102 protein-coding genes and 2 pseudogenes (1 of these 104 running past the window's edge) are annotated in these 115,343 nt (G+C 60.1%); 42 read left to right on the forward strand and 62 right to left on the reverse strand.

All coding sequences use genetic code 11. The features are described 5' to 3' along the window. Positions 1–3,414: N,N-dimethylformamidase beta subunit family domain-containing protein (locus tag FHX03_RS27590; protein ID WP_183856384.1), on the reverse strand; the 3,414-nt coding region annotated here is incomplete at its 3' end. 571 nt (positions 3,415–3,985) lie between these two features. Here FHX03_RS27590 and FHX03_RS27595 point away from each other — a divergent pair. Continuing rightward, positions 3,986–5,299: a polysaccharide biosynthesis/export family protein gene (locus FHX03_RS27595; RefSeq protein WP_183856556.1), complete on the forward strand. Its 1,314-nt coding sequence runs from the start codon at positions 3,986–3,988 to the stop codon at positions 5,297–5,299. Between the two features lie 79 nt (positions 5,300–5,378). Then, positions 5,379–6,887 (forward strand): O-antigen translocase, encoded by a 1,509-nt coding sequence (locus FHX03_RS27600; RefSeq protein ID WP_183856386.1) that lies wholly within the window; start codon positions 5,379–5,381, stop codon positions 6,885–6,887. 51 nt (positions 6,888–6,938) lie between these two features. Here FHX03_RS27600 and FHX03_RS27605 read toward each other — a convergent pair whose 3' ends face one another. From FHX03_RS27605 to FHX03_RS27630, 6 genes are read right to left on the reverse strand one after another with little or no spacing between them, the layout of a single operon-like run. Beyond that, complete coding sequence (locus tag FHX03_RS27605; RefSeq protein ID WP_183856388.1) at positions 6,939–8,168, reverse strand: DegT/DnrJ/EryC1/StrS family aminotransferase; 1,230 nt, start codon at positions 8,166–8,168, stop codon at positions 6,939–6,941. Next, positions 8,165–9,136: an NAD-dependent epimerase/dehydratase family protein gene (locus FHX03_RS27610; RefSeq protein ID WP_183856390.1), complete on the reverse strand. Its 972-nt coding sequence runs from the start codon at positions 9,134–9,136 to the stop codon at positions 8,165–8,167. Before FHX03_RS27610 ends, FHX03_RS27605 begins: the two co-directional genes overlap by 4 nt. Further along, complete coding sequence (locus FHX03_RS27615; RefSeq protein WP_097627779.1) at positions 9,133–9,852, reverse strand: acyltransferase; 720 nt, start codon at positions 9,850–9,852, stop codon at positions 9,133–9,135. The genes FHX03_RS27610 and FHX03_RS27615 overlap by 4 nt, the downstream gene beginning before the upstream one ends. Continuing rightward, positions 9,842–10,945 carry a DegT/DnrJ/EryC1/StrS family aminotransferase gene (locus tag FHX03_RS27620; RefSeq protein WP_097627780.1) on the reverse strand — a complete coding sequence of 368 codons (1,104 nt, stop codon included), beginning with the start codon at positions 10,943–10,945 and terminating at the stop codon, positions 9,842–9,844. The genes FHX03_RS27615 and FHX03_RS27620 overlap by 11 nt, the downstream gene beginning before the upstream one ends. Beyond that, a complete protein-coding gene (locus FHX03_RS27625) occupies positions 10,942–11,979 on the reverse strand; it encodes a Gfo/Idh/MocA family protein (protein WP_097627781.1) in 1,038 nt (345 codons plus the stop codon). The genes FHX03_RS27620 and FHX03_RS27625 overlap by 4 nt, the downstream gene beginning before the upstream one ends. Further along, positions 11,976–12,482: an acyltransferase gene (locus FHX03_RS27630; RefSeq protein WP_097627782.1), complete on the reverse strand. Its 507-nt coding sequence runs from the start codon at positions 12,480–12,482 to the stop codon at positions 11,976–11,978. Before FHX03_RS27630 ends, FHX03_RS27625 begins: the two co-directional genes overlap by 4 nt. A 562-nt stretch (positions 12,483–13,044) precedes the next feature. Between FHX03_RS27630 and FHX03_RS27635 the strand changes: the two genes are divergently transcribed. Continuing rightward, a complete protein-coding gene (locus FHX03_RS27635) occupies positions 13,045–13,800 on the forward strand; it encodes a response regulator transcription factor (RefSeq protein WP_097627783.1) in 756 nt (251 codons plus the stop codon). A 200-nt stretch (positions 13,801–14,000) separates the two neighbouring features. Here the strand turns inward: FHX03_RS27635 and FHX03_RS27640 are convergent, their stop codons facing one another. The 7 genes from FHX03_RS27640 to FHX03_RS27670 form a co-directional block, all read right to left on the reverse strand. Beyond that, positions 14,001–14,993, reverse strand: a complete 993-nt coding sequence (locus FHX03_RS27640) for a glycosyltransferase family 2 protein (protein WP_183856391.1) — start codon at positions 14,991–14,993, stop codon at positions 14,001–14,003. 198 nt (positions 14,994–15,191) lie between these two features. After that, positions 15,192–16,007 (reverse strand): glycosyltransferase family 2 protein, encoded by an 816-nt coding sequence (locus tag FHX03_RS27645; RefSeq protein ID WP_183781191.1) that lies wholly within the window; start codon positions 16,005–16,007, stop codon positions 15,192–15,194. A gap of 126 nt (positions 16,008–16,133) precedes the next feature. Further along, the gene (locus FHX03_RS27650) at positions 16,134–17,186 is read right to left on the reverse strand and encodes a UDP-glucuronic acid decarboxylase family protein (RefSeq protein WP_097627786.1); all 1,053 of its coding nucleotides are present in this window, start codon (positions 17,184–17,186) and stop codon (positions 16,134–16,136) included. A gap of 39 nt (positions 17,187–17,225) precedes the next feature. Then, the gene (locus FHX03_RS27655; RefSeq protein WP_183856393.1) at positions 17,226–18,719 is read right to left on the reverse strand and encodes a sugar transferase; all 1,494 of its coding nucleotides are present in this window, start codon (positions 18,717–18,719) and stop codon (positions 17,226–17,228) included. A 13-nt stretch (positions 18,720–18,732) separates the two neighbouring features. Beyond that, positions 18,733–19,590: a WecB/TagA/CpsF family glycosyltransferase gene (locus FHX03_RS27660; RefSeq protein WP_183856558.1), complete on the reverse strand. Its 858-nt coding sequence runs from the start codon at positions 19,588–19,590 to the stop codon at positions 18,733–18,735. A 541-nt stretch (positions 19,591–20,131) separates the two neighbouring features. Further along, a complete protein-coding gene (locus tag FHX03_RS27665) occupies positions 20,132–22,258 on the reverse strand; it encodes a right-handed parallel beta-helix repeat-containing protein (protein ID WP_097627789.1) in 2,127 nt (708 codons plus the stop codon). Beyond that, complete coding sequence (locus tag FHX03_RS27670; RefSeq protein WP_183856395.1) at positions 22,255–23,574, reverse strand: O-antigen ligase family protein; 1,320 nt, start codon at positions 23,572–23,574, stop codon at positions 22,255–22,257. The genes FHX03_RS27665 and FHX03_RS27670 overlap by 4 nt, the downstream gene beginning before the upstream one ends. A gap of 618 nt (positions 23,575–24,192) precedes the next feature. Between FHX03_RS27670 and FHX03_RS27675 the strand changes: the two genes are divergently transcribed. From FHX03_RS27675 to FHX03_RS27710, 8 genes are all read left to right on the forward strand, one after another. After that, complete coding sequence (locus tag FHX03_RS27675; protein ID WP_183856397.1) at positions 24,193–25,143, forward strand: glycosyltransferase family 2 protein; 951 nt, start codon at positions 24,193–24,195, stop codon at positions 25,141–25,143. Beyond that, positions 25,140–26,240: a glycosyltransferase family 4 protein gene (locus tag FHX03_RS27680; protein ID WP_097627793.1), complete on the forward strand. Its 1,101-nt coding sequence runs from the start codon at positions 25,140–25,142 to the stop codon at positions 26,238–26,240. The genes FHX03_RS27675 and FHX03_RS27680 overlap by 4 nt, the downstream gene beginning before the upstream one ends. Then, positions 26,234–27,376: a glycosyltransferase family 4 protein gene (locus FHX03_RS27685; RefSeq protein WP_097627794.1), complete on the forward strand. Its 1,143-nt coding sequence runs from the start codon at positions 26,234–26,236 to the stop codon at positions 27,374–27,376. The genes FHX03_RS27680 and FHX03_RS27685 overlap by 7 nt, the downstream gene beginning before the upstream one ends. Beyond that, a complete protein-coding gene (locus FHX03_RS27690; protein ID WP_097627795.1) occupies positions 27,373–29,577 on the forward strand; it encodes a GumC family protein in 2,205 nt (734 codons plus the stop codon). Before FHX03_RS27685 ends, FHX03_RS27690 begins: the two co-directional genes overlap by 4 nt. A gap of 64 nt (positions 29,578–29,641) precedes the next feature. Continuing rightward, the gene (gene gmd / locus FHX03_RS27695) at positions 29,642–30,745 is read left to right on the forward strand and encodes a GDP-mannose 4,6-dehydratase (RefSeq protein WP_097627796.1); all 1,104 of its coding nucleotides are present in this window, start codon (positions 29,642–29,644) and stop codon (positions 30,743–30,745) included. After that, positions 30,738–31,775, forward strand: coding sequence for a GDP-L-fucose synthase family protein (locus FHX03_RS27700; protein WP_097627797.1), 1,038 nt, complete (start codon positions 30,738–30,740; stop codon positions 31,773–31,775). The genes gmd and FHX03_RS27700 overlap by 8 nt, the downstream gene beginning before the upstream one ends. A gap of 434 nt (positions 31,776–32,209) precedes the next feature. Then, entirely contained in the window at positions 32,210–32,698 is a 489-nt protein-coding gene (locus FHX03_RS27705) for a cupin (protein ID WP_097627799.1), read from the forward strand. Positions 32,699–32,838: 140 nt separating this feature from the next. Next, a complete protein-coding gene (locus tag FHX03_RS27710) occupies positions 32,839–34,137 on the forward strand; it encodes a mechanosensitive ion channel family protein (protein ID WP_183856398.1) in 1,299 nt (432 codons plus the stop codon). Between the two features lie 39 nt (positions 34,138–34,176). Here the strand turns inward: FHX03_RS27710 and FHX03_RS27715 are convergent, their stop codons facing one another. Further along, on the reverse strand, positions 34,177–34,569 hold the full coding sequence (locus FHX03_RS27715; RefSeq protein WP_097627956.1) for an SMI1/KNR4 family protein: 393 nt from the start codon (positions 34,567–34,569) through the stop codon (positions 34,177–34,179). 428 nt (positions 34,570–34,997) lie between these two features. Beyond that, complete coding sequence (locus tag FHX03_RS27720) at positions 34,998–35,264, reverse strand: DUF2277 domain-containing protein (RefSeq protein ID WP_012560057.1); 267 nt, start codon at positions 35,262–35,264, stop codon at positions 34,998–35,000. Between the two features lie 266 nt (positions 35,265–35,530). On the opposite strand from FHX03_RS27720, the gene FHX03_RS27725 reads away from it, so the two are divergent. From FHX03_RS27725 to FHX03_RS27740, 4 genes are all read left to right on the forward strand, one after another. Continuing rightward, positions 35,531–36,760, forward strand: a complete 1,230-nt coding sequence (locus FHX03_RS27725) for a protein-L-isoaspartate(D-aspartate) O-methyltransferase (RefSeq protein WP_097627802.1) — start codon at positions 35,531–35,533, stop codon at positions 36,758–36,760. A gap of 10 nt (positions 36,761–36,770) precedes the next feature. Next, a complete protein-coding gene (locus tag FHX03_RS27730) occupies positions 36,771–37,223 on the forward strand; it encodes a DUF421 domain-containing protein (protein ID WP_097627803.1) in 453 nt (150 codons plus the stop codon). 167 nt (positions 37,224–37,390) lie between these two features. Then, positions 37,391–38,191: an alpha/beta fold hydrolase gene (locus FHX03_RS27735; RefSeq protein WP_097627957.1), complete on the forward strand. Its 801-nt coding sequence runs from the start codon at positions 37,391–37,393 to the stop codon at positions 38,189–38,191. A 1-nt stretch (position 38,192) separates the two neighbouring features. Continuing rightward, the gene (locus FHX03_RS27740) at positions 38,193–39,320 is read left to right on the forward strand and encodes a PAS domain-containing sensor histidine kinase (protein ID WP_183856400.1); all 1,128 of its coding nucleotides are present in this window, start codon (positions 38,193–38,195) and stop codon (positions 39,318–39,320) included. A gap of 99 nt (positions 39,321–39,419) precedes the next feature. On the opposite strand, the gene FHX03_RS27745 is transcribed toward FHX03_RS27740, so the two are convergent. From FHX03_RS27745 to FHX03_RS27775, 7 genes are all read right to left on the reverse strand, one after another. Next, positions 39,420–40,184: a FadR/GntR family transcriptional regulator gene (locus FHX03_RS27745; protein ID WP_116408825.1), complete on the reverse strand. Its 765-nt coding sequence runs from the start codon at positions 40,182–40,184 to the stop codon at positions 39,420–39,422. A gap of 21 nt (positions 40,185–40,205) precedes the next feature. Beyond that, positions 40,206–41,267 (reverse strand): four-carbon acid sugar kinase family protein, encoded by a 1,062-nt coding sequence (locus FHX03_RS27750; RefSeq protein WP_183856402.1) that lies wholly within the window; start codon positions 41,265–41,267, stop codon positions 40,206–40,208. Beyond that, positions 41,264–42,256, reverse strand: coding sequence for an ABC transporter ATP-binding protein (locus FHX03_RS27755; RefSeq protein WP_097627807.1), 993 nt, complete (start codon positions 42,254–42,256; stop codon positions 41,264–41,266). Before FHX03_RS27755 ends, FHX03_RS27750 begins: the two co-directional genes overlap by 4 nt. After that, the gene (locus FHX03_RS27760) at positions 42,256–43,260 is read right to left on the reverse strand and encodes an ABC transporter ATP-binding protein (RefSeq protein WP_409565179.1); all 1,005 of its coding nucleotides are present in this window, start codon (positions 43,258–43,260) and stop codon (positions 42,256–42,258) included. Before FHX03_RS27760 ends, FHX03_RS27755 begins: the two co-directional genes overlap by 1 nt. Further along, positions 43,260–44,219, reverse strand: coding sequence for an ABC transporter permease (locus FHX03_RS27765; protein WP_183856406.1), 960 nt, complete (start codon positions 44,217–44,219; stop codon positions 43,260–43,262). Before FHX03_RS27765 ends, FHX03_RS27760 begins: the two co-directional genes overlap by 1 nt. Before the next feature lie 2 nt (positions 44,220–44,221). Then, complete coding sequence (locus FHX03_RS27770; RefSeq protein ID WP_097627809.1) at positions 44,222–45,178, reverse strand: ABC transporter permease; 957 nt, start codon at positions 45,176–45,178, stop codon at positions 44,222–44,224. 131 nt (positions 45,179–45,309) lie between these two features. Next, positions 45,310–46,947: an ABC transporter substrate-binding protein gene (locus tag FHX03_RS27775; protein ID WP_183856408.1), complete on the reverse strand. Its 1,638-nt coding sequence runs from the start codon at positions 46,945–46,947 to the stop codon at positions 45,310–45,312. Between the two features lie 322 nt (positions 46,948–47,269). Here FHX03_RS27775 and FHX03_RS27780 point away from each other — a divergent pair, with 322 nt between their 5' ends. The 4 genes from FHX03_RS27780 to pdxA all read left to right on the forward strand — a co-directional run bounded on the left by FHX03_RS27780 (position 47,270) and on the right by pdxA (position 51,858). Further along, positions 47,270–48,175, forward strand: coding sequence for a dihydrodipicolinate synthase family protein (locus FHX03_RS27780; RefSeq protein ID WP_183856410.1), 906 nt, complete (start codon positions 47,270–47,272; stop codon positions 48,173–48,175). An 11-nt stretch (positions 48,176–48,186) separates the two neighbouring features. Then, positions 48,187–49,371: a sialidase family protein gene (locus tag FHX03_RS27785; RefSeq protein ID WP_183856411.1), complete on the forward strand. Its 1,185-nt coding sequence runs from the start codon at positions 48,187–48,189 to the stop codon at positions 49,369–49,371. 352 nt (positions 49,372–49,723) lie between these two features. Further along, entirely contained in the window at positions 49,724–50,857 is a 1,134-nt protein-coding gene (locus tag FHX03_RS27790; RefSeq protein WP_183856413.1) for an iron-containing alcohol dehydrogenase, read from the forward strand. Between the two features lie 14 nt (positions 50,858–50,871). Then, the gene (gene pdxA / locus FHX03_RS27795; protein WP_183856415.1) at positions 50,872–51,858 is read left to right on the forward strand and encodes a 4-hydroxythreonine-4-phosphate dehydrogenase PdxA; all 987 of its coding nucleotides are present in this window, start codon (positions 50,872–50,874) and stop codon (positions 51,856–51,858) included. Between the two features lie 56 nt (positions 51,859–51,914). Here pdxA and FHX03_RS27800 read toward each other — a convergent pair whose 3' ends face one another. Both FHX03_RS27800 and FHX03_RS27805 read right to left on the reverse strand, forming a co-directional pair. After that, complete coding sequence (locus FHX03_RS27800; RefSeq protein WP_183856417.1) at positions 51,915–52,397, reverse strand: RES family NAD+ phosphorylase; 483 nt, start codon at positions 52,395–52,397, stop codon at positions 51,915–51,917. Next, positions 52,394–52,825: an antitoxin Xre-like helix-turn-helix domain-containing protein gene (locus FHX03_RS27805; RefSeq protein WP_097627816.1), complete on the reverse strand. Its 432-nt coding sequence runs from the start codon at positions 52,823–52,825 to the stop codon at positions 52,394–52,396. Before FHX03_RS27805 ends, FHX03_RS27800 begins: the two co-directional genes overlap by 4 nt. A gap of 49 nt (positions 52,826–52,874) precedes the next feature. Between FHX03_RS27805 and FHX03_RS27810 the strand changes: the two are divergent. From FHX03_RS27810 to FHX03_RS27830, 5 genes and pseudogenes are all read left to right on the forward strand, one after another. Further along, positions 52,875–53,797: pseudogene (locus tag FHX03_RS27810) on the forward strand (alanine--tRNA ligase-related protein). A 243-nt stretch (positions 53,798–54,040) separates the two neighbouring features. Further along, positions 54,041–55,054 (forward strand): sugar ABC transporter substrate-binding protein, encoded by a 1,014-nt coding sequence (locus FHX03_RS27815; RefSeq protein ID WP_097627817.1) that lies wholly within the window; start codon positions 54,041–54,043, stop codon positions 55,052–55,054. Between the two features lie 62 nt (positions 55,055–55,116). Beyond that, positions 55,117–56,667: a sugar ABC transporter ATP-binding protein gene (locus FHX03_RS27820; protein ID WP_097627818.1), complete on the forward strand. Its 1,551-nt coding sequence runs from the start codon at positions 55,117–55,119 to the stop codon at positions 56,665–56,667. Next, on the forward strand, positions 56,657–57,676 hold the full coding sequence (locus FHX03_RS27825; RefSeq protein ID WP_097627819.1) for an ABC transporter permease: 1,020 nt from the start codon (positions 56,657–56,659) through the stop codon (positions 57,674–57,676). Before FHX03_RS27820 ends, FHX03_RS27825 begins: the two co-directional genes overlap by 11 nt. Positions 57,677–57,678: 2 nt before the next feature. Continuing rightward, positions 57,679–58,683: an ABC transporter permease gene (locus FHX03_RS27830; RefSeq protein WP_097627820.1), complete on the forward strand. Its 1,005-nt coding sequence runs from the start codon at positions 57,679–57,681 to the stop codon at positions 58,681–58,683. A 23-nt stretch (positions 58,684–58,706) separates the two neighbouring features. Here FHX03_RS27830 and glpK read toward each other — a convergent pair whose 3' ends face one another. The 14 genes from glpK to FHX03_RS34685 form a co-directional block, all read right to left on the reverse strand. Beyond that, positions 58,707–60,209: a glycerol kinase GlpK gene (gene glpK / locus FHX03_RS27835; protein WP_097627821.1), complete on the reverse strand. Its 1,503-nt coding sequence runs from the start codon at positions 60,207–60,209 to the stop codon at positions 58,707–58,709. 149 nt (positions 60,210–60,358) lie between these two features. Then, a complete protein-coding gene (locus tag FHX03_RS27840; RefSeq protein ID WP_097627822.1) occupies positions 60,359–62,083 on the reverse strand; it encodes an ABC transporter substrate-binding protein in 1,725 nt (574 codons plus the stop codon). 81 nt (positions 62,084–62,164) lie between these two features. After that, complete coding sequence (locus FHX03_RS27845; protein WP_054184982.1) at positions 62,165–62,461, reverse strand: DUF2160 domain-containing protein; 297 nt, start codon at positions 62,459–62,461, stop codon at positions 62,165–62,167. Further along, positions 62,461–63,372, reverse strand: coding sequence for a carbohydrate ABC transporter permease (locus tag FHX03_RS27850; protein WP_003595819.1), 912 nt, complete (start codon positions 63,370–63,372; stop codon positions 62,461–62,463). The genes FHX03_RS27845 and FHX03_RS27850 overlap by 1 nt, the downstream gene beginning before the upstream one ends. A 1-nt stretch (position 63,373) precedes the next feature. Next, entirely contained in the window at positions 63,374–64,240 is an 867-nt protein-coding gene (locus tag FHX03_RS27855; RefSeq protein ID WP_097627823.1) for a carbohydrate ABC transporter permease, read from the reverse strand. A gap of 2 nt (positions 64,241–64,242) precedes the next feature. Further along, on the reverse strand, positions 64,243–65,313 hold the full coding sequence (locus FHX03_RS27860; protein WP_097627824.1) for an ABC transporter ATP-binding protein: 1,071 nt from the start codon (positions 65,311–65,313) through the stop codon (positions 64,243–64,245). A gap of 9 nt (positions 65,314–65,322) precedes the next feature. Then, a complete protein-coding gene (locus FHX03_RS27865) occupies positions 65,323–66,402 on the reverse strand; it encodes an ABC transporter ATP-binding protein (protein WP_183856419.1) in 1,080 nt (359 codons plus the stop codon). 41 nt (positions 66,403–66,443) lie between these two features. Beyond that, positions 66,444–67,958: a glycerol-3-phosphate dehydrogenase gene (glpD, locus tag FHX03_RS27870; protein ID WP_183856421.1), complete on the reverse strand. Its 1,515-nt coding sequence runs from the start codon at positions 67,956–67,958 to the stop codon at positions 66,444–66,446. Between the two features lie 143 nt (positions 67,959–68,101). Next, entirely contained in the window at positions 68,102–68,875 is a 774-nt protein-coding gene (locus FHX03_RS27875) for a DeoR/GlpR family DNA-binding transcription regulator (RefSeq protein WP_097627827.1), read from the reverse strand. Positions 68,876–69,285: 410 nt separating this feature from the next. Further along, positions 69,286–69,519 (reverse strand): hypothetical protein, encoded by a 234-nt coding sequence (locus FHX03_RS27880; protein ID WP_183856423.1) that lies wholly within the window; start codon positions 69,517–69,519, stop codon positions 69,286–69,288. A 52-nt stretch (positions 69,520–69,571) separates the two neighbouring features. Beyond that, the gene (locus FHX03_RS27885) at positions 69,572–70,036 is read right to left on the reverse strand and encodes an Hsp20 family protein (protein ID WP_183856425.1); all 465 of its coding nucleotides are present in this window, start codon (positions 70,034–70,036) and stop codon (positions 69,572–69,574) included. A 428-nt stretch (positions 70,037–70,464) separates the two neighbouring features. Next, a complete protein-coding gene (locus FHX03_RS27890; protein WP_003595804.1) occupies positions 70,465–70,725 on the reverse strand; it encodes a DUF4242 domain-containing protein in 261 nt (86 codons plus the stop codon). 41 nt (positions 70,726–70,766) lie between these two features. Continuing rightward, positions 70,767–73,859 (reverse strand): ATP-binding protein, encoded by a 3,093-nt coding sequence (locus FHX03_RS27895; RefSeq protein WP_246699300.1) that lies wholly within the window; start codon positions 73,857–73,859, stop codon positions 70,767–70,769. Between the two features lie 17 nt (positions 73,860–73,876). Continuing rightward, positions 73,877–74,293 carry an SAM domain-containing protein gene (locus FHX03_RS34685; protein ID WP_246699301.1) on the reverse strand — a complete coding sequence of 139 codons (417 nt, stop codon included), beginning with the start codon at positions 74,291–74,293 and terminating at the stop codon, positions 73,877–73,879. Between the two features lie 160 nt (positions 74,294–74,453). Here FHX03_RS34685 and FHX03_RS27900 point away from each other — a divergent pair, with 160 nt between their 5' ends. After that, entirely contained in the window at positions 74,454–75,086 is a 633-nt protein-coding gene (locus FHX03_RS27900) for a hypothetical protein (protein ID WP_183856427.1), read from the forward strand. A gap of 41 nt (positions 75,087–75,127) precedes the next feature. Here FHX03_RS27900 and FHX03_RS27905 read toward each other — a convergent pair whose 3' ends face one another. Further along, a complete protein-coding gene (locus FHX03_RS27905; protein WP_183856560.1) occupies positions 75,128–76,045 on the reverse strand; it encodes a DMT family transporter in 918 nt (305 codons plus the stop codon). 72 nt (positions 76,046–76,117) lie between these two features. Here FHX03_RS27905 and FHX03_RS27910 point away from each other — a divergent pair, with 72 nt between their 5' ends. Beyond that, positions 76,118–77,047 (forward strand): LysR family transcriptional regulator, encoded by a 930-nt coding sequence (locus FHX03_RS27910; RefSeq protein ID WP_183856429.1) that lies wholly within the window; start codon positions 76,118–76,120, stop codon positions 77,045–77,047. Between the two features lie 15 nt (positions 77,048–77,062). On the opposite strand, the gene FHX03_RS27915 is transcribed toward FHX03_RS27910, so the two are convergent. The 6 genes from FHX03_RS27915 to FHX03_RS27940 form a co-directional block, all read right to left on the reverse strand. Continuing rightward, positions 77,063–77,533, reverse strand: coding sequence for a GNAT family N-acetyltransferase (locus tag FHX03_RS27915; protein ID WP_183781312.1), 471 nt, complete (start codon positions 77,531–77,533; stop codon positions 77,063–77,065). Positions 77,534–77,623: 90 nt separating this feature from the next. Next, the gene (locus tag FHX03_RS27920) at positions 77,624–78,145 is read right to left on the reverse strand and encodes a DUF992 domain-containing protein (RefSeq protein WP_097627832.1); all 522 of its coding nucleotides are present in this window, start codon (positions 78,143–78,145) and stop codon (positions 77,624–77,626) included. Positions 78,146–78,563: 418 nt separating this feature from the next. Continuing rightward, positions 78,564–78,728, reverse strand: coding sequence for a DUF1328 domain-containing protein (locus tag FHX03_RS27925; RefSeq protein WP_003571841.1), 165 nt, complete (start codon positions 78,726–78,728; stop codon positions 78,564–78,566). Between the two features lie 100 nt (positions 78,729–78,828). Further along, on the reverse strand, positions 78,829–79,419 hold the full coding sequence (locus FHX03_RS27930; RefSeq protein WP_183856562.1) for a hypothetical protein: 591 nt from the start codon (positions 79,417–79,419) through the stop codon (positions 78,829–78,831). Positions 79,420–79,488: 69 nt separating this feature from the next. After that, on the reverse strand, positions 79,489–79,875 hold the full coding sequence (locus tag FHX03_RS27935) for a VOC family protein (protein WP_097627833.1): 387 nt from the start codon (positions 79,873–79,875) through the stop codon (positions 79,489–79,491). Positions 79,876–79,979: 104 nt separating this feature from the next. Further along, positions 79,980–81,602 (reverse strand): ABC-F family ATP-binding cassette domain-containing protein, encoded by a 1,623-nt coding sequence (locus FHX03_RS27940; protein ID WP_183856431.1) that lies wholly within the window; start codon positions 81,600–81,602, stop codon positions 79,980–79,982. Positions 81,603–81,745: 143 nt separating this feature from the next. Between FHX03_RS27940 and FHX03_RS27945 the strand changes: the two genes are divergently transcribed. Continuing rightward, positions 81,746–82,075: a DUF6665 family protein gene (locus FHX03_RS27945; protein WP_097627835.1), complete on the forward strand. Its 330-nt coding sequence runs from the start codon at positions 81,746–81,748 to the stop codon at positions 82,073–82,075. A 98-nt stretch (positions 82,076–82,173) separates the two neighbouring features. Further along, the gene (locus FHX03_RS27950; RefSeq protein ID WP_097627961.1) at positions 82,174–83,040 is read left to right on the forward strand and encodes an aldose 1-epimerase family protein; all 867 of its coding nucleotides are present in this window, start codon (positions 82,174–82,176) and stop codon (positions 83,038–83,040) included. Between the two features lie 82 nt (positions 83,041–83,122). Here the strand turns inward: FHX03_RS27950 and FHX03_RS27955 are convergent, their stop codons facing one another. Together FHX03_RS27955 and FHX03_RS27960 are read right to left on the reverse strand one after the other, a co-directional pair. Next, on the reverse strand, positions 83,123–84,706 hold the full coding sequence (locus tag FHX03_RS27955; protein WP_097627836.1) for a DHA2 family efflux MFS transporter permease subunit: 1,584 nt from the start codon (positions 84,704–84,706) through the stop codon (positions 83,123–83,125). Positions 84,707–84,730: 24 nt separating this feature from the next. After that, positions 84,731–85,915, reverse strand: a complete 1,185-nt coding sequence (locus FHX03_RS27960; protein ID WP_183856433.1) for an HlyD family secretion protein — start codon at positions 85,913–85,915, stop codon at positions 84,731–84,733. Between the two features lie 135 nt (positions 85,916–86,050). Between FHX03_RS27960 and FHX03_RS27965 the strand changes: the two genes are divergently transcribed. Continuing rightward, a complete protein-coding gene (locus tag FHX03_RS27965; protein WP_097627838.1) occupies positions 86,051–86,698 on the forward strand; it encodes a TetR/AcrR family transcriptional regulator in 648 nt (215 codons plus the stop codon). A gap of 65 nt (positions 86,699–86,763) precedes the next feature. Here FHX03_RS27965 and uxuA read toward each other — a convergent pair whose 3' ends face one another. Together uxuA and FHX03_RS27975 are read right to left on the reverse strand one after the other, a co-directional pair. Then, a complete protein-coding gene (uxuA, locus tag FHX03_RS27970) occupies positions 86,764–87,951 on the reverse strand; it encodes a mannonate dehydratase (RefSeq protein WP_097627839.1) in 1,188 nt (395 codons plus the stop codon). Between the two features lie 44 nt (positions 87,952–87,995). After that, on the reverse strand, positions 87,996–88,715 hold the full coding sequence (locus tag FHX03_RS27975) for a GntR family transcriptional regulator (RefSeq protein WP_183856435.1): 720 nt from the start codon (positions 88,713–88,715) through the stop codon (positions 87,996–87,998). A 144-nt stretch (positions 88,716–88,859) separates the two neighbouring features. On the opposite strand from FHX03_RS27975, the gene FHX03_RS27980 reads away from it, so the two are divergent. The 3 genes from FHX03_RS27980 to FHX03_RS27990 all read left to right on the forward strand — a co-directional run bounded on the left by FHX03_RS27980 (position 88,860) and on the right by FHX03_RS27990 (position 91,168). Then, a complete protein-coding gene (locus FHX03_RS27980) occupies positions 88,860–89,261 on the forward strand; it encodes a DUF2934 domain-containing protein (RefSeq protein ID WP_097627962.1) in 402 nt (133 codons plus the stop codon). 37 nt (positions 89,262–89,298) lie between these two features. Beyond that, the gene (locus FHX03_RS27985; RefSeq protein ID WP_097627841.1) at positions 89,299–89,550 is read left to right on the forward strand and encodes a hypothetical protein; all 252 of its coding nucleotides are present in this window, start codon (positions 89,299–89,301) and stop codon (positions 89,548–89,550) included. A 343-nt stretch (positions 89,551–89,893) separates the two neighbouring features. Further along, positions 89,894–91,168: an O-antigen ligase family protein gene (locus FHX03_RS27990; protein ID WP_183856437.1), complete on the forward strand. Its 1,275-nt coding sequence runs from the start codon at positions 89,894–89,896 to the stop codon at positions 91,166–91,168. 110 nt (positions 91,169–91,278) lie between these two features. On the opposite strand, the gene FHX03_RS27995 is transcribed toward FHX03_RS27990, so the two are convergent. The 3 genes from FHX03_RS27995 to FHX03_RS28005 form a co-directional block, all read right to left on the reverse strand. Then, positions 91,279–93,273, reverse strand: a complete 1,995-nt coding sequence (locus FHX03_RS27995; protein WP_097627843.1) for a polysaccharide biosynthesis protein — start codon at positions 93,271–93,273, stop codon at positions 91,279–91,281. Positions 93,274–93,395: 122 nt separating this feature from the next. Next, positions 93,396–93,962 (reverse strand): sugar transferase, encoded by a 567-nt coding sequence (locus FHX03_RS28000; protein ID WP_097627844.1) that lies wholly within the window; start codon positions 93,960–93,962, stop codon positions 93,396–93,398. A 230-nt stretch (positions 93,963–94,192) separates the two neighbouring features. Beyond that, entirely contained in the window at positions 94,193–94,720 is a 528-nt protein-coding gene (locus FHX03_RS28005; RefSeq protein ID WP_097627845.1) for a hypothetical protein, read from the reverse strand. Positions 94,721–94,867: 147 nt separating this feature from the next. Between FHX03_RS28005 and FHX03_RS34690 the strand changes: the two are divergent. Next, positions 94,868–95,086: pseudogene (locus tag FHX03_RS34690) on the forward strand (integrase); the annotation flags it as partial. A 142-nt stretch (positions 95,087–95,228) separates the two neighbouring features. Here the strand turns inward: FHX03_RS34690 and repC are convergent. From repC to FHX03_RS28035, 6 genes are all read right to left on the reverse strand, one after another. Continuing rightward, positions 95,229–96,521 (reverse strand): plasmid replication protein RepC, encoded by a 1,293-nt coding sequence (repC, locus tag FHX03_RS28010; RefSeq protein WP_183856439.1) that lies wholly within the window; start codon positions 96,519–96,521, stop codon positions 95,229–95,231. Between the two features lie 149 nt (positions 96,522–96,670). Continuing rightward, entirely contained in the window at positions 96,671–97,723 is a 1,053-nt protein-coding gene (gene repB, locus FHX03_RS28015; RefSeq protein ID WP_097627847.1) for a plasmid partitioning protein RepB, read from the reverse strand. A gap of 42 nt (positions 97,724–97,765) precedes the next feature. Then, positions 97,766–98,980 carry a plasmid partitioning protein RepA gene (gene repA, locus FHX03_RS28020; RefSeq protein ID WP_097627848.1) on the reverse strand — a complete coding sequence of 405 codons (1,215 nt, stop codon included), beginning with the start codon at positions 98,978–98,980 and terminating at the stop codon, positions 97,766–97,768. Between the two features lie 309 nt (positions 98,981–99,289). Beyond that, complete coding sequence (locus tag FHX03_RS28025; protein ID WP_097627849.1) at positions 99,290–99,529, reverse strand: hypothetical protein; 240 nt, start codon at positions 99,527–99,529, stop codon at positions 99,290–99,292. Positions 99,530–99,659: 130 nt separating this feature from the next. Further along, the gene (locus FHX03_RS28030) at positions 99,660–101,609 is read right to left on the reverse strand and encodes an SARP family transcriptional regulator (protein ID WP_183781240.1); all 1,950 of its coding nucleotides are present in this window, start codon (positions 101,607–101,609) and stop codon (positions 99,660–99,662) included. 27 nt (positions 101,610–101,636) lie between these two features. Continuing rightward, positions 101,637–102,095 (reverse strand): helix-turn-helix domain-containing protein, encoded by a 459-nt coding sequence (locus FHX03_RS28035; RefSeq protein WP_097627851.1) that lies wholly within the window; start codon positions 102,093–102,095, stop codon positions 101,637–101,639. 352 nt (positions 102,096–102,447) lie between these two features. Between FHX03_RS28035 and FHX03_RS28040 the strand changes: the two genes are divergently transcribed. The 5 genes from FHX03_RS28040 (at position 102,448) to FHX03_RS28060 (ending at position 107,320) form a co-directional block, all read left to right on the forward strand. Further along, entirely contained in the window at positions 102,448–103,650 is a 1,203-nt protein-coding gene (locus FHX03_RS28040; RefSeq protein ID WP_183856441.1) for an MFS transporter, read from the forward strand. A 217-nt stretch (positions 103,651–103,867) separates the two neighbouring features. Then, positions 103,868–104,428, forward strand: coding sequence for an FMN reductase (gene msuE / locus FHX03_RS28045; protein WP_097627853.1), 561 nt, complete (start codon positions 103,868–103,870; stop codon positions 104,426–104,428). A 243-nt stretch (positions 104,429–104,671) separates the two neighbouring features. Beyond that, on the forward strand, positions 104,672–105,511 hold the full coding sequence (locus tag FHX03_RS28050) for a MetQ/NlpA family lipoprotein (RefSeq protein ID WP_183856442.1): 840 nt from the start codon (positions 104,672–104,674) through the stop codon (positions 105,509–105,511). Between the two features lie 89 nt (positions 105,512–105,600). Beyond that, positions 105,601–106,686 (forward strand): methionine ABC transporter ATP-binding protein, encoded by a 1,086-nt coding sequence (locus tag FHX03_RS28055; RefSeq protein WP_183856444.1) that lies wholly within the window; start codon positions 105,601–105,603, stop codon positions 106,684–106,686. Next, positions 106,667–107,320 (forward strand): methionine ABC transporter permease, encoded by a 654-nt coding sequence (locus FHX03_RS28060; protein ID WP_097627856.1) that lies wholly within the window; start codon positions 106,667–106,669, stop codon positions 107,318–107,320. Before FHX03_RS28055 ends, FHX03_RS28060 begins: the two co-directional genes overlap by 20 nt. A 1-nt stretch (position 107,321) precedes the next feature. Here the strand turns inward: FHX03_RS28060 and FHX03_RS28065 are convergent, their stop codons facing one another. Further along, positions 107,322–108,680, reverse strand: a complete 1,359-nt coding sequence (locus tag FHX03_RS28065) for an LLM class flavin-dependent oxidoreductase (RefSeq protein WP_097627857.1) — start codon at positions 108,678–108,680, stop codon at positions 107,322–107,324. Positions 108,681–108,913: 233 nt separating this feature from the next. Between FHX03_RS28065 and scpA the strand changes: the two genes are divergently transcribed. Then, positions 108,914–111,052, forward strand: a complete 2,139-nt coding sequence (gene scpA / locus FHX03_RS28070; protein ID WP_183856446.1) for a methylmalonyl-CoA mutase — start codon at positions 108,914–108,916, stop codon at positions 111,050–111,052. Between the two features lie 63 nt (positions 111,053–111,115). On the opposite strand, the gene FHX03_RS28075 is transcribed toward scpA, so the two are convergent. Further along, positions 111,116–112,276: a fumarylacetoacetate hydrolase family protein gene (locus FHX03_RS28075; protein WP_183856448.1), complete on the reverse strand. Its 1,161-nt coding sequence runs from the start codon at positions 112,274–112,276 to the stop codon at positions 111,116–111,118. Between the two features lie 367 nt (positions 112,277–112,643). Between FHX03_RS28075 and FHX03_RS28080 the strand changes: the two genes are divergently transcribed. Genes FHX03_RS28080 through FHX03_RS28090 form a run of 3 tightly spaced genes read left to right on the forward strand, consistent with a single transcriptional unit; the run spans position 112,644 to position 115,191 of the window. Beyond that, on the forward strand, positions 112,644–113,654 hold the full coding sequence (locus FHX03_RS28080) for a Gfo/Idh/MocA family protein (RefSeq protein WP_097627860.1): 1,011 nt from the start codon (positions 112,644–112,646) through the stop codon (positions 113,652–113,654). A 10-nt stretch (positions 113,655–113,664) separates the two neighbouring features. Then, positions 113,665–114,762 (forward strand): Gfo/Idh/MocA family protein, encoded by a 1,098-nt coding sequence (locus FHX03_RS28085; protein ID WP_183856450.1) that lies wholly within the window; start codon positions 113,665–113,667, stop codon positions 114,760–114,762. A gap of 18 nt (positions 114,763–114,780) precedes the next feature. Further along, positions 114,781–115,191: a VOC family protein gene (locus FHX03_RS28090; RefSeq protein ID WP_047622188.1), complete on the forward strand. Its 411-nt coding sequence runs from the start codon at positions 114,781–114,783 to the stop codon at positions 115,189–115,191. A 97-nt stretch (positions 115,192–115,288) separates the two neighbouring features. On the opposite strand, the gene atzF is transcribed toward FHX03_RS28090, so the two are convergent. Continuing rightward, on the reverse strand, positions 115,289–115,343 hold the end of the coding sequence (gene atzF, locus FHX03_RS28095; protein ID WP_183856452.1) for an allophanate hydrolase. Its footprint extends 1,751 nt past the window's final position; 55 of the gene's 1,806 nt are visible here — the last part of the coding sequence; its start codon lies beyond the right edge, outside the window — the gene reads right to left on this strand; its stop codon occupies positions 115,289–115,291.

Genomic DNA, 115,343 nt, shown 5'->3' on the forward strand with positions numbered 1-115,343 from the left:
GTTACCGCTGGCAACCACGCCGCCCGAACCGTTGGCCACGCCACCCTTCTCGGTCGCATCGCCCGCATCGGCAACCGCCGTCGGCGTCGTGTTCGAGCTCGGCGTGGTAAACATCACATCGACCCAATAATTCGTCGACTGGAATGTGGTCGTGGGGAACTGACTGTTGTTGCCATAGCGGTAGACACCATTGCCGCTGGCCGGTGCTGTCAGCGGACCGCTGGTCACATTTGAGGTGAAGTAGTTGGTGGTCGTGGAATAATGACCGGTATTCGTGTGGTAAGACGCCGTGTAGGTTTGCCCGGCTGTCAGTGACACCGGACTGGTGAAATAGGCAGTCTGCCAGCCGCTGGTCGTCTCGTTCGTGAAGGTGAGGGTCGCAAGCCGTGTACCAGTGCTCGACCATAGTGAACCTGTATGCGTTCCCGTATCGAGGTCGCTCTTGTAGAAACGAATGCCGGTGACGGTGCCCGCCAAGGAGGTCTGGAATTTCACGCCGAGTTCAACGGCCGAGGTATCGTTGGTGTTGATCACCGCCGGTGTCGCTGCACCGAAGAGAGAGGTGTAATTCGGCCCGCTGACGGTGACCGTTCGACCCGTCGAGGGTGTTTCCAGGTTGACGTTGTCGTCCACTGCGCGAGATCGGATGGTGTAGGTGCCCGCGGTCTGCGGCGACCACTTATAAGTCCAGTTCTCATCGCCGGTCGCTGGATGCCAACTCGCCCCGTTGTCGGTCGAGACCTCGACCGCGGCGATAACCCCGCCTCCTGAATCGGTAGCTGTGCCGGTAATCGTCACGGTGGATCCAACGGCCGCCGTGGCGGGCACCGTGATCACCGAAGTCGGTGCAGTATGATCCGCCGAAGCCGTTGCCGCAACGAGCCCGGATTGCAGCGTCCCGGGCTGAATGCCCATATCGGCCAGCAGATTGACCATAGCCTGCTGCACGCGGGGATCGGTCGCAGTCGCCTGATTGTCATGATTGTCGCTCAGGCCCCACGTCCAGTAGACGGTACCGGCGCCGAACACCAGCGCACCGCTGGGCGCCCGATAAAGCGTCAGATTGTGGGTCGCAGTCGCATTGCCGGTCGTGTTTCCGTAGTCGAGCAGGTAGGTGCTGACCGGAAGCGTCGTCGATGAGAGCTTGACGAGACCAGCCGGATCGAAGCCGTTGTCAGTCGCTTCATCCCACTCGTAACCAAGATAGTTCTTGGTGAGCGTTGCCGTCTGGCCAGGCTGAAGATTGGCGACGCTCGTATTGCGCCAGAAGCGCAGGTTGGCGTCGTCGTATCCGACGGTGATCGCGGCGAGATTGCTGCCGACATCGTCGACCTTGAACAACTGCCCGGTCAGCGAGTTTTCCGGGTTTCCGCCGCCGATGGCAGGTGGGCTGAGACGCGGATCACGGAAGGTGCCCGTCCATTCGTTGGAAGGGTCGATGCTGCTGCCAGGCGCCCATGTCTCCTTGTAGGAGATAAGTGTGCGATAGGGCGTGCCGTCGGCGCTGTAGGCGTTGCCCCAACGGGTGCGCCAATAGACTTCGTTGCCGCTCCAGAACATCAGGTTGACGCCCGCGTCGCGCGCGGCTTCGACATTGGTCCGCTGCTGTCCCGACCAGTATTCGTCGTGCCCGGCATCGATATAGGTCTTGTGATTAAGCAGGAGACTGCCATAGCGGTCGACGTCGACACCCGACATATAGGAGACGTCATAACCGTTCTGTTCCAGCCAGTAGATGCCAGCATATTCGGCGCCGAACAGATAGTCCTGCGGGCCGGCATAGGTGCCGACCCCGCCGCGGGTTGCAATCGGCCTGTTGTAGCTGACGGCATAGGCGCGACCAGCGCCCTGGCCCGTCGCTGGGCCGTTGCCGCCATAGAAGTTTGCGCCACCCCAGCCGTTGTAAGCTTGCCAGGTCTCGTCTGCGGTCTGGAAGACAATGTCGCTGTGGCTGGCATCGTCGCGCACGATGAACGGGATTTGATTTTCGCCAGAGGTGCCATCCTGGCGCACAAGCTTGGCGATGTAGACGCCTGAGACAGCATCATCAGGTACGGTCCACGAAGCCGAAACCGCCCAGTTGCCGGCATCGACCGTGCCGGTCGTCGCATTTCGCAACGGACTGGGCTGGGTCTGCAATCCGGTATGCTGCATTGTCGCGACCTTGCGCGCGCCCATGCCGCCATAGTAGCCGAGTCGATAGATATCGATCCGGTAGTTGGTAGAATTCGTGTTGATCTTGAAGTTGATCGTCTTGCCGTTGTCGACGCTGATGTCGGTCGCAAAGCCTTCGATGTTGGTGCTGCCGGCACCGTCGATACCCCACTCGCTCTCCGGGTTGCCCTGCTTCTGGTTTTCCAGGACGATCGCGTTGCTGGCCGCCGCCGCAGCGGCCGCCAGATTTTGCGTCGTCAACGATCGCTGCGCAGAAGGTGGAGACGGCGTCGTCACCGAGCCGGAAAGGGTGCCGACACCCTTCGTGGTAGTGCCCTTTCCGGTCTCTCCGCCGCCTGGCAACGATCCGTTCAGGGCCGTTGATTCTGTCCACGTTGCGGTTCCGCGCCAGCCTGAGAGAGGAGACAGGCTACGATCGAGAAGCGGGTCGCTGACCGAGGCTCCGATGGCCTTCTTGATCGCCTCCGCATAGTCCGGTCCGTCGGTCAGCTTTGATCCCGGCAACTGACCATCTTGCTGAAGCAGGGCGCCGCTATGGGCGTAATCGAGAATCCGTGTGGGGGACGTATAGTAGCCGCACCCGCACACACCAAAGGGCATGCCAACCGCCAGGGCATTTGCACCAGCATGCTGCACGGTCGACTGCGCCGACGGCGTCGATTCGAGAATGACGACTTTGCCCGAGTGCGCACGCTCGCTGGCGACGGCGGCAGAATCGTGGCCCGACGAGGTCGGTGAAGGGCTTTGCGGCAGATATGGCGCCAAAGGATCGTCGCCTATGAGGTTCATTCCAGCGTAGGTGCGGTAAAGGGGTGATGCCGACCCGAATGCAAGTCCGTGCGCGTTCCCCTCGAAAGGGGCAAAATCCGGCATATGAACTGACAGTACGGACGCGGCTCTATTAGCGCTTCGCTTTCCGATTTCGCGATTGACTGTGAAAGCGTCGGGCAAGGGCGGCGCTACAACGCCGTCGTCGGCCCGACCGTCAGAGTCACCGTCCACGCCCGCGATCTGCCCAACGTCGTGCTTGTTGAGCGCCGCGTCCTTATGGGGATCGCCGACAAGGGGAGCCTGCTTGTTTCCATCCGCCGTTTGCACCCCTGCCGCGAGTTGGGCATCATCCCCTTGCTTTCCGGCCGGCTTGCGCGGCCTTTCCTTTCCGCCGACAGTCAACCATCGGGGGACCAGCGAATCCAGCAGGAGTGAGCGCGAAGTCCACCGGCGAGCGTTGCGATACATGGCAGGTACCTCGCGAGATTGTCAGGGTCGAATCTATATCGCTTAAACGCGAAGTTCTGAAGTATAGTCGAAAATTAGCAGAGTATATCCTACTCCTTTCGCTCTACTGGCGGCATCCTTTTGGCAAGCGGCCGTGTTGCGCGCCCGCGCGATGGATCAGATGCGTGATGGCGGAGATTGCGGTTTCCTGTGCAAGGCTCGCAGCCGCGAAGAGAGCGAAGCGGTGGGTCATCGTGCGGTAAGATCGGCGATCCGGAGCATACAGGCGCTGCCGAGGGGTTGCGCTTCACCGAAGCGAGCGCGCCTATTTCTGCGTGCAGAACCTGTTGATTTTGCGCGACAACGCCTGTGTGCGGCACCGACGATACATGTTTCTACTCAATTTAGGCTGAAGCACCCTCCCCACCTCATCAATATTGATGTGGCAAAGCAAACGACCTCCACCTTCCTCAAGGCTTCGCCAGACTGCACACTGGCGATGCAGCTTCGGAATTTGGTTCCGGCGTTCGAGCAGAGTTCAAGGTAATCGTATCAGCGTCCGTGTAAGAATGTTTGCAGGCGAGACATGCATATGAATCTATCGCACCGCGCCCCTCGCGTGTTCTTTCGCGCGACGTTTGTCATCAGCACACTCGCCTTTCTCGCCGGAGCGGTGCCGTCTGCTGTCGCCGACAGCTCCCCCTTGGCGCCACAAACGAGAATCCGCCTGACAATCGTCCAATGGATCCAGTCCAAAGGCCAGTTTGAGCGATGGGACGGGATTGGCGGCGACTATACGGTTTCGGATGCAGGTACGGTCTCCCTACCCTTTCTGGGGTCGCTGTCGGTTGGAAATCTGGATAATGCGGGCCTTACCAGCGAAATTGCCAAGCGCCTTCAAGCGAAGATGGGTTTGGCCCAGGCGCCTGCGGTGACCATCGATATCCTCGACTATCCCTCCATTTACGTCGTCGGAGACGTGGTAGCGCCGGGAGAATACAAGTTTCGCTCTGGCCTCAGCGTCCTGCAATCCCTGGCCATGAGCGGCGGCCCGTTGCGGGCTGCGGCACAGCAGCAATCGCAGACGATCAGGCTTGCCGGCGACTTGCGGGAGATCGACCATTCGCTGCTGCGCGGTTCGGCAAAACTCGCGCGGCTGCAAGCGGAGATGGCCGGGAAGAAAGAGATCGCCTTCGATCCGCCGCCCGCTGCCGATCGGCAATATGCCGAGAGTATCTACGAGGAGGAGCGGGTCATTTTTCAGGCCCGTGCAAACGCACTGGACAAACAGTCGGTGGCGCTCGTCGAATTGCGCAATCTCTTGACGGCGGAAATCGAAACAATGCAAGAAAAGCTGAAAGGCTCGGATGACAATATCCAGTCGGTCGAGGAGCAACTGACGAGCGTGAAGACGCTGGTCCAGAAGGGCCTGACAATCAGCTCACGCCAGATGGATCTGGAACGGTTGCTCACCACCTATCGCTCCGACCGGCTCGACCTCGTCACCGCCATCATGCGGGGCCGCCAGGCAACCAACGAGACGACGCGCAGTCTCGAGGGACTTTCCGACACTCGCCGTAGCGAGATCGCGTCCGAGGTGCAGGCGGAAAGAGCCAATCTCGATCAGCTGAAATTGAAGCGCGACACCACGCAACAACTTCTTCTCGAAGACCTGGCGAACGGCGCCAACGTGAATAACCGCGTTGACGAACTCCCCCTGACGTTCGTCGTGAACCGGCGGGACAATGGACAGGTCACTCAATTCCAGGCCTTGGAAACGACCGAGTTAGCGCCGGGCGACGTGATCAGGGTAACCCGGAGCCGCAGCATCGCCGATGCGCCGTCCGAAGACGCCGCAGCTCTACCTGCTCAGACCGAGGCGCATATCAGTCAGGTAAGCCGGTGATAAGCGAAAAGCATGTGCTGCAATCGAGCCTGCGGCGGGGATTGAACGCCGGCACAGGACACACGGCTGGGGGCTTCCGATGACTTTGCGCATTACCCCACCCGGCAGCCAGACCTACACCGAGATCCTCAAGTCGACGATGCTGATGGGCGGCGCTTCGCTCGTGAATGTCGCACTCAGCATTATCAGAAACAAGGCGATGGCCGTCCTGCTCGGGCCTGAGGGCATCGGGCTTATGGGCCTTTATAGCTCGATTGTCGATATCGCGCAGTCTATCGCGGGTCTGGGCGTCGGCGGCAGTGGCGTGCGCCAAGTCGCTGAGGCAGCCGGCACCGGCGACTCAGCGAGGATTGCCCAGTCGGCAACCGTGCTGAGACGCATATCGGTGGTGCTGGCGCTGCTTGGGGCGGTTCTTCTCGCCGCATTGGCATATCCTGTCTCAAGTTTCACTTTCGGTGATTTCCAGCACGTCGGCGGCATTGTGCTGCTGTCGCTCGCCGTTTTCTTCCGGCTGGTGTCTGCGGGGCAGAGCGCATTGATTCAGGGCCTGCGCGGCATTGCCGATCTTGCCCGCATCAACGTGCTTGCCGGGCTCATCGGTACGGCCGTGAGTATCCCGCTGGTCTACCTGTTCGGGGTCCAGGCGATCGCACCGTCGCTCGTGGTCATTGCAGCTGCCTCGATCCTTCCGACCTGGTGGTACAGCCGGCGGATCTTCCCGCATCCATCCCCAATGCCGGCGCGCCAGTTCAGCCGGGAGGTGTCGGCGCTGCTCCGGCTCGGTTTCGTCTTCATGGCAAGCGGACTTCTGACCTTCGGTGCGGCCTATGCCATCCGTCTCATCGTGCTGAAGGAGGGCGGCGTCATGGCGGCCGGACTGTATCAGGCGGCCTGGGGCCTCGGCGGTCTATACGCCGGTTTCATCCTGCAGGCCATGGGGACGGATTTCTATCCGCGCCTGACCGCAACGATCGACAACAGTGCCGAATGCAATCGGCTGGTCAATGAACAGGCGGAAATCAGCATGCTGCTCGCCGGCCCCGGCCTGCTCGGCACGCTGACGCTCGCGCCGCTGATGATGAGCCTGTTCTATTCGGCTGAATTTCATGGGGCAGTCGAGCTTCTGCGCTGGATCTGCCTCGGAATGATGCTGCGGATCATTGCTTGGCCGATGGGTTTCATCGTCGTGGCGAAGCGTACCCAGGCGATCTTCTTCTGGACGGAGGTTGCGGCGGCAGTCGTGCATGTCGGGCTTGCCTGGCTCTTCGTATCGCTGTTCGGTACGCGCGGCGCCGGCATGGCGTTTTTTGGCCTCTATGTCTGGCACAGCATCCTGATCTATGTGATCGTGCGGAGGCTGACCGGTTTTCGCTGGTCCGCCGCCAATCGCAGACATGCGCTGCTGTTCCTGCCTGCATCGGGACTGGTATTCCTGATGTTCTCGATTTTGCCGCTATGGCCGGCGACGGCGATCGGCTTCGTCGCCGTCGTTCTCTGCGGGCTCTATTCGCTGCGCATGCTGATCGACCTGCTTCCGCCGGAATCCGTGCCGGCAATCATCCGCGGATGGATCACGAAATCAGCATAACGAACAATGCGCGCATCCGAAGATGCGCGCATTCTTCGTTATGCCGATTGTTCAGGCGAGAGCAACATCCCTGGCAGGTTGCACGGCAGCCGCTCCGACGGTCGCTTCCGCAACGGCGGCGCGAAGTGCCTCGACAACCCGGTCCATGTCAGACACCGTCATCTGGGCATAAAGCGGCAGGATGATGGTTTGCTGCTGCGCAGATACGCTTCGCATCAGGCTCGAGGCTGCGCGATAGGAGCTCTCACCTGAATAGGCTCCCTCCAGGTGAATGTTCATCACACCACGCCGCGTCGAGATACCCTGATCGAGCAGCGTCTGCATGACGGCCCTCTGGTCGACCGTATCGGGCAATCTCACACAGAAGCTCTGCCAGTTGCTGCGAGCCCAGCGCGGCTCGGCCGGCAGGGAAAGCCCGGTAATCGTCTGCAGACGTTCGCAATATTGCTCGGCAAGCAGCCTGCGCTGGGCAACCAACCCCGGCAGCCGCCGCAATTGCTCGCGTCCGACGGCCGCCTGAAGATCGGTCATCCGGTAATTGAAACCCAACTCGTCATAGTCTTCGAAGATGACCTGCTTCGACCCGTGACGAACGGCATCGGTGACGCTCATGCCGTGCTGGCGCCAGAGCCGGAACTTCCGGTCATATTCGGGATTGGCCGTGGTCAGCATGCCGCCATCGCCCGTGGTGACGACCTTCCTGGGGTGGAAGGAGAAGCACGCAATGTCGCCATGCGCTTTGCCGATCTTTTCCCAACGCCCATCCCACAGGATTTCGCTTCCCGTCGCACAGGCGGCATCCTCGATGACCGGTATCTGATGGCGCTTGCCGATCTCGACGACAGCGCGGAGATCGCAAGGCATGCCGAGTTGATGCACGCAGAGAATTGCCTTGGTGCGGGGCGTGATTGCCCTTTCGATCAGACTGGCGTCGATGTTGTAACCATCGTCTTCGATATCAACGAAAACGGGCACCGCATCGCAGTATCGAACCGCATTTGCCGTCGCGATGAAAGAATGGCTGACCGTCACGACTTCATCACCGGCGGATACGCCGACCGCCTTCAGCGCCAGATGCAACGCAGTTGTGCAGTTGGACATGGCGCAAGCATGCGCGGCGCCCACAAAGGCAGCGAATTCACGCTCGAAAGCCGCGACCTCCGGCCCCTGCGTCACCCATCCCGACAGAATAACGCGGCGCGCAGCCTCAGCCTCTTCCTCCCCGAGGACGGGTTTGGCGACCGGGATTGTCGCCAGTATTGTAGATTGAGATGAACTCATGCTGCCTGCCCCCCTGCGTCGGTCTGCATTTGCCACCAGGCAACGAGATCACGAAGTCCTTGCTCCATGGAGATCTCCGCCTTGAAGCCGAGGAGCCGTTCGGCCTTGCTGATATCGGCAAGACGACGAGTCACGCCGTTGACCGTGCGGGCTTCTTTATGCTCCGGCTCAAGTGAGGAGCCCATAATGTCGCTCAGCATCTTGGCGAGTTGCAGCAGGCTTATTTCCCTGCCGCTCGCGACGTTGAACACTTCGTCCGTGACATCGCTTTTCGCCGCCAAAATGTTAGCGCGGGCGATGTCGCGGGCATCGACGAAGTCCATCGTCTGGCTGCCGTCCCCGTAGACGAGGGGCGGCATTCCCGCCGCCAAACGCTCCATCCAACGGATCAGAACCTCCGTATAGGCGCCGTAGACGTCCATGCGCGGCCCGTAGACGTTGAAATAACGGAGCGCGACATAGCGCAGACCGTACATTTCCGCGAAGCTGCGCATCAGCCCCTCGTTGAATACCTTCGCCGCGCCGTAGATCGTCCGGTTGTTGTAGGGATGATGCTCTTCGGTTGTGGGAAAGCTCTCGGCCAGCCCCAAAACGGAAGCCGAGGAAGCAGCGACCACCTTCGAAACACCGGCCTTGACGGCAGTTTCGAGAACATTGAACGTGCCCTCCGCAAGGACATCAAAAGCCAGTCGTGGCTCTTCCGCGCATTGCGTGATGCGGATGGCGGCCTGATGGAACACGATATCGACGCCTTCGAAGACTTTTGCCAGAAGCGTTCTGTCGCGGATATCTCCCTCGATGATATTAACGTACCCGCTGGCTATTGCCGTACTGAGATTATCCCGGCGTCCGCGCACGAAGTTGTCGAGAATGATGATCTCACGCGGTTTTTCCAATGCAACGAGATCGGCAATATGCGACCCGATCAGGCCGGCTCCGCCGGTAATGAGCACCCGTTGATTTCTCACGATCTTCCTCCATGCGATATATCCAGCACAGGATCAGCCTCCGTGCGCCAGCGTATGAACTTCGCCGGCACGCCGGCGACAACTGAAAACGGCTCGACATCTGAGACGACAACAGCGCCCGCACCGACGATCGCGCCTTTGCCGACGGTCACTCCGGGAAGGATTGTGGCGTTGGTTCCGATGTCGGCCCACGCGCCGATACGGACCGGCTTGATTTCGAGATCCGTGCGGATGATCGGCACATCGACCGGCAGGGCCGTGTGGCTGGAGCCAAGCACCTTGGCGCCAGGTCCCCAGCCGACACAATCCTCGATCACCAGATCGCGCGCGTCGAAATAGGCCATCGGCCCGATCCAGACATTGTCGCCGATCACGCAGGTACCGTCGAAGCGTCCCTGGATATAGGCCTGGGCGCCAATAAACACGCCATTGCCGATTTCGAATGTTTCCGGATGCTTGAAACCGGCACCGCCTGCAACCTGCAATCCTGCGCCGCAACTTCGCGCGATCGCTTGCCAGATGGCCTTTCGCATCAGAGTATCGATGACACCGTCCCCGGCCGCGAATCGACCGTAGAGCTCAATCAGGCCGGCACGCCCATAAGATTGCCTGAGTTCTTCGGCCAACCCAGCCTGGTAGGCCGGGTCCGCCGGCCTTTCATGACGGCCATGGACCGCCTGCACGACCCGGGCCTCGCCGGCACGACTAGCTGACATAGGCGTACTCCAGCGCAGCGGCCACCTGATCGACGTGCCACGCCGGCATCTCGGGATAGATCGGCAGCGAGAGCACCTCCCGTGCGGCGGCTTCCGAGATTGGGAAATCGCCAGCTTGGTACCCAAGGTCGGCATGGGCCTTCTGCAGGTGAACGGGAATCGGATAGTGCAGCCCGGACTGGATGCCCTCCGCGCTCAGCCCGCGCTGAAGCTCGTCGCGATCGCGGCTTCTGATGGCATAGACGTGGTAGACGTGACGCCGGTCGGCGACTTCGACAGGCGTCCTCAAATTCGGCGAACCGCCGAGCAGCAGCGAATAGCGGCGGCCATGGGAGCGCCGCGCTTCGGTCCAGGCTTCGAGGTGCCGGAGCTTGATGCGCAGGATCGCACCTTGAATGGCATCCATGCGGTAGTTGAAGCCCTTCAGCAGATGGTGATAACGCTGTTCCTGACCCCAGTCGCGCAGCATGCGCATCGTCTTGGCCTGATCGTCGCTGTTCGTGACGACGATACCGCCCTCGCCGCAGGCGCCGAGGTTCTTGCCGGGATAGAAGCTGAAGCAGCCGGATGCGCCGATGCTGCCGGCGCGCGCGCCTTTATACTGCGCTCCATGTGCCTGGCAGGCGTCCTCGATGACCGGTATCCGGTGGTGGTCGGCAATCGCTTTGATCGCGTCCATATCGGCCATCTGACCGTAGAGATGGACGGGAATAATGGCCTTGGTTCGGGGAGTGATCTTTGCCTCGAGCTGAGCCGGATCCATCGTCAGCGTCACGGGCTCCACATCGACGAACACCGGTCGTGCACCTGCGTAGCAGATCGCCGACACGGTCGCGACGAAGGTAAACGGCACGGTGATGACTTCATCGCCGGGGCCGACACCTGCCGCGAGCAGCGACAGATGCAGGGCGCTCGTCCCGGTGTTGACGGCTATCGCATGTTTGACGTTGCAATAATCCGCGAATTCCTGCTCGAGCCGGGCGACCTCCTCGCCCAGTATGTATTGTCCCGAGCCGAGCACGCCGAGCACGGCGGCGTCGATTTCGCTCTTGATCGATTGATATTGTGCTTTGAGGTCCAGGAACGGGATCATGCAATGCGCCTCGCCTCTTCGAGCTCAATGATGCGACCGCGCTGGGCGAGCGACCGGCTTGCGGATTCAAGGATGCGAACAACGCGCAGCCCGGCTTGGCCATCGGTAATGGGCCGCGAGCTCTGCTCGATGCAATCGACGAACTGATCCAGCTCGCGTTTCAACGCTTCGGTCATATCGAGCTTCGGCGCCCACATGTCGCCGCTGCGGTAGCCGACCATCATCTGATGCACCTTCTCCCCGTAGGCCTGGGAATTCGGGTTCAGCGTGATGCCCTTGTCGTAAACCTTGATCTTTTCGCTGGGCTCCAGATCATCGTAGACGACCATCTTGTTGCTGCCGCCGATCAGCGTGCGGCGCACCTTGACCGGCGCCAGCCAGTTGACGTGGATGTGGGCGATAAGCTTGCTTTCGAAGAAAAGCGTCAGATAGGCGATGTTCTCCGGCTCACCGAGCACGTGGCTCATGCCCGTCGCAGACACAGCCACCGGCCTTTCCTGCACAACATGGTCCAGGATGGACAGGTCGTGCACCGCGAGATCCCAGATAACGCTGACATCGTGCTGGAAGAGCCCCAGATTGACCCGAACCGAGTCGTAGTAATACAAGTCGCCCAAGCCGCTTTCGACCAGTTCGCGCATCTTGCGGACGGCGCCGGTGTGAACGAAGGTATGATCCACGGCCAGCACGAGGCGTCTGCGCGCGGCCTCCTCGACCATCCGGGCGGCTTCCTCCGTCGTCGATGCCATCGGCTTTTCGACGAAGACATGCTTTCCGGCCATCATCGCTTGCATTGCGAGCTTGAAATGGGTCGAGACCGGGGTTGCGATGGCGATTGCATCCACTCTCGGATCGCGCAGAACTTCCTCGAAATTGTCGGTGATCGTCACCGCCGGATACCGGCTTTTCACAGCCGCCAGCCGTTCGACGTTGAGATCACAAACTGAAAGGAGCTGCGCGCCGGCCGCTTCAGAGATGTTACGAACCAGGTTCGGGCCCCAATACCCATACCCAACTACAGCAATGCCGATCATCGCATTCCTCCCAACACTTGCATGTCAACTGACCGGTCATGAACGCGACCGGTGATTCTCGCCGGAACGCCGGCAACAATGGCGCCGGCAGGCACATCCTTCGTTACGACAGCGCCGGCGCCGACCTGTGCGGCCTCGCCGATGGTCACGCCGGGCAGAATGGTGGCGTTGCTGCCGATCGATGCGTGGCGCTTGACCAGAGTGGGGATGACGACCCAATCGGCCTCCGTCTGCAGACTGCCGTCCGAATTGACGGCGCGCGGGTAGGTATCATTGGTGAACATGACCCCGTGGCCGATAAAAACGCCGTCCTCCAGCGTCACGCCTTCACAAAGGAAGGAATGGCTGGAGATCTTGCAGTCTTTTCCGACGAGGACGTTTTTCTGGATTTCAACGAAGGTGCCGATGCGCGTTCCCGCGCCTATCGTACAGCCGTAGAGATTCACAAGATCCCGATGGTGGATAACGCAGCCGTCACCCAGGTTGACGTTCGATGCAATCATCCCAACTCGCCCCCTACGCTTCAACAGGCCCTGACGTGGGTGAAACCGGCCATCGCAAGAATGCATCCAAGGTTTCGTTTCGTCAGAGCAAATATTTCCTTCCCTTCAAAAAGAATTGTTTTCTTCATCTGAGTAAAGAAACAAAACGTTGAAGCTCATTCACCTAAAGGCGTATCTGCTTACGAAAATCGGATGACGAGCGCATGCGAACGTCTATGACCATCGACCATCGGCGGCGACAGGTCACGCGCCGAGCGATCCTGATCCTCCACGTCGAGGACGGGCATAGTTTACATGGGTTTAGCGCATTCGACTATATATATGTAGCAACCTGACGCCCCGCCATACAAATGAATTAGCCGAGATCGATCATTCTCAACTATGTAGCCATTTGTATATTTGCGTGGAACTTATGTGTTGAGATAACCACTATTAATTAGTTTAACATCTTGGAAACTGTGTTAATAGTTTAGCACTTCTGGTTATTAAACTCCCATATTTACAGAGGGGTTTGATATTCGACTTTGAAGTACCGCGTAAAAAAGGCTGGGAGGATAGGGCGTTGGATACAATAAATATAAGCCACAGGCAGGAAAACATATCTCTTCCGTTGGAGATAGACGATGGTTCGACAGCGCTTGCCGGACCGTCAAAGTCAAAGCATTCGCTTGTCATTCTCGATAAAAGGGAACTTGACCGGCACTGCCTTGCGCAATGCATGGCCGCACACACGGCGGATTTCGTAATTCTGGCGTTCGGATCGATTGAGGAGTGGAAGCAAAAGCGTGAAGAATATCCTCCGCTTTCGGCAATCCTCTTGAACGTCGGCGGCAAGACGGTCGACGACCCTGTCGTTTCGGAGCAGATCAAGGCTCTTTCGTCGGAATTCGTATCGACACCGGTCATCATATTGTCCGATAGCGACGACTTCGCCCAGATCGTCAGGGCGATCGATTACGGAGCAAAGGGATACATACCTGCCTCCGTCAGCATTAGCGTCTGCATGGAGCTGATTGCGCTATCGGTCGCAGGAGGACTTTTCGTGCCCGCAAGCGCGTTGTTCGCCATGCGCCACTTGATGCAGTCGAACAATCCGACAGCGCATCCATTGGCCGGAATATTCACGGATCGCCAGGCCGAAGTCGTCGCGGCACTGCGCCGCGGGAAGGCGAATAAGATCATTGCCTACGAACTGAACCTGCGAGAAAGCACAGTCAAGGTTCATGTTCGCAACATCATGAAAAAGGTCAAGGCAACGAACAGGACGGAGGTCGTGTTCAAGCTTAACGACTTGTTCCAAAATACTATTCCGGCATGAACGTGAATACGTGCTGGTCGGAGCATTCCTGGAACCACGTTTCTTTGCTCAAATCACCCGGTGGCGCAAATGCGTCACCGGGTTTTTTGAGGGCGCTCTATTACGCTTCCTGCGATCTTGGCGTGAGCAACGATCGAGCGCTCGACATGGGCGGCTGTTTCGGCACTTGCGGATGAACTAACCCGGCCCGGTCTGCCTGTTCATGCTGCAACTCTTCGCCGCATCGAATTCAAGGCGTACCAGCACTTTGGACCGATCGTTTGCTTGCAGACCAATTTGATCCAGGGCAACGAATTTCGCACATCAGGGGAAACCTCCAATGCAAAACGCTGAATAGCCACGGCCGTCGCAACGTCGAAATTGTTGAATGCGATGCCAGCCTGTCGAAGCGCCTGTTTTCCGAGATCTCTGGCAAGAAAGCGTCGTAATATCTCATCTTTTCTCAGGCTATCGGCCGCTTGGCTAAATAGCATATCAAAGGCCTTTTTTCTTTGCACAAGGTCGGAGAGAATATTTTCTCCATAGTATTGCAGCGACATATTCGAGGAATGTTGGCGATATACTGCTTGATCAGCATTGATGAACCCTACGCCGGCATGTGATGCGAGCCGCAGCCACATTTCCATATCGCCGGCATGCGGCAGTTCCTTCAGGTAGCCGCCGACCTGCTTTTGCAGCGCCGTCCTCACGACAGCGGTCGCCGTTGGAACGAGATTGCGTGCTCCACTCAACTGCATGAATTGCCGACCGGACAAGATCTGCATGGCGTGCACGTAATTTTCGCCGAGAGGATCAGCGCGTTTGCTCATGGTGCCGTCTGGCTCCGCTATGATCGCGTTCCCGAACGCCAACCCCACATCCGGATAATTGCGCATCAGTTCCGCTGCACGGTGCAGCGCGCCTGGCAGAAGATAGTCATCCGCAGAAAGAAGCAGGAACAAGTCACCGCCTGCCCAATCGATCCCCTCATTGTAGGTGGCGATGTGCCGCATGTTTGCCGCGTGCCGCCGATAAGTGACCCGCGTGTCACGGGCTGCCAGGGCCATTCCGACTTCCGGCGTATTGTCCGGCGAGCAATCATCGAGAATAAGCACGCGCACATCGACGCCCGCCTGCGAAAGGACACTTTCAACGCATTCCTGTAAGAAATGGGCGTAGTTATAGCAGGGAATTACTACATCAACACGTTGCAAACTTCTTCCTCCGTGCGCACAGCGTCACCGTTGGTTTGACAGATCTTCCGGACGCGGCATCGTTTCGGTGTATGCATTGTCTGTTATTCTCGCAGATGTCGAGAGACGCTTTCGCCTGGCTGATTTCGTGCGCGACCAGACAGTCCCCAACAGGGCGGACCGCGCGGGAAGACAAGAGATTGGGCCCCGGCAAGACTTTCAGTACTCATGTTTTGGGCCGAGATAAGAGTAGGGGGAAAGCCTTGACAGCGCATATTGGCCGACCAGCTTTGCTACCGAGCGCCGTCTGAGCGGAAAGCCGAAATCCTGCCAGATGCGCCAGCGGTCCCGAGCCGGGAGAGACTTGAACCAGTAGTACGGCTGGTCGGTGAACGCGAGGGTCTTGCTGCCCGCAGGGGCAGGTTCCCCCATTCGCTTGTAGTCGGTTTCCCAAGTCGTGCGGTAGCATACCGTCGCAGTCGGCTCATGAGAGCACGACAGCCGGGAACTCCGGATCGAACTCCAATAGACGGAATCTCCGACTGGATAGAGTTCCCTCGGCATGTGAGCCCAGCGCGCAATGATCGGCAGGGCCGGTCGCGTGAGAAATAAGCAGTTCGTATCCACATGCGTACGGCCGTCGCTCTTTGAGTCGTCGAACATGTAGCTGCCGTCCGCGCGGTGCATCGAACGTCTCGATGTGCAAACCGCAGCACCAGTCCGGCGGTGAAGTTCGAGCAGGCGCTGAATGTGGTCGGGTCTGTACCAGTTGTCCGCATCGAGAAAGGCCACCGCGTCATAGCCCTGGGCAAAGGCGCTAAGGCTGCCGATCACACGACCCATGTTGCCCGCGTCGCCGTGAGCGTTCGGCAGGATGAAATGTTTTGCGTGCCAGCCACCGACGACAGCGTTCGGAAACCCGTCGGCAACAAAAACCTGGTCGCATGCAACGGTTTGGTCGAGAACGCTCGCCCGGCATTGCTCAAGGAGCTCGTTCGGCTCCTTGTAGTATGGCGTAATAACGGCAACGCGCATGCTTCATGTCCTCATTGTTGTTTTTGCAGCGATCGGCACGTCCGGCGATCGCCGCTCTTTTTGCAAACTGCGATTTGGGGCTCGGTTCATTGAAGAAACCGAGCCTTGATTTTGGCTTTGCCGTTCTCACGTTCCGAGAGGCGCAGCTTGCGGAGCGGGAAGTCCGACGGCCGGGGTAGGTAGATAGGTGTTCGCCGTTCGCGAAGACCGGACGCCAGGCACGCTCTTGACTCCGCCTGAAAGCTTCCACTCGAAATACGCGATCGTTTTCTCGAGCCCCTCTCGCAGGTTCACCGTCGGCTGCCAGCCCAGGTCCTGCTTTGCGCGACTGATGTCGGGCTTGCGCTGCGTCGGATCGTCAATCGGCAGAGGATTGTAAACGATGCCTGATTTCGATCCCGTCATCTCGATGACCATTTCGGCCAGTTCCCGGACCTGGAATTCTCCCGGATTACCGAGATTGATCGGACCCGTAACGCCGGCCGGCGCACCCATCAGGCGAATGAAGCCCTCGATCAGATCGTCCACATAGCAGAAGGAGCGCGTCTGTGTGCCGTTGCCGAAGATGGTGATCGGTTGGTTTTGAAGAGCCTGAACGATGAAGTTCGAGACGACGCGGCCGTCATTGGTCTGCATGCGCGGCCCATAGGTATTGAAGATCCGCGCCACCCGGATTTCCACACCGTATTGACGATGATAGTCGAAGAACAATGTTTCGGCGCACCGCTTGCCTTCGTCATAACATGCCCGCGGGCCGATCGGATTGACGCTGCCTCGATACTCCTCGGGTTGAGGGTGGACGGCCGGATCACCATAAACTTCGCTGGTGGAGGCCTGGAAGATCTTCGCCTTGGTGCGTTTTGCCAAGCCGAGCATGTTGATGGCGCCGTGCACATTGGTCTTCACCGTCTGCACGGGGTCGTGCTGATAGTGGACAGGAGAGGCCGGGCAGGCGAGGTTGTAGATCTCGTCGACCTCGACATAAAGCGGGAAGGTAATGTCGTGGCGAAGAATCTCAAAGCGTGGATCGTCGAGAAGGTGCAGCACGTTGTCGCGCGAACCGGTATAGTAATTGTCCACGCAGAGGACGTCGTTACCCTCTCGCAAAAGCCTTTCGCACAGGAATGATCCCAGAAACCCGGTGCCGCCGGTAACCATAATTCTCTTGTGTCCGTGCATTGATGTGCTCCGTTGTTGATGCTTGCCTCGTGGAAGTGGTCAGCAGGCTCCCCTGCGCTTGAAGACAGCGGGGATTGTGCCGAGAAGAATTTGGCAGTCGAACCAGAGGGACCGGTTGTCGATGTAGAACTCGTCGAGTTGCTGCTGCAGCTCGATATCCGCATCGCTTCGTTCGGATATTTGCCAAAGGCCTGTGAGCCCCGGCGTGACGGAACGGCGCTTGTCCCGAAATTCGCCGTCCATCGCCGAAAGATGATACTCCGGGAACGGCCGTGGTCCGACAAAGGCCATCTCGCCCGCAATGATGTTCGCCAATTGCGGGAGCTCGTCGATGCTCGATGAGCGCAGCATATGTCCTATCACCGGAAGGATGCGCGGATCGTCCTTAAGCTTGAAATGGCTCAGCCACTCGGCGCGCATGGCAGGGTTGTCTCGGAATAGTGCTTCAAGGCGCTGTTCTGCATCTTGGTACATGGTCCGTAATTTCAGGACGTGCACCGGCCTGCCGGACCGTCCTTCCCTGGCATGCCGAAAGAAGACAGGACCTGGATCGATGGCGTAGATTGCGGCCGCTGCAATCGCGATGAACGGCGCGACCACGATCGTTGCAGGGATGGCGATTGCGAGATCGAGGATCCGGCGAATTGGATCCGAGTTGATCGAGCTCCCACCGGTGGTGAGGCGAATGCCGATCTCTCCGCCGATATCGGCAGGTCGCAACCCACTGACCTTGAGGCTCGGTGTGTCGGACAGCAAAAGGACTTCGGCGAACTTCCCACGCAGCGCCGGCAAGCCGGACACAAGCGAGCCCCTGTCGCCCGCGATCAAAGCAATGGATGGCCCACCACCCGGCATTGCGTCCAAAGTATCGGGGAAAAAGGGGTCCGGCCTGATGCCATACTGCCAGTGGTCGGTGAAATGTGCCACGAGCGCGGGAGCGAGGTTGCGCCCCCCTATGACAACCGCACGCTCCCCCCAAATTCCAAGTCTCCAGCAAAGACCTCGTGCAAGCCAATGCAGAAATGGCTGAACAATCAACCCGAGACCGAGGAATACAATAATGGCAAACAGCAGCCGTCCCCCTTCCGGCAGGATAATTGCTCCGAATGCCGCCAGGACAGCCACCTTGACGGCAGCCAAAGTGCGTCGCCGCAGATGTTCGTGGTCATGCAGCCGATATCCGGGATAGAGGCCGGCCGATGCGTAAAGCACAATCGCAGCCAGTGCGGCGACCGTGAACGCGCGTTCCACGAACGTGCCATCCGAACCACTGGGAAGAAAGGACAGGAGAAGGAAATAGGCAAGCAAATAGCTGGCGGTGTCGCCGGCGACCAGCAAGGACGACGTTGCAACCCGTGGAAGCCGGCGCCGTAGCGCGACGGGCATATTCAGCCCTGCCGGTACAACGGCATCGGCGGTCTTGGCTGCTATGGGCGGCACGGACCCTGCCGGAATCGCCCGCGATGTCATGTCATTTGATGTGGATGCCTTCGACGGACCCGGTGTCATCGCTGACGGCACAAATATGGACATGACGCTTTACCCCCTACTGCATTTGTCCCGACACGCCCGATCCAGAAATGGCGTCTTCAATCGGAAACTGCCGAAGTCCCAGTCTCTGGAATGCTGACAGTGAGATGAAAGTCGGCACGACGAGCGCATAGCGCCGCCACAGCCGCCGCGGCTCGCACAGAAGACGAAACGCCCATTCGAAGCCGCTTCTTTGAATGAACCTCGGAGCCTGCCGCTTGAGGCCAGCATGGAAATCGAACGCAGCTCCGACACCGATAAGCATCGATGCTTCCAGACGGTCGCGCATGTGCGCCATCCAGAGTTCCTGCTTGGGACTGCTCAGCCCGACCCAGATAATATCGGCGCCCGACCGATTGAGCTGGTCAGCAATATCTGCTTCCTCCTGCGTCGACAGTTTGCGAAAAGGCGGCGCATAGGAGCCGACGATCTGCGCTTGCGGAAATTTTGCGAGAAGGCGCGCCTGCAGTTGTTCGAGCGTTTCGGCCGTCGCGCCATAGAGGAAATGGCGCAAGCCCTTGGCGCTGCCGGCATCGAAAACGGATAGCATGAGATCAGGTCCATAGACTCTGTCGCTTTCCGCATGCCCAGCCTTCCTCAGCGCCCAAACAAGCGGCATGCCGTCAGGGGTTACGAGGAACGCCCGGTTATGGATCGACCGGAGCTCGGGATCATCCTGACATCGGACGATGCCGTGTGCGTCACGAACGCAGACATATTCCTTCCTGCCGTCTTCGATCGCTTTTTGAATAAACTCAGTCGCGCTTTTGAGATTGACTGCCGAAACGCGAACGCCAAGGACATTCGTCCATCCTAAAGATCCCTCCGGATGAAGAACTGAAGTTGGGCTGCTGCCTACTGCTTGTTTTCTCATGACCTGCGCTTTCGCGACTGAAACTGTCATCAGAATATCCCGGCAGGCCGATTGCCTCCATACTTGCAGCTCCAGCTATTGGACGTAGAAGAGACTTCATCTTTACGTCTTACGCCGGGATGACGTACGATATTCGAAGTAAGTCCATGTACCCCATGGCTTGCCATGTTGCTCTTTTTGATGACCGCAGGGGGCGCACAGCATAGTCGCCCTCGCGCACACAAAGCCGCGGAGGATCGCGTTCTATCTTTATGAGCAGAATGAAGACCCGCCCGCGAATTGAAGGTTGGACCGAAAGCTCATCGCAGGACCTGGTAAAGAGCATGCCAGAGAAGAACCCGGGCCTACGAGCTGGCAATGCCATAATTTTTGTGGCGCAGATCGAACATGCCGGCAAATGCCGACGCTGGTTCGCAGAAGCCTAGCAGGCTCGCGAGCGGATTTGACTGCGGCTTACCTTGACGCGATCGATTGTTCCACGGATCGGCGGCCTTCTGCCGGCTCTGTTGCCGCAGAACACCGCTCGTCGCGGCGCCCTTTGTCATTCCGCCGGCGCGACCACGCTTCCGATGTCCGCCCCAGCCTTCTGAAGATCCCTGAGGCTGCCAAATTCTCCCGAACGCATGATGCTCGGATCTATTCGGAAGCTCTGGCTGTTCAAGTTGCCGCTGTAGCGGTTGCGCGCGAATTGCACAAATCCAAGCCCAAGGTCGGGAGCGTTGACATACGCGACAATGCCGCTGTCGCTATCAACCGATACAACATTCTCCTCGATACGATTAGGGCGTGCCCATGTCGGACGCCAACCCCTGCCGGTACCGTCATCAACCCGAAAAGCCGCTCCCGATCCGTGCGTGATGACGTTTCCCGTTACCAGGTTGCTCCAACCGCCGTTGATACCGATCGCCGCGACATTGCCCGAGAGGGTATTTCCCTCGATGCGCAGCCCGCTCGCCTTCCCATCCGTATAGATCGCCCAGCTGATAGGAGACGGCCATTCCCTGGTGTTCTCATATCCGGGAGGCCAGAACGTCCCATCGGCCCTGTTCATGAGATGACCGGTCCCGGTCACGAGATTGGAGCGGATGGTGCTGTTCAGAGGATCGCCCTGCTCGCCCATCATCTTGATGGCGCCGCCATCTGCCGTCTGCTGATTGGCATTATGGATCACATTGTGCTCGATGACAGCGTTATAGACGGCGTCATTGGAACCCCACAGCGATCCGCCGGCAATTCCGAACTGCGCCGTGTTTTCGATCAGGTTGTCGGCGATCCTGACATTATCAGCCGCCTGGAACCATATTCCCGCGGTTTCAATATATACCGTTCCAATATCATGAATGTGGTTTGAAAGGATCCTGGCGCCGTTCGACTTGCCGAACGTGCCATAATTGGTGCCGACGTAGATCCCGTTGCCAGCCACATCTGCAATCACATTGGCGGCAATCAACGCATCCTTACTTTCCGTCACATGCACCCCGACGCCGACATTCTCGATGCTGTTGCCGAGAATCCTGACGCCGTCAGAGTGTTCGATCCGTATGGCGCCAAATCCTCTGGTTTCCGTATAGAACTTGCCGCTGCCTGCAGGAGCTCCATCTCTAAACTCTAGCCCTGATACGACCATCCCATTGGCCCCATCCAACTTGAAGAACGTCGGCAGAATGCCAGCAACAACCATGGAATTGGGCAATGATTGATCGACGGGGATATAATGAAGCTGGCCCGCGACAAGGTCGTACCACCACTCTCCGGGAGCATCGAGCAATGCCTTTGCTCCGGCAAGGAAATAGCGGCTCCCTTCTGCAGTAAAGAAATAGCCTGTGCCTTCCGTATAGACAGTCCGGCTGGCGCCATTGATGGATACAACTGGAAGCGTATCATTGCCCCACTGGCTTCCGGGGCGATACCCGCCAACGATGTCTGCGACCAGTCCACTTGTATCATCCACTGCCGGAAGATCGCCGGCATGGAAACAGAAGCGCGTGTTTGCTTCCGACACGTCGATGGCAGGCTCGCACTTTGCGGCAAACAACCATCCCTTGCGCGGATCGCCATCGTCGGGGGCGTTGGGGAATCGCGCCTTGGTTTGGCGTATCCCGTCGACGAAAAGGTCACCGACCGCTTCATCCGGTGGCAATTTCAGTGGCGCCGTCCACCCGCCATCCGCCTGCTGCGCAAAGTTGTCAACGCGCAGCCCCCCATGCAAAATCGGCGCTTCATCGCATCTTGCCGTCAGGATCAAGCCCGCATCGCGAGTGTCAAAGACGATCGGCTGCGTAAGATAGTAATCGCCTTTAGCGAGCGCGATGGTGTTGGTGCCGCCCTTCTCACGGGCAGCATCACGAGCTCTTTCGATGCTGGCGAAAGGGCCGTCGCCACCCTGCTGATTTGCGGTCGGAAGGAGACCGCTCCAGCTGTCTTTGCCATCGGGAGAAACGTAAAATAGCGTTCGCCCCCCGGTGCTGCTGCTCAATACATCACTTAAGGAAGTCCCATTCAACTTGGCTGACATCGTCGGGGAAGCTTCCGCACAAGTCGCCTCCCTGACGAGCATCTGCAGGCGCTCTGGCGCATCTATCTCCGTCTCGACTGGAGCCGGATTGCTGGACCGCGGAAAGAGCATGACAGGTAAAATGCTCAGGATCAGTCCAAAACGCCGGTTCATGATGTCTGCAACCCGCTCGTAAGGCCGCGCGCGGGCGCCTGCCAAGGTGGCGAATGGCTGACCGAAACGACGGGCGCGTACAGCGAAAACATGATGATGGCTGTGGTAAACAGGATGAAGATGGCGTCATTCTGAACGAAAAAAATACTTTCTGTCAGGTTCATCACCAAAATCATGATCGTCAGGACATTGAGCCAGAGCCACCCGTACTGCGGATCATGACATTGAAGGAACCCACCCTGGCGGATTGCATAGGGAACCATCAGAACAAACGGAATCATTCCCATGATCCCAAAGCTCATCAAGATATCGCGGTATCCATTATGCGCGTGGGGCGCCGGCCAGCCGATCTTCAACCAGATATGCGTCGCTTCGGGGTTCGCGACTGTCCAGAAAGCCTGGTAGCCGTAGCCAAGCAACCAACGATCGGATATTTCGCGATCAACCAGCTCCCACAGTGGCACCCGACCCGTCAAGGTCGCATCCTTGCCGAGCGCTTCAAGGGCCGGAACCAGGAACTCGTGAAGCGAAATCAGAATGCCGAGAGACAGCTGAACGAAAAACAGGACGATGACGACGCGGCCAATGCTGCTGCTTCTTTGCAGCAGGGAATAAAAGCCGATCAGGCAAAACGCCACTGACGTTGCAATAATCGCTGTCATCGATCCGGAGCTTGCAAGGCAAATCACACCCGCCGCCAACAAGACGAATGCGGTTCGCCGCAGGCCGAACGTCCCGTCGATCAGCATGGCCGTCGCCACCAGGATCATCAACGACGCGTACCAGCCGAGCACGTTCTTGTGAATGAAGACGCCCCGCATGGCACCATCCGGCATACTGGCGAGGCTTGGTGACACCACGGCGACAACCACACTGAGGGTGATACAGGCTCCAAGCGTTACAAATACCAGGAACAGCAACTGCCTTGGCGTGAAACGTATCGCGAGGACATAGGAAAGAAGCACGCAAAACAAAAGGCCGATTGCGCGCCTCAAGGTCGTTGGCGGTGATATGGACCACAGGGTAGACAAAAACGGCAAGGCAAGCATCAGGGGAACAATCAGATTTCGCCTGAGCGCCGTTAGAAACTGCGGAAAATTGCGTAGCAGGATCACGGCTGTAAATGCATATATAGGAAGGCAAGGAAGACGCAGCATGGATTTGGCAGATTCACTGAGCGTTCCGTCCGCATCTGAAAGGACAAGCGGCAGAAAGGCGCCTGCCTGAAGAAATAGAGATATGCCGGCGCCCCAGCATTCTATGACCCGCCAACTGATGGTTGGTCCGCTGGCAGTTCTAAGTCTATCTACTCTCATTATCCGTCCCGACTGAATTGAACAGACAAGCGACTGTCGATCGCGGCAGATCAAAAACAGCTGTCGGCCTTCGTGGCCGCGCTGCTCTCAAGCAATCATCCAGCCACATCCGCGGTCAACCTGTCCTAGTGAAGGGCCGGCTACGCCTAATGCACCCTGCCTCCACCCAAAGGCGATGTTGCGCCTAAGCTTTCAGCCGGTCTTTACCCAAAAGGCGGGTCTTCATGTCCGCGAATTGCCCTTAAGAGCAGATGTTGCGCTTATCCGTTCACCGGTACCGTGGCGATGAATGTCTTATGAAGCGTGGTGGGTAAGCCGCGGTTCCACTGCAATGAGGCAACAATTCTGACAGAGTCTATCTCTGCAGTCGAAGCCTGGAAGGTTAGGATTGCTATGTTTCTGCGTCATGATCCTAGTTCTCTATGCAACACGACGGGCGCTCTACTCGTCGTGGCATTGTCAGCAGCGATCTCATCGGCTCGGCGCGAAATGCCGTTTGGCCGACGAGGTATTTTGGATATCACCATTCCAAACCGCGATGGCTGCGCAAAGGGCTATCTCTTAAGCAAAGTTGCGCTGCACAGCGGTGCATCGCGGCAGCCCGCCTGAGAGCGCGCCATGGAGCGGCCGGCCCTCAGTGTCCTCATCAACAATTACAACTACGCTCGCTTTGTCGGACGGGCCATAGACAGCGTATTGAACCAAGACGCGTGCAACGTCGAGATCATCGTCGTCGATGACGGCTCGACCGACCAGTCGCGGTCTGTTCTGCAAGCGTATGACGGCCGAGTAAAGGTGATCTTTCAGGAGAACGCCGGACAGGCCGCCGCGATCAATACCGCCGTGAGATCAAGCGTGGGCCAGATCCTCTGTTTTCTGGATGCCGACGACTGGTGGGCGCCGAGCAAGCTGTCAGCGATGGCTGCAGCGTTCCGCGCCAACCCTCAGGCATCGCTCGTCTATCATCGACTGCAGCCGACGCTTGTCGATGGCACGGCGACTTCCAAGCCGATCCCTCGAACGCTGTGTTCCGGCGCCTTGTCGCCGCTACTCACACGATCGGCTGGTTGGTGGCCTTTTCCGATGACGTCGGCCGTCGCGGTACGTCGAAGCGCATGGGATGCTGCGGGCAGCATTCCAGAACAGTTCCGCATATCAGCCGACGCCTGGCTCGTGGGCATCTATCCGTTTCTGGGGGACGTGATTGCCATGCCGGATCCGCTTGGATTCTACCGCATCCACAATAACAACTGGCATCGCTCAACCGAGGACGCCACCACGCTACGGCGGCGGATGACGCACTGGCGGCATACCGTTGAGGTAACGAACCTGTTTCTCTCAACCCATGACCTGCCGGCAAGACTACATCTGGCGGATCACTATCCCTATCGCGTTGCCTCGGCGAAGCTGCAGGGCGCCGACGCTCTCAGCCGGTTCAAGCTTGCGGTCGAAGGCCTCTTCTTTGCCGGCGAACCGAACCTGCTCAGGCGGACGCGCGATAGTTTGCGCTCGGCGCGCGGCCTGTCACGGATCGGTCTTGATGTAGGATTGTCGGAGGCAGCGAAATGAAGGCGCTGTTATTGGTTTCCGAACTGGAAGATTATACCATCTCCTTCGCCAGCGGCGTTGCCCAACACCTGGACGTTGTGCTTGCCGTGCCGCGCCGGCGCTATGCGCATCTCGCCTCTTCCTTCGATCCGGCTGTTGATCTGCACCTTCTCGACTGGCCGAGACACCGTTCTCTCTCCAATCCCTGGTTTCTGTACCAGCTCACGCGCCTGATCCGGCGGGAGCAGCCGAACCTTATTCATCTCCTTAGCAATTCGACGCTTTGGCTGAACCTCGCCGTGCCGTTCTGGCGCCCGATCCCGCTTGTGACGACCATCCATGACGTGGAAATCCATCCCGGCGATATGGAGACGCGCACGCTGCCCGGCTGGGCTCCCGAACTGATGGTAAGGCAATCCGGACATCTTGTCGTCCACGGGGAGGGACTGAAGCAACTGGTTCTCGATCGATACGCGAAATCCGCCGATCACGTCCATGTCCTGTCGCATCCCTCCATCCTTCGTTATGCGGAACTCGCCCGGCGACAGAAGATGACGCCGCGCGAAGCCGATGGAACTATACGCGTGCTGCTGTTCGGGCGGATTTTTGCCTACAAGGGTCTGGAACATCTGGTCCGGGCCGAAGCGATACTCAAGGATGTGCTTCCCAACCTGCGCATCACGGTCGCGGGCCGCGGCGACGACCCGCGGATATTCCAGGCGCTTATGGGCGATGCCGGCCGTTACGATATTCGCAATCGTTTCATCGAGGATACGGAGGTCGCCCAGCTATTCCTCGACACCGACATCGTCGTGCTTCCCTACACGGAAGCATCCCAAAGCGGTGTGCTCAACCTTGCGGCCGCATTTGGCAAACCGGTCATCGTTACGGATGTCGGCGAGTTGGGTGGCACCGTTCAGCCCAACGGGTTGGGAATGGTGGTCCCTCCCGGAGATGCCAAAGAGCTCGCGGCAGCGGTGAGGACATTGGCAGACAGCGGCGAGCTTAGAAACAAGTTCGGCACCAATGCGCTTCAATGGGCCAAAGGACCGAATTCGCCGGAACGGGTCGGCGGTCAGGCCGCGGCCGTTTATCGAGAGGTGGTCGGGTCATGCTGATGGAGGCGCTCACGGACAGAAGTCGGCTGGCGGCACGGAGCGCAGCTAGCGTCCGCCACTATGTTCCAGGCGGCTGCGAAAACGGCGGCGGCATTGGCAGGCTGGTCGGCTATATAACCGAGACGGCGAAAGAGACCGGCGCCAAACATTTCGTCACCGATACGAGAGGGGCGCGATGGTCCAAATTGACGTCGCCGGCGCGCCTCATCGGCGCCATCCTGACGATGGCGAAGGACCGGATCGTTGCACCCGACCGCATTCACCATATCCATCTCGCCGGCCGCGGCAGCACCTCGCGAAAACTGATCCTGACGGAGGCTGCCCGTTTATTCGGATGCTGCCACATGTTGCACCTGCACGACTACGACTATGCCGGCGACTTTGCGCAACGCTCGCCGCGCCAACAACGGCTCATCCGTCGGATGTTCCAGAATGCCGATTGCGTTGTGGCGCTGGGCCGGCGCGACCGCATGACGCTGACGACCCTTCTGGGCGTTGACGAGCGCCGCACGGTCGTTGCCCATAATTGCGTCCCCGATCCCGGGGCGCACGATATTCGCGCCGGCCAGACACCGCTGATCATATTCCTTGGCCGGTTGAGCGAACGCAAGGGCGTCACGGAGCTTCTGCTGGCCCTCAGCCACCCCGTCATGAAAGACCTCAAGTGGAGGGCTGTATTGGCAGGCGACGGGCCCGTCGAGGATTATCGCCGTCAGGCCGACGCCATGTCGCTTTCCAATTTGGTAGAGATGCCCGGCTGGCTCGACGCAGCTGAGGCGCGAGCCCTGTGTGCGCGTGCAGATATCCTGGTCCTGCCTTCGCACGCCGAAGGTCTGGCAATGGCCGTGCTCGAAGGGCTGTCCCACGGGCTCGCAGTCGTCACGACGCGTGTCGGAGCGCACGACGAAGTTATTACCGACGGTGAAACCGGGATCTTCGTGCCCATCGGAGATCCGAATGCCTTGGCTGCAGCCTTGGCGAAACTGGTGACCGATCCGGAAACCTGCATCCGCCTCTCGGTCCAGGGGCGCATGCATTACCTCAACCATTTCAGCATGAAGGCCTATATGCGGTCGCTCGAGCAACTATACGAAACCGTTTCCGCGAAACCTCAAGCAGTGGTTGGCGCCCGATGACGATTTCCACTCTTCCGCCGGACCGCAATCTTCCGATCTCGCCGATGCGCTATGACCCGCGCTTTCAGGTAGAGACCAAGGCGGACAACTTCGATCTGGCATCGATTTACCGTCTCGTCCGCCGAAGAATGATCATGATCATCACGATAACCATGCTGCTCATGGCGCCCGCGGCGATTATGATCTTTGGGCTGAAGCCCACCTACCAGGGCTGGGCCCGGTTGATTGTCCACCAGCCCCTTGCAACATCACTTGATGCGGATGATTCCAGCCACAGTGATCTGCTTGACGCGAAATCGGAGACTGAGCGGCTTCTATCCAGAAGCATCGCAGAGCGAGTTGTCCGCGAACTGCAGCTTAACGTGCGGGAGGAATTCAATCCGGCGCTGCGGGAGATTTCCCTCATCGAAAGGATCCGGACGAAGCTGCGCGGCCTGTTCGACACGAAAAAGCCCACCTCGCCTTTACGGGACAACATCAACGCCATCATCCCAGAATATTATAGGGCGCTCGGCGTGTGGCATGAAGATAAGAGTGACGTCATCCAGATCAGCTTCAATTCGACTGATCCTGAACTGGCAGCCGTGGTGCCGAACCGGGTCATCGGCATTTACCTCGATGAGCGGAAGGAGAGCGTGCGTGGCCGCCTGGATGCAGCGGAAGAGTGGATACGACAGCGCATCACGGAACAGCAGGTTCGCGCTGACACGTCTCGCGACGCGGCCCGCAACTATCAAGAATCGATGGACGTCGTCTCGAAAGAGGACGCTCAGGAGGAACGGATCAAGTCATTTCTGGAACTCACTGGCCGAGAAGGGAAAATCGAAGAAAGCCGGGTTGAGGTAGAGGCGGTGATCTCGACGCTGGAATCAGCGGATAACGCTTCGGTCGCTGCGCAGAATATCGTCGTCCCTGACAGCATTGCCATAAAGCAACGCGATCTTCGCGGACAGGAGCAGGATCTCGCCCGTCTTCTCGAGACATATGACGGCAATGCCGAGGCCGTGGTGGAGCTACGTGGAGAGATCCAAGAATCCCGTGCCGGTCTCGAACTGGCGACCAAACAGTATCTCCAGACAATGCGCGCCAAGCTCGTCGCACTTGATCATGAAGCTGAAGCAGTACAATCCAGGTTGGTTGTTGCTAATGAAAAACGCATACGCGATGCGCTGGTGCAGACGGAATTGTTGCGACTGCAGAAAATCGCCGAAAAGGAACAAACGGCACTCGACAAGCTTGAGAACCAGCGCCGTGACCTCGCCGCGAAAGCCATGCTGCCGGGGGCGGAGTTGGAAGTTCTAACACCGGCTACAGTGCCGCTCACGTCAACGGGACGTGGACGGCTCTCCTATCTGGTGGGCGCCCTCCTGGCTGCGATCTCTGCCGCCGTAACGGCTGCTTTCGTGATCGAAATGTGGGACCGGACGGTTCGCAGTTTCGACCAAATAGCTGGAATGGCGCGCACCTTACCGGCTGGACTTATCCCACGTCTGGCGCGGAGTGAAAATTCGAAGACGATGTTCGCACATATGCCGGTCCCGATGTTTGACGAAGCAATCCGGACCGTGGTGCTTTCACTCAAGCAGTCCAATGGCGGCAAATTGCCGAACAGTATTGTCGTTACCTCGGCTCACAGCGGAGATGGCAAGTCGCTTGTCGCGCGATCGCTGGCCATGGAACTTGCCGCTGCCGCGATTCCGGTCCTGCTGGTCGATGGCGACCTCCGACGGGGAAAACTCGATGCGTTTTTCAGGTCGGGGGTCATGTGCGGACTGAACGAATTCCTGAACGGTCAGGCCGATTTCCGCGACATCGTCTACCACCATCCAAGCGGCATCGATTTCATTCCATCTGGAAAATTCAGTCTCCAGCGGCGGGTCCGTCCGAACGGCCTGGCAGAAATCATCGAGATGGCGGTCGCGGCCGGCCAGATTGTCATCTTCGACAGCGCGCCTGTACTCGCCTCGGCAGATACCGTGCTTTTGACCTCCCTGGCGGAAAGAACACTGGCAATCGTTAGATGGGGGAAGACGAGCCGACGCGCAGTCGAGTTCAGCCTGCAGCAAATGAAAAGCTCACGAAATTCGGAAATCATCGTCGCGATCAACAACGTAAACCCCGAAAAGCACGCATTGTATAATTTCAGCGACTCGGAATTGTTTTCGAAATCTCTGATGAAATACTACAAATTCAAAGCATGAATACATCACACGCAGTGTTTAAACGCTCAATTTGCTTCTGGATTGGTATCGAGTTGGAGGAACCATGGATACGGGAATGAGAGAGAACCGAAAAGTTGCGCTGATTACGGGCATAACCGGTCAGGACGGCGCGTATCTGGCCGAAATGCTGTTGGAGAAAGGCTATATCGTTCACGGCCTGAAGCGCCGCTCATCATCCTTCAACACCAGTCGCATCGAGCATCTCTACGAGGATCCCCACATCGAGAATCCTCGCTTTATCCTGCATTTCGGGGACATGACCGATTCAACGAATCTCATCCGTGTCGTTCAGGAAACGCAGCCGGACGAGATCTACAATCTCGCCGCACAGAGCCACGTTCAAGTCTCTTTCGAGACGCCGGAATACACAGCGAACGCGGATGGAACCGGCACCCTTCGGTTACTTGAAGCAATTCGCCTCCTGGGGCTGACCAAGAAGACCCGCTTCTATCAAGCGTCCACCTCCGAGCTCTACGGCAAAGTCCAGGAAGTCCCGCAGAGCGAAACGACGCCTTTCTACCCTCGATCACCCTACGCGGCCGCCAAGCTCTACGCCTATTGGATTGTGGTCAATTATCGCGAGGCATATGGCATGCACGCCTCGAACGGCATCTTGTTCAATCATGAAAGCCCGATCCGCGGCGAAACATTCGTGACCCGCAAGATCACCCGGGCGGCGGCGGCGATCCATCTTGGCCTGCAGGACAGGCTCTATCTCGGCAATCTCGATGCCAAGCGCGACTGGGGACATGCACGAGAATATGTCCGCGGCATGTGGCTGATGCTGCAACAGGACCAACCGGAGGACTATGTCCTTGCAACCGGCGAAACGCACTCGGTTCGTTCCTTTGTCGACAAGGCTTTTGCCAAGGTGGGCATGCAAATTGATTGGCGTGGGAACGGCGTTGAGGAAAAGGGATACGACAAGACATCCGGTCGGTGTGTGGTGGAGATCGATCCCGCTTATTTCCGTCCGACTGAAGTTGATCTTCTGATCGGCGACCCGACGAAGGCGCACACGAAGCTTGGCTGGAAACATGAGACCAGTCTTGATCAGCTGGTTGCGGAGATGGTTCGCGAGGACCTCAAAGTCATGGCACGAAATGTTCCGTCGGCAGGTGTAACCAAGGGTTTTGCCTATGCCTGAGGTGATCTACAGCCTTGCTGGAAAAAGGGTCTATGTCGCGGGCCACCGCGGCATGGTGGGCTCTGCGATCGTGCGGCGTCTTGCTTCGGAGGGCTGCGAGATTTTGACGGCGACGCGTGCCGAGGTCGACCTCAGACGGCAGGAGGAGGTGGAAGCTTGGATGAGCAAGAATCGTCCCCACGCTGTCTTCCTCGCTGCTGCGAGGGTCGGCGGCATTCTCGCAAACGCGACCTATCCGGCCGACTTCCTTTATGACAACCTCGTTCTCCAAGCCAATGTCATCCACGCGGCCCATCGAGTCGACGTCGAAAAACTGATGTTTCTAGGTTCGTCCTGCATCTATCCGAAACTCGCCGACCAACCGATCGTCGAGGAGGCACTTCTCACTGGATCGCTTGAGCCTACGAACGAATGGTATGCGATTGCCAAAATCGCCGGATTAAAGCTTTGCCAAGCCTATCGCAAACAGCATGGCAGAGATTTCATCTCGGCCATGCCCACCAATCTTTACGGCCCAGAGGACAATTTTGACCTCGGATCCAGCCATGTGATGCCGGCGCTAATACGCAAGGCGCATGATGCCAAGATCAACGGGCAGCAAGAGATATGCATCTGGGGTACTGGCACACCGCTGCGCGAATTCCTGCATGTTGACGATTGCGCCAACGCCTGCGTCCATCTCATGAAGACCTATTCCGCCGAAAGTCATGTGAACGTCGGTTCCGGCGAAGACATTGCCATCCTCGAATTGGCGCATCTCGTCTCCAAGGTCGTTGGCTTCAAAGGCAAGATCAGGCGCGACCTCACCAAGCCAGACGGCACGCCACGAAAACTCTTGAATGTCGATAAGCTTCGCACACTCGGCTGGTCACCCAAGATAGGTCTGAAGGAGGGCATCGAAGACGCCTATCGCTCCTTCCTGGATGGTCATTATCTCGAACGCGGCAGCAGCGAAGTTATGGCCGGGGGCGTGATGGGTGGAAGCGACATCGGTTTGGAGAGAGCCGAGACTTCGGCGCTGCACGTTTAGACGCTTGCTACGGTCGCTCACCCTCGCGCATAGCGAATTAGCGCGGGGAATAAAAAGCTTTGTCCGGGGGGACGCATATGCTGGGATGGAGCAGATAATGCAACCAGTAGAAATCAGGATTGCAGCGCTCATTTTCCTCATAGTCGTGTGGGCGGTGATTATCGGTACGGCAATGGATTTTTTCGCGGTCGACATACCGATGTCGCTTGTCGCTCTATTGCATAGATAGTCCGCGTCGGATGTCTCGGCGAGATTACCTTTCACTGAGAGGTAGCCATCCTTCCCGAAGCTACAGCCTATCAAGGAACCCTTGGCGAACATCCCGGTTTAGCTTTTTGAGGCGGCAGCACAGATGCGTTCAATGAGAATGCGTCGAAACCTGCAAGAACAGCTGAACGCTCCGTGGCAATCAATGGCAATCTTAGGTATTCAACATGCACGCCGAGACGATAATTTTCGAGCCGAGCGACTGGGTTCCGAACAATCCGCGTCTTCCGGTGTTGATTTATCGAGGCCTTTTTGGCTACGGTGGACCAGCTGATTTCGAAAATCGCTTCGTAGCCAATGGTTGGACAGGCATCTGGACAAACGGCGTCTTCAATTATCAGCATTACCATTCCGGCGCCCATGAGGTGCTTGGGATTGCAATTGGTGGCGCTACCCTGCTGATCGGCGGTCCCGGCGGTCAGGCACTCAAGGTCGCTGCGGGAGACTGTTTGGTGCTTCCAGCCGGGACGGGGCACCAAAATCTCGGTTGCACAGCGGACTTCCAGGTCGTCGGCGCCTATCCCAAGGGACAGCATGCCGACATCCAGACTTCGGCTGCTTCAAGCGAAATGCTGGCGAAAATCTCGTCCGTTCCCCTACCCCACAGCGATCCCGTTCAAGGCCCGTCGGGATTTCTAACCGAGACATGGCGGTAGTCATTCGCGGAACCCGACCGATGTCGCGGTAGTAGACCCGATCAATGGCCTCGCCGGGGAGCACCGGCCATCCTTGGGTGAATTGAACAAAACTCGTGTCGACGCCTTATCTGCCTTGAAGCTTGCTAAAGGCCAGGACCATGGACGTCAGGCAGACAATCGACGCGGTCGAACAGTGGCTCAGAACGTTCGTGTTGAGCGAATGGACGTTTTACCAATTCGGGATCATCGCCGTCGGTTACCTCGCTGCGTCTTTTCTGGCATCGCGCACCGAGCCTGCATTGGAATCGAAAGCGAGGCGCATCAAAGGTAATCCGGACCTGTTGCGCGTCATAATCGCTTTCATGCGCCGCTTGAAGTGGCTCTTTCTGGCCGTATGGCTATGGCTTGCAAACGTCCCTCTCACACAAACGACCTGGCCGTCGCGACGGTGGCTGGTCTCGACCGCCCTGACGCTGACGGCGGCGTGGTTCATCATCTCCGTCCTGACCAAGATCATCCGCAATCCCACATTGTCGCGTATCGTCGCAATCTTCAGCTGGAGCTACGTCGCGTTGTACGCACTTCGGCTTGACGATCCCGTGCTCTCCGCGCTCGATGGGCTGGCTGTCAATCTGGGCGCGGTGCGCCTTTCACTGCTTCTTGTGCTCAAAGCCGTCGTCCTGGCCGTCACGCTCATCTGGGTCGCGGTTCTCGTCGGCAATGTCCTTTCCCATTGGGTGCAGAGGTCGGGCGACCTTTCGCCATCGATCAAGGTTCTAATCAGCAAATTCATAAAAATCGGCTTGATCATAATCGCCGGCGCAATCGCCTTATCAGCCACCGGCATCGACCTCACCGCATTGACCGTTTTTTCCGGTGCCGTTGGCGTAGGCATAGGCTTCGGCCTTCAGAAGGTCGTATCGAACTTCATCTCCGGCATCATCATCCTCCTCGACAAATCCATCAAGCCGGGCGACACGATCACGCTCGGCGATACCTTCGGTTCGATCCGCGATCTGCGTTCGCGGTTCGTCTCGGTCATCACGCGTGACGGTAAAGAATACCTCATCCCCAACGAGGACTTTATCTCCCAACAGGTGGTCAACTGGTCGTTCTCCAGCGACTACGTCAGGATCGACGTCGACTTCGGCACGGCTTATGACAGCGACCCGCATGAGGTCGTCAGCATCGCAATCGCAACCGCCTCGACGCTGGACCGCGTCGCCAATCAATACAAGCCGCCGGTATGCTGGCTCATCTGCTTTGGTGCTTCGTCGCTGGACTTCCGGCTCCGCTTCTGGATCTCCGATCCCGCAAATGGCCTGACGAATGTCAGGGGTCAGGTGCTGATGGCGCTTTGGGACGCGTTCAAGCAAGCCGGCATCTCCATCCCGTTCCCGCATCGGGAGATCATCATGAAGACGCCTGTCGAGATCAAGCAATCGCGCGAGGACTAAGCAGATCAGGCTCTCGTTCAAACACAAAACGGGCGGCCGTTACCAACCCTCTCCATTTTCGATCGCCATGATGAACTCCTCGAAGCCGCCCCCGAGCACTCTCACCTCATCCTCCCATGGGCCGGCGAACACAAACGGGATCGAGATGTAGTTTCCATCTATGATGCCATAGGCAGCTGGCCCGCCGTTCGAACCGATCAGAAAGCGACGCTCCTGGAGCTCAAACATGTCGTACCCGGCAGCCAATGCAAGCTCCTGGATGCTCCAAACAACCAGGTAGCCCCGACCTATCTCGTCATTGAACCCATTTGAGACACGCAGGAATGCCTTATAGTCGTCAGGCAATATGATCCCGAGTTCGGTTTCGCATTCTTCTATTTCAGCCAAGCTGGCTCCGGGCGGTTGAAATCCATGCCGCAATTTTTCGAACAAGGAGCCTACTCCATCGAACCCGCACATCCATCGCTATCAGGTAAGCGATCCAAGGCGCTTGGCAACCCGCCTCGACTATCGCACTGGGGTAGCGTGAAGTGATGGGCAAGTCGCCGAAGCGTCTTGACGGCACGCCGACGTCGGCCACATGTCGCCGGATTCTGTCGGCACTTTCCGGGTGCCAGCGAGATCTTAGGAACGGCGCCGATGCGAAATCCTATTTTACCGGCCATTGTGGCCTTGTTGTCGGCCGGCACCGTTGCGGGTGCCATTCTGCTTCGCCGGACTGGTTTCGATCGATGCCTGAAAACCGTTTCGACGGACATCTATCGCCAGGGCGGTACGGCGACCTTGGATCCGAAAGACGTCGAAGCGCAAGCAGCGCGCATCTGCTCGGATCATGGGGCAAGGTAAGCCGAAGAGTTGTCTTACGCGAAGCGGATCGCCGTTCTCGCCCGCGCCTTTGCGGCAACTTCCTCTCGATCACGAGGAGGTTGGGAGGTCTCAAGCGAACTCAGCAGCTCGTGAGCGCACTTGGCGATCGACATGACCGCCTGCTCGAACGCCGCCTCATTGCGTTTCGACGGCTTGGTGGTTCCGCTCAACTTTCGCACGAACTGAAGCGCGGCGTCATGGATCTCATCGTCCGTCGCTGGCGGATCGAAATTGAACAGTGGTTTGATATTTCGGCACATGAGCTGCTCCCGTTCTTCTCCTCTCTTCCACCGAGAGGAGGGATGACCGCACATAAAGTAGTCGCGGGAGCGTGATTTACCAACGTACCGTGTAGCCGCGACTACTGATTTGATGCCTCCAGGTTCGCATATGCCTGTCGAACTTTGCTCTTCACACTAAGTTCCCCAAATGGACCGAGCAACGCATCGCAATCACGGGCTCTCCCGTTGTTTCCATCCTGCCCGGCCCGGAAGCCAAGGTGCTAACGGCGACGGTGGACTGATCCATGGATATGACGCGCATCCGAGATCACATGGTGGAGCACCAACTGACGCGACGTGGCATTGATGATCGAAGCGTCATCGAGGCGATGCGCACGGTGCCCCGCGAAAAATTTGTCGCTCCAGGCTTCGAGGATTTTGCCTATGAGGATGCGCCGCTGTCGATCGGCGACGGCCAGACGATTTCGCAGCCGTTCATTGTGGCTCTGATGCTCGAAAAGGCCGGTCTGAAAGCCGGCGACAAGGCGCTCGAGGTCGGCACGGGCTCGGGTTACGCTTCAGCCCTGATGAGCCGGATCGTAAGGCAGGTCTATTCCATCGAGCGCCATGAAAGGCTGGCGCTTCAGGCCAGGGACCGGTTCGAGACGCTCGGATACCACAATATTGAGGTCCGCGTGGGTGACGGCAGCAAGGGCTGGCCGGACGCCGCCCCATTCGACGCCATTGTCGTTTCTGCGGCAGCACCCGAGGTGCCGTCCGCCTTGAAGGAACAGTTGAACCTCGGAGGGCGGCTCATCATCCCGGTCGGCCGCGGTCAAGAGCAGCGCCTGAAACGCGTCACGCGCACCGGGCCCGCGGCGTTCGAGGAAGACGATCTCGGCGGGGTGGTCTTCGTTCCCCTGATCGGTGAAGACGCCTGGACTGCGGCACATCCGATGTACACGGCGACGGTGCCATCGCCGGGAACTTTTGCGGCCGGCCCAGGTTCTCAGCCAAGAGTACAGGGAGCGGGCATGGAAACAACATACAGGTTGCCGGCGCTGCCTGAAGGCGTGCTCGATCATACCGAATTCCAGCAACGGTTCTGGGCCCTTCAACGTCTTTCCTGGATCATGTTCACGCTTCTTCTGGCGATCTGCTTGCTCGGTTTACTTGGAAGAGGCGGCCCGTTTTCGCGGCAAACATTGATGTTATCAGATGGGTCCGTGGACTTTCCCGTCATCTCCCGGTGGAATGCTCCCGAGGATATGACGGTGAATTTCCTAGCCTCATCCGAAGACAGGGTCTTCACGATCGATGCCGCCTTTCTTCGAACCTTCTCGGTTCAGGGCATCGACCCGCCCCAGAAGGCGACCTTCGCGCGTGATGGCCGGATAGGTTACGTGTTCGCCGCCGACCCGGCAGAGCCGACACAGATCGTGTTCCGTCTGCAAACACAACAACCCGGCGCTCGCCGCGCCACCATCGGCCTGGGCGAAGAGGTCCGGACCCAATCCACTTTCATCTTTCCTTGAGGGCGGCACGGTGGATGCAGTATTCCGCGGACTGGCAATTTATTTCACGCTGCTCGTGATCATCCGCTTGTCGGGACGGCGGACATTGGCCCAGATGACGCCGTTCGACCTGGTCATCGTTCTGGTTATCTCCGAAACCACGCAGCAGGCAATGCTGGGCGACGACTTCTCCATCACCAACGCCGTTATCTTGATCCTGACGCTGTTTACCACAGACATCGGCCTCTCCTACGTGAAGAGGTGGTGGCCGCGCGCAGCTCATATCATCGATGGGGTTCCGACCGTTCTGGTAACGGATGGCGTCTACGACGAACGCGCGCTCAAAGGAGCCCGCCTGCAGAAGGAAGATGTCATGCAAGCGGCTCGAAGCCAGGAGGGCATCGAAAGCGTGGCGGAGATAAAATTTGCCATCCTCGAGGTGAGCGGCAACATCAGCATCATCAAGAAACAGAAATCCGGCTGACAAGAAGAGGAAATCTCGGCCTATCCTAGATGTCCCCCACTATCAGTACCTTGATTGTCATTCACCTCGCTTGATCCATCCAAATCGTTCCGAACAACTTGAGCGAAGCTTGCTCTGCGGCGTTATATCAAGCTATCTTTTTGGGGCCGTTGGTTTATGTTATGTTCATGGACATCATCGACAGAAACAACGTAATCGTCAGCGGCACGGGCGACGAAGCAATGGTCTTCGCGCACGGGTTTGGCTGCGACAGCAACATGTGGCGGCTCGTGGCTCCGGCCTTCGAGGACAAATACCGCGTCGTCCTGTTCGACAATGTCGGTGCCGGCAAGTCCGACCTGAAGGCCTATTCCTTCGAGAAGTACGCCACCCTCGATGGCTATGCGGACGACGCGGTGGAGATCATTGATGCCCTATCGCTGAAGAAGGTTGTCTTTGTCGGCCATTCGGTCAGTGCGATGGTCGGACTGATTGCGGCCAGGAAGCGTCCTGATCTCTTCAAGTCGCTGGTCATGGTCGGCCCTTCCCCGTGCTATATCGACAGCGACGGCTATGTCGGCGGCTTCTCACAGGGTCAGATCGAGGAGCTGATGGAGTTCCTGGATTCCAACCACTTGGGATGGTCCGGCGCGATGGCGCCGGCCATCATGGGCAATCCGGACAGGCCAGCGCTCGCCGAGGAACTGACGGAGAGCTTCTGCAGGACGGATCCAGAGATCGCGCGCCATTTCGCCCGGACGACCTTTCTGTCAGACTGCAGGGATCTCTTGCAGGGCTTCGACATCCCGACACTGATCCTTCAATGTTCGAGCGACGTGATTGCCCCTGTCGAGGTCGGCGAGTACGTGCACAGGCATCTTGCAAACAGCAGCCTGGTAATCATGAAGGCGACCGGACACTGCCCCAATCTGAGCGCACCCAAGGAGACTATCTCCGCCATCGAAAACTTCCTCGGCAAGGCCGCATAAGATGGATCAAGCCGCGCCGAAAAACCTTCAGGACGACTTCGAGAACCTCTTCGAAAATACAATGGCGGGCAATCTCGTCGTCTCGCCTGGCGGCGTCGTCCTTCGAGCGAACAGTCGGCTTGCCAGCTGGCTCGGCCGCTCGGCGCAGGATTTGGCAGGCAAACGCCTGTCCGACCTGCTGAGCGTCGGCGGCAGCATCTATCTCGAGACCCATCTCGCGCCCATGCTCAGGATGCAGGGCGAGTTCGAAGAAATCATGCTTGAGATGCGACACTCCGACGGGGGCAAGATTCCGGTTCTGATGAATGGCTTCGAGCAACGCGATGCTGCAGGGCAGCCCCTGTTCCTCAGGCTGACCATCATACGGGCATCGAACCGGCTGACCTACGAGCAGAACCTGCGAAAGGCGGGCAAACAGGCACGCGAAGCCCTTGCAACGGTCGAGGGGACGCTTCTCGACGAACGGGAGACGGCGGCGCTTCGCGAGCAGTTCATCGCCGTCCTCGGTCACGACCTCAGAAACCCGCTCGCCGCGATCGACGGCGGCATGCGCGCGATCGCCAGATCACCCCTCAATGAACAGCAGGAAAGGATCGTGTCGCTCGTGGCGGCGACGGTCAAAAGGATGAGCGGCCTCATTGACGACATCATGGATTTTGCCCGCGGGCGACTTGGCGGCGGGATTCCGGTAAGGCTGAGCGAGACCGATTTATCTGCTGTCCTGCTTCAGGTCGTCAACGAGATTTCCGGAGCCCGTCCCGGCAGAAGGATCGAAGCGGACGTCGAACTCCCACTGCCGATCATGTGCGACGGTCCGAAACTCGCACAGCTCACGTCGAACCTCCTTGCCAACGCCGTCGCACACGGATCCCCGGACGGCCCGATAACAATCACCGCCCGTTCGACGGCGGCGGCGTTCGAGCTCTCGGTCGCCAACACCGGAGAACCGATACAGGCCGATGCCGTTGAGCGGTTATTCCTGCCATTCACCAGGGTCGCGGATGGCGGCAAGCAAGGGCTCGGGCTTGGCCTCTATATCGCCAGCGAAATTGCCAAGGCGCATGGCGGTCGGCTGCGGGTGGTATCCGATGACACGCGGACGGTGTTCACCCTTGAAGTCCCCACGTGAGCTTCAAGGCAGGAGCGGAAAGCATCGTCGCGAAATGACTGTCATCGGTATCATACTCCGATCCGACCACGATAAGCGCGCTTCGCTCTCTGGGTGCGTTCAGAAGGACAGGTCGAGCGCCCTACCCTCGAACAGACGGTCGCGGGAGCCTTCGAGATGGGCCTTCATCAGCCTTTGCGCGTCGTCGGCCCGCCCATCGGCGATCGCCTTGTAGATGGCGTTATGCTCTTCATAGACCTGTTCCAGCCCCTGGCGGGGGCCGAGGAGGGAAAGACCGTGGAGATGCATGCCGACGGCGATATGAGCCTTAAGCGCATCGATCGAAGCGGTGTAATAGTGATTGTTGGCTGCCTCCGTCACCGCGCGGTGGAAGATGAAATCGGCATCGGTGCGGTGGAGCTGGTGGCTGGTCGCCTCGCGCAGATCGGCAAGGGCGCTGGCGATCTTCTGGATCGCCTGCTCATTGCGGCGCTTGGCGGCGAAATAGGCGGCGGCCGGCTCGATGGTCAGGCGGAATTCGTAGCAGCGCTGAATGTCGGCGATGGTCTTGACCGGCGAATAGGCGAGCTGCGTTGTCGGCGAGCCATGGGCGCTGACGAAGGTGCCGGCGCCCTGCCGGGCATAGACCATGCCCTGATCGCGCAAGCGGGCCAGCGCATCGCGCACGATCGGCCTGGAAACACCCAGCATCGAGGCAAGTTCATGCTCACCCGGCAAGCGTGAATCCGGCGGATAGTTCCCGCCGCGGATACGCTCGAGCAGTTGGTCGAAGACGCGGTCGACCAGCTTGACGGCCTTGCCGCGTTCGGGCTTGCCCGGCGGGCCGGCTTCCGCGTTCAACGATTCGCCATTCACTTCAACCACGTCATTCTCCCCGGCGGTATCTTATGCCGCCTGATTCCGAAGAACCAGTTTTAACAAACTATCCGGCTTACCGAAGCCCCCCGACTTGACGGCGCACCGAAAAGGCCGGCCGTCGGCGGCCGTGACATCGAACCAGGGAATGCCGGCCTCGATCTCGCCCTTCGGCGTAAGCACCCTCACCCCCAATGCACGGAAAACCGCCAGCGCCGTATCACCGCCGCCGACCATCAGCATATCGGGCCTAGTATCGTCGATCACCCTTTTTACGCCTGCGGCAAAGTCATCGGCGACAAGCGTCGCATCGGCCGCCATCTCGCCGCTGCAGCGCAGCAGCACCGGCAGCGCCAGGCCCTCCCCGCATTCGATCTGCCCCTTCGGCGCATCCACCACCATGCGTAAGGCGCCCGAGGCTTCGAGCCGGTTCATCTGGGCTGAGGTGATCGGATCGCGCGAGCCGAAGGCAAACAGCGTGCGCGGGCTCGCCGTAAATTCCGTCGCCGGCCGCCGCCCCATTTCGCCGAGCCGGCGGGCGAACGCCGCACCGAGGCCGCGCGCACCGACGCCAAGCGTCGTCAGCCAGACATGACCCTCGACGATCTGATCGAGATCGGTATCGTCTTCGGCATCGGCAACGACAATATTGTCAGCCCCCGCGAACAGATCGGCAATCGGCAGCGGCCTGTCGACACCGCGGCCAACGACGCAGCCGCGGTAGGTCAGGCGCTCCTGATCGGGAATGGCAGGCGCCACAAGAATGTTCTTAAGGCCCAGCGCAGCGGCCAGCGTCAGGCTTTCCGCCGCGACATTGCCCTTCAGCCGGGAATCGATCTTCTTCATGACGATGCCGGGCTTCGCGCCGCCAAGCATCTCCACAGCCAGTCGGATCCTTTCGGCCGCCTCGCGCTCGTCAAGGGCGCGAGAGGCGGTGTTGATGACCACGACGTCGCAGCCGGTGGCAATCGCATCCCGGGCCGCCGCGACATCGACGGCGACCGCCACCGAAAGGCCGGCGGCGATAAAGGGCGTGCCGGTATCGAGCGCGCCCGTCAGATCGTCGGCAATGATCGCGGCCTTGAGCGTCATGCAATCTGCTCCGTATTGACGGCGTGACAGGCGACGAGATGGCCGGGCTTGGCTTCCTTCCAGACAGGGATGACCTTGCTGCAGACCTCCATCGCGATCGGGCAGCGCGTGTGGAAACGGCAGCCTGACGGCGGGTTGAGCGGGCTCGGCACGTCGCCCTGCAGAATCTGGCGCTGGCGGGTACGTTCATGCTCGGGATCGGTCTCCGGCACGGCCGATAGCAGCGCCCTGGTATAGGGGTGCAGTGGATTGTCGAAGAGCTCCTCGCGGGTCGCAAGTTCGGCAAGCCGGCCGAGATACATGACGCCGACGCGGGTGCTGATATGGCGCACCACCGCAAGGTCATGGGCGATGAACAGATAGGTCAGCCCGTACTTCTCCTGCAGATCGAGCAGCAGGTTGATAATCTGCGCCTGGATCGATACGTCGAGCGCCGAGATCGCCTCGTCGCAGACGATGAATTTCGGCTGGCAGGCCAGCGCCCGGGCAATGACGACGCGCTGGCGCTGGCCGCCGGAAAGCTCGTGCGGATAACGCTGGGCAAAGCGCGTGGGCAGGCCGACATCGGTCAGCAGCGTCGCCACCTTCTCCTTCAGCTCGGCCTTGGTGCAAAGCTTATGGAAGAGGATCGGCTCGCCGATCGCCTCGCCCACCGTCATGCGCGGATTGAGCGTCGAATAGGGATCCTGGAAGACGATCTGCAGGTCGCGGCGGAACGGCCGCATCTGCTTCTCGTCGAGCGTCGCGAGATCCTGGCCCTTGTAGACGACCCTGCCGCTGGTCGCCTTGTAAAGATTGAGGATGGTGAAGCCGGTCGTCGATTTACCGCAGCCGGATTCGCCGACGAGGCTCAGCGTCTCGCCCTCCATGATGTCGAGGTTGACATTGTCGAGCGCATAGACGGTTGCCGAGCGTTCGCCGAAGGCGCCGAGCCTGACGTGGAAATGCTTGACCAGGTTTTCAACCTTAAGCAGCGGTTGCGCAGCCATTACGCGGCCTCCTGCATTCTCTGGACGACGAAACAGGCGGCGCGATGGTTACTACTGCCGCTCAAGGGTTCGAGCCGCGGCACCTTCTCATGACAGATCGCCTCGACGAGTGGGCAGCGCGGCGCAAACGGGCAGCCCTTCGGCCGGCGGCCAGGCTCCGGCGGCGTGCCGCCGATCGAGCTCAGCCGGCTTGCCGGCGGGTCCGACAGTTTTGGGATCGAGGAGAGCAGGCCGCGCGTATAGGGATGGCTTGGCCGGGCATAGAGCTCGTCGACGGGGGCGTCCTCGACGACCGTGCCAGCGTAAAGCACGGCAACGCGATCGACGAGGCCGGCAATCAATGCCAGATCGTGGGTGATCCAGACGACCGACATGCCGAGCTTGGCGCGCAGATCCTTCACCAGATCGACGATCTGGGCTTGGATGGTGACGTCGAGCGCCGTCGTCGGCTCATCGGCGATCAGCAGTTTGGGATTGCAGGCAAGGCCGATGGCGATCATCACGCGCTGGCGCATGCCGCCTGAGAGTTCGTGCGGAAAGGCCTGCAGCCGTTCTTCTGGGCCAGGAATGCCGACGAGCCGTAGAAGCTCGACAGCGCGGGCACGGGCCTCAGCCTTTTTCATTTTGCAGTGATAGATCAGCGGCTCGCAGATCTGGTCGCCGACGCGCATGACGGGATTGAGCGAGGTCATCGGATCTTGGAAGACGAAGCCGATATCGCCGCCGCGCACCTTGCGCAACTCGCCATTCGACATCGTCTGCAGATCGCGGCCGTCGAAGGTCGCGGTTCCATTGGTGACCTTGATCTTGTTCGGCAGGAGCCGCATCAGGCTCAGCATGGTGAGGCTCTTGCCGCAGCCGGATTCGCCGACGACACCCAGCGTCTCTCCCTTGTCGACATGGAGATCGATGCCGTCGACGACGACGGCCGGACCAGCGCGGCCGTCGATCTCGACGGTGAGGTTCCTGACATCGAGCAGGCGTTCTCTGTTTTGCATGTCCATCATTTGCTGCCCCGCGGATTGAGCGCGTCGTTGAGGCCGTCGCCGAGGAAGCTGAAGGCAACCGAGGCAAGGCCGAGCACGGCCGCCGGAGCGGCAAGAAGATGCGGATAGTGCTGCCAGACGCGAAGGCCGTCCGAGATCATATTGCCCCAGCTGGGCGTCGGCGGGTTGACGCCGACACCGAGGAAGCTGAAGGCGCTTTCCAGCACCATTGCCGTGCCGAGACCGGCGCTGACCGAAACGATCAGCGGCCCGAGCGCATTCGGCACGACATAACGCTTGATGATGACCCAATTCGACAGGCCGAGCGCCTGGGCCGCGGTGATATAGGGCCGGCTGCGGATCGACAGCACCTGGGCGCGCACCAGGCGCGCGTAAGGCGGCCAGGAGATCAGCGCCATCGACCCGAAGACGAGGATGAAATCCACCCAGATCGTCTGGCGGTAGAAGGGATTGAGGGTCTCGAGGTAACGCGCCTCCATCCAACGGGTGATCGGCGATTTCAGCGAGGCGTTGATGACAACGACGAGCAGCAGGTTGGGAACCGACATCGTAACGTCAGTCAGCCACATGATGACGCGGTCGAAGGGATTGCCGAAGAAACCCGCTACGGCACCCAGCGTGAGACCGATCAGCACCGCGAAGAAGGTGACAATGACCGCGACGAAGAAAGCGGTCCGCGTGCCAAAGACCACGCGGCTGAAGACGTCGCGGCCGAGATCGTCGGTTCCGAAGAGATGGCTCATCGACGGCAGGGCGTTGCGAGCGTTGAGGTCCTGGCCGAGATAGTCATAGGGCGTCAGGTAAGGCCCGAAGATCGCCGTGAAAGCGAGGATCAACACGATGACGAGACCGAAGACGGCGAGCTTGTTGCGCTTCAGCCGATACCAGGCGTCGCGCCACAGGCTGACCGGCTGTTCCTCGACGGTTTCAGGGGTGGAAAGAGGGATTGCGGACATGGTCAGCGGCTCCTTCTTGCATCATTGGCGCGTGGATCGAGCAGCGGATAGAGCACGTCGACCAAAAGGTTCGACACCATCACCAGGAACGACCCGATCAGCGTGATCGCCAGAATGACGGGATAATCGGAATTGATCAGCGCCTGCACCGTCAGGCGCCCGAGGCCCGGCAGGCCGAAGACCAGCTCGACGAAGATCGCGCCGTTGACGATGGTGATCATGATCAGGCCGAGCTGCGTCACGACAGGCGTCAGCACCGGCCGGAGGATGTGGCGGACCGCCACGACGATCTCGGGCACGCCCTTGGCGCGGGCGGTGCGGACGAAATCCTCCGACAGCACCTCGATGACGGCGGCGCGCGTCTGGCGCACGATCAGCGCGATCGGCTGGAAGGACAGCACCAGCAGGGGCAGCAGGATGCGCACATCGAAAATGCCGCCCCAGCCATAGGGCACGCTCGCACCCGGCAGCAGCACGATGAGGCCGACCATCAGCAAGGGGCCTGCGACATAGGCCGGGATCGCCCAGAGGAAAAGCGCCGAGCCCAGAATGGCGTAATCGAGGCGCGAATTCTGGTTCAGCGCCGCGATCATGCCGAGAGGAATGGCGACCACGGTCGTCAGGATGACGGAACAGAGGGCAAGCTGGAACGAAACTGGCGCTGCGGCCGAGACCATTGCCCAGACGGAGCGGCCCGAAGTCAGCGAATTGCCGAACTGACCATGCAGCAGATTCCAGATGTAGAGGCCGAACTGCTCGATGAAGGGCCGGTTGAGGCCCGCACTTTCGCGGATGGCTTCGATGCGCTGCGGATTGTAGGCGACGTCGCCCGGCGCGCGGAGGAAGATCAGCTTGATCGGGTCGCCGGCGCCGTAGAAGGCCAACGCGTAGACGGCCAGCATCACCACCAGAACGGATGGAATCCAGATGGCAAAACGGGTTAGCACGTAGCGCAGCAAGGCCACCTCCCACCTGTTGTTCAATGCGTTCCCGTCTTTGGCCGACGCCCGACAGATCGCATCTCTTCTTGAAATTTGCGCGAAGACCTTGCGGCCTTCGCGCGTTTATCGCCAGGAACGATAGTTCCGATTCAGCCGATCGAAATGTTCCACGGCTCGACGATCTGCCAGTCGAGGTTCTTGTCCAGACCCTTGACCTCCTTGGTAGCCCAGCGCGACATCGCCTGAGAATACCACGGGATGAAGGCCCAATCGTCGCGGAACGCCTTCTGGGCTTGCTGGGCGAGAGCGATGCGCTGCGGATCGTCCGCGGCCTTGGTCGTCGCCTCGGCAAGGGCGCTGTCGACCTTGTCGTTCTTGTATCCGCCGAGCTTGTTCTGCGCGTTCGACGAGGTCGAGGCAATGCAGCCCGCCAGGTAGGAGACGGCATCGGGAACGCGGGTGCCGACGTCATCGCGGAAGATCTGGACCGAGTTCTGGTCGGGGCCGGCATAGGCGTCCTGCTGCGGCTTCATGTCGACCGCAGTGATACCGAGGTTCTGGCGCCACTGCTCGGCGATGAACTGGGCGGCGGCCTGAATGGCCGGCGCCGAGACGCCGACGAACATGATCTTCGGCAGGCGCTCAGGCCCGCCATAGCTCGATTCGGCAAGCAGTTTCTTGGCGGCTGCCGGATCGTATGGAAAGGGCTCGAAGCCGGAATTTTCGGCGCCCGGGACCGAGTTGAGGATCTGGTCGGCCTTCTTGTGCGGTCCATCCGGATAGGACGCCTTGAACAGGCCGTCGCGGTCGACGGCCATGATCAGTGCCTGGCGGACCTTCGGATCGTCCATCGGTGCGCGCGAGATATTAAACCAGAAGTGCTGGCTGGTCGGGATCAGCGGACCGGCCGAGAATTCCGGGCCAAGATCCTGGATGATCGTCGAGGTGACGAGTTCGGTATGGGCGTTGAACTCGCCGGATTTGATCAGCGATGTCGCCGTCACATTGTCTTCGATCGAGGTGACCTCGATACGGGCAAGCTTCGGCTTCGGCCCGAAGAAATTCTCGTTCGGCTCGAAGGTCAATTTGCCGGCGTCGATATCGATGCTCGTCAGCTTGAAGGGGCCGGAGAAGACCGGCTTGCTGTCGGGCTTGTACCAGTCGATGATCTCCTCGCCGTCACTGCCGCGCGACTGCGAGGCCTTGGTGATCGGCGCGATATGGTTTGCCAGACGCATGAAGAAGATCGGGTCGGCCGCAGCCAGCGTCACGACGACCGTTCCCTCGTCAGGTGTTGTGACACCGGTCAGCTCCTTGCCGGAGCCGGCGGCGATTTCAGCGTAGCCCTTGACCTTGCTCAGCACCTGGTCGGCGCGCTGGCTCTTAGTGTTCGGCATCGAGGCAACTTCCCACGATCCCTTGACATCGGTCGCGGTGATCTTGCTGCCGTCGGAGAAGACGGCCTTGGGGTCGATTTTGAAGGTCCAGACCGTATTGTCGGCCGATTCCCAGCTGGTGAAGACGTAAGGCTTTATATTGCCCTGGCTGTCGAAATACATCGGCGCCGCCCACCAGATCGAATTCCAGCGGAAGGTTCTGCCGCCGCCGCGCAGCGGCGACCAGTCCTGATCGAAGGCCGGATGTGCGACCTTCAGGACCTGGCCTTCATCGGCCATCACGATGCGCGCATTCATCCCGAATACGGTGAGGCCGACGCCGGCCGCCAGACCGAGCTTCAGTGCGTTGCGACGCGATAGATTGGTATTATCAGATGGATCAAAAGACATAATTCCCTCCCAGGTGAATTCGGCAGCGCTCTCCCTGCACCTGCCAGGCGCAGCACAATCCGTCTCATATCGTTCTCTCGTTATTGTAAATATGTCAACAAAAAATCGCATTTTTTGCTGCAATAAAATTTAACTCGAAAAATATCACTGCAATATCAGCGAGATAATTTTTGCATTCGGCATGAATGCATTTTGTCTTCTTGACAAAAGTGCTGCAATGGAAAAGTTCTTAGCACTCCATCGCAGATGCATGACAATCGGATGCGCAGCCGGACGGGTTGAACACGGATCGGCGAGATAGAACACGCCGAAGGAGGGGAAAATGAGCCATCACAGGATCACAGGCGTCTTCAGCGCGGCCGCAACGCCGCTGACGGCTGACAATACGCCGGATCTCGCGCTTTTCATCGACCATTGCCGGCAACTGTTGGCCGAGGGATGTCACGGCGTGGCCCTGCTCGGCACGACGGGCGAGGCCAATTCCTTTTCCGGAGCGGAGCGCCGCGCCATATTGGAGGCGGCTGTGAAGGCGGGCATTCCAGCAGACAGGCTTTTGCCCGGCACCGGCGTCGTCGCCATTCCGGAAACCGTGGAACTGACCCGGCACGCGTTGTCGCTCGGTGTCACCAAAGTGGTGATGCTGCCGCCCTTTTATTACAAGGGCATCTCCGACGACGGCCTCTTCGCTGCCTACTCACAGGTTCTGGAAAAAGTCGCCGACACGCGTCTGCAGGTCATTCTCTATCATATCCCGCAGGTTTCGGGTGTTCCGCTCACCATTCCGCTGATCGGCCGGCTGATTGCGGCCTTTCCGGAAACGGTCGTCGGCATCAAGGAATCTGCCGGCGATTTCAATAACATGCAGGCCATTATCGCCGCCTATCCCAGCTTTTCGGTGCTGGCGGGCGCCGATCCGCTGCTGCTGCCGCTGATGAAGGCCGGCGGCGCCGGCTGCATCACCGCCACCTCCAATCTGGTGGCGGATTCGCTGCGCACCGTCTATGACCATGTCCGTGACGAGGCGCGCGCCGCCGATGTCGAGGCGGCGCAGGCGCGCATCAACGCCTATCGCACGCTTTCTAATTCCTACGTCCAGATCCCGACCATCAAGGCAATGGTGGGGCTGAAGACCGGCAATCCCGCCTGGAAGCGCACCCGCGCGCCGCTGATGCCGCTGAGCGAGGCGGATTACGCCGCCCTCGCCGAAAGCTATGCCAAGCTGCCTTGAGGAGATCCGCGATGAATTTTACCGGCCTGCCTTCCGAAGCCGTGCCCGATTTGATGACCGGGGTCATCACCGCTCATCCCTCTGTCGCGGGCCGTGCCGATGCCTATCTGCCCTCGCCCTGCATCCAGAACCACGCGGCAAATCTCGCCTTTCTGCGCGACGGCACGCTGAGCTGCGTCTGGTTCGGCGGGACGATGGAGGGCATGGGCGATATTTCGATTTACATGTCGCGGCTGGCCCCGGGCTCCGAGCGCTGGTCGGAGCCTGAGAAGATGAGCGACGATCCGGAGAAATCCGAGCAGAACCCATTGATTTTCAATGCTCCGGACGGCAAGACTTGGCTGCTCTATACCTCGCAAACCTCGGGCAATCAGGACGGTTCCGTTGTCAAATGCCGCCTATCGGATGACGGCGGCAAAAGCTTCGGCCCGGTCAAGATCCTCTGCGACAGCCCCGGCACATTCGTTCGCCAGCAGATCGTCGTCAATGGCAAGGGCGACTGGCTGCTTCCGGTCTTTCGCTGCGTCGGCCTTAACGGCCAGCGCTGGAGCGGCGATGCCGACACCGCAGCGGTGCTGATCTCGCGGGACGGCGGCACGAGTTGGCAGATGCGCGATATTGCAGACAGTATTGGCGCCGTGCACATGAACATTCTGCCGCTCGACGGCGACGACATGATCGCCTTCTACCGCAATCGTTTCGCCGAGAGCATTCTTTCCAGCCGATCGCCCGATGGCGGCGAAACGTGGAGCGCGCCCGAGCCGACCGAACTGCCGAACAACAACTCCTCGATTCAGGCCACGGTCCTGAATGATGGAGCGATTGCAATGGTTTATAACCATTCGAATGCAAGCACATCGGATGCTCGGCGCCAGTCTCTCTATGACGAAATCGAGGGCGGCGGGACAGGAGAGGCCACTCTTGTCGCCGATATAGGCCGCAAAGCGGTCTGGGGCGTTCCGCGGGCGCCGCTCAGCCTTGCGATCTCCAGGGATGGCGGCAAGAGTTTTCCGCATCGCGTCGATCTCGATACCGGCGACGGCTTCTGCCTCAGCAACAATTCGAAGGATTCGCTGAACCGCGAATTCTCCTATCCCTCGATCATTGAGGGCAGCGACGGCGCGCTGCATATCGCCTACACCTACTACCGGCGCGCCATCAAATATGTGCGCCTCGCTCCGCAATCGCCGCCCTGAACCACGTGGCAGCCGGAAGATTGTAAATCTGCATCCGGTCGCGTGCGAAAGGATGCGGGGCCGCCTGCGTGAGACTGGCTCAGCGCCAGGAAATTGACAAGAGAGGTGCGCCGGCGAATGGCCGTCCGGCCCTTCGTGCTCAAAAAGGTATTTCCATCTCCTGACATACTTAACAAACTGATATTACTATATATTATGACGCAGCAATGCCGCTTGAAAACGTTTGCCGACCATATGCCTAACGATAAAAATTTCCGCGTCTTGGAATGCCGGCTTGACATTGATCTTACAACTTTACAATAAAGAGGGCGACGACATTGTTGCCGCTAGATCTTGCAGGGAGGACTGGTTCATGGCCAGCTTGGATTCGCCGATCACGATCGTTCGGCCGCATCTGATCGAATTCGGCATCGGCACGGCGGGCAAGCTCGGCAAATGGGCTGCCGAAAAAGGCTATAGGCGCACGCTTGTCATCTCCGACGCTTTCAACGCCTCACGCATCGACGTGCTGGAACTCACGGGCCAAGTCGCCATCTTCTCTGAAGTGACACCCGAGCCGGATACGGCCAACCTCGAAAAAGTGCTCGCGGCGGCGAACGGCGCCGATGCCGAGCTGATCGTCGGCTTCGGCGGCGGCAGCGCCATGGACCTGGCAAAACTTGCCGCCGTTCTTGCCGGCTCCGCGCAGACGCTGCATGATGTCGTCGGCCCGAACAAGGTGCATGGGCCGCGAAAGGTAGCGCTCGCCCAGGTGCCGACGACTTCGGGCACCGGCAGCGAGGCCGGCATCCGCGCGCTGGTCACCGATCCCAGGACGATGGCGAAGCTTGCCGTCGAAAGCCTGCACATGCTGGCCGACATCGCCGTCATCGATCCCGCCTTGACCTTCACCGTGCCGGCGCGCACCACGGCTGCCACCGGCGTCGATGCCATGGCTCACTGCGTCGAGGCCTTCACCAACCGCAAGGCCCACCCGATGGTCGATATCTATGCGATCGAGGGAACGCGGCTGGTCGGCAAATATCTCGCCCGCGCCGTCAAGGATGGCAACGACGCCGAAGCGCGCGCCGGCTTGTCGCTCGCCTCGCTTTACGGCGGCTTCTGTCTCGGCCCGGTCAACACTGCCGGCGGCCATGCGCTCGCCTATCCACTCGGCACGCGTTGGCATGTGGCGCATGGCGCGGCGAATGCGCTGATCTTCCCGCATGTGCTTGCCTTCAACACGCCGTCTGCGCCTGAGAAGACGAAAGCGGTGATGGAGGCGCTTGGGTGCCAGACCTCTGACAACATCGCATCCGTCTTCGATGCGGCCTACGCTTTCTGCGCCGAGCTCGGCATCGAGATGAAACTTTCCGCCCTCGGCGTTCCGGAAAGCGACCTCGACGCCATGGCCGACGATGCCTTTGCCATCCGCCGCCTGCTCGACAACAATCCGCGCGATCTCACGCGCGCCGACATTCGCTCGATTTACACAGCCGCGTTCTAGAAGGGGTTTTGACGATGGACAGGAATGCGAAAGTCGCAGTGACGCTCGGCGATCCCGCCGGCGTCGGTCCGGAGGTGATCGTCAAGGCCTTGGCGGCCCTTCCGAGCCAAGAGCGCCGCGATTTCGTCATCGTCGGCAATGTCGAAGCGCTGGAGCGCGCCAACCGCGTCAGCGGCACCGGGCTGACATTCCGGCCTGCAGATGCCGGCGGCAATGACAGGGTTGCCGTCGATGAAGTTGCGCTCGGCGCGGCCCTGCCGGAGATCGGCAAGGTGAGCCCCGTCGCCGGCGACGCATCGGTGCGCTATATCACCCGCGCCGTCGATCTCGCCATGTCAGGTCAGGCCGATGTCATCGTCACCGCCCCGATCAACAAGGAGGCGATGAATCTGGCCGGCCACCACCATGACGGCCACACCGGGCTTCTCGCCCATCTCACCGGTTCGAAGAGCTCCTTCATGCTGCTTGCCTCCGAACGGCTGAACACCATCCATGTGTCGACCCATATCTCGCTGAAAGGCGCAATTGAACGCGCCAAGACCGAACGGGTTCTCGCCACCATCGAAGCCGGCCACGGGCATTTCCTTCGTCTCGGCAGGAAGGCGCGCATCGCCGTTGCCGGCCTTAATCCGCATTGCGGCGAAAACGGCCTCTTCGGCACCGAAGACATGGAATTCCTGGCACCCGCCGTCGAGCAGGCGCAGGCTAAAGGCATTGACGTCGTCGGCCCGATCTCCGCCGATACGGTGTTCGCCCGCGCCTATAACGGCGCCTTCGATCTCGTCATTGCCCAATATCACGATCAGGGCCACATCCCGATCAAGCTCGTGGCCTTCGAGACGGCGGTCAACGTCTCGCTCGGCCTGCCAATCGATCGCGTCTCGGTCGATCACGGCACCGCCTTCGACATCGCCGGCACGGGAAAAGCCAACCACGTCAACATGCTCTCGGCCATCGCCTATGCCCGACTAATGGCGCGCGCTCCGCGGCAGACGGTGTGATCCCAACATTGTAAAGGGTGACGGCGCGGAAGGGCGCGATTGCGACCGACACCCCATCACATGCCGAACAGACGGCGATCCCAGAAAACGGGTTGGTGGAGGCTGACCGTGATCGATCGGAATTCCGGGTGGGCCGGATTGATCAGCACGTTCCGGTCGACGCGGGCGACGACGCTTGGCACCAGCAGGATGGCGCTGCGCTTCTCCTGGCACCACTTTTCGCCGAAAGCCTTGCTGACAGAAGCCGGCATACTGTCCCAGCCAGGCAGCGCCGGCTCTGACAAGACCTCGTAGCTGAGCCCGCGCGGCATGGTGATCGTGACATGGTGCTGGTTGGGCGGCAGCCTACCGCTGCCATGGACGAGCTTTTCGAGCAGCGCCGTCGAATAGTGCTCGCTCGTATAGATGATCGGGCTGCCCGAGGTGTTCCACCGTCCCGGCGCGATAGTCGAGCCGGTGGCATCGAAGATAGGGTAGGTTCCGTTGGGATCGCCGATGCGGACGGATGTCAGCGTGCGGTCAAGAAGCTGTGCGCTCACGCAGCGCTGCCGTATTTCAGGCTTCCAAGGATATCGAGCACGAGCTCGCCGCCGATCTCGCTCTGGATGACGACATCGATCGGCCGCCTGTCCTCCAGCATCGCATGCGGGCGAAACAGGAAATCCCGCGCCTCCGCCTCGGTCTGCCAGACATCGAGCGCCAGCCCCCACACCCGCGCGAGACGGGCAAGCCTTATGCCCTCGTCGGAGGAGAGCCGATGCTTGGACTTGCGCCGCTCATAAGTGGCCTTGGGAACGAGCTTGTATTTGAACTGGGTGTCATCAGGCGCCAGAAGCAGCGCCATGCGGTCTAGCGCCTTGACCGGCAATCCCGCCTCGATGCTGGAGAGCAGGCCGAAGGCCGAGCGCGACGCCGGCTCCCTGGAGGGTAGCCCGAGAACATCGGCAACGGCAGCAAATCCCATCATGACAATGGCTCCTTTTCACTTGAGGTTACATTTAGTCTCAAGTGGCCCAATGATCAAGACCGTGATTTGCCGAGTTGCCGATGGAGACGGATTGCCGCGCGTGCGGGAGATCGCTATCTTCCCGGAAGGCACACGAAAAACGAAGGAGGCTGCCTATGTCACCGCGGGACGCTTGATCCAGCACCATGGAGACTTCTGCCTCTCCAAGGGCATCGATTTCACACGCATCGCATCCGTACGGCCGCATGAGAACACCACGCTCTTCTGCAGCGCCGGCATGCAGCAATATAAACCCCTCTTCTCCGATCCTTCCTACATTGGAACTGTCGCAAACAGCCAGGCCTGCCTGCGCATGGGCGACTCGACGAGATCGGCGATGGAACGCATCTTCTGCACTTCACCATGCTCGGCCTTTTCTCCTTCAGGGAAATGACCGTCGGCAACGCCATCGATTTCTGGCTCGAATTTCTGGGAACGCTGGGGCTCGTGCCGGATCATGTCACGATCCATCCCGATCGCCTGATGGAATGGACGCCGCTCTATCGCGGAGGTGTGGCCATCGTTGCAGATCCGGAATGCACCTGGAGCGATGGCAGCATCAGCGGATACTGCACCGAGTTCTACAAGCATGGCGTCGAGACCGGACATCGTCAATCCGCTCGGAACCTGCATCGACGTCGGCTTTGGCGCCGAACGTCTCAACTTGATCGTCAACGGGACGCAGCAAGACGATGCACGATCGTGCAACGCGGCTACCGGCCGGGCAACAAGGAGCAGGGATACGTCCTGCGAAAGCTGCTCCGCCGCATCCACAAGATCGGCGGCACGCTCACCGAAGAGGTCGAACGCCAGAAGCGGCTACGCGCAAAATATCTGCGCCTGCGTGACCGTCACGCCGAGATGAGTCCCGACTGGTGGTTCGACACCCACGGCATCGACTTTTCCGAACTCGGCGAGACGCTTGACGAATAGCTTGAACAAGGCCGTCCGGGCACGGGAGGCCTTCCCTCACGCGAAAGCGTCCATTTTCCGGCGACGTTCGTCGCCGCCATTATCCCATGTCCCGCACCATCAATCGTTGCGGCAAACCCGGCCAGGAAAAGTATGCCGTCCGCTCACTCTTTTTCTTAGAGAGCGACTTTTTGGAAATTCCTTTCTCCTCATTTCCATTAGTCTACTTAATTTATAGAAATTATTTAATCGGAGAGAGTGGTCATGAGCATTGAAAAGTCCGGAAGCCGATTCGGAAGACGAGACCTGTTGAAACTGTCCGCGGCGGCCGGGGTCGCCGTCGCCGGCGCTTCGCTGGTCGGGCAGAAGGCGGTTTTGGCAGCAGACGAAGAGCTGTCGCTGAAAGGCAAGCGCATCGCCATCAGCGCGACCGGCACCGATCATTTCTTCGACCTGCAGGCCTATAATGCCCAGATCGAAGAGGTAAAACGCCTCGGCGGCGAGCCGATCGCCGTCGATGCCGGGCGCAATGACGGCAAGCTGGTGTCGCAGTTGCAGACGCTGATCGCCCAGAAGCCGGATGCGATCGTTCAAATCCTCGGCACGCTCAGCGTTATCGACCCCTGGCTGAAGAAGGCGCGTGACGCCGGTATCCCGGTTCTGACCGTCGACGTCGGCTCGACCAACTCGATCAACAATACCACCTCCGACAACTGGGGCATCGGCAAGGACCTGGCGCTGCAGCTCGTCTCCGATATCGGCGGCGAAGGCAATATCGTCGTCTTCAACGGTTTCTACGGCGTCACTCCCTGCGCGATCCGCTATGACCAGCTGGTCAATGTCGTCAAATATTTCCCGAAGGTGAAAATCCTCCAGCCGGAACTGCGCGACGTCATCCCGAACACCGTGCAGGACGCCTTCACCCAGATCACCGCAATCCTTAACAAATATCCGGAAAAGGGTTCGATCAAGGCGATTTGGTCGGCCTGGGATATTCCGCAGCTTGGCGCAACCCAGGCTTTGGCGGCGGCCGGGCGGACCGAGATTCGTACCTACGGCGTCGATGGCAGCCCCGAGGTTCTGCAGCTTGTCGCCGATCCGAATTCGCCGGCCGGCGCCGATGTCGCCCAGCAGCCGGCGGAAATCGGACGCACCGCCATCCGCAACATCGCCAAGCTGCTCGCCGGCCAGACCCTGCCGCGCGAGACCTATGTTCCGGCGCTCATCGCCAACAAGGCCAATGTCGGCGAAGTCACCAAGAAACTCGGCATCGGCTGAGCTTGTCTGATGGGCGATCCAGCCTCGCTGGATCGCCCCGGCAGGATGACCGGAGAAATCGTATGACGGCCATTTCCTTGAAGCAGCCGGTGACGGCGAGCGACGACATCATCCGCTTCGAAGGCATCGTCAAACGATTCGGGGGCGCGCAGGCGCTGGCCGGTGCGTCGCTGATCGTCAGGCGCGGCACCATTCACGGTCTCGTCGGCCAGAACGGCGCCGGCAAATCGACGCTGATCAAGCTGCTGGCCGGCCTTCACCAGCCCGATGACGGCCGGATCGAAATCGAAGGGCAGATATTCGACAGGCTGACGCCGCATCTTGCCGAAGAACTCGGCATCCACTTCATTCACCAGGACCGGCTGCTGGTGCCGACATTCACCGTCGGCGAAACCCTCTTCCTCGGCCGGGAACCGCGGATATCAGGCACGCCCTTCCTCGACCGGCGTCTGATGCAACGACGCGCATCCGATATTCTCAACGAATATTTCGGTCTCCGTCTACCGAACGGCACCCTGATCGGCGAATTGTCGACCGCCGAAAAGCAGATCGTGCAAATCACCCGCGCTCTCCTCAATCAGCCGAAGGTGCTGATCTTCGACGAGCCGACGGCCGCCTTGGTGGCCCGCGAGGCCGATATCCTCTTCCGGCTGATCCGCCGGCTGCGCGACGAAGGCGTCACCATCATCTATATCTCGCACTATCTGAACGAAATCGAAGAACTCTGCGACCAGGTCACCGTGCTGCGCAACGGGCTTGATGTCGCCTCCTTGCCGATCAGGGACACGTCGGCCGCAGCGATTGCCCGGCTTATGGTCGAGCGCGACATCGAGGAGATGTTTCCGAAGCCTGAGGTGACGCCGGGTGAGGAGATCCTCAAGGTCGAGCAGCTGTCGGCGCGGGGAAAATACAGCGACATAAGCTTCACGCTTCGCCGCGGCGAGGTGCTCGGCCTCACCGGCCTGCTCGGCTCCGGCGCAAAGGAGCTGGTTCGCACCCTCTTCGGGCTGGAGACGCCCGTTTCCGGCCGCATCGAAATCAACGGCAAGCCTGCCCGTTTCGCCAATCCAACGCAGGCAGCCGGTCGCGAAATCGCGCTGGTACCGGAAGATCGCCGCCGCCACGGCGTCGCGCTCGACCTCAGCGTCGCGGAAAATATCAGCCTCTCCAGCCTTGCCCGCTTCACGCGTTTCGGCTTTCTCGATCGCAGACGCGAGCAAAGCGAGGTCGAGGCGCTGATTGGGCGGCTCCAGGTGAAAACCAATGGCCGCGATGCTTTGCTGCGAACGCTCTCGGGCGGCAACCAGCAGAAGATCGCCATCGCCAAATGGCTGAGCCGCCGCTCCGAGGTCTATCTCCTCGACGAGCCGACTGTTGGAGTCGATATCGGCTCCAAGGTCGAGATCTACAGGCTGATTGGCGAACTCGCGGCGCGCGGCGCCGGCGTTATCGTGCTGTCTTCGGATCTGCCGGAACTCGTCGGCATCACCGATCGCATCCTCGTGCTCTTCCGCGGCCGCGTGGCGCGCGAATTCATCTCGTCGGAAACCAGCGCGGATGCCGTGTTGGCGCAATCGACGGGATCATCTAAGGGACAGCGCCATGTCGGCTGAAATTGAATTCGCGCCTTCCGGTTTTGCCGCTGCTGAGCCGCCGGCCCGGCCGGCCGGCAATCTTGCGGCTGCGACTTTGCGCTTCGGATCGCTCATCGCTTTTGCCGCCATCCTGGCGATCTTCTCGTTGACCGCGCCCTATTTCCTCAGCATCGGCAATATCGGCAACGTGCTTGGCCAGTCGGCCATCTCGGGCGTGCTTGCCATCGGACTGACGGTCGTGCTGATCGCCGGCGGCTCCAATGTCGTCACCGGCGGCATCGACCTGTCGCTGGCGGCCAATATGGGCCTCAGCGCCGCCGTTTATGCCAGCCTGACGCAACTTGGCTATGGCGATGCGACAGCGATCGCGGCATCGCTCCTTACCGGCGCGCTGATCGGCTCGGTCAATGCCATTGCCGTCGTCTATGCTGGCATTGTGCCGCTCCTCGCAACGCTTGCCGTCATGAATATCGTCGCCGGCCTGGAACTGGTGCTGACCGGCAATACCGTCCTGCCGGCCTCGACGCCCTTCCTATCGGCGCTTTCGGCTTCGGATCCTTTCGGCATACCGGTTCTTGCCTATGTGCTCCTCGGCTTCACGGCCATTGCGGCGGCGATCGTGCAATATACGCCGCTTGGCCTGCATCTTTATGCCGTCGGTGAATTTCCTGATGCGGCGCGTGCCGCCGGCCTGCCGCTTCGCCGCCTGCTCGCCGGCGCCTTCGTCGCCAGCGGCCTTTGCGGCGGCATCGCCGGCATCCTGTCCGCTGCCTATCTGAGCGGCAGCACGACCGGTGCCGGCGAGATGCTGCTGCCTGTCGTCGTGACGGCCCTGCTCGGCGCGGTTTTTTCGCGCCGACTGGTTCCGACGGTCACAGGAACGCTGCTTTCGGCGTTGCTTGTCGGCTTCCTCACCAACGGCTTCCAGCTGCTGAACATATCGAGCACGCTCGTCAGCGGCGTCCAAGGCGTACTCATTCTCATCGTCGTTTCCGCGACCACGCTGCTGCGCCGGCAGGAGACCTGACCATGTCGCTCCAGACCCCTACCCCCGCCACAACGACAGGCCTGCGGCGCCTTATCACCGGCGGCCTGTTGCGCTATGGGCTGATCCTCGCGCTGATTGCGGTCTTTGCCGCCTTTTCCGCGGCAACGCCGACATTCCTGACGCTTGCGAACCTGCAAAGCATCCTGGTCAATAACTTTACGCTGCTTGTCATCGTCTCGATTGCCATGACCTTCGCGGTCGCGTCGGGCGGCATCGATCTTTCGGTGGGCACGGCGATGGATTTTGCGAGCTTCGCCTTCGTCTCACTCGTGCTTGCCGGACAGCCGGTGGCGATCGCCGCGATCGCGGGGCTGGCGGCCGGAGCGTTCGTCGGCGCCTTCAACGCATTTCTGATCTCCGGGATCGGCGTGTCGCCGTTCCTGGCAACGCTCGGCACATTGTTCATCGGCCGCAGCGTCCAGCAATTGCTGACCAATGGCGGCAATCCGGTCTATCTGCCGCCGAACGGCGTGCCGGAAGCCTTCCGCTTCCTCGGCCACGGTGCGATCGGCGGCTTTCCCACGCCGCTTGCCATTGCCATTGTCGTCATCGCGGCCGTCGCGGTCGTTTTTGCCCGTACACGGTTTGGCCGCGTCATTCTGTCGATCGGCATCCAGCCGGGCGTCGTGCGTTATTCCGGCATCGCAGCACCGGCCCATGTCGCGGTGACCTTCATCCTGGTCGGGCTGATCGCGGCGATCGCCGGCCTGATCCTGACCGCGACCGTCACCACCTACATCCCCTCCTCGGGCAATGCCTTCCTGCTGAACGCCATCGGCGCGACATTCATCGGCACGACGCTCAGCCCGCTCGGACGGCCGAATGTCGCCGGCACCGTTCTCGGTGCGCTGCTGCTCGGGATCGTCGCCAACGGGCTGCTGCTGACCGATCTGAATTTTTACTGGCAGCAGGTCGGCACGGGAACGCTGATCTTCGCGGTGCTGGCTCTCAGCTTCATCAACAGGAAAGCCGCCGGCAGCGTATAAGAGAAAGCCATACGGGACAGGTGTCAGCCCGCCGAGGCGTCCGAAATCATCCGCGAGACGGCATTCTTCCAGCCGATGATCTTGGCCTGCCGTTCGCCCTCTTCCATCGCGGGGCTGAAGCGGCGGTCGCAGGCCCAGGCCTGCGCAAAATCCCGTCTGCCGGGCCAGATGCCGGCTTTCGAGCCGGCAAGCCAGGCGGCACCCAGCGCTGTCGTCTCGCGGATCGCCGAGCGGTCGACGGGATTTCCGGTCATGTCAGCCAGGCACTGCATCGTCCAATCCGAAGCCGCCATGCCGCCATCGACGCGCAGCACGGTTTCCAGCTGGTTGACGCCCCAGTCCTTCTTCATCGCCACCAGCAGGTCGAGTGTCTGGTAGGCGACAGATTCGAGCACGGCGCGGGCAAATTCCGCCGGTCCGCTATTTCGCGTCAGACCGAAGATCGCGCCGCGCGCTCCCGGATCCCAGTAGGGCGCGCCGAGGCCGGTAAAGGCGGGGACGATATAGACCTGCTGCCCCGGATCGGCTTTGGCCGCAAGCACGCCCGCCTCCGACGCCTGGCCGATGATGCCGAGCCCGTCGCGCAGCCATTGCACGGCGGCGCCGGCGATGAAGATCGAGCCTTCGAGTGCATAGGTCGTCTCGCCGTCGAGCCGGTAGGCAATCGTCGTCAGCATCCGGTTGGATGAGGAAACACGATCCCTGCCGGTGTTCAGCAGGGCAAAGCAGCCGGTGCCATAGGTGGATTTCATCATGCCGGGCTCGAAGCAGGCATTGCCCACGGCCGCCGCCTGCTGGTCGCCGGCGACGCCGAGGATCGGAAGCTCCGCGCCGAACAGCGCCTTGTCGACACGGCCGAAATTATCGGCGCATTCCCGGACTTCGGGAAGCATCACGGCCGGGATGCCGAGAATGCCAAGCAGCTCCTCGTCCCAAACGCCGTCGTCGATATTGTAAAGGAGGGTTCGCGACGCGTTGGTCGCATCGGTGGCGTGCACACGACCATCAGTCAGATTGTAGATCAGCCAGCTGTCGATCGTGCCGAAGCAGACCTCGCCCGCCTCCGCCTTCTCCCGCAGGCCGTCGACATTGTCGAGCAGCCAGCGCAGTTTGGTTCCGGAGAAATAGGGGTCGAGCAGCAGGCCGGTCTTGGCGCTGAACAGCTTCTCATATCCGTCGGCCTTCAGGCTCTCGCACATTTCGGCCGTGCGCCTGTCCTGCCAGACGATCGCCCGGTGAAGCGGCGCGCCCGACCGTCGGTCCCAGACGACCGCCGTCTCGCGCTGGTTGGTGATGCCGATCGCGGCAATGGCAGCGGCATTCGTGCCGGCATCGGCAATCGCCTTGCGCACCGTATCGACGACGGACTGCCAGATCTCAGTGGCGTCATGCTCCACCCAACCGGGCTGCGGGTAATATTGGGTGATCTCCGCCTGGGCCGAGGCGGCCATTTTCATGCCGCCATCGAAGATGATCGCGCGCGACGACGTCGTGCCCTGGTCAATCGAAAGAATATAGCCGCTCATATCCGTCTCCGGCTCGCACGAAACCGCTCCGCCCGGCAAGGAGGGCGGATGCGGAGATTTCATGAGAGAAAGATTGTGGGTGCCACCGGCCGTGGCCGGTGGCAGGAAGTGACGGCCGGAAGCCTCGTTGCCTCCGGCCGAGGTCCGCCTTACTTCGACTGCCAGCTCTTGACGAGTTCGTCGTAGTTGACGGTGACCGGCTTTTCCTTCTCGTTCTCGATCTTCAGCTGCGGCGCAAGGTTGCCCTTCTTCACCGCATCCGCGTTCCAATAAGCGAGATCATGCTCTTCGGCCAGTTTCGGGCCGATATCGCCCTGGACGCCCGATTTCTCGATACGGCCCATGACCTTCTCCTGCTCGCCGCAAAGAGAATCCATGGCTTCCTGCGGTGTCTTCGCACCGGAAGACGCATCGCCGATTGCCTGCCACCAAAGCTGAGCCAGCTTCGGATAATCGGGAACGTTGGTGCCGGTTGGCGACCACTGAACACGCGCAGGCGAACGATAGAACTCGATCAGACCGCCGAGCTTCGGAGCACGCTCCGTAAAGCTCTTATCGCGAATGGTGGATTCGCGAATGAAGGTGAGACCGAGCTGGCTCTTCTTCACGTCAATCGTCTTCGAGGTCACGAACTGTGCATAGAGCCAGGCGGCCTTCGCACGGTCCGTCGGGGTCGATTTCATCAGCGTCCACGAGCCGACGTCCTGATAGCCGAGCTTCATGCCGTCTTTCCAGTAAACGCCATGCGGGCTCGGTGCCATGCGCCATTTCGGCGTACCGTCTTCGTTCATGACAGGCAGGCCAGGCTTGACCATGTCTGCAGTAAAGGCCGTGTACCAGAAGATCTGCTGCGCGACGTTACCCTGTGCCGGCACCGGACCGGATTCCGAGAAGGTCATGCCCTGAGCTTCCGGCGGTGCATAGCCCTTCAACCAATCGAGATATTTCTGGATCGAGTAGACGGAAGCCGGGCCGTTGGTGTCACCGCCGCGAGCGACGCACGAGCCGACGGGACGCGACTTCTCGTCGACCTTGATACCCCATTCGTCGACCGGAAGACCGTTCGGCAGGCCCTTGTCGCCGTTGCCGGCCATCGAAAGCCAGGCGTCGGTGAAGCGCCAGCCGAGCGACGGGTCCTTCTTGCCGTAGTCCATGTGGCCGAAGACCTTCTTGCCGTTCTCGTCACGGCCGGTAAAGAATTCGGCAATGTCCTCATAGGCCGACCAGTTGACCGGAACGCCGAGGTCGTAGCCGTACTTCGCCTTGAAGTCGGCCTTGTTCTTCTCGTCGTTGAACCAGTCGTAGCGGAACCAATAGAGGTTGGCGAACTGCTGGTCGGGAAGCTGGTAGAGCTTCTTGTCCGGTGCCGTCGTGAACTTGGTGCCGATGAAGTCGTCGATATCGAGGCCGGGGTTGGTAACGTCCTTGCCTTCGCCGGCCATCCAGTCGGTCAGGTTGCGCACCTGCTGATAGCGCCAATGCGTACCGATCAAGTCGGAGTCGTTGACCCAGCCGTCATAAAGATTCTGACCGGTCTGCATCTGAGTCTGGATCTTCTCGACAACGTCACCCTCTTGAATGACGTCGTGAGTGACCTTGATCCCGGTGATCGCAGTAAAGGCCGGAGCCAGAACCTGGGACTCATACTGGTGGGTGGTCAACGTTTCCGAAACGACCTTGATCTCCATGCCGGCGAAGGGCTTCGCAGCATCGACGAACCACTGCATTTCCTTTTCCTGGTCGGCGCGAGAGAGCGTCGACATGTCGCCGACCTCTTTATCCAGGAAAGTCTTTGCCTCGTCCATGCCGGCATAGGCCGACCCGGTCATGGCCAGCAGTACCGCTGCTGTCGTCGTCAATAAATGCCTTCGCATAATATCCTCCCAGGGTTTGCGATTGCAGTCTTCACGTCTCAGGCGACCAGAAAAATCCCCGGCCGTCTGCATCAGTTTGCCTCACACGTAACGGAATACGCCGATGGCGTAGACCACGGAGAGAGCGAGAGCCCACCAGAGGCTTGATCCCGCGAGACCAAGCCAGGCAAGATGGATAAAGGCGCTGCCGAGCAGCGAAAGGAAAAGTCGGTCACCGCGCGTCGTCTCGAAGCGCAGGATTCCGATCCGCGGATTGCCGCCCGGCACGGCATACTCCCACACCCCCATGCCGATCAGCAGCAATACGATGACGATGAAGAAAGCGGCCGTCGGCCAGGTCCATGCCATCCATGAAAAATCGGGAAGCGAAAAGCTCATTAAACCCTCCCCAGGGCGAAGCCCTTGGCGATGTAATTGCGCACAAACCAGATCACCAGCGCCCCTGGGATCAAGGTCAGAACACCCGCGGCGGCGAGCAGGCCCCAATCCATGCCGGATGCAGAGACGGTGCGGGTCATGGTGGCGGCGATCGGCTTCGCGTCGGTCGTCGTCAGCGTGCGTGCAATCAGCAACTCGACCCAAGAGAACATGAAGCAGAAGAAGCAGGCGACACCGATGCCGCTCGCAATCAGCGGCGTGAAGATTTTCAGGAAGAACCGCGGGAACGAATAGCCATCGATATAGGCCGTCTCGTCGATTTCCTTCGGCACGCCGGACATGAAGCCTTCAAGGATCCAGACCGCCAGCGGGACGTTGAAGAGGCAATGCGCCAATGCCACGGCGATATGCGTATCGATCAGTCCAAAGGCCGAGTAAAGCTGGAAGAACGGCAGGGCAAAGACTGCCGGCGGCGCCATCCGGTTGGTCAGCAACCAGAAGAACAGGTGCTTGTCGCCGAGGAACCGATATCGGGAGAAGGCATAGGCCGCCGGCAGCGCGGCTGCCACCGAAATCACCATGTTCATGACGACATAGCTGATCGAATTGATATAGCCGGAATACCACGCCTTTTCCGTGAAGATCGTCACGTAATTGGCGATCGTCGGGTTATGAGGATAAAGCGTCAGAGAATTGACGATTTCCGCATTCGTCTTGAAGCTCATGTTGACGAGCCAATAAATCGGCAGCAGCAGCACGATGATATAGATGGTCGGAACCAGCCACCACCAGCGCGATTCTTCGCCGCGCCGGCGCATCAGACGGCTGACCTCATCGGCGGAGAGCCCGCTTGCGACACTGGTAACGCCTGGGACGTTTCGGCTCGCTGTCGTTTCGTTGGAGGCGCTCATATCAATTCTCCGCGTCGTGGCTGGTCATGACGGTGTAGAACACCCACGAAAGCAGCAGGATGATCAGGAAATAGATCAGCGACATGGCAGCTGCCGGACCGAGGTCAAACTGTCCCAGGGCGGTCTTGACCAGATCGATCGATAGGAAAGTGGTCGAGTTGCCCGGACCACCGCCCGTGACGACAAAAGGCTCGGTGTAGATCATGAAACTATCCATGAAACGCAGCAGCACGGCGATCAGAAGAACGCGCTTCATCTTCGGCAGCTGGATATAGCGGAACACCGCCCAACGGGACGCACCGTCGATTTTGGCTGCCTGATAGAAAGCATCCGGAATGGAAACGAGGCCGGCATAGCAGAGCAAGACGACGAGGCTCGTCCAATGCCAGACATCCATGATGATGATTGTCACCCAGGCGTCGAGCGGATCCTGCACATAGTTGTAATCGATGCCGAGGGCGTTGACGTAATAGCCGAACAAACCAATGTCGTTGCGGCCGAACACCTGCCAGATCGTGCCGACCACATTCCACGGGATCAACAGCGGCAGTGCCATCAGAACCAGGCATACCGGCACGCCGATACCTGATTTCGGCATGTTGAGCGCAATGAAGATACCGAGCGGAATCTCAAGCGCGAGAATGATCAACGAAAAAATCAGGTTTCGCTGCAGGGCGGCCCAGAAACGGTCGGAATGCAGGATTTCGACAAACCAGTCTGTTCCGTTCCAGAAGAACTGGTTGTTTCCGAAAGTGTCCTGAACGGAATAGTTCACAACCGTCATCAAGGGAATGACAGCCGAGAAAGCCACCAGCACGAGGACTGGCAGAACCAGAAACCAGGCTTTGTTGTTCCAGGTTTTTTCCATGATCAAGCCTCCCGTCCGGCGCGCCAAGAGTCGGCATAGATACTGATGCCCGATGGCTCGAAGGTCACTCGGGGATCAGCCGGAATTTCCTCGTCCTCAGGAACGACGATCGCGATCGGCTGGCCGGCAAACTGTGCGCGGACGATTTTCTGCCGGCCGATATCTTCCACCTTGCTGACCGTCACAGGCATACCCTCGCGGCCGACCCGGATAAATTCGGGCCGGATTCCAAGCTCTACCTTGGCCGCTGTCGACGTCTTTGGCGCATAGTCGAGCGTCAGCGCGTGCTCGCCGACCCGAACCGTACTGCCCTCCACCTTGGCCGGCATGAAATTCATGCCCGGCGAACCGATGAAGTAGCCGACGAAGGTATGGCTCGGACGCTCGAAGAGTTCGGCCGGAGTGCCGATCTGCACGATCTCGCCGTCATACATCACCACGACTTTGTCGGCGAAGGTCAGCGCTTCCGTCTGGTCATGCGTGACATAGACCATGGTAAAACCGAACTGCTTATGCAGGCGCTTCAGCTGCGATCGCAGCACCCATTTCATATGCGGATCGATAACAGTGAGCGGCTCGTCAAAGAGAATGGCGTTCACATCCGAGCGAACGAGGCCGCGGCCGAGTGAAATCTTCTGCTTTTGGTCCGCCGTCAAGCCTCGCGCGCGCCGCTTGGCCCAGCCGGCAAGATCGATCATTTCGAGGATTTCGCGGACGCGCCGGTCGACATCCGCCTCGGCCACGCCGCGGTTCCGCAGGGGAAAGGCGAGGTTGTCGTAAACCGTCATCGTGTCGTAGATGACCGGAAACTGGAAGACCTGCGCGATATTTCGCTGTTGCGTCGGCAGGTTCGTAACGTCCTGCCCGTCGAAGAGAATCCGCCCTTCGGACGGCTGAATGAGGCCGGAAATGATATTGAGCAGCGAGGTTTTTCCGCAGCCCGAAGGTCCGAGCAGCGCATAGGCGCCGCCGTCGTTCCACTCGTGATGCACTTCCTTGAGAGCGTAGTCCTTCTCGCTCTTCGGGTTCGGCCCATAGGCATGGCGAATATGATCGAGGGTGATACGTGCCATGATTTTCTCCTAGCCCCCTTGCCTGGCGGTGGTGATCGCCCGGCCGTCCGCGCCGAAAGCCATCAGGTGGCGTGTATCGATGAAAACGGAGATGTCCGTGTCCGGCTCGATATTGTGGATGCCGTGCGCAAGCATCACCCAGCGGGTGTCGGCAAATTGCAGGTGGACAAAACTTTCCGACCCGGTGATCTCCGAAACCTGTGTTCGCGCCGTCATTCGCGCCGAAGCAGCCGTCTGAGCTGTTGGTGCAAGATGATGCGGGTGAAACGCTATGGTTGCCGGCCCCTCCGGCACATTTTGAAGATGCGGCGGCACCGCAAAAATCAGAGCGCCGTCGCGCAGGAAATTGCCTTCCGATTTGACCAGATCAATGAAATTCAGCGGCGGATCGGCAAAGGTTTTCGCCGTCGTCAGATCGAGCGGATGGCGATAGACCTCGACCGTCGGGCCGAACTGCGTGATCCGGCCCTCGCTAAGCGTTGCCGTATTGCCGCCGAGCAGCAGGGCTTCGGAGGGTTCCGTCGTGGCATAGACGAAGATCGCACCGGACAGCGCGAAGATCCGCGGCAATTCCTGCCGCAGTTCCTCACGCAGCTTGTAGTCGAGGTTGGCAAGCGGCTCGTCCATCAAAACAAGGCTCGCATTCTTCACGAGTGCACGGGCAAGCGCGGTGCGCTGCTGCTGGCCACCGGAGAGGTTGAGCGGCGTGCGATCGAGATAGGGACCGAGTTTCAGAAGTTCGGCAGCCTTGCGCACCTCCAGATCAATGACCTTGGCGTCCTTGCCGGCAATCCGCAGGGGCGAGGCAATATTCTCGTAGACCGTCAATGCCGGATAGTTGATGAACTGCTGGTAGACCATAGCGATGTTGCGCTTCTGGACAGGCATACCTGTCACGTCAGCACCATCAAAATGGATCGTACCGGTTGTCGGCCGATCAAGACCGGCCATCAGACGCATCAACGAGGTCTTGCCCGACAAGGTCGGCCCAAGCAGAACGTTCAGCGTTCCTCTTTCAAAAACAAGATCGGTCGGGTGGATATGATAGTCTCCTCCCACCATCTTTGCGGCCTTCCGCAGTTCCAGCATTCCTGTTCCCGTGCCTCCACGCAGCGGGGACCACACGCCGCCTATCCGACCATCGCCGGTATGGCAGCCATGTACTCCTCCAGTGACTGAGCCTGCTCCTTCGAAAGGCGCAGACCATCCTTTGTCCTTCTCCACAGCACGTCTTCGGCGTGCCGGGCCCATTCATGTTCGACGAGATAGGTGACCTCGGCCTCGTAGAGATCGCCGCCGAAGAGCCGTCCGAGATCGTCGAGGCTACGGGCTTCCCCGAGCAGTGCCTTTGTCCTCGTGCCGTAGCGGCGCACCAGCCGGCGGGCATACCGATCGGCGAGGAACGGATAGCGCCGTTTCAGATCGGCGACCTCGGCATCGTATCCTCGGACCGGGAAGTCACCGCCGGGCAGATGGCTTTTGGCCGTCCACGGGGCGCCCTTGACGCCGATCGCAGCGCCGATCTTCTCCAGCGCATGTTCGGAAAGCCGGCGATAGGTGGTGAGCTTGCCGCCGAACACGTTGAGCAGCGGCGCGGCATTTCCTTCGCCCTCCAGCTTCAGCACGTAGTCGCGCGTAGCCTCCTGCGCCTTCGAGGCGCCGTCGTCATAAAGCGGCCGGACCGCCGAATAGGTCCAGACGATATCCTCCGGTCTGACCGGCTCCTTGAAATATTCCGAGGCGGCATTGCAGAGATAGACGGTCTCCTCCTCGGAGATCCTGACATCCCTGGGATCAGCGGTGTAATCGCGATCGGTGGTGCCGATCAGGGTAAACTCGCCCTCATAGGGAATGGCGAAGATGATGCGATTGTCGGGATTCTGGAAGAAATAGGCGCGAGGGTCGTCGAACTTCTTCTTCACGACGATATGGCTGCCCTGGACGAGGCGGACATGGTGAGCTTCGTTCTGACCAAAGGCGGAGCGGATGACATGATCGACCCAGGGGCCGGCGGCATTGACCAGCATGCGGGCCTGGTGGCTGTCATTGCGGCCGGTCACCGTATCGGTGGTCTCGATGTGCCAGAGGCCGTTCTCGCGCCTTGCCGACACCACCTTGGTGCGCGGCATGATGGTCGCCCCTTTGTCGGCGGCATCGCGGGCGTTCAGCACCACCATGCGGGCATCATCGACCCAGCCGTCGGAATATTCGAAAGCCTTGGCGAATAGCGCCTTCAGCGGCTTGCCGGCCGGGTCGCGGCGCATGTCGAGCACCGCGGTCGCCGGCAGCAGCTTGCGGCCGCCGAGATGATCGTAGAGGAAGAGGCCGAGCCGGATCAGCCAAGCCGGCCGGATGCCGCCCTTGTGGTAAGGCAGCACGAAGCGCAGCGGCCAGATGATGTGCGGCGCCATCGCCCAGAGGATTTCGCGCTCCATCAGCGATTCGCGCACCAGGCGAAATTCGTAGTGCTCGAGATACCGCAACCCGCCATGGATCAGCTTCGTAGCGCCGGATGAGGTGCCGGAGGCGAAATCGTTCATCTCGGCCAGCGCCACGGAATAACCGCGCCCGACGGCATCGCGCGCAATGCCGCAGCCGTTGATGCCGCCACCGATGACGAATATGTCGTAGATCTCCCGGCCCAATATCCCCTCCGAGCCCGCTGCGGATTTCGCATCGCACAAAAATTGCGCGATTGCGAAAGTGAGGGCAGTTAAAACGAAAGGAATACGAATGTCAAACGAATGTTTCGCGGATCTTCGTTTCGGAACGCCTCGCTGGCTCGCCCTCAGCGAAACCTGCCATTCGTTTCGATCAGCTTCACATTGTTTTCGAGGCAGAGATTGCGGATGGACTGCACCGGACAGTGGTCGGTGATGAAGGTGTGAACCTGGGAAAGCTGGCCGATCCTGACCGGCGCGGTGCGTTCGAACTTGGTGGAGTCAGCAACGAGAATGACGTGTCGGGCATTGGCGATGATCGCCTGAGCAACCTTGACCTCGCGAAAATCATAGTCGAGAAGCGCGCCGTCCATATCGATCGCCGATGCGCCGATGACGGCGTAATCGACCTTGAACTGGCGGATGAAATCGACAGCCGCTTCGCCGACGATTCCGCCGTCTGAACCGCGCACGACGCCACCGGCTATCACCACCTCGATCGCCGGCAGCAAGCGCAACCTATTGGCAACATTGATGTTATTTGTGATGACCATCAGCTCGTGATGGTTGGCGAGCGCCTCGCCCACCGCTTCGGTCGTCGTCCCGATATTGATGAAAAGCGAGGCCCCGCTCGGAATCAGCTCGACCGCAGCCATGCCGATCGCCTGTTTCTCGGAGGCGGCGATCTGGCGGCGCGCCTCGTATTTGACGTTCTCGGTTCCGCTTGGGAATGTGGCGCCGCCATGGATGCGCGTGAGCACTTGCGCATCGCAGAGATCGTTCAGATCCTTGCGGATCGTCTGCGGCGTTACGGAAAAGCGGGAAGCGAGCTCTTCGACCAGAACCCTACCGCTCGACCTCGCTATCGCCACGATTTCAGTTTGCCGGTCGGTCAAGAACATGGGCGCGCACCTTTCGATCAGCTTTCGTTTTAAAGAAAGCGAACGCCTGCGCAATGGCTATCTGTCACCTGCTCTCAACCTAAGAGTAAGATAACCATTTTTGCGGTGCGAAGCTCTTGCCGGATGGACATCGTCTTTAAACGACATCTGCACCTTAAACCTTCTTCCTCGGACCCGTGCTATAGGGTAATTCAGCCGATCTGATTCACGATTTTGAGATTTACGTACGGATCGACCCGCCGGACGCACATCCGCTCCGAAAGCGTCCAAGTAAAGTCGCCGCCGCCTCATGACCAAAAACGAAGGCTTGAGCCGCGAGAGCCGGGCTGCTTGGAACCGCCACCTCAAGATGACGACGGATTATGACCAGGCGGGATGAAGGACGCCGCTGTCGTGCGGCGTCCTACCCCTTACGCAGCTTTCGCAATATTAATCCCGCGGGCGGATTCGACCACAACCCGCAGGCGGTCTGGCTCTTTGACTCCTTGGCGATAGAGCTGCACGACGATGGCCGCGATGCGCTCGCCCTCCTCGGACCTCGGCTCCACTCCTGCTTCCGAAGTGACAATGTCGAAGACGCCCTGGCAAATACGCAGATCGGCAGCTCCGAAGTAGTCTGGCTTATCGAAACCGAATGTATTCATCGTTTTGCAGCAGGCGACGCCTTAAGCGTCGCCCGCCTCCCTCGATCGACACTTACGCGACCTGCTTCTCACCTTCGATCTGCAGCCGCACCTGTGCGCCGTCGCCAATCGCGATCTTGCGTGGCTTCATCGCCTCTGGAATCTCGCGTTTCAGATCGATGTGCAAAAGACCGTTTTTCAGCGAAGCGTTTTCCACGCTCACATGGTCGGCAAGCTCGAAGCGGCGCTCGAAGCCCCGCGTGGCGATACCGCGGTGCAGGTATTCAGCTTTGGTGTCATCGGCCTTGCCGCCCTTGACGAGAAGCACGTTGCGCTCCTGCGTGATATCGAGATCGCCATCCTCGAAGCCCGCGACTGCCATGACAATGCGGTACTCATTGTCACCGACCTTAAGGATGTCGTAGGGCGGCCAGGCGTCGACGGCCTGCAGGCGCTGCGGATTGTTCAGCAGCGAAAAAACCCGGTCGAAGCCGATGCTGGAGCGGTAAAGCGGTGCGAAGTCAAACTCAGTTCTCATGACCAAAACCTCCTAGAAGCGAGATGGAAAGGAACGCGGCGGAAACCTGCGTCCCCGGCTGTCGGCCCCCTTCTGGGCTGCCGACGATATCGATTTGGTTTTCGGTATTTTCGGTTTCAAGATGCCCTTTTGAAATAATTTGGACCTCGCATATTGGACCACAGGACAGCTCGTGAAGACTGAAAATGTGGAATAATCTCACGGGCACCGCCTCGAAGGTTTTTATGATCCAGGAAGCTCTGGCAGTTGTCGCAGACCCCTGGCAGGACGCGAGCACGTGCATGCCAAGGAGATGGCTTCTGGGCTTTCGCAGGATCCTAGATCCTGCGGTCGCAACAACGCCGGCCGACCGAAGCGGCCCTTACGGTTTGGTGAATCTTCTAACTGGAAGCGCGGCAATGCCTTGCTCCGGGCGTGGCCGAGGAGCGCTACGCAAACATATTCGGACCGATCTCCTCGCTGACTTCTATGATCACATCCGCGGGGACATTGTTCCTCCGGGCCGCAGCGAGAATGGCCTCCGTACTAGGCGCCTCGTAGAGGCAGTAAGTCTTTTTCCTGTCGGCGCTGAGGAAGGAAAAGATCCACTTCACTCCTTCCTGGTCATTGATCAGGTTGATTTGCTCTACCCCCTCTTTCGACAGATCGAGTTGTTCCGCGAAGTTTCTTTCAATGATGTAGCGTGGCATGACGAGACCTTCTTCCCACCAAAAGCAACGAACTGTTGGTTCTAATGAATCGTTGGCTTCAGTCGCTGTTGCAGCCGGACCATTCCCAGGTCGGCCGCGGTTGAACGGGCATTCTCGGATAGCAACATTGCTCTCTTTATCGCGGCCCGGCTACCTATTTTCATTAGCAAGTCCGCATAATCTGCCTGAGTGTGTGCGAGCCACGGCCGCGAGCCGATCGCCGCGTTCATCTCAAGTGCGTGCTCAAAGTGCTCCGACGCTCTGTCGAATTCACCCAGCGCCGCTGCCAGCACGCCCAGATAGCGGCTTGCCGCGCCGAAGCAAACGGTCGCCATACCGATGGTGACGGTCATCTCCTTGTAGTCGAGCATAAGCTTATAGAGGGTCTGGGCAGCATCTGCGTCGCCGAGACCGGCGGCGACTTCCGTCAGGAACGAGAGGGACGCACTTCGCTTTCCGTCAAGCGGAAGGGCAAAGCCGGTGCGGGCAAGCTCGCTCAACCTCCGCTGGGCCGCATCGCGATAGCCGAGGTCAAAGGCAACCAACGTAAAACCCGGCAACCAGGTGGTTCCCTCCGGGCTTTCCTCAATCAACAGCTTGATGACGGGTGCAACCTCCGAGAGGCGGCTTTGCTCCCGTCGGATCGCGAACATCTGCATGCCGTAAACGCCCTCCGGCGCAGCGCCAAGGATCCGCATACCCAGCTTTAGCGCTTCCTCTGCAAATTCCTCGGCGACGGTGAACCTTCCATCGAGGATGGCCATCATCGCTTTTGCGGTGCGAGCGTAGAACTGGACGTTGAGATGCTGCCGCGCGGTACCAAGTTCGTCGAGCGCGTCAACAGCCCGATCGGCTCGCGCGCGATCGCCGAGTTCCGTGGAGACATAGGCGTCAACGGAAAGCGCTCGGCTCCGCACATCGTCGTCATCGATCTCATCCGCGAGGCGCCTTATTTCATCGATACGAGCGATTCGGTCGTTTCTTTCCGTGGCGGACCTGACCGGTGCCGGCGTCAGGAATGGCAGAGCGGAAAGCTCCACAAGCGCAGTCTTATCTCCAACGCGTCGAGCCAGCTTTATTCCTTCATCATGGCATTTTGCAGCCTTCTGGCCGTCGCTGAGATAGGTGTATGCCCGCGCAAGGCGGCTGAGAATCTGGCACCGTGAACTCATATCCGCTGGTTCAACCATCTCGAGGGCTTCCTCGAGAAGCGGCATCGTTTCGGCAAGCGAATTCGAGGAGAGGAATTTGGTACCGTCTAGACCAATCACTGCACGAATAAAGGCTTGTGTGTCGGCCGCTTTGCGGGCCAATGGCGCGGCCAGCCTATATTTCGCCAGCGAATCCGTCATGCGACCCGCAGCGAACAGGGCGTCGCCGAGTTTGAGGATCGCGGTGAGCAGGTCTCTTTGCCGCTCAGGCCCTTCAGGCAACTGCTCTGCAATTGCCAAGGCGTTCTGGAAATTGTCGACCGCCTCGTAGTTGGCGGATCGTGCGAGGGCGCGCTCTCCAGCCTTCATCCAGTAGGGAAGCGCGAGCTCAATCCGTTGGGCTTTCTCGTAGTGCTGAGCGATGAGTTCGGGCTGCGTGGCAGCGACATCGTCATAATGTTCGACGAGAACCCTTGCGATCCTCTCGTGGAAATGCCGCCGGCGCCGGTTGAGGAGCGATTGGTAAGCCGCATCCTGAATGAGCGCATGTCGAAAAACGAGCGCATCATGCAAGACGCCGCCTTCGACGACGATCTGGCTGGACTCGAGCTGGTTCAGTGCTGTCTCGAGCGCTCGGTCGTCGACGCCTGCGATCTTCGAAAGAAGGCCGCGATCGAATTCCCTGCCTATTACGGCGGCAATCTGCGCGATCTCCTTGGCCGTCGGCGCTAGATGATCGAGACGTGTCATCAGGGAGCCCTGCAGACTGTCCGGGATTTCTGCGTTGAGCGACGACGGCTTTCCGCTCTCCACGACCGAGCGGGTCAACTCCTCGACGAACAGCGGCACCCCGTCCGTCCGCTCCGCAATCTTTTCGGCGAGCTGTTCGGGAATGTCGGACACCATGGATTCGATCAGTTCACGCATCTGCTGCCTGGTCAGGCGCCCAACGGAGAGCGTCGTCACCTGCGCCAGTCCGCCTGCCCAGTTCGCGCTCCATTCCGGTCGGTGGGTCACAACGACGAGGGCGGCGGCGCCGTGCAGCCGGCTGACGAGTTCTCTCAGCACTTCGCTGGTGGATGGATCCATCCAGTGCGCGTCTTCGAAAACCATGAGCACTGGTGCGATCCTGGCTGCAAGCAGCAAGCCGTTCACCAATGTGCGAACGAGAAGCTCCTTGCGCTGGTGGGCGGAGAGATCCGGCGGCTTGAACTCGTCGCCGACGTCGAGCGAAAGCAGCTCGGCATAGATGGCGCCAACGTCGGAAGGATTTTCGCCGTAGCGGCGCACAAGCGTGCGAAACTTTTCGATGCGCGTGTTCCGGTCATCTGCCGGCGTAAACGATGCAACCCGGCTCAGTCGCTCAACGATCGGGTAAAAGGCCGAGGTAGCGTGATAGGGTGAGCACTGCAATCGGATGAGTTCATGCTGTGTCTCTCGCAGGTGTTCTTCGAAAGCCTCGACAAGCCGGGATTTCCCGATGCCAGCCTCCCCCAACAGGTAGACCGCCTGGCCTTGCCCGGCCTTCGCCAACTCCCACCGTTCGAGCAGCAGGCCGATCTCGCTAACGCGGCCGACAAATTTCGAAAGCCCGCTGGCATGCGCGGCTTCGAAACGGCTATCCACCTCTCGCTGACCGCGGACTTCGAACAGCGCAATGGGAGAGGCGAAGCCTTTGAGCTCCTGCGCGCCGAGGCTCTCGATTTCAAACGACTGCCCGGCGAGGCGGCGGGTGCTGTCGGAGATCACGATCTGGCCTGGGGCGGCCGCGGCCTGCAGGCGTGCTGCCAGGTTGGGAGTGTCTCCTGCGATCGATGCCCGCTCCTTCGCGCTGCCGTCAGTGTTGCCAACGACCACGCGCCCAGATGCGATGCCGATGCGGGCCTTCAATCGCTCTGCGTTCGGCGGCTGCAGGGCGTCGACGGCGGCCATCGCCGCGAGGCCGGCCCGGATTGAGCGCTCGGCATGGTCCTCGTAAGCCATTGGCCACCCGAAATAGGCTAGCACGCCATCGCCGAGATATTTCGCGACGTAGCCCCGAAGCGGGTGACGGCGCCGGCGACGCTATCCTGATAACGGCGGGTCAACTCGTGCATGTCTTCCGGGTCGAGCTCTGCTGACAGCGCTGTCGACCCGACCAGGTCGCAAAAGAGCACGCTGAGCAGTCGCCGGTCGGCCGCAGCTTCGGATACGGCCTCGGTAGCGGCCGACGCAGGAGGCTGTTCGTCCGACCGTTGATCCGCAAGTTGGTTTATGGCAGCTAGAATAATCTTCCGATGCCCCAGCGAGACACCGAGCTCCTGGAGGTCGGATTCGGCAAGATGAGGGAGCGCTCGCAGATCCACGTCATTCTCGATGAAGGTGTCGGCGTACTTGCCGAGACCGAGTTGACCTAGCCAATCCTCAATCGTCTGCATCGACGTTGATCCTGCTCCACCGTTCTTAAAAATACCACGAACGCCGGTGTCGTGCCACGCCGTGGCGCAGGAACTGTTCGTCTTGGCGGGAAGCGAGGACTCACTGTATCAATTGTGGTGATCGTTGACGGGGCCGCGCCTTGATCCCATCTGTGTGCGCATGGCGAAAAACAAGAAGAATGACATACCTCCTCTGCTCGAAACGTGGACGCTATCGCCCGCGGCCACTCTAGGGTCTTCCGTGCGCGCCAAGGGCATCCTCTTGGAAATCCGTGCGCGCCTCCCGTCGTCCATGCGAAAATCGCTGGATATCAGCGGGAGGTTTTTGACGCTGGCAATGCCTGAAAACGCAAGGAGCGAGTTTCGGCATGCCTCGGCGATCATTGCGAAGTCGCTCGAAGGCATCGAAAGCCTGCCGGTCATCCCGCGCGAAATCGAGGACATCCTCACAATCTCAACGACCGAGAGACGTCGCTGGCTAGAGGACGGCCGTCTGCCCAGCGGGGGAACGCGAACCGTGAAGCTTCGGGGCCGCGCCAGGCAGATCACCTTCCACGTCTTCGAACCACAGATGGTCGAGGATCTGCTCGACCGGGGCGCTGTCGAAGAGTGGCGCGAAGAGGACGCCGCGGCTGCCATGGAAAACAGGCGGAATGCTGCCTACAAGGCGAAGCTGACGCGTTCCCTGAAGGAGGACAGCAAGGCGACTGCGGCATCGCAGGACGTCACCGACGAAGCGTCCGCAAAGCTGCGGGGCTGGAAAGAGTTTGGGCGGGACGGGCTGCTCCGCTAGGTCTGGATGAGACCCCGATCACCTTCCGGGGCAAATTGCGCCTATCGCTTCCGCATCACATTGACAACGAGCACACCGAGGATCGCCATGACGCCGCCGACTGCACCGAGCGCCGTCGGCGTCTCGCCCAGCCAGACGAACCCGATCAGCGTTGCGACGGGCGGGACGCCATAGAGGAAATTCGAAGCGCGGGCGGCCGTAAGTCGCTTCAGCGCGATCGCCCAGGTGAGGTAGCCGATCGCCGTCGGGAAGATGACGAGATAGGCAACACCCCAGTTCACCTCCGCCGGGGCGGCGGCCAACGCCTGGACCGTTGCCGGGACAGCCGGAAACAGCGGCACGGAACCGATCAGGAGGATCCAGGCGGTGACGGCTAGCGCCGGCAGCCGACCGAGCAGCGGCTTCTGCAATACGCTGGCGATCGCCGAGCAGAGCGCTGCGCCAAGGATGAGGACGGCATTCGGATCGAGCCTGAAGCCGCCGTCTGAGGCGACCGCGATCAGCGCCACGCCGCCGAAGGAAATGGCGGTGCCCGCCCAGCCCCAGCGGCCGAAGCGCTCGCCGAGCGCGAATGTGGCGATAAGGGCGGTGAAGACCGGCATGGTGTTGATGATGAAGCTCGCCGGCCCTGCTGCAACAGTCTGCTCGCCGGTGTTCAACAGAACCGCATAAGCGGCGATGAATAGCACGGCGGCAACGGAAAGACGGACGAAATCGCGTTTTTCCGGTATCGGCCGATAGCTGGCGAGATAGATCAGAGCGATGACTCCGGCGGCAACGTAACGCGCCGTCGCCAGCTCGATCGGCGTCAGCGGTCCGAGGCAGACGCGGATCACCACGAAGGAAGACGCCCAGAAAAGGATGGTGACGACGATCGCGGCAAAGGCCACCAGATCCAACCCACCTTGCTGTTTCGTCGATATCGGTGCGCTTGCCGCCATGCTCATTTTCGCCTCCATATGTTCCTGCGACAGTGAGTAGCCCTTCGACGCGTGCTTGAAAAGCATCGCAATCGATGATCAAATGTGTCTATGGTTCACAGCTCCCGGGTTCTTCCGCCGCTCGATACACTTGAGACCTTTGCCCGCGCTGCCCGGCTCGGATCGTTTTCCGCCGCGGCCGAGGAAAGCGGCATCACTCATGGCGCGGTGTCGCGGCAGGTCTCGCGCCTCGAGCGCTGGATGGGGGTGCGGCTTTTCGCACGCGAAGCCAGAGGTGTGCGCCTGACGCCGGAGGGCATGCGGTTTTTCGCGCGGGCAGAGGAAGCGCTTGCGCTGCTCGGCAATAGCGGCGAGCGCTGGCTGCCTCGCCGCAACAAGGCGGTGGTGCGTCTTTCGGTGACGCCCTCCGTCGCCTCGTTGTGGCTGTTTCAACGTCTGCCGAAGCTCGAAGGAAACGAGCTGCATGTCGAACTGACGCTCGAACACCGGCTGGCGGATTTCGGCGAAGGCACGGACCTTGCCATCCGCTGCGGCAAAGGCCCTTGGGCCGGCGTGCGCGCCTTGCCACTGTGGCAGGAAAAGTCGTTTCCGATCGCCGCCCCGGCGCTGGCAGACCGGCTTGGCCAGCGATCCGACGCTCTTTCGCTGCTGGAACTGCCAATCCTGCACGATTCCAATATCGAAGGCTGGCGCCGCTGGCTCGCCCGCGAGGGCGTCGACTATACGCCACGCGGCCATGACCGCCGCTTCGAGGATTACAATCTGGTGATCGATGCCTGTGCGCAAGGGCTCGGCATCGCGCTCGCCCGGCCGCCGCTATCGGATGCCGCGCTGGCATCCGGGCGCGTCGTCGCCGTGTCGCCGCGGACGCTCGATTATCATGTGGCCTTTCATCTGATCCGACCGGACGATGCGCTCAGAAGCCCAGCCATCGAATTCGCCAGCCGCTTCCTGCGCGAGGCCGGCCATGATGAGGCGACGATCGCCGCTTTTGTCGCACCCGGCCGGACGAAAACTTAAGCGGAGAATTCTTCGTTACTCCGCCGGAAACTGCAGGCGCATTTCCTTGGCCAGTTCGAAACCGGCGGCCCGATAGACCGGCTCGCCGGCATCCGAGGCATGGATGACGGCTGTAGTGCAGCCGATCGATTTCAGATAGTCAGCGGCCTTGTTGGCCAGCGCCGATGCGATACCGCGCCGGCGAAAGGCGTCGGCAACATAGACGGACCAGATGTAGCCGTGCAGCCGCTGTTCTTCCCGGATGACCTCTGGAAATGGCGATTGGTGCAGCTGACAGGATGCGGAACCGGCGATTTCACCGTCGACGATGGCAAGGAACGACGTCAGACGCCGCTCCTCGCGGCCGCTTCTGATGAAAGACAGGATCCGCGCCGCCGCATCGGGCCTGTAATGTTCCGGTGGCGTACCGTAGCTGACCCAGATCTTCAGATAGTGCCCCACAAGGACCTCGTCCTCATCGGGCGTTGCCATTCGAATATCGATCATGTCGTAATCCGGCTGGGCTGCGAACACGAAATCGGCCTCAATGACGTGACGCTCCCTGCCGTCCGCGGCAGGGAGCGTCAAAAAGCCATATCAATTGTCGGCCGTCAACGTCATCGAGGCGCTGCCGGCGGCAACATTGAGGCCGAGCTGGCCGGTCAGGCTGACCGTCTGCAGATGGATCGAGCCGGAAGTGCCGCCGACTAGCAGATTGGCGCCGACACCGGCGCCGAGCGTCGCCTCGGCGGTGGCGCCGACATAAAGGCCGGCGAGCGATCCGCGGTGATAACCGGCCGTCGGCGCGAACACCGCCCAGATCAGGCGGCTGCGCGTGGTGAAGCCAAGGTCGATGCCGAGCTTTCTCACTTCGCCGGTATAACGATCCGAAAGCTCATTGCCGACGGTCGACTGGAAGATGCAATCGGCCTCCTTGGAGGAACCGAGCACATAACCCGTCCCGCCGCCGATATCGCAGGTGAGGTAACCGATCTTGACGCCATTGCGCAGGTCCGGCTCTTCATATGTCCTGGTGACGAGGTCGGCGGCATTGACCGCCCCTGCGCCGACAACCGTCAACGATACCGCGGCAAACGCCGTCGCAAGAATTTTATTCATAAGTCTCTCCTTCTCAAATCGTGACGGGAGCATACCCGGCTACTCGCCACCAGATTCGGCAACAGATAACGGACGGGACCGCAAAACGATCCGATCCCGCACCATTTTCGCATCGCAAGTCAAAGCGCCTGGGAGGCGCAAGCGACAAACAGGTTTACGGTTCAGCCCCCAATGGGACATTTCGAAGGCACTAATTCACGCCATCCGGTTATTTCATGATGTTGTCAGGAATGGTTGCCGGAAAGGCACGGTCCTGCTTGCCGTCGACACTTCGCGGACGGCATTCATGCAGCGGCTCATGCGGATTTTGCAGGGGCCGACCGCAACCGGGAACCGTCAGTGGTGGGGACGTCAAAGGTGGCAACAAAGAAAAACCCGGCGATGTGTTCGCCGGGTTTTTATACTTGTTCGATCCGGTTTATACTCTTCGCATAAAGCGCATGACGAGAGATACGACGAACAGCACCAGGAAAATAAAGAACAGAACCTGGGCAATAGAAGCTGAAGCACCTGCTATACCGCCAAATCCGAGGACGCCGGCAATCAAGGCCACAACGAGAAACACCAGAGCGTAATAAAGCATCGCGATCTCCTTTTACGTTGCTGCTCACATAACGGAAGCCGCCCCATTTGGTTCCCTGTCCCTCTCACGGCCTGCGCATGCAACGTCGCATCGGCCCGGTTCAGCCGAAATGGAAGGCGCCGCTGAACATCCGGTCGCCTTCATTCGGCTCGGGAGGTTCGGCTGCATCGAGATAGGCCTTGAGCGGCCCAGTCAGGACGAACCAGATGCTCGCCCCCAGCATGAAACAGGCTCCCGCCGGATCGTCGATGCGGGCGATGAAGGGAAGGCAGGCGGAGGAAAACAGGACGATGATCCGCACCGACCACTCCGCCTCACGTTTGGCGATGGCGCGCGCTCTCAGTGACTTGTATTCCCGGGCGCCGTAGCCGCCTCCCCTCGCCTTCACCGCCGAAAGCAGTTTTCGTGCTGACGGCAGCGCCAGCATGATCAGCGCGGTAACACCGAGCGCGAAAGGTTTGCCGGCCAGGACTTGCCCGCTGGCGATCAGGAGAAAGGCGAGCACGACGAGATTCCATGTCGGCTCCAGCAGCTCCGGCGGTTGCCGTGTGCGAAGATGCCAGCTCCGCAGCAAGCCCGCCGCGCCGTGCAGTAGCGGCTGATCGATGTAGCGATTGATCCAGTCCATGCCGATGCGCCCGTCCCCGATTGCATGAAGAGGGCTCCGAACACCACGGAATTTGGTCATCATCGTGGCAATAAGCACCGAAACCGTCCTCCGCGTGAAGGAAGCGGCCCGCCAAGGCATTGGATGCAATGTTTAGCGCAGTTCCTGCGCAACCTCCCAGACATGGCCGGACGGATCCGCAAAAGCGGCCGTGCGGCGGCCCCATGGACGATCGATCGGACCGTTGAGCAGTGTTACACCAAGCTTGCGCAGCTCCGTGCAGACCGCATCGACATTGTCGACCTTCATCGTCAGCAGGACGCGACTGCCCGAGCCGGATGCCGCCACCGTCGAGGGCTCGACCAGCTGCGGCGCTTCGGTCACCTGGAGCAGATTGACCATCGTTTCCGAAAACTTCAGCACCGAGCAGACGTCGTCCTGATAGACGACATCGGCGGCAAAGACCTTTTGGTAAAATGCCCTCGCCGCGTCGATCTCGTCGACGAACAGGGTGATGACCTCGATCCTATCCAGCAGCATGGGCAGTTCTCCTCCGTTGCTCCGACCATCCGACCGATATCGCCGGCCGGCTCGTTGCTGGTCGCTTCGGCGCCGACGGTTTCGACATGCCGCACAAAATAATCTCAGCTCCTGAGACCCGGCGCCTCGTGGCCGGTGCGCGCCACATATTCGGTATAGCCGCCGCCATATTGATGGATGCCCTCAGGCGTCAGCTCCAGCACCCGGTTGGAGAGTGCGGCGAGGAAATGCCGGTCATGCGAGACGAACAGCATGGTGCCCTCATATTGCGAGAGCGCCTTGATCAGCATCTCCTTGGTGTCGAGGTCGAGATGGTTCGTCGGCTCGTCGAGCACCAGCAGGTTCGGCGGGTCGAACAGCATCATCGCCATGACCAGCCGCGCCTTCTCGCCGCCCGACAGCACGCGGCACCGCTTCTCGACATCGTCCCCGGAAAAACCGAAACATCCGGCAAGCGCCCGCAAAGGCCCCTGCCCCGCTTGCGGAAACCGGTCTTCCAGCGCTTGGAAGACGGTATGCTCGCCGTCGAGAATATCCATGGCGTGCTGGGCGAAATAGCCCATCTTGACGCTGGCGCCGAGAGCGACGCTGCCTTGATCAGGCTGGGCGGTGCCCGTCACCAGCTTCAGCAGTGTCGACTTGCCGGCGCCGTTGATGCCCATGATGCACCAGCGCTCCCGCCGCCGCACCATGAAATCCAGCCCTTCATAGATGCTTCGGCTGCCGTATTTCTTGTAGACGTTCTTGAGGCTGACCACGTCCTCGCCGGATCGCGGCGCTGGCTGGAATTCGAAGGAAACAACCTGGCGGCGCTTGGGCGGCTCCACCCGGTCGATCTTCTCCAGCTTCTTGACGCGGCTCTGCACCTGCGAGGCATGTGACGCCCGCGCCTTGAACCGCTCGATGAACTTGATTTCCTTGGCCAGCATCGCCTGCTGGCGTTCGAACTGGGCCAGCTGCTGCTTCTCGTTCTGTGCCCGCTGCTGCTCGTAGAATTCGTAATCGCCCGAATAGGTCGTCAATGCGCCGCCATCGATCTCGATGATCTTGGTGATGATGCGGTTCATGAACTCGCGGTCGTGGGAGGTCATCAGCAGCGCACCTTCGTAGCCTTTCAGGAACTCCTCCAGCCAGATCAGGCTTTCGAGATCCAGATGGTTGCTCGGCTCGTCGAGCAGCATGACATCGGGGCGCATGAGCAGGATGCGGGCGAGCGCCACGCGCATCTTCCAGCCACCCGACAGGGCTCCGACATCGCCGTCCATCATTTCCTGGCTGAAGCTCAGGCCGGCGAGCACTTCTCGGGCGCGTCCTTCGAGCGCATAACCGTCCAGCTCCTCGTAACGCGCCTGCACCTCGCCATAACGCTCGATGATCTTGTCCATGTCGTTGGCCTGCTCGGGATCGGCCATGGCCGCCTCGAGCTCACGCAATTGCTCGGCAACGACACTGACCGGGCCGGCGCCGTTCATCACCTCGGCGACGGCACTGTGGCCCGCCATTTCGCCGACGTCCTGGTTGAAATAACCGATGGTGACGCCCTTTTCACAGGAGACCTGCCCTTCGTCGGGCTGTTCCTCACCGTTGATCATCCGGAAGATCGTCGTCTTGCCGGCGCCGTTCGGGCCGACGAGACCGATCTTCTCGCCTCTATTGAGCGCTGCTGATGCCTCGATGAAGAGGATGCGGTGGCTGAGCTGCTTGCTGATATTCTCGATACGAATCATGATGTGCGTGGGAGCCTGGGAAAGAGATTTTGCCGCGCTTATGCCATGCTGGGAAATCGGGGGATAGTCCCGTTTCCGACCCTCTCGATCTGCACGTTTGATTTGGATATTATTGCCGCTCGCGCCAACGGAGACCTGTGCCAATGAGCGTTCGTCCGCCGCAGTCCTTCAGACAATCCGAGCAGGACAGAAACGGTTTCAACGTCCTCGAATACGAGTTGATGTCGGAACGCGCCGATGCGCTCGGGCGTCACGGGCTGAAGGTGGAGTCAACACTTGCCGCGCTGAAGGCTTGGACCGCCGACCGCCAGAGTGCCGAAGAACGCGAGACACTTCTCGATGCAGCGTCCGACGCGGTATGGGCCTTCTTCATCCAGCGTGAGATCTGCGGGCTCAGAAACAACCGCGACGCCATTCAGCGCTACGGCATTCCGAACGAGGTAATCGCGAGATTGGGCGCGGTGCGGAAATAACGCGTTGCGACGGCGGAGGCAGCTCCCTTCCCTATTGAGTGGAAATCAACGGCGCAGAACGATATGGCTTGGTGCCGAACCAGCGAAAGGGAATTGCGATGCCAAGCTCAATCCGGATTGGAAACCAGCATCTCACTGTCGACGTCTCCTCCCTCGGGGCCGAGATGCAGGCGCTCTCCACCAGCGACGGGCGCTCATGGCTGTGGACGGGCGATGCGGCCTTCTGGAGCGGACGGTCGCCGATCCTTTTCCCGATCGTCGGCAAGGCGCCGGACGACAAGATAACAATCGACGGCACGATCTATCCGATGGCTCAGCATGGTTTTGCCCGCCGCAGCGAATTTGCGCTTGCGGAAACCACCGCGACAATGTGCCGATACGAACTGGTCACCTCGGCGGCCACCCAGGCTGTTTATCCCTTCGACTTTCAGCTAGCTGTGACCCATGCGATCGAGGGACGCGCCTTGACGGTGACGGCAGAAGTTACCAACCGCGACCAAAAGGCGATGCCGTTCGGCCTCGGGTTCCATTCGGCCTTTGCCTGGCCGCTGCCGGGTGCTGCCGGGCACGCCCATGTCGTTACGCTCGACAATAAGGGCGAGCCGCCGCTTGTGCGGCTGCAGGGTGGCCTTATCAATCCTGTGCCGCTGCCCTCGCCGTTCAAGGATGGCCGGCTGGTGCTCGATCACGCAATGTTTGATGCGGATGCGATGATCTTTCCGCAAGGAGCGGGCGAACGCTTAAGTTATAGCGCCGAAGACGGGCCGACCATGCGGTTCCGGTTCGAAAATCTGCCCAATCTTGCCCTGTGGACCAAACCGGGTGCACCCTTCCTTTGCATCGAGCCCTGGCATGGAACGGCCGCGGAGGCTGGGAGCTCGGGCGAGCTTTCGAAGCGGCCCTCGACGACGATCCTGGCACCGGGCGCGATCGCTCGCTTCGCCTTTACCGTCGAGATTTTATGATAGAAGGTCGCGCGCCCGACAGAGCGCGCGACGCAGGCTTTTCTCCGGCGGCAGTATTTGCGGCTATAGCTGGAGGCAGTTGTCAGTGCGCGCCGGCGCCAGCGCCAGCCCGCGGCTTCTGGGTGAGCAGCAGGGCGACGGCAGCAATGGCAAGAACCACGCCGATGACGGCGAAGGTATCGGCGAAGCCCAGGATGAGCGCCTGGCGCCTGACGATCTGACCGAGAGCGACAACGGCCTTCTGCCCGGCGAGAGCGGGGTCGGAAATGCCGTGCTGCATGAAATAGGCGGTCGTTTGTGCAAGCCGGTCGCGAACCTCATCGCGGCCGAGCGTTACCGACTGGCCGATGATGTTGGAGTGGAACTGCTCGCGCTTGGTCAGCACCGTGCCGAGCGTTGCCGTGCCGACGGCGCCGCCGAGATTGCGCAGCATGTTGGTCAGGCCCGAGGCGGCGGCTGCATCTGTTGCCGCGATACCGGCGGTGGTGATGGCGGTGATCGGCGTCAGCACCAGCGCCTGGCCGATGGCGCGAACGATGTTCGGGATCCAGAACTGGTCGCCTGCGGTATCGGCCGAAAGCGTGACGTTCATGAAGCAGCTGATCGCGAAGATCGAGATGCCGAGAAAGCCGATGTAACGCGCATCGAAGCGCTTCATCATCAGCGGAACGAGCGGGATTAGCAGCAGCTGCGGCAGACCGGTCCAGGCCAGCACCATGCCGATCTGCTCGGCATTGTAGCGCTGCACCTGGCCGAGATATTGCGGCAGGATATAGACGGTGCCGAAGAGGGCGACGCCCACCAGCACGTTGACGGCAACGCCGATGCCGAAATTGCGCTGCGTCAGCAGGCTGAGCTTGACCAGCGGCTTCTTGACGGTCAGCTCGATCCAGATGAAGGCGGCAAGGAAGACGAAGGCAAGGATGCTGAGCTTGACGATGAAGGGCGAGGAGAACCAGTCCTCCTTGTTGCCTTCTTCGAGAACCGTCTGCAGCGCCGAGAGACCAATCGCCATGGTGATAATTCCCGCCCAGTCGCCTTGCCTCAGCAGGTGGAGCTGCATCGGCTGCTTGTCGAGCGTCAGCGCAAGAGCCACGGCCATGATCGCGCTCGGGATGGCGTTGATGAAGAAGATCGTCTGCCAACCGTAGTTTTCGGTGAGATAACCGCCGATGGTCGGGCCGATTGCCGGCGCGAAGGTGACCGAGAGCGCAAAGATCGCCAGGCCGAGCGGCTGCTGCGGTTTCGGCAGCTTGGTTAGCACCATGGTGAAGGCCATTGGGATCAGCACGCCGCCGGCAAAACCCTGCAGGCCGCGCAGCACTATCATCGTGCCGAGATCATGGGCGAAGGCGCAGGCGATCGAAAACAGTGGAAACAGGATCGAGTTGACGAGGATATAGCGGCGGAACGAAAACACGCTGCTAAAATAGGCCGTCAGCGGAATGACGACGATCTCGCCGATCAGGTAGGAGGTGGAGATCCACGCACCGTTGTCGACCCCTGTTCCGATGCCGCCCTCGATATCGAGGAGGGAGGCATTGGTGATCTGGATGTTGAGGATCGCCATGAAAGCGCCGATCATGCCGGCGAGGACGGCGATCCATTCCCTGGTGCTGGCGCGCGGTTGCGGAATGGCCCCAGCGGTGGCTGCAATGCTGGACATGACACGATCTCCTGGTCCCTGCGCTTAGTTGCGGCTAGCATTGGCCTTGGTGTCGATGCTCGGTTGGACGGACATGCCGGGACGCAGGTCGGCATTGGCAGTTTGCCCATCCAGGACGATCTTGACGGGGATGCGCTGCACGACCTTGGTGAAATTGCCGGTCGCATTGTCGGGAGGCAGCAGCGCGAATTCCTGGCCGCTTGCCGGAGCAAGGCTGTCGACATGGCCGCGATAGATGCGGCCCGGGAAGGTATCGACCTCGATATCGACCGGCTGGCCGGCCCGAACATCGGTAAGCTGCGTCTCCTTGTAGTTGGCGATCACATAGACGGCGCTCGTCGGCACGACCGACATCAGCTGGGTGCCGGCCTGCACATACTGGCCGGCACGTAGTGTCCGGTTGCCGATAGTGCCGTCGACAGGTGCGGCAATGGTTGCGTAGGAGAGGTTCAGCTCAGCCTGATGCAGGACGGCCTGGTTGCGCGCAAGGGCCGCCTTAGCCTGGGCGAGTTCGGCATTCAGGAGATCGACCTGCTTAACGGCGGCATCGAGAGCGGCGCTGTCGCGAACAATGGTCGCCTGAGCCGCGGCGATGGCGGAAGCCGCCTGCTGCGCCGTCTGCACCGGCGCATAGCCGTTGGTCGCGAGGTTGGCATAACGCTTGTTGTTTTGTTCGGCAAAGGTCTCATTGGCCTTGTCGACTTCGACCGTGGCGCGCGCGGCGGCAATCGTCGACTGCTGTATATCGAGCGAGGCCTGCTTGGCGTTGAAGGTCGCTTCGGCCGCAGCGACATCGGCCTTGGCCTGGTCGAGGGCAGCGCGGAAATCGCGATCGTCGATGCGGGCAAGCGGCTGGCCAGCCTTGACGACCTGGTTATCGCTGACCAGCACGTCGGCGATATAGCCCGATACCTTCGGTGCGACGGTGCTATTGTCAGCCTTTACATAGGCATCGTCGGTCGCGATCTCGAAGCGGCCGACGGTCCAGTAGTTATGGCCGTAGTGAGCTGTGGCGGCGATCAGGACGATGGCGGTTGCGCCGAGCAGCAATCCGCGGCCGGCGCGCTTGCGGGCGGGAGGCTCTGACACGACGGCAGGTTCGACGATGTGCGGTGTGCCGCCGGCATCAAGGGTTGCGGGGGCGGCTTCCGCCGTGGTCTCCGGGACAGGTGCGTTGTTGTTCAAGGCCTGCAGCGTTTTGACGGACATTGTCTCTCTCCTGGGAGTGGTCGCTGTCGCTATCGGCCGCGGCCATTGAATTCAGGTGGAATGCACTTTGGAAACTTGCTGTTTTCCAAAATATGTATTAGAAAATGGATGTCAACGAGAATTTGGAAAATTGTCATGGTCCAAAATCACGAAATCGAGAAGAGGCCACGAGGCCGACCGCAAGTCCGTTGCGACGACGATACGAGAAGCGTGATCATCGAGGCGGCCAACCGGCAGTTCCATGAGAGCGGTTATGCCGCCGCAAGCATCGCTGCAATCGCACAGGACGCCGGGGTTTCGACCAAGACGCTCTACCGCCTGTTCCCGACGAAGGCGGATCTCTTTTCCGAAATGATCACGGAGCGCACGGGACGCTTCGTCACGGCGCTCGACCCCGGCACACTCGCCGTGGCGGACCTGAGGCAGGGATTGGAGCGCATGCTGACGGCCTATGGCATGCTGACGCTCTCGCTGGATACGATCACCGTGACCCGGCTCGTCATCAGCGAGTCGGACCGTTTTCCCGAAATCGCCACCAGCTTCTATGAGAAAGCCATTGTCAGAACCAACACGCTGATGGAGAACTGGCTTCGCAAGCAGATCGACCGCGGGCTGATAACCCTTGAGGATCCGCATGCCGCCTGCGGCATGCTGCGCGGCATGATGATTTTGGAGCCGCAGCGCGCCGCGATGCTGCGTCAGCAACAGCCGCCTGGGATTGAAGAGATCGCCGCAAGGGCGAGGATGTGCACAGATCTGTTCTTGAAGGGCTGCGCGCTCTGAAGCGTCGATTGGGCTTCAGAGCGCGACGATTTCCGCTAAAGGCGCGACGCGGCGTCCGGGTCGCCTCAGTTCGGCGGAGCGCCCAGCGCATGCAGGATGCCGCGCAGTTCGGCGAGGCCGCGCATGCGGCCGATCGCCGGGTAACCGGGGGTGACGGTCTTATCGAGATCGTCGAGCATGCGGTGGCCATGGTCCGAGCGGAAGACGATGGTGTCCTCTGCACTGCGGCGCTTATCTTCCGCGACCAGTTCCCTGAGCACCGCGACCATGTCGACATCGCCTTCGAGATGCGCGCTTTCATGGAAGGTCCGGCCGTCGCCCTCGCGGGTCGTGGCACGCAGGTGGGCAAAGTGGATGCGCGAGGCGAAGCGCCGGGCGATCGCCGGCAGGTCGTTCTCGGCGCGTACGCCGAGGCTGCCGGTGCAGTAACACATGCCGTTTGCTGGCGATGGCACGGCATCGAAGAGAGCGGCATAATCGTCGCCCGTCGAGGCGATGCGGGGAAGACCGAACAGCGAACGCGGCGGATCATCGGGATGCAGCGTCAGTTTGACGCCGCGGGCCTCGGCAGCCGGGGTTACCGCCTCCAGGAATTCAATCAGATGCCGGCGCAGCCGTGCGGCGTCGATGCCGCTATAGGCGACCAGCTTTTCCCGGAAGGCTGGAATGGTCAGAGGCTCGGTGGTCGAACCAGGCAAAGCCGAGGTGATGATACGGGTGATCTCGGCGATTTCCTCTTCCGACATCGCCTCAAAGACGACACGGGCCCGTTCGCGGTCTTCCGCGGAATATTGCTTTTCCGCATCCGGCCGTTCCAGAACGAAGAGGTCGAAGGCCGCGAAGCGCTCATGATCGAAGCGCATGGCGGTGGCGCCCGTCGGCGTCACGAAGTCGAGATCGGTGCGGGTCCAGTCGACCACCGGCATGAAATTGTAGCAGACGATCGGAATATCGCAGGCGGCGACTGCTTCAAGGCTGGCGATCCACGCCTCGATTTCAGCCTTCGCCTCCCCGCCCTTGCGCTTGACGGCATCGGGGATCGGAATGCTTTCGACCACCGACCAGACCAGCGGCGAACGGTTGCCAGGCGTCGTCTCGATCAGAGACTGGCGCTCGCGCACCTCCTTTTCCGTCCAGGCCCTGCCGATCGGCACCTGGTGCAGCGAAGAGACGATGTTGGTCGCGCCCGTCTGGCGGACATCATCGAGCGTCACCGGCGCTTCCGGCCCAAACCATCTCCAACCTTGCCGCATCCTTCTTCCTTCCTTGGCTTTTCGTTTCGTGTCTGGATCTGCCGTCAGCAGAAATAATCGGGGTAGCGCGAGCGCAGCTCGTCGACATCGGGAATGACGGCGCTCAGGTGATGGATCATTGCAGCACGTGCCGCCGCCGCATCATGGGCGGCGAGCGCATCGCGGATGATGATATGTTCGTGCACCACATTGTCCATTCGCCCGAGCACCGGCAGCGTCAGCCGCCGCGCCCGATCGATCTGCACCTTTACCGTCTTCAGGATTGCCCATATGCCGGGATAACCTGATATCTGCGCGATCGCTTCGTGAAAGGCCTCGTCCTCTTCATGGAAGCCCGAGGCATTGCCGGTTGCGGCATGCGACCGCTGCCGGGCGATGATGGCGTCGAGACGGTCAATATCGGCAGCGGTGGCAGTCAGAGCAGCAGTCTCGACGGTCGTGCCTTCGAGCGCCTTGCGCACGACGACCGCTTCAGGGATCGCCGAGACCGGCACCCGCGACACGACGGTACCCGACTGCGGATAGATATCGACCAGCCCGCTTTCAGAAAGCCTCAGAAGCGCCTCGCGGACCGGTGTGCGGCTGACGCCGAAATCCTCGGCGATGCGCTTTTCCTGCAGTGACATGCCAGGCGGCATCCGAAGGGAAACGATATTGGCATGCAGGCGCTCATAAATGGCGCCCGCGGTGGTGACCCGGCGCAGCCTGCCGCCGATCTCTTGCGACGGGACGACCAAAACCTTGGTTTCTGACGGCTGCGGCATAACATACCCGGACTCTGAAGTTTGCTTGGCATACTAGTATACCAGTTATCACAGCCCTGCCAAGCTATTCCCTGAGCTAATGAGTAGACACTCTTTTTGGAACTTAGATCGACCGAGTTGGTTGAAATCCGCAAGGAGACGCTCATGAAAAACCCAGCACGACGCAAGGCAAGCGAAACCAAGGCACTCGGCGCCCAGCCGGAATTGCCATCTGCCGCGGACACACGCGGACGGAAGAAGGTTCGGCAAGCCGCAAGCGAAATCGACAGGCAGAGTGGCGGATCGCCGTCAGCGACCCGCGAGGAGGAAATTCGAAAAAGGGCATATTCCCTCTGGGAGAAAGAAGGCAGGCCGGAAGGCCAGCACCGGCATCATTGGGCCCTGGCCGAGCATGAACTCGATGCACGGGGCGAAATCGGCAATACTCCCAATCTCGCAGCACTGCGGGAGGCCGGGCGCGAACATACCGATGCCTTCCTCGTCAAAACGGATCTCGAAGATGCCGATCAACGCGAAGCCTCCCCCGGCACGCGCGAGCAGAGTTGAACGTCTCCCTCCAGCTCATTTCAGGAAAGGTCCCGACATGGCCGACAAACAAAACTTGAACGCCGGATTTACCGGAACACCCGCCGAGCAGCCAGAGGGGTTGACCAAAGCTGCGATATCGGCCGCCGATGGGGTGAAGCGGGAGGCCTACGCCGTCGTCTCCGGCGCAAGGGCTCACCCGCAAACCGCAACCGCCTTGGTGCTCGGCACCGGCATTCTTGCATTCGGCCTCGGCTATCTCCTCGGTCGATCATCGACCGATAATATGACACGCCGCTATTGGCGATAGCCGTTACTGCCGCGAGGTCCAAGCCGACCGTACGACCGCGACCTTCGCATCATCTCCGGCGATGCATCGCGCCCGCACTGCGTCCTCGGGCGTGACGTCGAGTTCGGCGATCTCATGCGAAAATAAATGCCGCCAAACCTCCGGCCAACCTGCACCTCAAACGTGTCTACTGCTGAAGCTGGCGATATGTCGGATTGCGACATTCCATGGAAGCACCTTCGCCCATAGATCCTGTTGCTGGAATACCACGAGGCTTAAAGCCATAGATTGCGCGCAATCCCCTGCTTGACAGGCGTGATCACGATCCTTAGCGAAGCGGCATGAGCGTGGTCAGGATCGGCAAGTGAAATACCTCAGACAACTGAAGATAGCAGTGCTCTATCCCGAAAATGGGGCGGGAAGCGCACTAGATCGGAACAACCGCATTGCGGTGTTTCTGTTCGCAATCCTTCCCGGACTTTCGCCGAACTTTAACTCGTTCATTCTTCTCGGATCGATGGTGTGGGGTCTCTGCTGTCTGGCTACGGGCGGCCTGGCCTTGAACCTGTCCAAATCCGACCGGCTGGTTGCCATCGGCATCTCGATCTACCCATTGGTGATGATCGCGAGCATATTCGTCAATCCACCCTACTCCGAAGAACTGGACTGGATATTCCGGCTGCTGCCTTTCTTTTCGGTCTGGCTGTTATTGCCGCGAATGCGCCACTCCCCCGATGGCCGCCTTGTGCCGCTTTTCATCCTCGGCGCAGGTATCGGCATGATCGTTACCTTTCTTTTCAGTCTGCTGCAGATCATGTTCCTGATGGAAAGAGCGGAGGCCGGGACATCGAACGCCGCGCTGCTGGGCGTCATAGGCGTTCTCTTCGGTGGAATCGCGCTTCTCAACGTTCAATCACCCAAGAGTGTCGAGCAACGAATTGCCATACTGGGATATGCCGCCGGTCTGGGCTGCGTCCTACTATCGGGAACGCGCTCGGCCTGGCTGGTCATTCCCGTTCATATCGTCATCTTTCTCTGGTATTTTCGCAAACACAGTTTCCATCTGAGCTTGCGCAGCCTCGCCATTACCGGCTCTTTGCTGTTTGCTGGACTTATTGCCCTGGGCAGCGGCCAAATCCTTCATCGCATCGAAGCGCTGCAGCAAAACATGGCATCGCTCGAACGCAGCGACGGCGAGGTCACATCGCTGAGTGCACGGTTTGCTCTTTACAAAGGCGCAGTATCGGCAATCAGCAAGGACCCGTTGACGGGATATGGTCCGCAAAACCGGATGGCTTCGGTGTTGGCAGAGCTGCCCGACAGCCTAAGGCCGCAACTGACCTATTCCCATGTTCACAACGGTTTTTTGACCGCGGGGATCGACGCCGGCATTTTCGGCATTGCAGCGCTTTCGCTGATGCTCGCGACACCCGTAATCGGCGCCTGGAGAAAGGAAGCCGGGCCGGGCCGGGATCTGGCCATCGCGCTCGCTTTGCTGCTCGTCAGCAGCTACGTTATAACCGGCAGCTTCGGCATCATGTTCAATCAGAAGGCCCTGGATCCGATCTTCGTCTATCTCGTCGCTCTCATTTGCGTCGATCGCGGCAGCACGGGCTTTGCGCCCGTCGTTCGAAGCTAATTGCCTGTCGCCCGCGGAAGTGGGCGGCTATGGATGACGGCATGTATAAAAACTAAAGCGCATTGCATAAATCAGGTTTGACGCAGACGCGCTTCGTCGTCTGCGACGGCTCAGGCGGCCGTATTGGTTTCGGCGCCGGTGAAAGCTAGATCCGAGACCTCACCCGTCGACGAATAGCCCGAAACAAGCTCGGCCAATATCGCACGTGCAGCGACCATATCGTTTCGATCCAATGCCGCGTTCAGCGAGTTGAGCCTTTTCAAAAGCTCCGGCCAGAACAGGAAATCCTCACGCGCCTTCATGATCCGAGGATGTTCGGTTGTTTCCGGATTATCCCCGATCAGAAGTTCTTCATAGAGCTTCTCGCCGGGCCTGAGACCGGTCACGGAAAGCTCGATATCCCCCTCGGGGCTGTTCTCGTCGCGGACGCTCAGCCCGGACAGCTCCACCATCTTGCGGGCAAGATCGGCGATGCGAACGGGTTCTCCCATATCGAGCAGGAACACATCGCCGCCCTCGCCCATCGCGCCGGCCTGGATGACGAGCTGCGAGGCTTCCGAAATGGTCATGAAATAGCGGGTTATTTCACGATGCGTCAGCGTGACGGGGCCGCCCTCCTTGATCTGCTGCCTGAAAAGCGGCACGACGGATCCGGAGGAGCCGAGGACGTTTCCGAAGCGGACCATGGAAAAATTCGTTCGCAGTCTGTCGGTTGCCGATTCTGCGGCGAGCGCCTGCAGAACCATCTCCGCCAGTCTCTTGCTGGCGCCCATCACATTTGTCGGACGCACGGCCTTATCCGTACTGATCAGCACGAAATTCGAGACGCCGTATTTACGCGCCGCGCGCGCCGCAACAAGCGTACCCATGACGTTGTTCTTGATGCCTTCCACGGCATTGTGCTCGACAAGCGGCACATGCTTGTAAGCCGCGGCATGATAGAGCGTCTGCGGTCGCCAGCTCTGGATGATATGCTCGATGCGATCCTGATCGCGGACGGAACAGAGGATCGGAACGATCTGCAGATTTTCATGCTCGTAGAGTTCGGCGAGCTTCCGCAACTCGGCATCGATATTATAAAGCGCAAACTCGTTCTGATCGAGGAGGATCAGGCTGGAAGGCGCATTGCGCAGAATCTGGCGGCATAACTCGCCGCCGATCGAGCCGCCGGCGCCGGTGACCATCACCACCTTGTTGCGCATCGCCTTGTCGAGCAACTCCTGACGCGGCGCGACCGCTTCTCTCCCCAGCAGATCTTCGATCTCCAGCTCACGAATGTCGGAGACGGCGACACGTCCCTGAGCGAGCGCCGTGAGATCAGGCAATGTGCGAACATTCACCCTGGCTTTGCGGATATGCTCCAGGATTTCGTTGCGTCGCTGCCGGGAGGCAGATGGCAAAGCAAGAAGCACATTGTGCACGCCAAGGGTTTCGGCAAGCACCGGTAGATCCGAGGGGTCATAGATCGGCAAACCACCCATGACGCCGCCCTTGAGGCGCGGATCATCATCCAGATAACCGACGACGTTGAGTTCGGCGCTGTTCGTCAAAGCGGCAGCCAGCTGCCGCCCTGCCTTGCCCGCCCCATAGATCAGGACCTTGGCGAGCATATTCTTGTGTAGGATACGCTGGTAGGCATCGCCGAGCCAATAACGGATTCCCAGCCTCGACAGCCCGATCCCGATCAGCAGCAGGAAAGGCTGGAGAATGCCGACGGTTCTCGGGACACCAGGCACGCTGAGAGCCGTAAATATCGTCATGAAGGCGAAGCCGTAGATCGCAATCGCCTTTAAAACGGTAATGAAAGCGGCCAGATTGGCATAACGGAAGATCGCCCGATACATGCCCATGACGATGAAGATGGGAAGCGCCATGCACAGCGAAACGAAAACCGGCAACCACTGCACGCCGGTCAGCACCGTCCATTCATTCAGCCGGAAGCAATAGGCCAGCCAGATCGTCAACACACAAAAGCTGGAATCCACCAGCAATGCCAGAGCGCGTTTGGCAACCCGCGGCATCGCCAGCAAAGGGGCGACGAGCGCTTGCATCGGCACTAACAACCATCGTGAGCGCGAGGTCTCAGAGGGAGAATTTTCAGGCATCGCTCACCAGCGTCTCGCAGATCAACAGACAACCACCTTCTTGTCGCTTTCTGCAACGAGCGCAACTGAAATAATCGGAAACCAAGGTCTTCCGCACCGCTTATCTATCAGAAGTAGGTAGCCTAATGCCGTATTCCCTTGCGGCGGATTACCTTGCCCGCGGTCAGAAACAGGATGCGCATGTCGAAGCCGAATGAACGCCGCTTAAGATATTCGACGTCGAATTTCACCTTCTCCGGAACAGGCAACTCGTCGCGGCCGTTGATCTGCGCCCACCCGGTCAATCCGGGCAGAAGCTGGTCGACACCATGGGCCGTCCGCAGCTCGATCAGATCATCCTGATTGTAAAGCGCCGGCCGTGGGCCGACGAAACTCATCCTGCCCCCCAGAATGCACCAGAGTTGCGGCAGTTCGTCGAGGCTCGATTTGCGCAGAAACGAGCCGATGGGTGTCAAGAACCGATCCGGATTTTCGAGCAGATGCGTGGCGACGGTTGGCGTGTCTACCCGCATGCTGCGGAATTTCGGCATCAGGAAGACCCGATTGAAACGGCCGACACGTTTTGACCAATAGAGGATTGGTCCCGGCGAAGTGAGGCGAACACAAAGAGCGACGATAAGGATCGGAACGAACAGGATCATCGAAGCAATCACAGCCAGGAAAAAATCCACCGCCCGTTTCAAGTCCATGTTCCGCAGCTCTTCCTTGCTCACCGGCGCTTACCGCTCTTTGCGCTATCGCCTTGCCGTATCGTCAAAAAGCGTTTCGCGTCAACTGCGAGACATCGTGAATCACCCGACATATTGGCGGCCCGCTCTCGCCTGGAAGAATTAGCCATCAGACGATGCCGTCGTGCCATTGCCTGATAGCTGGACGTAGGGATGACGGGAACGGTATCGGCAATACAGGCCTGGGCCATTCACTTCCACTCGTAGGACTTAAGCGAGCGGTACGGCCGCTCCGCCACCAAGGCAGACGGATCGTCGATCGTCGACAGACGCTGCAAAGCATCCGCCTCATCATTAAACCCGATGAATACCATCAGCATCGACCGGGCTGCCGGCTGACCCTTCTTGCGATAGGAAAAATTGACCGCGCAGTGGGGGTATTGGGCGTCCACTGCGCGCGCAGATGCACTGCCGCTTCCGGCGCGCTTATCAATCCCGCCGGCCATTGCGACGAACTGACCAAGAGCGAAAAACCGGTCGATTGCGGAAAAAGCCGTGGACTGCGATATCTGATGGTTGGACGCGGTTTCAGCCGAGTGGCCGTAATAGATGCTGTCCGTCAGGCCTTTGCGCCGTTTCGTCTCATAGACGATGAGGCCGCCCGCCGCCACCAACTCCAGACGAACGTTAAAAGTCTGAAATCGTTCAGGATGCGTATCCAGTTCGGCAAACAAGGTCCTCAGGTCCGCAATGTAGTCCGCGTATAGAGCAACGTTCATGGGCCTCACCCGTGGATCTCTCGTCTTGAATTCGGGTTTCCTAACACACGCGCGTTAAACGCAACACGTGTTTCCAGGTTGGAAGCAGAGTGGTCATTGGCATATTCAGAGACAAAACCACCCGTCGCCCTCGCTCGGAGATCACCGGGCTGGACCGCGGCCGCGGCTGACAAAGGCCTGCTCGTCACGCTGCGTGGTACGACCGGTTGGATCGAGGTTGAGACCTGGATCAAGTTTGCCCGGATTGCAGAGGGTCCCCTCTCCCGCCGCGTCCGTGGCCAAGGCAAGGATGTTGGACCGGACCGCCTCAACGACCAAGAAGTGACGCGCCTCGTCGAGAAGGTGCCGGACGCGGTATCCGCGGGCGACCTGTTCGCGCCATGCGCAACCATCTAACTGCATGATCCAAAAGCAAGAAGCCCCCAATCAGAAGTTATCTCCGCTTTCATTTCCGTCACATTTCGTTAACCATAAAAGTTGCGCTGGATCGGTCTTGAAAAGCGAACCTTCATCCTGTCTTCCCTCTGATCGGCGAATTGGCGCGGGCAAGGGCCATCAGCATCGGACCGATGGCAAATTCTCCTTTCTCGGCGCGGCGTGTCAGATCGCGCAGATAGCCGCCGGCCGAGTTGATATGGCCTGCCCTTTCGAGGACGCAGGCCATGACGGTTGCGGCATTTTCAGGCCCCATGATCTCGCAGGCCTCTTCATAGGCAGAGGGGCTGACGCCGAGCATCGAACGAACGACCACGGCCGCCCCCATCAGATCGCGCCACGTGTCGACCGACCCTTGTGGTCCATAGGCTGCAATCTCAGGGCAGGCCTGCAGCACCAGCCCCAGCGGGAAGGATTTGAGCCCACCATTGGCAGCGGAGGCAGCGTGTGCCCTGGACACATGCTCGTTCTTCCGTTCATCTTTGTGTATTTGGGCTATCGGTTCGGCCCGACCTGCCGATCGATCATCCGACCTCGCGCCCTGCTTCGTTTCGAAGCTTGGTTCAAGTTCAGAAGTGCATTGTGAGTTTGAATTCTGTATGTGCCGCTCAGTGTGTTGGGCATTGCCGCCTTGATTGCGGGTTTTAACCTGCATTTCCAACTGATTGACGATCTCTTCGCGCAACAGTTCCAATTCGTCGAGCGTGGCGGCGACCTGTTCCGCGGATGCCGACCGTGGCAGGCGCTCGACGGCATTGCGGAAATGCAAATGGATCGCACTCCAATCGCCGGCAGCCCCCTCCTCTAACGCCATCTCGATAAGTTTGGCGACGTCGCGCCGGCAAAGCGTCAGACGTTCTCTGAGCCGCTGCAGGTGCAACCGTTCCGCAACCACCTCCGCCGCCAGCCGCTCGATCTCCTCTGCGCGCGCGAGCAGCGGCGCCAGCGAGAAGCCGAATGCCTCGCGCAGCTCTCCGCCCTGCTCCTTGCGGGCGTAACGCTTGCCGTTCGGGCTATCCTTGCGGATCAGCAAGCCGGCCTCGATCAAGCTCGCCAGATGCCGGCGGATCGTCTGCTCCGCCATTCCATGCGCGCGCAGGGAGAGTTGTGCATTGGAAGGAAACACGACAAGCCCGTTGTCTTCAGAGATCTCTCCCTTGGGGTAGAAGCTCAGCAAGGCGCTCAGAATAGCGAGCGCCCGGTCGGTGACGCCGAGCAGCGGCCTCGCCTCGCACAGCGCACGATAGAGTTTCCACTTATCAATTGATTGGCCGGGCTCGATGTTTCGAGCAGCCGCTTGGCTTGCCAGCATGCCAAACGTCATCGGCCGCCGCCCGAAGGGCGTCGTCACACTTCCGCTTTCCATTGTCTTCGCCTTCTTCAAGGCAAAAGAACGCAGCTCACCAAATTCGGTGCCAAAGACTCTTGACTATGATTCGCGGAAATGTGATTCTCTGGGTGTCTAGATCAGAGAGGGCTTCCGCGACGGCAACGTTCGGGGGCCTTTTCTTTTGCTTATTGATCTCCGTTTTTCGTCGAATCCTGTGTCTTCTCGAACGCCTCGTAAAGACGATCCAGATTGCTGGCGATATAGGCTCCAAAGGCCGATGCCTTTTCCGCCTTCAGCGCAATGGTGAATTGTTTCCCGTCATCCTTGATCTTCGCCTTGACCGCGCCGTCCTTGCGCTGCCAGGCGTGAGCCGCGGGCTGAAGCGTCGCTGTCGATGATGCCGGTTGTTGCTTCCTACTGATGAAGGCAACCAGCATATCGAAGCGGGCATCGGGCTCCGCTGTCTCGAATTCCGGCGACCTGCTGAACGCGATCGCCCCCGCAGAGATGTTTTCGGTCTCGAATTTTACCGACAGATCGTGCCAGCGGTCACGGCCGGTGGTCTTTGCCGCGCCGATCGCGGTCAGGACTTCGGCCGGGATCCGCTTGGTGACGGACAACATCTTGGAAACCGTCGTCTTGTCGGCGCTGAGTGCCGACATGATCGTTTCCCTATCGAAACCCAACGAGTCGAGCTTGTCGGCGAACATTGTCCTCTCGATGAACGAGAGATCGGCGCGCGCCGAATTCTCCTGGCCCTGTGCGATCACATGGTCGCGATCGTCAAGTTTCTTGACGACGGCGCGGACAGGTCTGCCGAGTTCTTTGGCGGCCCGGGCGCGACGGTGGCCGAAAGCGATCTGATACCGTCCGTCCTTGTCAGGATGCGGGCGGACGAGGATCGGCGAATCCTGACCACGCAGGCGGATCGCCTCGACCAGTTCGCGAAACTGTTCGTCGGCATGCGCCAGCCGGTCGGTCACGAACGAATCTTCGATCAGGGCGGGGTCGAGATCGATCACGGTCTCGCCGGTTGCCAGCTTCTCCTCGATCGCTTTAGCCGCGTCCGCCTTCGCAGCGAGCGCATCGATACTGCGCGTGACGGCACCTAGCGCGCCGATTCCCTTGTAGGTGATCTGCTGTTTCTCGTCCCTCTGAAGTGGCTCGTCCGCGTTGTTTACCGCAGTAAACTTCTTGGAATCGTCCATCAGGCCCGAGAGGAGGTTCTTACGCGCCATCAGCCGGCTCCTTGCCCCTGTTTACCGTAGTAAACTTTCCGGTCATTTCCGCCCCCAGGCCTTGTGAATAAGGTCGACGATCTCATTGTTGACCGCATCCATCGCCTCCATGGCGCGGTCATAGGTCGCGCGGGTGAATTGGCTCCGCTCGACCTCGTAAAGCGTTTGGTTGGTCATCGCCGCATCCGAGATCGCGACGCTGCGCAACATCGGATTGGTCAGCACATGGTTCTTGAACATCGAACGCATGAAGGCGACCATCTGCGTCTGCGGCCCGTCCTGCGGGTCGTAGCGGGTCACGAGATAACGCAGCCAGTCGAGGTTCATATCGCCGCCAGCACCTTTCAGCGTGTTCAACACTTCGCCGAGCATCTGCAGGAACTGGCACATCGACATGACATCGAGCATCTGAGGATGGACGGTGATCAGAACCGCCGTGGCGCCGCAGATGGCGCTCATCGTCAAAAAGCCGAGCTGGGGAGGGCAGTCGATGATGACGACATCGTAGTCATCGGCGACCGAAGACAGCGCCTCGTCCAGCCGCGCGAAGAAGACACGGCCATAGTCGCCGGCCTTGCCCTGAGCAAGCACGCGCGGCGTATCATGCTCGAACTCCATCAGCTCGAGATTGCCCGGCACCAGATGCAGGTTCGGGAAATTTGTCGGCCGGATGATCTCCCTCAGCGGCCGCCGCTGATCGTCATAGCGAATGGCGGCGTAGAGCGTCTCATTCTCGTTGACGTCGAATTCAGGCTGAAAGCCGTGGATGGCGGAGAGAGATGCCTGTGGGTCGAGGTCGACAGCAAGAACACGATGGCCGGTCAGGGCAAGGTGCTGGGCAAGATGCGCGGCACTGGTGGTCTTGCCGCTGCCGCCCTTGAAATTGACAACGGCTACGACCTGGAGATGTTCGCTGCCTTTACGGTGACGCATATAATGCGTTCCGGCGCGGGCATTGTGCTCCAGGAAGCTGCGCATCTCTTCCATCTGCTCGGCCGTATAAGATCGGCGGCCTGATGGCGTGACCTGGGGAAGGGCGCCTTTGCCTTCCAGCGACAGATTGCGAAGATAGCCGCTGGTCACGCCGAGAAAACGCGCCGCTTCGGCCAGCTGAAATTCCCTAAGCCCCTTCAGCGCACGCGGCGGAAACATTTCGAGCCGATGCTGCTTCAGCTTGTCGGATAGTTCCTGCGCCTGACCAATAATCAGTTGATCGACATCGGAAATTGCTTTTTCTATCTGCGGTGCCATATTCATGGAAATCTCGAAAATGCGATTTAAAAGCCCTGCGAGCTTTGAAACCGCATTTAGCGCCGATTCTGGAGGGGTGGCAAGGCAAATAGGGTTAACAAGACCCTACCGCGAGGTTGTCCAATCCTTTTCAAAGGCTTGAACATGGCGCCCGCTGGCGCTGCCGGCGCAGCCGCGGGGTGTTATAGACCGAATCGCCAGAGCAAACGCCGTATCGCTATGATAGCCGATTGGCACAAGCAGGAATCGAAATATGAATGCGTGGAGTTTTCCAGGCAAGCCTGCAACGGCTGTCAGCTGGACTGCGACCGCCGCTCAGTGCCGCGTGCCGAGCAGACTACCGTCCTGACCGCTTTCGTGGGACAGGGATACGCCGCTTCTATCGAGGTCTTGCATCAGGGCGCCAAACGCAAGGTCGAGGCAATAGGCGGAGAATTCGGCGTTCAAATCTCTGGCGTTCTCTCGGGCATAGGCAACGAGCCGGGCGAGCGATACCAGCTCCTTGAGCTCGTCGTCACTTTTCGGCGTCGTGGTTGCTTCGTTTGCATCGTGCATCTGAGAATTCTCCAGCTTCCCTTGCCGGCGCATTCCGACAGAGCAAAGACAGCTTAATCCTCTTGAACGAAAGACGCGCGTGACACAGGCGTGACAGGAATTGCCGGCTTACACTTTTCGGCGCCAGACTTCAGAAGCCGGCCCTGCGTAATGCCTCGCGATACTGTTCCTTCTGCCATTGCTCCTTGAAGGGAACGACCGAAAGCCATTTGTCGACATCGAAATCCGGATAGATCTCGCGCACCTTGCGCATATAGATACGCGCGTTTTTCATATCGCCGAGCATCGCCCAGCAGGCAGCCGAAAGCCGGTCGGCCGGTGTACGATCGTCCATGATAGAAATTTGCTCGAGCGCCTCGGCATAATGGCCAAGGGCGAAATTCGCGCCGGCCGCCGTCCATAGATAGTCGGTCGGACTCAACGGATTGAGGGAGATGGCCCGCTCGATCTTGGCCAATGCATCGGCAGGGCGCGACGCATGGACGAGCGTATCGGCATAACTTGCAATGCCGTCAGCATAATGTGGGCTGAGTTCTTCCGCGAGCCTCAGCGCCACGACGCTTTCATCGATGTCCTTGAGATAAAGTTTGGCAACGCCCAGCTCGCGAAAGCCGGCCGCAAACGACGGATCGGCAACGATCGCCCGGTTCGCGTACTCCTCCGCAAGGCCGAGCAGCTCGCTGTCGCCGCGTGCCGTCAACAGCCATTCGACAAGAAAAGTGCGCGACAATCCGCTGAGCGCAGGGGCAAAATGTGCGCTGTGCTGAAGCGCCTCGCGAAAAGCCTTCCGGGAGCGGCGTACATCGGGGAGGGCGAGCCGCTTGATGTCCCGCAGACCGAGAAGATAGCTGTGATAGGCGGCCGAATTGCCCTCGAAGGAATCGCGCATGGTCTCATGCCGGCGGACCTGCCCGGCAAGCTCTTTGGCAATCTGCCGCGCAATGTCGCGCCGGTGGCTTATCAATTCGTATTTCTCGAGGCTGAAACGCTCGGCCCAGATGACTTCATCGCTGCCGGCATAAATCAGCTGGACAAAGAGCGCAGGGCTGCCCGCACGATTGGTCAGCCTCGTGTCGAGAACATAGGAAATCGAATGGCGCAAGATCAGCTGGGCCTTGTCGGCATTATGTGCGATGCGAGCGGCCGTATGGGGTGCTACCACCGAAACAGTATTCAGCGCACAAAGGCCGATGGTCACGTCCTCGATCAGCGCCTCGGAGAGAATCGGCAAGGCACCGATGGCATCCGTCCCGCTCGGCGGCAACAGCACCAGACGGGGGAGGGGACCGGGAACTCGAACGCCGCCATCAATGAGCGGCACCGCAACGCTCTGTGGTGGTCGACTACCGGCGAAGATCTTGCGGACCTCTCCCAGCGCCTGCACGTCAAGGCCGATATCGACTGCGCTTTCCAACTGATGCCTGCTCGTCTCGAAAAGGCGGCGCGCTTTCTCCAGCTGACCTTCGGACTCATAGGCATCGAGAAGGATGCGACGAATATTCTCGTCATCCGGTGCCTCGCGGAAAATCCTGAGCGCCGCCTCCTTGATCAGGCTGACATCCTCTCGCGACCGGGCAGCGGGCAGCGCCGTCTTCAGCGCATCCACCAGAACTGCCATGTGCCGGTCACGCTGGCCGGCGATCCACTGCCGCGTCCTCACGCTTTGGTCGGCGAGCCCAGCCAGGAAATCCTGGCGAAGGATGGCAACCAGCCGCCGCAGCCTGCCAAGTGCGTCGTCGCCGTCGGGGTCGGCAAGTTCGAAGAGATCACCTGAAAATGCATCCGACCTGACCCGCACGCCGGTCGCCGTGAAGGCCAAAAGCTCGGCACCGAGCTCGGTCTGACGCTTCTGAATGCGCGATATGGTTTTGCGCAGGTTGGCCATGATGTCAGAGTTGTCGTGGCTGTCCCACAAGAACCGCGCCAGCGCCGAGCGCGGATATTCGCTCCCGGCTCCGTCCCGCAGATCACGGTCCCGCAGATAACAAATCGCCAGCAGGCCTTTTTCCGGGAACGCCGCCGGTCGCCCGGCGGGGTCGATCAGCCGCAACTCACCAAATGATTCGAGCCTGAGCTTCATGCGGATAATGCCTGCCGATATGCCTGACTATTCTCCGAGCGGAAGGGTGATATCCGCGACCGGGGCACCCAATGTTACGCCGCTGCTTTCCGCCTGTGCCATCGCCTTCACCAATGCGATGATCGTTTCCCGGATATTCCGGTCGGCGATCTTCAGAAAGGCGCGGTTGAGCACCAATCCCTCTTTCGTTTGCAGGAATTCGGCAACCGGGTCGCTATTTGCCGGCAGATCGAGCCCTTGCAACGTCAACGGCTCGGAATTTTCCTGTTCAAAGAAAAAGCTTGGCGACGTGTGAAGCACATCGGCGATTCGCTGCAGACGGCTCGCGCCGATGCGGTTGATGCCCTTCTCATATTTCTGAACCTGCTGAAAGGTCACGCCGATTTGCTCGGCAAGCCGTTCCTGGCTCATTCCGAGCAACTGCCGGCGCATTCTTATGCGCCCTCCGACATAGCCGTCTATTGCATTCGGTGTCTTGACATTCATCGCGTGTTTTCAGCCTCGATCGCATTTCAATCGACGCAGCTGTAGTATCCCCCGTCGCCGTTTTCCATGGTTGTTTTCACATCGCATACGATACATGCCGTGATCGCAACCGAGTGTGGTAGGAAAACCCCCGTCCGGCAAGGGGTAAAGCAGCGCAGGATAGGCTGCAAAACGGCAAATCGAACAAAAGCCGTACCGATCCTGATGAAACTGGGCTGTTGCTGCCCCCCGCCTTACGCTAAATGCACTTCAGCGACCGCCGCTCAATCATCTTCCCAGCCCCGGCCGCCCGAAATCCATCGAATAAAGCGACGCGGCACGGCAACCAACCGGGCCGTCCAGGAGGAATTCCATGGCAACTGTTGCCGAGCGCGCGCCCCGTTTCGAAAAAACAACGATGTCGATCCTGATGGCGGTCAGCTTCTGTCACATGCTGAACGACATCATGCAGTCGCTGCTCGCCTCGCTCTATCCGCTGTTCAAGGCGAATTACGATCTTGATTTCGTCCAGATCGGCCTGCTGACCATGACCTTCCAGGTCACAGCGTCGCTGCTGCAGCCGCTGGTCGGCATCGTCACCGACCGCTGGCCGATGCCCTATTCGCTGCCAGTCGGCATGGCGAGCACCTTTTGCGGCCTCATCCTGCTCGGCAATGCCGGCAGCTTCGCCCTGCTGCTCGTCGCCGCCAGCCTGATCGGCTTCGGCTCGGCGGTCTTCCACCCGGAATCCTCGCGCGTTGCTCGTCTTGCCTCGGGCGGCCGCCACGGTTTCGCGCAGTCCTTCTTCCAGGTCGGCGGCAATGCCGGTCAGGCGATCGGTCCGCTGCTCGCCGCCTTCATCGTGCTGCCGCTCGGCCAGCACAGCGTCTCCTGGTTTGCCGCCATCGCCATGGTCGGCATGGTCGTGCTGAGTTGGGTCGGCAACTGGTATATTGGCCATCGTCGCCAGAACGCCAGTAAGCCTGCGGTGAGCCGGACCCTGCCGCTGCCGCAGAACAGGGTGGTCTGGGCGCTGCTGATCCTCGTGCTGCTGACGGCGACGAAAAACGTCTACATGGCCAGCGTGTCGAGCTACTTCACCTTCTATGTCATCGACAGGTTTGCGCTCAGCGTCCAGCAGGCACAGCTGATGCTCTTCCTCTTCCTCGGCTCGGTCGCCGTCGGCACGTTTCTCGGCGGGCCGATCGGCGATCGCTTCGGCGCTCGTTTCGTCATCTGGTTCTCGATCCTCGGCGTCATTCCCTTCGCGCTGATCCTACCCTATGCAAACCTGTTCTGGACGGGCGTGCTCAGCGTCGCCATCGGCCTGATTTTCGCGTCGGCCTTCTCGGCAATCGTCGTCTTCGCGCAGGAACTTGTGCCCGGACGCGTCGGGCTGATTGCCGGCGTCTTCTTCGGTTTTGCATTCGGGGCAGGGGGGCTGGGTGCAGCACTGCTCGGCAGTTTCGCCGATACCCACGGCATCGACTTCGTCTACCGCATCTGCTCCTATCTGCCGCTTCTCGGTCTGCTGACGATCTTCCTGCCGCGCATCCCGAAGCCAAAGCCAGTCTGAGGCGATATCGCGCCTCGACAACGCATCGACCCGAAATATCCGCCATATTCGGGGCTCGGTGACTGATGCGCTGTCGCAAGCAGGCGACCACCCGCAGATGAGAATGTATTTTTCTCCTCATCATGATGAAGAGGGATAGGCTTCCTTTAATCCACTATTTTTATAGATAATATCTATCCAATAATCGGTCCCGGCACGATATCGGAAGGAAAATGGCATGTCTGCTTACAAACTGGTCGGCCTGGCGGGTAGCTTCAACCGTCCCTCGAAGACCTTCACGCTGGTCGAAAACATCGCCGGCCTTGCCGGTGACAAATACGGCTTCGACAACACCCTCTACGATCTGACCGATGTCGGTCCGTCGCTCGGCCAGGCGCTACGCCGCGACGATCTCGACAGCCGCGCCAGGGAAGTCATCGACGATATCGTCAATGCCGATCTGCTGGTCATTGGCGCGCCGACCTACAAGGGCAGCTATCCCGGCCTGTTCAAGCACCTGATCGACCTGATCGACCCGCATGAGCTGCGCGCCAAGCCGGTCATCATCACCGCGACAGGCGGCGGCGACCGGCATGCGCTGATGGTCGAGCATCAGCTGCGCCCGCTCTTCGGCTTCTTCATGTCTCATACGCTGCCGACAGCCGTCTACGCCTCCGATCGTGACTTCACCGATTACCGCGTCTCATCCGAACCGCTTTCCAAGCGGATCGGCGAGGTCATCGGCGAGCTCGCAGCCTTCTTTCCTGCCCAAAAGCAGGCTCTTATCGCTGCCGAGTGAAAAGTACCCGCACAGACTTGAAACGGCGCCTTCGAGGCGCCGTTTCTCGTTCGGGCCATTCTTGCAAGCCATGATAATCCATAAATTTGGTGGAAATTTATCCTGCTGATATCGATGGCGGGGCAAGAGTTTTTCCAAGCCTTCCTCGACATCGGACATTCGTGCTTCGCTCCCGATGGGCGCATTTGCCATGATCTGTCTGCTCGGGGCGCTTGGCCTCATTCAGTCAGACGGGATATAACAATGATCAAGAACAACAATCTTCACGGCTTCCCCCTTTCGCGCCGCGCGGCTCTTGCCGCCGTCGCCGTTTCCGCTGCCACGCTCTTTGCTTTTGCAGCACCCGCTCCTTCCTTTGCCGCGGACAAGTCGATCAAGGTCGGCATCATGACCGGCGAGGAGGAGGACATCTGGCGCGTGGTCACCACCGAGGCGGCCAAGAAGGGCCTCAAGATCGAAACGATCACTTTCAACGATTATACACAGCCGAACGAAGCGCTGGAGCGCGGCGAACTTGACGCCAACGCCTTCCAGCATCAGCCCTATCTCGACAACCAGATCAAGCAGCACGGCTACCACATCACGCGCGTCGGTTATACCGGCGTCTGGCCGATCGGCCTTTACACCAAGAAGTACAAGTCCGTCGCCGAGATCCCGGAAGGTGCCGTCATCGGCGTGCCGAACGATCCCTCGAACGAAGGCCGGGCGCTGCGCGTTCTCCAGAACGAAGGCCTGATCAAGCTGAAGGACGGCACCGGCATTCTCGCAACGGTCGCCGACGTCACCGACAATCCGAAGAAGATCGACATCAAGGAGCTCGACGCAGGCATCGTCGGCAGGTCCATCGACGATCTGGATGCCGGTGTCGTCAACACCGACTGGGCGCTGAAGAGCGGTCTTTCTCCGGCAGAACGCATCGCGCAGGAGCCGATTGCCGACAATCCGTATCGCAATTTCATCGCCGTCAAGGACGACAACAAGGATTCAGAATGGGTCAAGACGCTCGTGTCTTCCTATCAGAACGACACCGTCAAGGCCGAGTTCGACAAGGTCTACAAGGGAACCGGTCTCAGCGCCTATTGATCCGAAACAGGGCCGGGGTTAAGGCCTGCCGAGAGGCGGTCCGGGCGTTCTTTGCCCGGGCCGCCTTCAGCATTTGTAAGGAAAAACACATGAATTCCTTTGTTTCCACCACGGCGATCGAGGCAGAGCCGCAAACGGCGACCGAAGAGGTGGTGAGGCTGACCGAGGTGAAGCGGCGGTTCGGAACCACGGCCGCCCTCGACGGCATTTCGCTGACGGTGAAGAGAGGCGAAATCCTCGGCATCATCGGCCGCAGCGGCGCCGGCAAATCGACGCTGATCCGCTGCTTGAACGGCCTGGAGCGCGCCGATAGCGGCGAGATCCTCATCGAAGGCCGAGATATCACCGGACTTTCAGAACAGGACCTGCAGCCGCTGCGCCGCCGCATCGGCATGATCTTCCAGCATTTCAATCTGCTTTCCGCCAAGACCGTCGAGGAAAACGTCGCGCTGCCGCTGAAGATCGAGGGTCTTGCAAAGAGTGAGCGCCTGAAACGGGCGCATGAGCTGCTCGAGCTCGTCGGTCTTGCCGACAGGGCGAAGGCCTATCCGGCATCGCTGTCCGGTGGCCAGAAACAACGCGTCGGCATCGCCCGGGCGCTCGCGGCACGCCCGGCCCTGCTGTTGTCCGACGAGGCGACATCGGCGCTCGATCCGGAAACGACCCGGTCGATCCTGACGCTGCTCAAGGACATCAACCGTAAGCTCGGGCTGACCATTCTGCTGATCACCCATGAGATGGAAGTGGTCCGCGGCATTGCCGATCGCGTCGCGGTCATCGATGCCGGGCGGATCGTCGAGGAGGGACAGGTCTGGTCGATCTTCGCCAACCCGCAGGCTGATATCACCGGCAGCCTGCTCGGCGGCATCCGGCCGCAGCTTCCCGAGCATATCGCCGCCCGGCTGTCGGCGACGGCGGGCAGCGAAGCGATCCTCAGCGTCGATCTCGCCGGGCCGCAGGCGCAGGGCGCGCTGTTTGCCGAACTCTCGGCGGCGCTGCCGCATTCCTTCCGCCTCGTCCATGGCGGCATCGACCACATCCAGAACCAGCCGGTGGCGCGGTTCTTCATCGCCGTTCCCGCGCGCGACCCCGCGCTTGCCGGAAAGGTCCAAAAATTCCTGACGGCCCGGTCCGCCCGGGTGGAGGTACTTGGTTATGACACCGATCATGCTTGAACTGCTTGTTCGCTCCCTTAGGGAGACGATCCTGATGACCATCGCCTCGGGAGTGATCTCGCTCGTCGCCGGCCTGCCGCTTGGCCTTGCACTGGTCGCGACGGCGCGCGGCGGCATTGCCGAAAACCTCTGGATCAACCGCGTGCTCGGCGGCGTCATCAACGGCTTCCGTTCGGTGCCCTTCATCATCCTGCTGGTGGCGCTGATCCCGCTGACGCGGCTGATCGTCGGCACCGCGCTCGGCACCTGGGCGGCCATCGTGCCGCTCGCCATCGCCGCAACGCCCTATTACGCCCGCATCGCCGAAGTATCGCTGCGCGAGGTGGACCGAGGGCTGATCGATGCCGTGCGCGCCATGGGCGGCAGCCGCTGGACGATCATCCGCGAGGTGCTGGTGCCCGAAGCGCTGCCAGGCATCGTCGCCGGTTTCACCGTCACGCTGGTGACGCTGATCGGCGCCTCGGCCATGGCGGGCGCGATCGGCGCCGGCGGCCTCGGCGATCTCGCCATCCGCTATGGCTATCAGCGTTTCGAAACCAGTGTGATGATCGCGGTGGTGGCCGTCCTCATCGTGCTCGTCTGCGGCATCCAGTGGCTTGGCGACCGGCTGGTCGCCAGACTGGACCACCGATAAATCAGCGCCGGAATTGGGCGGCGGGATGAGCGGCGGGCAACCTGCCGTTCCCGCCGCCGAAAAGCTTCTGCCGCAACGGTCCTGCAGCATAGTCCGCCTTGAAGACGCCGCGCTCCTGCAGCACCGGCACCACCAGTTCGACGAAATCGCGCAGGCTTTCCGGCGCCACTGTCCGCGCCAGATTGAAGCCGTCGATGCCACTCTCTTCGATCCATGCCGTGAGATGATCGGCGATCTGGTCGGGCGAGCCCACCATCGGTTTCATCCGGCTGCCGAGGACCATCTGGTCGATGATGTCACGCAGCGTCACCGGCTTCGCTGCCTGTTTCGTAATGGCCGCAAGGGCGGACTGATTGGCGTTGGTCGAGTTCCGGTCGATGACGTCGTCCAATCCATACTTCGAAAAATCGATGCCCACAGAAGCGGAGTAATGCGCAAGCGAGGCCTCGACGCTCGCATGGCGGCGATAGTCCTCGAGCTTGTCCTGCGCTTCCTTCTCCGTCCGCCCGACGACAACAGTGATCAGGCTCAGGATCTTCAATGCGTCGGCGCCGCGGCCGAATTCCTCCGCCTTCGCCCGCAGCGCATCGACGGTCGGCCTGGCCGCCTTGGGATTGGGCCCGGCGATGAAGACGCATTCGGCGTGGCGTGCGGCGAAATCCTGCCCGCGTGCCGAGGCGCCGGCCTGAAAGAGCAGGGGCGTGCGCTGCGGCGAGGGCTCGGAAAGATGGATGCCTTCCATCCGGTAATATTTGCCGTCGTGACGAACAGTGCGCACTTTGGAGGGATCGGCATAGATGCCGCCCGCCTTGTCGCGCAGCACCGCATCGTCGTCCCAGCTCCCTTCCCAGAGCTTGTAGAGTATTTCGAGATATTCCTCGGCCGCATCGTAGCGCGCATCATGTTCCGGCAGCTTGTCGAAACCCATGCTGCGGGCCGCACTGTCGAGATAGCCGGTGACGATGTTCCAGCCGATCCGTCCCTTGGTCAGGTGGTCGAGCGTCGACATGCGCCGCGCCAGCAGGAAGGGTGGCTCATAGGTGGTGTTGACGGTCACGCCGAAACCCAGATGTTTGGTGACATAGGCCATCGCCGAAATCGGAATCAGCGGATCATTGACCGGGATCTGCGCGCCCGTCTCGATCACCGGCGCCGGACTACCCTTGTAGACATCATAGACACCGACGATATCGGCCAGGAAGATGCCGTCCAGCTTGCCGCGTTCGGCGGTCTTGGCAAACTCTGTCCAGTAGTCGAGATCGGTATAATGTGCTGAGCAGTCGCGCGGATGCGTCCACAGGCCGTGGTTGATGTGCCCGACGCAGTTCATATCGAAGGCATAGATCTGCATGGTCTTCATGAGGCGGGTCCCAATGCCGGCAATAGAAATCAAGGATTTGCCGCATTAATTATCCTGGAGCATGAAGCCGAAAAGTGCGAGCGGTTTTCGGACGACATCATGCTCTAACTATATAATATAGAACAGGATTCAGATTTTGGGCCGGCTCGGCCTAAAATCATCCTGTTCGGGCTCTATCGCACGAGGAGCCTATAAAATGGTAGGGTGGGGATGAAAAAAGCCGGAGGAACCGCATGACGAAGAAGACACTGTCGGATTGGGCGGAGCTTGCGCAAAAGGAACTGCGCCGCTCGCCCGAAACGCTGACCTGGCAGACGCCGGAAGGCATTGCCGTCAAGCCGCTCTATACGGCTGAGGATCTCGACGGCGCCGGGCACCTTGGTTCGCTTCCCGGTTTTGCTCCCTTCACCCGCGGCCCGCGAGCGACGATGTATGCCGGCCGGCCTTGGACGATCCGCCAATATGCCGGCTTCTCGACGGCAGAGGAATCGAACGCCTTTTATCGCCGCAATCTGGCCGCCGGCCAGAAGGGCCTGTCGGTCGCCTTCGATCTTGCCACCCACCGCGGTTATGACAGCGATCATCCGCGCGTCGAGGGTGACGTCGGCAAGGCGGGTGTGGCAATCGACAGCGTCGAGGACATGAAGATCCTTTTTGACGGCATTCCGCTCGGCGACATGTCGGTGTCGATGACCATGAACGGCGCCGTCATTCCGATCCTCGCCTCCTTCATCGTCGCCGGCGAAGAGCAGGGCGTTCCCCAGGCCGAGCTCTCGGGGACCATTCAGAACGACATCCTCAAGGAGTTCATGGTACGCAACACCTATATCTATCCCCCCGAACCCTCGATGCGGATCGTCGCCGATATCATCGACTATACCGCCCGCGAGATGCCGAAGTTCAACTCCATCTCGATCTCCGGCTACCACATGCAGGAAGCCGGCGCGACGCTGGTGCAGGAACTGGCCTTCACGCTGGCCGACGGCCGCGAATATGTGCGCGCCGCCATCGCCAAAGGCCTGAGCGTCGACGAATTCGCCGGCCGCCTGTCCTTCTTCTTCGCCATCGGCATGAACTTCTTCATGGAAGCCGCCAAGCTGCGCGCCGCCCGCCTGCTCTGGACGCGGATCATGGAAGGGTTTCATCCGGAGAAACAGTCCTCGCTGATGCTGCGCACCCATTGCCAGACCTCCGGCGTCTCGCTGCAGGAGCAGGACCCTTATAACAACATCATCCGCACCGCTTTCGAGGCGATGTCGGCCGTGCTCGGCGGCACGCAGTCGCTGCACACCAACTCCTTCGACGAGGCGATCGCGCTGCCGACGGAATTCTCCTCGCGCATTGCCCGCAATACGCAGCTGATCCTGAGCCACGAAACCGGCGTGACAAAAGTGGTCGATCCCCTGGCGGGCTCCTACTATGTCGAAAGCCTGACGGCCGAGCTTGCCGACAAGGCCTGGGCCTTGATGGAGGAAGTCGAGGCACTGGGCGGCATGACCAAGGCCGTAGCGGAAGGCCTGCCGAAACGGCTGATCGAGGAAGCGGCCGCACGCCGTCAGGCGGCCGTCGACAAGGGCGAAGAGGTCATTGTCGGCGTCAACCGCTACCGGCTCGACAACGAGCAGCCGATCGACATTCTGGAGATCGACAATAGCGCGGTGCGCAAAGCGCAGATCAGACGTATCGAAGAAACGAAGCGGCGCCGCGATGGCGGAGCCGTGCGCGAGGCGCTGGCGGCCCTGGTAGAGATCGCACAGAGCGGCAAGGGCAACCTGCTGGAAGCAGCGATCGCAGCGGCCCGAACCCGCGCCACGGTCGGCGAAATATCGGACGCGATGCGTGCTGCCTTCGGCGATCATGCCGCCACCCATGTGGTGATCAAGGGCGTCTATGGCGAGGCCTATGAAAATGAGCCGGAACTCGCCGTGCTCAAGACTCGCATGACGGAGGTGACGGAAGCCATGGGGCACCGGCCGAAGATCATGGTTGCCAAGCTCGGTCAGGACGGACACGACCGAGGCGCAAAGGTGATCGCCTCGGCCTTCGGCGACATCGGCTTCGATGTGCTCGCCGGTCCCCTCTTCCAGACACCGGAGGAAGCTGCCGGCGTCGCACTCAGCGAAAAGGTCAATGTCGTCGGCGTCTCGTCGCTGGCGGCCGGTCACAGGACGCTGCTACCACAGCTTATCGACAGGCTCAGGGAACAGGGCGGTGGCGATATCATCGTCGTCTGCGGCGGCGTTATCCCGCGTCAGGACTATGAATTCCTGCACGAACACGGCGTTGCAGCCGTGTTCGGCCCGGGGACAAATGTTCTCGAGGCGGCAAACTCCGTCCTCGATCTGCTGGAGGGCAGGCGAAGAAACCAGTAGCTGAAGCATTTCCAGGAAAAGTGCGACGCGATTTTCCGCCCGGAAATGCGCAAAATCAAAGAATTAGAGCAGCCCGCGCTTTGCGAGGTTGCTCATCAGCGCCGAAATGCCGAAGGTCCAGGGCGAGCATTCGGTGGAAAGGCGCACGGTGTTGACGAGCGCACCGAGGCCTGCCGAGGAAATCTCGACGACATCGCCGATCTTGTGGGTGAAGCCTTGCTTCGGCGCGTCGCGGTCCTGCGTCGGCGCAAACAGCGTGCCGAGGAAAAGCATGAAACCATCGGGATACTGATGATGGGCGCCGACCGTCTGCTTGACGAGGTCGGTCAGGTCGCGGCTGATCTTTGACATCGAACTCTTGCCGTGCAACACGAAACCGTCCTGGCCTGACACCTTCAGGTCGAGTTCGGCCTTGCGTACATCATCGAGGCTGTAGCCGGCATCGAACAGGCGGATGAAAGGACCGATCGAGCAGGAGGCGTTGTTATCCTTGGCCTTGCCGAGCAGCAGCGCCGAGCGGCCCTCGACGTCGCGCAGGTTGACGTCGTTGCCGAGCGTCGCCCCCTTGATTTCGCCGCGGCTGTTGACCGCGAGCACGATTTCCGGCTCGGGATTGTTCCAGGTTGAGATCGGATGCAGGCCGACATCCGCACCCCAGCCGACCGAGGAAAGCACCGGCGCCTTGGTGAAAACCTCGGCATCCGGCCCAATGCCGACCTCGAGATATTGCGACCACATGCCCTCGTCGATCAGCGCCTGCTTGACCTTGGCAGCCTCCGGCGAACCGGCCTTGAGATTGGCGAGGCTGCCGCCGATTAGCGTGCTGACTCGCTCGCGGATCGAGGCGGCACGCTCCGGATTACCGGCGGCCTTCTCCTCGATGACGCGCTCGATCATCGACTGCGCAAAGGTAACGCCGCAGGCCTTGACTGCCTGCAGGTCGACGGGCGCAAGGAGATACGGGCGCGTTTGATCCGGAGCTCCGGTACTGTTGGCGGCGATGTCCGCCAGCGAGCCAACCGCCTTGCCATTTGCTGCACGGACGAAGGCGACGGCATCCTGCCGCTCGAGCAGGGCGCTCAGCGTCGGCGTCTCGCGCGACGTGATGTCGACCAGCATGCCCTGGCGTAACGTCACAATGCTCGGTCCCTCCGCTTCGGGATTCCAGATGCGACCGACAAAAAGACCATCCGAAGCGGCGACATCGAGAAGAGCTTGAGACATGGTGGTCTTCCATCAAGGCGAGCGAGGAGAGCTCTTTTAAAAATTGCGGGGTGTTGCCGCCCTCCGACCCGGCGACGACCAAAATCGATCACATTCATGAAGGCCGGGCAAGATGCGTGGGGGAAAAAGACCTTTGTCTGATCGGCTCAAGCGGCGGGCTTCCTCGGGGAATCCAATTGCAAAAGGCCACAAAATAACTATTTAGATACAAAATTACCGTTAAATTTCAAATATTTAAATACAGGCCGCGACGATTTTGCCCTCCATCTCGCCTTGACAGGAGCCGGCTTTCGTTATCTGTTTTGCGCGACATGGAGGAGGCTGGCGTCAGCCGGCCGCACGAGAACCCCGGGAGGATATTGCAGCGATGCTAAGATTTGCCGTCGTCGGAATCGACCATGGGCATACGTTCGATCACGTGAAGGGATTGCTTGCTTCAGGCGGCGAATTCGTCGGCTATTGCCCGCAGACCTCGGTGCCGGCACTGCGCGAGGCCTTTGAGAAGACCTATCCTGACGCGCCGCAGATCGACCGGGAAAAGCTGTTCGACGATCCGTCGATCGACGTCATCTGCATTTCCGCGATCCCGCGTGACCGCGCCGGGCTTGCGATCCGCGCGATGAGATCGGGCAAGGATGTGATGACCGACAAGCCTGGCGTGACGACCTTCGCCCAGCTCGAGGACGTCAGGCGCACCGTTGCCGAGACCGGCAAGATCTTCTCGATCTGCTTTTCCGAGCGCCACTGCGTGCGCTCCGCCGTCAAGGCCGGCAAGCTCGTCGCCGAAGGCGCGATCGGCCAAGTGATCCAAACGCTCGGCGTCGGTCCACACCGGCTGCAACTGCCGACCCGGCCGGACTGGTTCTTCGATCCCGAGGCCTTCGGCGGCATCATCGTCGATATTGCTTCACACCAGGTCGACCAGTTCCTGTTCTATACCGGCTCGACCACAGGCGAGGTCATCGCAAGCTCGATCGGCAATTTCGGGATGCCTGACAAGCCCGCCTTCGAGGATTTCGGCGAGGTGCTTCTGCGCTCCGACAAGGCGGCGGGTTATGTGCGTGTCGACTGGTTCACGCCGGAGGCGCTGCCGACCTGGGGTGACGGGCGCCTGACCATCCTCGGCACCGAAGGTTACATCGAGCTGCGCAAATATATCGACATTGCCGGCCGGCCGGGCAAGGATCATCTCTTCCTGGTCAACGGCAAGGAAATGACCCATATCGATTGCAGCGGCGAAAAGCTCGATTATTTCGACGCGTTCACCGCCGACGTCGGCAACCGCACGCAGACGGCGATGACCCAGGATCACGTTTTTGAAGTCTGCCGTCTTTCGCTTGAAGCCCAGGCGAAAGCCGCTCGCATCGGCGCTCGCTGAGGAGGAAATCATGACCAGGAAATTGCGCGTCGGCGTCATCGGCGCAGGCATCGCTGCGCGGCATCTGGCCGGCTTCGGCTGGAACAAGGAGCTTTTCGAAGTCCCCGTGCTCTGCTCGCTCGACGAGGAACGCGGCAAGGGGCTGTGCGAGGAATACGGCATTGGCGAATACACGCAGGATGCGGATGCGCTGTTTGCCCGTGACGATCTCGACATCATCGACATTTCGACGCCGCCGAGCTCGCATTTCGAACTTTGCCGCAAGGGCATCGAATCCGGCAAGCACGTGATCTGCGAGAAGCCGCTCTTCGGCTCGATCGCCGAGGTCGACGAGATGGGGCGCATCCTCGATCGTTACCCCGGCAGGAAGCTGATGCCGATCTTCCAGTATCGCTACGGCTCCGGCCTGCAGAAGTTGAAGCTACTGATCGAAAGCGGCCTTGCCGGCAAGCCGTTCCTGACGACGATCGAAACCCATTGGTGGCGCGGGCCGGATTATTACGCCGTGCCGTGGCGCGGCAAATTTGCGAGCGAACTCGGCGGCGGCCTTCTCGGCCACGCCATCCACGCTCATGACATGCTGAACTATGTACATGGCCCCTGCGCCGAGGTGTTTTCCTATGGGGCGACGCTGGTCAATCCGATCGAGGTCGAGGATACGGCAGCCCTTTCGGTGAAGATGCAGAATGGCTCGCTGGCGACGCTCTCGATGACGCTGGGTTCGCGCAAGGAGATCTCGCGGTTGCGCTTCTGCTTCAACGACCTCGTCGCCGAAAGCATCATCGAACCCTATACGATGGGCCGTGACCCGTGGACTTTCGTCGCCGGGACAGAGGAACATCAGGCGCGGATCGACGAAGTGCTCGCCGCCTATGTGCCTGGCGAGGATGGCTACACCCGTCAGTTCGAGCTCTTCCACAAGGCGATCGTCGAGGACACCGACCCACCGGTGACATTGCAGGATGCCCGCAATTCGCTGGAACTGGTAACGGCCGCCTATTTCTCGCAGCGAACCGGACAACCGACGCCGATGCCGATCGCCGCCGATCATCCGCTCTATCGCTCCTGGCTGCCGGCAGGGGAATGGCGTGCTGCGGCTACCGTCTGAACTGGGAAGGGCATTCCCATGCTGAAATCCTTCGAGCATGTCGGCATGACGGTCAGCGACATGGACCGCACCGTCGATTTCTACTGTGGCCTGCTCGGACTCAGCCTGGTGCTGCGCAAGACGATGGCGAATGGCATGCAAGTAGCATTCCTCGATGCCGGCGGCGGCATGCTGGAGGTCTTTGCGCCGCCCGGCGGCGCGTCGAGAGCGGTCGACGTGCCTGAAGATACGGCCGGCGTCCGCCACCTCACCTTTCATTTCGACAGTGTCGACGAGGCCTTCGCCCGCCTTGAACAGGCGGGCGTCGAGATCAAGGAGCGGCCGCGCTTCGCCGTCCACTCCGAGATGCTGAACAAGATCGCCTTCGTTCGCGATCCCGATGGCATCATCGTCGAGCTTGCTGAACGCTCTCAGAACCGCCAGGGCTGACACAGGCGCTGCCGATCGCTTCGCTGCGGGCGGTCAGACCGTACCGCAGCAGATCGATCAGGCGCCTGACAAGTTTTGCCGCCATGCAAAGCTCTCCTCAGCTCGCCAGCTTGGCGCTGATGTAGTTGCGCCAGCCGCCAAGCGCGGTGATT

The sequence above is a fragment of the Rhizobium sp. BK456 genome, from assembly GCF_014194045.1.
In the GTDB taxonomy this organism is placed as follows: domain Bacteria; phylum Pseudomonadota; class Alphaproteobacteria; order Rhizobiales; family Rhizobiaceae; genus Rhizobium; species Rhizobium redzepovicii.

Excerpts from the sequence above, each read along its gene's own strand:
- FHX03_RS27595 (WP_183856556.1), top strand. The coding sequence starts at position 3,986 with ATGAATCTATCGCACCGCGCCCCTCGCGTGTTCTTTCGCGCGACGTTT.
- FHX03_RS27600 (WP_183856386.1), top strand. The coding sequence starts at position 5,379 with ATGACTTTGCGCATTACCCCACCCGGCAGCCAGACCTACACCGAGATC.
- FHX03_RS27605 (WP_183856388.1), bottom strand. The coding sequence starts at position 8,168 with ATGAGTTCATCTCAATCTACAATACTGGCGACAATCCCGGTCGCCAAA.
- FHX03_RS27615 (WP_097627779.1), bottom strand. The coding sequence starts at position 9,852 with ATGTCAGCTAGTCGTGCCGGCGAGGCCCGGGTCGTGCAGGCGGTCCAT.
- FHX03_RS27620 (WP_097627780.1), bottom strand. The coding sequence starts at position 10,945 with ATGATCCCGTTCCTGGACCTCAAAGCACAATATCAATCGATCAAGAGC.
- FHX03_RS27625 (WP_097627781.1), bottom strand. The coding sequence starts at position 11,979 with ATGATCGGCATTGCTGTAGTTGGGTATGGGTATTGGGGCCCGAACCTG.
- FHX03_RS27630 (WP_097627782.1), bottom strand. The coding sequence starts at position 12,482 with ATGATTGCATCGAACGTCAACCTGGGTGACGGCTGCGTTATCCACCAT.
- FHX03_RS27645 (WP_183781191.1), bottom strand. The coding sequence starts at position 16,007 with ATGCGCGTTGCCGTTATTACGCCATACTACAAGGAGCCGAACGAGCTC.
- FHX03_RS27650 (WP_097627786.1), bottom strand. The coding sequence starts at position 17,186 with ATGCACGGACACAAGAGAATTATGGTTACCGGCGGCACCGGGTTTCTG.
- FHX03_RS27655 (WP_183856393.1), bottom strand. The coding sequence starts at position 18,719 with ATGTCCATATTTGTGCCGTCAGCGATGACACCGGGTCCGTCGAAGGCA.
- FHX03_RS27660 (WP_183856558.1), bottom strand. The coding sequence starts at position 19,590 with ATGAGAAAACAAGCAGTAGGCAGCAGCCCAACTTCAGTTCTTCATCCG.
- FHX03_RS27665 (WP_097627789.1), bottom strand. The coding sequence starts at position 22,258 with ATGAACCGGCGTTTTGGACTGATCCTGAGCATTTTACCTGTCATGCTC.
- FHX03_RS27670 (WP_183856395.1), bottom strand. The coding sequence starts at position 23,574 with ATGAGAGTAGATAGACTTAGAACTGCCAGCGGACCAACCATCAGTTGG.
- FHX03_RS27675 (WP_183856397.1), top strand. The coding sequence starts at position 24,193 with ATGGAGCGGCCGGCCCTCAGTGTCCTCATCAACAATTACAACTACGCT.
- FHX03_RS27680 (WP_097627793.1), top strand. The coding sequence starts at position 25,140 with ATGAAGGCGCTGTTATTGGTTTCCGAACTGGAAGATTATACCATCTCC.
- FHX03_RS27685 (WP_097627794.1), top strand. The coding sequence starts at position 26,234 with ATGCTGATGGAGGCGCTCACGGACAGAAGTCGGCTGGCGGCACGGAGC.
- FHX03_RS27690 (WP_097627795.1), top strand. The coding sequence starts at position 27,373 with ATGACGATTTCCACTCTTCCGCCGGACCGCAATCTTCCGATCTCGCCG.
- gmd (WP_097627796.1), top strand. The coding sequence starts at position 29,642 with ATGGATACGGGAATGAGAGAGAACCGAAAAGTTGCGCTGATTACGGGC.
- FHX03_RS27700 (WP_097627797.1), top strand. The coding sequence starts at position 30,738 with ATGCCTGAGGTGATCTACAGCCTTGCTGGAAAAAGGGTCTATGTCGCG.
- FHX03_RS27705 (WP_097627799.1), top strand. The coding sequence starts at position 32,210 with ATGCACGCCGAGACGATAATTTTCGAGCCGAGCGACTGGGTTCCGAAC.
- FHX03_RS27710 (WP_183856398.1), top strand. The coding sequence starts at position 32,839 with ATGGACGTCAGGCAGACAATCGACGCGGTCGAACAGTGGCTCAGAACG.
- FHX03_RS27720 (WP_012560057.1), bottom strand. The coding sequence starts at position 35,264 with ATGTGCCGAAATATCAAACCACTGTTCAATTTCGATCCGCCAGCGACG.
- FHX03_RS27725 (WP_097627802.1), top strand. The coding sequence starts at position 35,531 with ATGGATATGACGCGCATCCGAGATCACATGGTGGAGCACCAACTGACG.
- FHX03_RS27735 (WP_097627957.1), top strand. The coding sequence starts at position 37,391 with ATGGACATCATCGACAGAAACAACGTAATCGTCAGCGGCACGGGCGAC.
- FHX03_RS27740 (WP_183856400.1), top strand. The coding sequence starts at position 38,193 with ATGGATCAAGCCGCGCCGAAAAACCTTCAGGACGACTTCGAGAACCTC.
- FHX03_RS27750 (WP_183856402.1), bottom strand. The coding sequence starts at position 41,267 with ATGACGCTCAAGGCCGCGATCATTGCCGACGATCTGACGGGCGCGCTC.
- FHX03_RS27755 (WP_097627807.1), bottom strand. The coding sequence starts at position 42,256 with ATGGCTGCGCAACCGCTGCTTAAGGTTGAAAACCTGGTCAAGCATTTC.
- FHX03_RS27760 (WP_409565179.1), bottom strand. The coding sequence starts at position 43,260 with ATGGACATGCAAAACAGAGAACGCCTGCTCGATGTCAGGAACCTCACC.
- FHX03_RS27765 (WP_183856406.1), bottom strand. The coding sequence starts at position 44,219 with ATGTCCGCAATCCCTCTTTCCACCCCTGAAACCGTCGAGGAACAGCCG.
- FHX03_RS27775 (WP_183856408.1), bottom strand. The coding sequence starts at position 46,947 with ATGTCTTTTGATCCATCTGATAATACCAATCTATCGCGTCGCAACGCA.
- FHX03_RS27780 (WP_183856410.1), top strand. The coding sequence starts at position 47,270 with ATGAGCCATCACAGGATCACAGGCGTCTTCAGCGCGGCCGCAACGCCG.
- FHX03_RS27785 (WP_183856411.1), top strand. The coding sequence starts at position 48,187 with ATGAATTTTACCGGCCTGCCTTCCGAAGCCGTGCCCGATTTGATGACC.
- FHX03_RS27790 (WP_183856413.1), top strand. The coding sequence starts at position 49,724 with ATGGCCAGCTTGGATTCGCCGATCACGATCGTTCGGCCGCATCTGATC.
- pdxA (WP_183856415.1), top strand. The coding sequence starts at position 50,872 with ATGGACAGGAATGCGAAAGTCGCAGTGACGCTCGGCGATCCCGCCGGC.
- FHX03_RS27805 (WP_097627816.1), bottom strand. The coding sequence starts at position 52,825 with ATGATGGGATTTGCTGCCGTTGCCGATGTTCTCGGGCTACCCTCCAGG.
- FHX03_RS27815 (WP_097627817.1), top strand. The coding sequence starts at position 54,041 with ATGAGCATTGAAAAGTCCGGAAGCCGATTCGGAAGACGAGACCTGTTG.
- FHX03_RS27820 (WP_097627818.1), top strand. The coding sequence starts at position 55,117 with ATGACGGCCATTTCCTTGAAGCAGCCGGTGACGGCGAGCGACGACATC.
- FHX03_RS27825 (WP_097627819.1), top strand. The coding sequence starts at position 56,657 with ATGTCGGCTGAAATTGAATTCGCGCCTTCCGGTTTTGCCGCTGCTGAG.
- FHX03_RS27830 (WP_097627820.1), top strand. The coding sequence starts at position 57,679 with ATGTCGCTCCAGACCCCTACCCCCGCCACAACGACAGGCCTGCGGCGC.
- glpK (WP_097627821.1), bottom strand. The coding sequence starts at position 60,209 with ATGAGCGGCTATATTCTTTCGATTGACCAGGGCACGACGTCGTCGCGC.
- FHX03_RS27840 (WP_097627822.1), bottom strand. The coding sequence starts at position 62,083 with ATGCGAAGGCATTTATTGACGACGACAGCAGCGGTACTGCTGGCCATG.
- FHX03_RS27845 (WP_054184982.1), bottom strand. The coding sequence starts at position 62,461 with ATGAGCTTTTCGCTTCCCGATTTTTCATGGATGGCATGGACCTGGCCG.
- FHX03_RS27850 (WP_003595819.1), bottom strand. The coding sequence starts at position 63,372 with ATGAGCGCCTCCAACGAAACGACAGCGAGCCGAAACGTCCCAGGCGTT.
- FHX03_RS27855 (WP_097627823.1), bottom strand. The coding sequence starts at position 64,240 with ATGGAAAAAACCTGGAACAACAAAGCCTGGTTTCTGGTTCTGCCAGTC.
- FHX03_RS27860 (WP_097627824.1), bottom strand. The coding sequence starts at position 65,313 with ATGGCACGTATCACCCTCGATCATATTCGCCATGCCTATGGGCCGAAC.
- FHX03_RS27865 (WP_183856419.1), bottom strand. The coding sequence starts at position 66,402 with ATGCTGGAACTGCGGAAGGCCGCAAAGATGGTGGGAGGAGACTATCAT.
- FHX03_RS27875 (WP_097627827.1), bottom strand. The coding sequence starts at position 68,875 with ATGTTCTTGACCGACCGGCAAACTGAAATCGTGGCGATAGCGAGGTCG.
- FHX03_RS27880 (WP_183856423.1), bottom strand. The coding sequence starts at position 69,519 with ATGAATACATTCGGTTTCGATAAGCCAGACTACTTCGGAGCTGCCGAT.
- FHX03_RS27885 (WP_183856425.1), bottom strand. The coding sequence starts at position 70,036 with ATGAGAACTGAGTTTGACTTCGCACCGCTTTACCGCTCCAGCATCGGC.
- FHX03_RS27890 (WP_003595804.1), bottom strand. The coding sequence starts at position 70,725 with ATGCCACGCTACATCATTGAAAGAAACTTCGCGGAACAACTCGATCTG.
- FHX03_RS27895 (WP_246699300.1), bottom strand. The coding sequence starts at position 73,859 with ATGGCTTACGAGGACCATGCCGAGCGCTCAATCCGGGCCGGCCTCGCG.
- FHX03_RS34685 (WP_246699301.1), bottom strand. The coding sequence starts at position 74,293 with ATGCAGACGATTGAGGATTGGCTAGGTCAACTCGGTCTCGGCAAGTAC.
- FHX03_RS27900 (WP_183856427.1), top strand. The coding sequence starts at position 74,454 with ATGGCGAAAAACAAGAAGAATGACATACCTCCTCTGCTCGAAACGTGG.
- FHX03_RS27905 (WP_183856560.1), bottom strand. The coding sequence starts at position 76,045 with ATGGAGGCGAAAATGAGCATGGCGGCAAGCGCACCGATATCGACGAAA.
- FHX03_RS27910 (WP_183856429.1), top strand. The coding sequence starts at position 76,118 with ATGGTTCACAGCTCCCGGGTTCTTCCGCCGCTCGATACACTTGAGACC.
- FHX03_RS27915 (WP_183781312.1), bottom strand. The coding sequence starts at position 77,533 with ATGATCGATATTCGAATGGCAACGCCCGATGAGGACGAGGTCCTTGTG.
- FHX03_RS27920 (WP_097627832.1), bottom strand. The coding sequence starts at position 78,145 with ATGAATAAAATTCTTGCGACGGCGTTTGCCGCGGTATCGTTGACGGTT.
- FHX03_RS27925 (WP_003571841.1), bottom strand. The coding sequence starts at position 78,728 with ATGCTTTATTACGCTCTGGTGTTTCTCGTTGTGGCCTTGATTGCCGGC.
- FHX03_RS27930 (WP_183856562.1), bottom strand. The coding sequence starts at position 79,419 with ATGATGACCAAATTCCGTGGTGTTCGGAGCCCTCTTCATGCAATCGGG.
- FHX03_RS27935 (WP_097627833.1), bottom strand. The coding sequence starts at position 79,875 with ATGCTGCTGGATAGGATCGAGGTCATCACCCTGTTCGTCGACGAGATC.
- FHX03_RS27940 (WP_183856431.1), bottom strand. The coding sequence starts at position 81,602 with ATGATTCGTATCGAGAATATCAGCAAGCAGCTCAGCCACCGCATCCTC.
- FHX03_RS27945 (WP_097627835.1), top strand. The coding sequence starts at position 81,746 with ATGAGCGTTCGTCCGCCGCAGTCCTTCAGACAATCCGAGCAGGACAGA.
- FHX03_RS27950 (WP_097627961.1), top strand. The coding sequence starts at position 82,174 with ATGCCAAGCTCAATCCGGATTGGAAACCAGCATCTCACTGTCGACGTC.
- FHX03_RS27955 (WP_097627836.1), bottom strand. The coding sequence starts at position 84,706 with ATGTCCAGCATTGCAGCCACCGCTGGGGCCATTCCGCAACCGCGCGCC.
- FHX03_RS27960 (WP_183856433.1), bottom strand. The coding sequence starts at position 85,915 with ATGTCCGTCAAAACGCTGCAGGCCTTGAACAACAACGCACCTGTCCCG.
- FHX03_RS27965 (WP_097627838.1), top strand. The coding sequence starts at position 86,051 with ATGGTCCAAAATCACGAAATCGAGAAGAGGCCACGAGGCCGACCGCAA.
- uxuA (WP_097627839.1), bottom strand. The coding sequence starts at position 87,951 with ATGCGGCAAGGTTGGAGATGGTTTGGGCCGGAAGCGCCGGTGACGCTC.
- FHX03_RS27975 (WP_183856435.1), bottom strand. The coding sequence starts at position 88,715 with ATGCCGCAGCCGTCAGAAACCAAGGTTTTGGTCGTCCCGTCGCAAGAG.
- FHX03_RS27980 (WP_097627962.1), top strand. The coding sequence starts at position 88,860 with ATGAAAAACCCAGCACGACGCAAGGCAAGCGAAACCAAGGCACTCGGC.
- FHX03_RS27985 (WP_097627841.1), top strand. The coding sequence starts at position 89,299 with ATGGCCGACAAACAAAACTTGAACGCCGGATTTACCGGAACACCCGCC.
- FHX03_RS27995 (WP_097627843.1), bottom strand. The coding sequence starts at position 93,273 with ATGCCTGAAAATTCTCCCTCTGAGACCTCGCGCTCACGATGGTTGTTA.
- FHX03_RS28000 (WP_097627844.1), bottom strand. The coding sequence starts at position 93,962 with ATGGACTTGAAACGGGCGGTGGATTTTTTCCTGGCTGTGATTGCTTCG.
- FHX03_RS28005 (WP_097627845.1), bottom strand. The coding sequence starts at position 94,720 with ATGAACGTTGCTCTATACGCGGACTACATTGCGGACCTGAGGACCTTG.
- repC (WP_183856439.1), bottom strand. The coding sequence starts at position 96,521 with ATGGAAAGCGGAAGTGTGACGACGCCCTTCGGGCGGCGGCCGATGACG.
- repB (WP_097627847.1), bottom strand. The coding sequence starts at position 97,723 with ATGGCGCGTAAGAACCTCCTCTCGGGCCTGATGGACGATTCCAAGAAG.
- repA (WP_097627848.1), bottom strand. The coding sequence starts at position 98,980 with ATGAATATGGCACCGCAGATAGAAAAAGCAATTTCCGATGTCGATCAA.
- FHX03_RS28025 (WP_097627849.1), bottom strand. The coding sequence starts at position 99,529 with ATGCACGATGCAAACGAAGCAACCACGACGCCGAAAAGTGACGACGAG.
- FHX03_RS28030 (WP_183781240.1), bottom strand. The coding sequence starts at position 101,609 with ATGAAGCTCAGGCTCGAATCATTTGGTGAGTTGCGGCTGATCGACCCC.
- FHX03_RS28035 (WP_097627851.1), bottom strand. The coding sequence starts at position 102,095 with ATGAATGTCAAGACACCGAATGCAATAGACGGCTATGTCGGAGGGCGC.
- FHX03_RS28040 (WP_183856441.1), top strand. The coding sequence starts at position 102,448 with ATGGCAACTGTTGCCGAGCGCGCGCCCCGTTTCGAAAAAACAACGATG.
- msuE (WP_097627853.1), top strand. The coding sequence starts at position 103,868 with ATGTCTGCTTACAAACTGGTCGGCCTGGCGGGTAGCTTCAACCGTCCC.
- FHX03_RS28050 (WP_183856442.1), top strand. The coding sequence starts at position 104,672 with ATGATCAAGAACAACAATCTTCACGGCTTCCCCCTTTCGCGCCGCGCG.
- FHX03_RS28055 (WP_183856444.1), top strand. The coding sequence starts at position 105,601 with ATGAATTCCTTTGTTTCCACCACGGCGATCGAGGCAGAGCCGCAAACG.
- FHX03_RS28060 (WP_097627856.1), top strand. The coding sequence starts at position 106,667 with ATGACACCGATCATGCTTGAACTGCTTGTTCGCTCCCTTAGGGAGACG.
- FHX03_RS28065 (WP_097627857.1), bottom strand. The coding sequence starts at position 108,680 with ATGAAGACCATGCAGATCTATGCCTTCGATATGAACTGCGTCGGGCAC.
- scpA (WP_183856446.1), top strand. The coding sequence starts at position 108,914 with ATGACGAAGAAGACACTGTCGGATTGGGCGGAGCTTGCGCAAAAGGAA.
- FHX03_RS28075 (WP_183856448.1), bottom strand. The coding sequence starts at position 112,276 with ATGTCTCAAGCTCTTCTCGATGTCGCCGCTTCGGATGGTCTTTTTGTC.
- FHX03_RS28080 (WP_097627860.1), top strand. The coding sequence starts at position 112,644 with ATGCTAAGATTTGCCGTCGTCGGAATCGACCATGGGCATACGTTCGAT.
- FHX03_RS28085 (WP_183856450.1), top strand. The coding sequence starts at position 113,665 with ATGACCAGGAAATTGCGCGTCGGCGTCATCGGCGCAGGCATCGCTGCG.
- FHX03_RS28090 (WP_047622188.1), top strand. The coding sequence starts at position 114,781 with ATGCTGAAATCCTTCGAGCATGTCGGCATGACGGTCAGCGACATGGAC.